The 86,651-nt window shown below is 55.1% G+C and carries 86 protein-coding genes; 58 read left to right on the top strand and 28 right to left on the bottom strand.

The annotated features are described in order from the left end of the window. Positions 1-158: 158 nt before the first annotated feature. Complete coding sequence (locus MJ257_RS08540; protein ID WP_240268854.1) at positions 159-485, top strand: hypothetical protein; 327 nt, start codon at positions 159-161, stop codon at positions 483-485. A 119-nt stretch (positions 486-604) separates the two neighbouring features. Beyond that, positions 605-1,108 carry a hypothetical protein gene (locus MJ257_RS08545; RefSeq protein ID WP_240268855.1) on the top strand — a complete coding sequence of 168 codons (504 nt, stop codon included), beginning with the start codon at positions 605-607 and terminating at the stop codon, positions 1,106-1,108. Between the two features lies 1 nt (position 1,109). Here MJ257_RS08545 and MJ257_RS08550 read toward each other — a convergent pair whose 3' ends face one another. Next, positions 1,110-2,540 carry a SpoVR family protein gene (locus MJ257_RS08550; RefSeq protein ID WP_240268923.1) on the bottom strand — a complete coding sequence of 477 codons (1,431 nt, stop codon included), beginning with the start codon at positions 2,538-2,540 and terminating at the stop codon, positions 1,110-1,112. An 8-nt stretch (positions 2,541-2,548) separates the two neighbouring features. Then, positions 2,549-3,718: a sporulation protein YhbH gene (gene yhbH / locus MJ257_RS08555; RefSeq protein ID WP_240268856.1), complete on the bottom strand. Its 1,170-nt coding sequence runs from the start codon at positions 3,716-3,718 to the stop codon at positions 2,549-2,551. Positions 3,719-3,904: 186 nt separating this feature from the next. On the opposite strand from yhbH, the gene MJ257_RS08560 reads away from it, so the two are divergent. The 8 genes from MJ257_RS08560 (at position 3,905) to narI (ending at position 12,674) form a co-directional block, all read left to right on the top strand. Beyond that, the gene (locus MJ257_RS08560; protein ID WP_240268857.1) at positions 3,905-4,924 is read left to right on the top strand and encodes a DUF7309 domain-containing protein; all 1,020 of its coding nucleotides are present in this window, start codon (positions 3,905-3,907) and stop codon (positions 4,922-4,924) included. 137 nt (positions 4,925-5,061) lie between these two features. Beyond that, complete coding sequence (locus MJ257_RS08565) at positions 5,062-5,541, top strand: hemerythrin domain-containing protein (RefSeq protein ID WP_240268858.1); 480 nt, start codon at positions 5,062-5,064, stop codon at positions 5,539-5,541. Then, positions 5,495-5,812, top strand: a complete 318-nt coding sequence (locus MJ257_RS08570) for a hypothetical protein (protein WP_240268859.1) — start codon at positions 5,495-5,497, stop codon at positions 5,810-5,812. The genes MJ257_RS08565 and MJ257_RS08570 overlap by 47 nt, the downstream gene beginning before the upstream one ends. 28 nt (positions 5,813-5,840) lie before the next feature. After that, positions 5,841-6,122 (top strand): hypothetical protein, encoded by a 282-nt coding sequence (locus MJ257_RS08575; protein ID WP_240268860.1) that lies wholly within the window; start codon positions 5,841-5,843, stop codon positions 6,120-6,122. Then, positions 6,123-9,806 carry a nitrate reductase subunit alpha gene (locus MJ257_RS08580; RefSeq protein WP_240268861.1) on the top strand — a complete coding sequence of 1,228 codons (3,684 nt, stop codon included), beginning with the start codon at positions 6,123-6,125 and terminating at the stop codon, positions 9,804-9,806. Then, positions 9,796-11,295, top strand: a complete 1,500-nt coding sequence (gene narH, locus MJ257_RS08585; protein ID WP_240268862.1) for a nitrate reductase subunit beta — start codon at positions 9,796-9,798, stop codon at positions 11,293-11,295. Before MJ257_RS08580 ends, narH begins: the two co-directional genes overlap by 11 nt. A 6-nt stretch (positions 11,296-11,301) precedes the next feature. Beyond that, positions 11,302-11,964, top strand: a complete 663-nt coding sequence (narJ, locus tag MJ257_RS08590; protein ID WP_240268863.1) for a nitrate reductase molybdenum cofactor assembly chaperone — start codon at positions 11,302-11,304, stop codon at positions 11,962-11,964. Between the two features lie 20 nt (positions 11,965-11,984). Continuing rightward, entirely contained in the window at positions 11,985-12,674 is a 690-nt protein-coding gene (gene narI / locus MJ257_RS08595) for a respiratory nitrate reductase subunit gamma (RefSeq protein WP_240268864.1), read from the top strand. Positions 12,675-12,755: 81 nt separating this feature from the next. Here the strand turns inward: narI and MJ257_RS08600 are convergent, their stop codons facing one another. The 3 genes from MJ257_RS08600 to MJ257_RS08610 form a co-directional block, all read right to left on the bottom strand. Continuing rightward, complete coding sequence (locus MJ257_RS08600; RefSeq protein WP_240268865.1) at positions 12,756-13,610, bottom strand: DegV family protein; 855 nt, start codon at positions 13,608-13,610, stop codon at positions 12,756-12,758. A 38-nt stretch (positions 13,611-13,648) separates the two neighbouring features. Further along, complete coding sequence (locus tag MJ257_RS08605) at positions 13,649-14,509, bottom strand: DegV family protein (RefSeq protein WP_240268866.1); 861 nt, start codon at positions 14,507-14,509, stop codon at positions 13,649-13,651. A 191-nt stretch (positions 14,510-14,700) separates the two neighbouring features. After that, positions 14,701-15,114, bottom strand: coding sequence for a hypothetical protein (locus MJ257_RS08610; RefSeq protein WP_240268867.1), 414 nt, complete (start codon positions 15,112-15,114; stop codon positions 14,701-14,703). 174 nt (positions 15,115-15,288) lie between these two features. Here MJ257_RS08610 and MJ257_RS08615 point away from each other — a divergent pair, with 174 nt between their 5' ends. Next, the gene (locus MJ257_RS08615) at positions 15,289-15,678 is read left to right on the top strand and encodes a DUF423 domain-containing protein (RefSeq protein ID WP_240268868.1); all 390 of its coding nucleotides are present in this window, start codon (positions 15,289-15,291) and stop codon (positions 15,676-15,678) included. Positions 15,679-15,766: 88 nt separating this feature from the next. On the opposite strand, the gene MJ257_RS08620 is transcribed toward MJ257_RS08615, so the two are convergent. Continuing rightward, positions 15,767-16,312, bottom strand: a complete 546-nt coding sequence (locus MJ257_RS08620; RefSeq protein WP_240268869.1) for a hypothetical protein — start codon at positions 16,310-16,312, stop codon at positions 15,767-15,769. A 261-nt stretch (positions 16,313-16,573) separates the two neighbouring features. Here MJ257_RS08620 and MJ257_RS08625 point away from each other — a divergent pair, with 261 nt between their 5' ends. From MJ257_RS08625 to sufB, 6 genes are all read left to right on the top strand, one after another. Beyond that, the gene (locus MJ257_RS08625) at positions 16,574-17,047 is read left to right on the top strand and encodes a Dps family protein (protein WP_240268870.1); all 474 of its coding nucleotides are present in this window, start codon (positions 16,574-16,576) and stop codon (positions 17,045-17,047) included. Positions 17,048-17,355: 308 nt separating this feature from the next. Continuing rightward, positions 17,356-18,138, top strand: a complete 783-nt coding sequence (gene sufC, locus MJ257_RS08630) for a Fe-S cluster assembly ATPase SufC (RefSeq protein ID WP_178024302.1) — start codon at positions 17,356-17,358, stop codon at positions 18,136-18,138. Positions 18,139-18,157: 19 nt separating this feature from the next. Next, on the top strand, positions 18,158-19,459 hold the full coding sequence (gene sufD, locus MJ257_RS08635; RefSeq protein WP_240268871.1) for a Fe-S cluster assembly protein SufD: 1,302 nt from the start codon (positions 18,158-18,160) through the stop codon (positions 19,457-19,459). Beyond that, a complete protein-coding gene (locus MJ257_RS08640; RefSeq protein ID WP_240268872.1) occupies positions 19,456-20,676 on the top strand; it encodes a cysteine desulfurase in 1,221 nt (406 codons plus the stop codon). The genes sufD and MJ257_RS08640 overlap by 4 nt, the downstream gene beginning before the upstream one ends. Beyond that, positions 20,676-21,098 carry a Fe-S cluster assembly sulfur transfer protein SufU gene (gene sufU, locus MJ257_RS08645; protein WP_240268924.1) on the top strand — a complete coding sequence of 141 codons (423 nt, stop codon included), beginning with the start codon at positions 20,676-20,678 and terminating at the stop codon, positions 21,096-21,098. The genes MJ257_RS08640 and sufU overlap by 1 nt, the downstream gene beginning before the upstream one ends. Before the next feature lie 22 nt (positions 21,099-21,120). Beyond that, the gene (gene sufB, locus MJ257_RS08650; RefSeq protein ID WP_240268873.1) at positions 21,121-22,518 is read left to right on the top strand and encodes a Fe-S cluster assembly protein SufB; all 1,398 of its coding nucleotides are present in this window, start codon (positions 21,121-21,123) and stop codon (positions 22,516-22,518) included. A 60-nt stretch (positions 22,519-22,578) separates the two neighbouring features. Here sufB and MJ257_RS08655 read toward each other — a convergent pair whose 3' ends face one another. The 3 genes from MJ257_RS08655 to MJ257_RS08665 form a co-directional block, all read right to left on the bottom strand. Further along, the gene (locus MJ257_RS08655; protein ID WP_240268874.1) at positions 22,579-22,917 is read right to left on the bottom strand and encodes a L,D-transpeptidase; all 339 of its coding nucleotides are present in this window, start codon (positions 22,915-22,917) and stop codon (positions 22,579-22,581) included. 153 nt (positions 22,918-23,070) lie between these two features. After that, positions 23,071-24,102 carry an HD-GYP domain-containing protein gene (locus tag MJ257_RS08660; protein ID WP_240268875.1) on the bottom strand — a complete coding sequence of 344 codons (1,032 nt, stop codon included), beginning with the start codon at positions 24,100-24,102 and terminating at the stop codon, positions 23,071-23,073. 81 nt (positions 24,103-24,183) lie between these two features. Next, positions 24,184-24,936, bottom strand: coding sequence for a molybdenum cofactor biosynthesis protein (locus tag MJ257_RS08665; protein ID WP_240268876.1), 753 nt, complete (start codon positions 24,934-24,936; stop codon positions 24,184-24,186). Positions 24,937-25,073: 137 nt separating this feature from the next. On the opposite strand from MJ257_RS08665, the gene MJ257_RS08670 reads away from it, so the two are divergent. The 5 genes from MJ257_RS08670 (at position 25,074) to MJ257_RS08690 (ending at position 31,094) form a co-directional block, all read left to right on the top strand. Beyond that, on the top strand, positions 25,074-26,507 hold the full coding sequence (locus tag MJ257_RS08670) for a bifunctional metallophosphatase/5'-nucleotidase (RefSeq protein ID WP_240268877.1): 1,434 nt from the start codon (positions 25,074-25,076) through the stop codon (positions 26,505-26,507). Positions 26,508-26,543: 36 nt separating this feature from the next. Next, positions 26,544-27,371 carry an undecaprenyl-diphosphate phosphatase gene (locus tag MJ257_RS08675; RefSeq protein ID WP_240268878.1) on the top strand — a complete coding sequence of 276 codons (828 nt, stop codon included), beginning with the start codon at positions 26,544-26,546 and terminating at the stop codon, positions 27,369-27,371. An 85-nt stretch (positions 27,372-27,456) separates the two neighbouring features. After that, entirely contained in the window at positions 27,457-28,557 is a 1,101-nt protein-coding gene (locus MJ257_RS08680) for an HD-GYP domain-containing protein (protein WP_240268879.1), read from the top strand. Further along, a complete protein-coding gene (yfkAB, locus tag MJ257_RS08685) occupies positions 28,557-29,696 on the top strand; it encodes a radical SAM/CxCxxxxC motif protein YfkAB (protein WP_240268880.1) in 1,140 nt (379 codons plus the stop codon). The genes MJ257_RS08680 and yfkAB overlap by 1 nt, the downstream gene beginning before the upstream one ends. 33 nt (positions 29,697-29,729) lie before the next feature. Further along, positions 29,730-31,094, top strand: a complete 1,365-nt coding sequence (locus tag MJ257_RS08690) for a hemolysin family protein (RefSeq protein ID WP_059046213.1) — start codon at positions 29,730-29,732, stop codon at positions 31,092-31,094. A gap of 242 nt (positions 31,095-31,336) precedes the next feature. Here the strand turns inward: MJ257_RS08690 and MJ257_RS08695 are convergent, their stop codons facing one another. Further along, entirely contained in the window at positions 31,337-31,777 is a 441-nt protein-coding gene (locus MJ257_RS08695; RefSeq protein ID WP_059046211.1) for a hypothetical protein, read from the bottom strand. Between the two features lie 31 nt (positions 31,778-31,808). Then, positions 31,809-32,741: a hypothetical protein gene (locus MJ257_RS08700; protein ID WP_059046210.1), complete on the bottom strand. Its 933-nt coding sequence runs from the start codon at positions 32,739-32,741 to the stop codon at positions 31,809-31,811. A 507-nt stretch (positions 32,742-33,248) separates the two neighbouring features. On the opposite strand from MJ257_RS08700, the gene MJ257_RS08705 reads away from it, so the two are divergent. From MJ257_RS08705 to MJ257_RS08730, 6 genes are all read left to right on the top strand, one after another. Then, positions 33,249-33,467 (top strand): spore coat associated protein CotJA, encoded by a 219-nt coding sequence (locus tag MJ257_RS08705; protein WP_059046208.1) that lies wholly within the window; start codon positions 33,249-33,251, stop codon positions 33,465-33,467. A gap of 4 nt (positions 33,468-33,471) precedes the next feature. Then, complete coding sequence (locus MJ257_RS08710) at positions 33,472-33,750, top strand: spore coat protein CotJB (RefSeq protein ID WP_059046206.1); 279 nt, start codon at positions 33,472-33,474, stop codon at positions 33,748-33,750. A gap of 51 nt (positions 33,751-33,801) precedes the next feature. Then, positions 33,802-34,371 carry a manganese catalase family protein gene (locus MJ257_RS08715; protein ID WP_059046205.1) on the top strand — a complete coding sequence of 190 codons (570 nt, stop codon included), beginning with the start codon at positions 33,802-33,804 and terminating at the stop codon, positions 34,369-34,371. Positions 34,372-34,412: 41 nt separating this feature from the next. Continuing rightward, positions 34,413-34,610, top strand: a complete 198-nt coding sequence (locus tag MJ257_RS08720; RefSeq protein WP_240268881.1) for a hypothetical protein — start codon at positions 34,413-34,415, stop codon at positions 34,608-34,610. A 130-nt stretch (positions 34,611-34,740) separates the two neighbouring features. After that, positions 34,741-35,826 carry an AI-2E family transporter gene (locus MJ257_RS08725; protein ID WP_240268925.1) on the top strand — a complete coding sequence of 362 codons (1,086 nt, stop codon included), beginning with the start codon at positions 34,741-34,743 and terminating at the stop codon, positions 35,824-35,826. Between the two features lie 69 nt (positions 35,827-35,895). After that, a complete protein-coding gene (locus tag MJ257_RS08730; RefSeq protein WP_240268882.1) occupies positions 35,896-36,444 on the top strand; it encodes a CueP family metal-binding protein in 549 nt (182 codons plus the stop codon). 85 nt (positions 36,445-36,529) lie between these two features. On the opposite strand, the gene MJ257_RS08735 is transcribed toward MJ257_RS08730, so the two are convergent. Continuing rightward, entirely contained in the window at positions 36,530-37,270 is a 741-nt protein-coding gene (locus MJ257_RS08735; protein ID WP_240268883.1) for a sulfite exporter TauE/SafE family protein, read from the bottom strand. A 26-nt stretch (positions 37,271-37,296) separates the two neighbouring features. Continuing rightward, complete coding sequence (locus MJ257_RS08740) at positions 37,297-38,772, bottom strand: carboxylesterase/lipase family protein (protein ID WP_240268926.1); 1,476 nt, start codon at positions 38,770-38,772, stop codon at positions 37,297-37,299. Between the two features lie 137 nt (positions 38,773-38,909). Between MJ257_RS08740 and MJ257_RS08745 the strand changes: the two genes are divergently transcribed. Next, entirely contained in the window at positions 38,910-39,797 is an 888-nt protein-coding gene (locus tag MJ257_RS08745) for a LysR family transcriptional regulator (RefSeq protein ID WP_240268927.1), read from the top strand. Between the two features lie 158 nt (positions 39,798-39,955). On the opposite strand, the gene hcp is transcribed toward MJ257_RS08745, so the two are convergent. Beyond that, a complete protein-coding gene (gene hcp / locus MJ257_RS08750; RefSeq protein WP_240268884.1) occupies positions 39,956-41,647 on the bottom strand; it encodes a hydroxylamine reductase in 1,692 nt (563 codons plus the stop codon). 233 nt (positions 41,648-41,880) lie between these two features. On the opposite strand from hcp, the gene MJ257_RS08755 reads away from it, so the two are divergent. From MJ257_RS08755 to MJ257_RS08805, 12 genes are all read left to right on the top strand, one after another. Then, complete coding sequence (locus tag MJ257_RS08755) at positions 41,881-42,135, top strand: hypothetical protein (protein ID WP_240268885.1); 255 nt, start codon at positions 41,881-41,883, stop codon at positions 42,133-42,135. 196 nt (positions 42,136-42,331) lie between these two features. Then, positions 42,332-43,414, top strand: a complete 1,083-nt coding sequence (locus MJ257_RS08760; RefSeq protein WP_240268886.1) for an FAD:protein FMN transferase — start codon at positions 42,332-42,334, stop codon at positions 43,412-43,414. Between the two features lie 72 nt (positions 43,415-43,486). Beyond that, entirely contained in the window at positions 43,487-44,035 is a 549-nt protein-coding gene (gene yfcE / locus MJ257_RS08765; RefSeq protein ID WP_240268887.1) for a phosphodiesterase, read from the top strand. Continuing rightward, on the top strand, positions 44,032-45,120 hold the full coding sequence (locus tag MJ257_RS08770; protein ID WP_240268888.1) for a GIY-YIG nuclease family protein: 1,089 nt from the start codon (positions 44,032-44,034) through the stop codon (positions 45,118-45,120). Before yfcE ends, MJ257_RS08770 begins: the two co-directional genes overlap by 4 nt. A gap of 99 nt (positions 45,121-45,219) precedes the next feature. Further along, positions 45,220-46,917: a cellulase family glycosylhydrolase gene (locus tag MJ257_RS08775; protein ID WP_240268889.1), complete on the top strand. Its 1,698-nt coding sequence runs from the start codon at positions 45,220-45,222 to the stop codon at positions 46,915-46,917. A 148-nt stretch (positions 46,918-47,065) separates the two neighbouring features. Next, positions 47,066-48,538: a spore germination protein gene (locus tag MJ257_RS08780; RefSeq protein ID WP_240268890.1), complete on the top strand. Its 1,473-nt coding sequence runs from the start codon at positions 47,066-47,068 to the stop codon at positions 48,536-48,538. Between the two features lie 6 nt (positions 48,539-48,544). Continuing rightward, entirely contained in the window at positions 48,545-49,711 is a 1,167-nt protein-coding gene (locus MJ257_RS08785) for a Ger(x)C family spore germination protein (protein WP_240268891.1), read from the top strand. Between the two features lie 14 nt (positions 49,712-49,725). Continuing rightward, on the top strand, positions 49,726-49,917 hold the full coding sequence (locus MJ257_RS08790) for a hypothetical protein (RefSeq protein ID WP_240268892.1): 192 nt from the start codon (positions 49,726-49,728) through the stop codon (positions 49,915-49,917). A gap of 19 nt (positions 49,918-49,936) precedes the next feature. Continuing rightward, positions 49,937-50,338 carry a GerAB/ArcD/ProY family transporter gene (locus MJ257_RS24795; RefSeq protein WP_270406154.1) on the top strand — a complete coding sequence of 134 codons (402 nt, stop codon included), beginning with the start codon at positions 49,937-49,939 and terminating at the stop codon, positions 50,336-50,338. Next, entirely contained in the window at positions 50,298-51,032 is a 735-nt protein-coding gene (locus tag MJ257_RS08795; RefSeq protein ID WP_308193174.1) for a GerAB/ArcD/ProY family transporter, read from the top strand. Before MJ257_RS24795 ends, MJ257_RS08795 begins: the two co-directional genes overlap by 41 nt. 73 nt (positions 51,033-51,105) lie before the next feature. After that, the gene (locus MJ257_RS08800; protein ID WP_240268893.1) at positions 51,106-51,801 is read left to right on the top strand and encodes an HAD family hydrolase; all 696 of its coding nucleotides are present in this window, start codon (positions 51,106-51,108) and stop codon (positions 51,799-51,801) included. 212 nt (positions 51,802-52,013) lie between these two features. Continuing rightward, a complete protein-coding gene (locus tag MJ257_RS08805; RefSeq protein WP_240268894.1) occupies positions 52,014-53,222 on the top strand; it encodes an MFS transporter in 1,209 nt (402 codons plus the stop codon). 41 nt (positions 53,223-53,263) lie between these two features. Here MJ257_RS08805 and MJ257_RS08810 read toward each other — a convergent pair whose 3' ends face one another. From MJ257_RS08810 to MJ257_RS08835, 6 genes are all read right to left on the bottom strand, one after another. Beyond that, entirely contained in the window at positions 53,264-54,373 is a 1,110-nt protein-coding gene (locus MJ257_RS08810) for a YheC/YheD family endospore coat-associated protein (protein WP_240268895.1), read from the bottom strand. Beyond that, positions 54,330-54,884, bottom strand: coding sequence for a GNAT family N-acetyltransferase (locus MJ257_RS08815; RefSeq protein WP_240268896.1), 555 nt, complete (start codon positions 54,882-54,884; stop codon positions 54,330-54,332). The genes MJ257_RS08810 and MJ257_RS08815 overlap by 44 nt, the downstream gene beginning before the upstream one ends. Before the next feature lie 404 nt (positions 54,885-55,288). Further along, positions 55,289-56,413 carry a YheC/YheD family endospore coat-associated protein gene (locus MJ257_RS08820; protein WP_240268897.1) on the bottom strand — a complete coding sequence of 375 codons (1,125 nt, stop codon included), beginning with the start codon at positions 56,411-56,413 and terminating at the stop codon, positions 55,289-55,291. After that, a complete protein-coding gene (locus tag MJ257_RS08825; RefSeq protein ID WP_240268898.1) occupies positions 56,410-57,786 on the bottom strand; it encodes a YheC/YheD family endospore coat-associated protein in 1,377 nt (458 codons plus the stop codon). The genes MJ257_RS08820 and MJ257_RS08825 overlap by 4 nt, the downstream gene beginning before the upstream one ends. Before the next feature lie 23 nt (positions 57,787-57,809). Continuing rightward, on the bottom strand, positions 57,810-58,922 hold the full coding sequence (locus MJ257_RS08830) for a YheC/YheD family endospore coat-associated protein (RefSeq protein ID WP_240268899.1): 1,113 nt from the start codon (positions 58,920-58,922) through the stop codon (positions 57,810-57,812). A gap of 41 nt (positions 58,923-58,963) precedes the next feature. Continuing rightward, positions 58,964-60,331 (bottom strand): YheC/YheD family endospore coat-associated protein, encoded by a 1,368-nt coding sequence (locus tag MJ257_RS08835; protein ID WP_240268900.1) that lies wholly within the window; start codon positions 60,329-60,331, stop codon positions 58,964-58,966. Positions 60,332-60,572: 241 nt separating this feature from the next. Here MJ257_RS08835 and MJ257_RS08840 point away from each other — a divergent pair, with 241 nt between their 5' ends. The 3 genes from MJ257_RS08840 to MJ257_RS08850 all read left to right on the top strand — a co-directional run bounded on the left by MJ257_RS08840 (position 60,573) and on the right by MJ257_RS08850 (position 62,776). After that, the gene (locus MJ257_RS08840) at positions 60,573-61,736 is read left to right on the top strand and encodes a DUF445 family protein (protein ID WP_240268901.1); all 1,164 of its coding nucleotides are present in this window, start codon (positions 60,573-60,575) and stop codon (positions 61,734-61,736) included. Positions 61,737-61,998: 262 nt separating this feature from the next. After that, positions 61,999-62,343, top strand: coding sequence for a YlbF/YmcA family competence regulator (locus MJ257_RS08845; RefSeq protein WP_240268902.1), 345 nt, complete (start codon positions 61,999-62,001; stop codon positions 62,341-62,343). A gap of 139 nt (positions 62,344-62,482) precedes the next feature. Further along, positions 62,483-62,776: a hypothetical protein gene (locus tag MJ257_RS08850; RefSeq protein ID WP_240268903.1), complete on the top strand. Its 294-nt coding sequence runs from the start codon at positions 62,483-62,485 to the stop codon at positions 62,774-62,776. Between the two features lie 113 nt (positions 62,777-62,889). Here the strand turns inward: MJ257_RS08850 and ilvB are convergent, their stop codons facing one another. Next, a complete protein-coding gene (gene ilvB / locus MJ257_RS08855; RefSeq protein WP_240268904.1) occupies positions 62,890-64,608 on the bottom strand; it encodes a biosynthetic-type acetolactate synthase large subunit in 1,719 nt (572 codons plus the stop codon). Between the two features lie 172 nt (positions 64,609-64,780). On the opposite strand from ilvB, the gene hemG reads away from it, so the two are divergent. Together hemG and MJ257_RS08865 are read left to right on the top strand one after the other, a co-directional pair. Beyond that, complete coding sequence (gene hemG / locus MJ257_RS08860) at positions 64,781-66,220, top strand: protoporphyrinogen oxidase (RefSeq protein ID WP_308193175.1); 1,440 nt, start codon at positions 64,781-64,783, stop codon at positions 66,218-66,220. Next, positions 66,211-67,317, top strand: a complete 1,107-nt coding sequence (locus MJ257_RS08865) for a TIGR04053 family radical SAM/SPASM domain-containing protein (RefSeq protein ID WP_240268906.1) — start codon at positions 66,211-66,213, stop codon at positions 67,315-67,317. Before hemG ends, MJ257_RS08865 begins: the two co-directional genes overlap by 10 nt. A gap of 73 nt (positions 67,318-67,390) precedes the next feature. Here the strand turns inward: MJ257_RS08865 and MJ257_RS08870 are convergent, their stop codons facing one another. From MJ257_RS08870 to MJ257_RS08880, 3 genes are read right to left on the bottom strand one after another with little or no spacing between them, the layout of a single operon-like run. After that, positions 67,391-67,627: a DUF2249 domain-containing protein gene (locus MJ257_RS08870; protein WP_240268907.1), complete on the bottom strand. Its 237-nt coding sequence runs from the start codon at positions 67,625-67,627 to the stop codon at positions 67,391-67,393. Then, positions 67,627-67,986, bottom strand: coding sequence for a hypothetical protein (locus MJ257_RS08875; RefSeq protein WP_238814841.1), 360 nt, complete (start codon positions 67,984-67,986; stop codon positions 67,627-67,629). Before MJ257_RS08875 ends, MJ257_RS08870 begins: the two co-directional genes overlap by 1 nt. 18 nt (positions 67,987-68,004) lie before the next feature. Then, positions 68,005-68,238: a DUF2249 domain-containing protein gene (locus MJ257_RS08880; protein WP_240268908.1), complete on the bottom strand. Its 234-nt coding sequence runs from the start codon at positions 68,236-68,238 to the stop codon at positions 68,005-68,007. Between the two features lie 232 nt (positions 68,239-68,470). Between MJ257_RS08880 and MJ257_RS08885 the strand changes: the two genes are divergently transcribed. Then, positions 68,471-69,199 carry a YwiC-like family protein gene (locus tag MJ257_RS08885; protein ID WP_240268909.1) on the top strand — a complete coding sequence of 243 codons (729 nt, stop codon included), beginning with the start codon at positions 68,471-68,473 and terminating at the stop codon, positions 69,197-69,199. Between the two features lie 52 nt (positions 69,200-69,251). After that, on the top strand, positions 69,252-70,586 hold the full coding sequence (locus MJ257_RS08890; protein ID WP_240268910.1) for a DRTGG domain-containing protein: 1,335 nt from the start codon (positions 69,252-69,254) through the stop codon (positions 70,584-70,586). Positions 70,587-70,658: 72 nt separating this feature from the next. Here the strand turns inward: MJ257_RS08890 and MJ257_RS08895 are convergent, their stop codons facing one another. The 3 genes from MJ257_RS08895 to MJ257_RS08905 all read right to left on the bottom strand — a co-directional run bounded on the left by MJ257_RS08895 (position 70,659) and on the right by MJ257_RS08905 (position 72,377). Then, positions 70,659-70,958: a YtpI family protein gene (locus MJ257_RS08895; protein WP_240268911.1), complete on the bottom strand. Its 300-nt coding sequence runs from the start codon at positions 70,956-70,958 to the stop codon at positions 70,659-70,661. A 592-nt stretch (positions 70,959-71,550) separates the two neighbouring features. Next, on the bottom strand, positions 71,551-72,051 hold the full coding sequence (locus MJ257_RS08900) for a sporulation membrane protein YtrI (RefSeq protein WP_240268912.1): 501 nt from the start codon (positions 72,049-72,051) through the stop codon (positions 71,551-71,553). Then, positions 72,048-72,377: a YtrH family sporulation protein gene (locus tag MJ257_RS08905; RefSeq protein ID WP_059046083.1), complete on the bottom strand. Its 330-nt coding sequence runs from the start codon at positions 72,375-72,377 to the stop codon at positions 72,048-72,050. The genes MJ257_RS08900 and MJ257_RS08905 overlap by 4 nt, the downstream gene beginning before the upstream one ends. A gap of 298 nt (positions 72,378-72,675) precedes the next feature. On the opposite strand from MJ257_RS08905, the gene MJ257_RS08910 reads away from it, so the two are divergent. From MJ257_RS08910 to MJ257_RS08945, 8 genes are all read left to right on the top strand, one after another. Beyond that, a complete protein-coding gene (locus MJ257_RS08910; protein ID WP_240268913.1) occupies positions 72,676-76,404 on the top strand; it encodes a DNA polymerase III subunit alpha in 3,729 nt (1,242 codons plus the stop codon). Positions 76,405-76,835: 431 nt separating this feature from the next. Further along, the gene (locus MJ257_RS08915; RefSeq protein ID WP_240268914.1) at positions 76,836-77,330 is read left to right on the top strand and encodes a phosphatidylglycerophosphatase A family protein; all 495 of its coding nucleotides are present in this window, start codon (positions 76,836-76,838) and stop codon (positions 77,328-77,330) included. Between the two features lie 200 nt (positions 77,331-77,530). After that, positions 77,531-77,719: a hypothetical protein gene (locus MJ257_RS08920; RefSeq protein WP_036624401.1), complete on the top strand. Its 189-nt coding sequence runs from the start codon at positions 77,531-77,533 to the stop codon at positions 77,717-77,719. A gap of 118 nt (positions 77,720-77,837) precedes the next feature. Then, complete coding sequence (gene accD, locus MJ257_RS08925) at positions 77,838-78,731, top strand: acetyl-CoA carboxylase, carboxyltransferase subunit beta (protein ID WP_240268915.1); 894 nt, start codon at positions 77,838-77,840, stop codon at positions 78,729-78,731. Then, on the top strand, positions 78,732-79,817 hold the full coding sequence (locus MJ257_RS08930) for an acetyl-CoA carboxylase carboxyltransferase subunit alpha (protein WP_240268916.1): 1,086 nt from the start codon (positions 78,732-78,734) through the stop codon (positions 79,815-79,817). It begins immediately after the preceding gene. 248 nt (positions 79,818-80,065) lie between these two features. Beyond that, a complete protein-coding gene (gene pyk, locus MJ257_RS08935; RefSeq protein ID WP_240268917.1) occupies positions 80,066-81,487 on the top strand; it encodes a pyruvate kinase in 1,422 nt (473 codons plus the stop codon). Positions 81,488-81,618: 131 nt separating this feature from the next. Then, positions 81,619-82,038: an acyl-CoA thioesterase gene (locus MJ257_RS08940; protein ID WP_240268918.1), complete on the top strand. Its 420-nt coding sequence runs from the start codon at positions 81,619-81,621 to the stop codon at positions 82,036-82,038. Between the two features lie 65 nt (positions 82,039-82,103). After that, a complete protein-coding gene (locus MJ257_RS08945) occupies positions 82,104-82,496 on the top strand; it encodes an FxsA family protein (protein WP_240268919.1) in 393 nt (130 codons plus the stop codon). 124 nt (positions 82,497-82,620) lie between these two features. On the opposite strand, the gene ytvI is transcribed toward MJ257_RS08945, so the two are convergent. Next, positions 82,621-83,739 (bottom strand): sporulation integral membrane protein YtvI, encoded by a 1,119-nt coding sequence (gene ytvI / locus MJ257_RS08950; protein ID WP_240268920.1) that lies wholly within the window; start codon positions 83,737-83,739, stop codon positions 82,621-82,623. A 352-nt stretch (positions 83,740-84,091) separates the two neighbouring features. On the opposite strand from ytvI, the gene citZ reads away from it, so the two are divergent. Together citZ and icd are read left to right on the top strand one after the other, a co-directional pair. Continuing rightward, a complete protein-coding gene (citZ, locus tag MJ257_RS08955; protein ID WP_240268921.1) occupies positions 84,092-85,204 on the top strand; it encodes a citrate synthase in 1,113 nt (370 codons plus the stop codon). Between the two features lie 86 nt (positions 85,205-85,290). Beyond that, positions 85,291-86,586, top strand: a complete 1,296-nt coding sequence (icd, locus tag MJ257_RS08960) for an NADP-dependent isocitrate dehydrogenase (protein WP_240268922.1) — start codon at positions 85,291-85,293, stop codon at positions 86,584-86,586. Positions 86,587-86,651: the final 65 nt, after the last annotated feature.

Raw genomic sequence — 86,651 nt, forward strand, 5'->3', positions numbered from 1 at the left:
TCCAAACGCAGAACTGACCCAATTAACAGCAGGTTTTGCAGTTGATTTTTCGCCATTTATAAGGCGGGGCCGAATTCCCTCTCTCCCCGCCTCACCGCCCCCTGGGTATTCGCATACGATAATTTGAACTTGAAAGAAACCTTGGAGGCGAAGAACGAATGAGTGTTCAACCATGGGGGCATCCTCAACAACGCATCGTTTATCAGGCGGACCCGCAATCCGCCCGGCATTTGCGCTCGATCCGCGACCGGGTGCAAGGCATCTGCCGGCAGCTTGTCAATCAGAGAGTCCGCATCGAAACGATGGACGGTCATGTGCATGTCGGCCGGATCGTCAGTTGCCAAGGCGGGATGTTGCAATTGGCCGTTCCGCGGTACGGGGGCCAGCGCGCCTTTGGAGCTCCCTTTTGGGGACCCAGCCCAAGCGACGAAATGATTTTGACGTTGGTGCTCTACGAGCTGCTGGTTATCGCCTTGCTGTCCTGACCGATTCCGCAGGAAGAACAAGAGCCGCCGAATCTATTGATCCGGGCGGCTCTTCTTTCGGACTGAAACATCCGTGGCAACGGCAACGTTAATATAAGAAACAAATGCGGGGGGATTTCATGGAAAAGAGCAACAAACTCATGTTAACCGTAGTTGCACTCGCGATTTTAGCGTGCGCCTTCTGGGCCGGTTATTCGATTGGCGTACGACAGAACGAGCCTGCGGATCCTTCCAATGTCCAACAAGCCATTCGTTCCGGATGGATCAAGGAGGGGGCACCTCCTCTGCCCGTCGTATCCGTGCAAGGAACCGCCATCGAGGTTGCCCGGGGCGGTTACTCCTGGTGCTCGCCAGTTCTTAGCAGCGAAGGCAGCTGCGTCAGCGTGGATGCCAGCATTCCTGAACTAAAGGCAACCGCGGTTCCCGCAGGCGCTCCAATCGATACCGAGGCTCCAGAGGGCATCAAGGAATTCACGCTAACGGGGACGGACCCGAAAGGCGGAGCCCTCAATGACCCTTATAAGGTTCCGCAAGAGACAGGAACCTACCTGTACCGCATCCATTGCGAATGGTTCCTTGATCAAGGCCAAAGCGATTTCTACTTCAGCCTGAAGGTGATCTAACTCAAATCATCTTCCGGATATGCTTCTGACCGTCGTAAGAGAACATGGCACGCTTCTCCTCCACCACCGTCTCCAGATGCACGGGGCGGCCCCACAGCTTGTAGACGTGGGGGAGCGTATGCTCCAGGTATTTCAGATCCAGTTCAATTCCCTCATACTGATGCTTCAGCAGCAATTCGCCGGAACGCAGGTAGTCGCCGTCCTGGACGACGATATACGGGGAACCGCCGTTCACGCGGGAGGCCACGAGTTGGTCGCGGATGTGCTCCCATGTTTTGTCGGTGATTTTCCATTCCGGTCCTTGTTTCTCGAAAATGTATAAGTCCAGATCACGGACGAGCTCTTTGGTCAGATAGCTGCGAAGGAACGAGATGTCGGAGTCGAGCTCGCGCACCTCGAAAATTTTCTCCCGGCCTTGCCCGGGCTCGCGGCCAAAGCGGCGGCGCTCCTCTTCGGTCGGGTGATCCCAGCGGCGCTCGATGTCCTCGAAGATCTTCAGCCCGAGGTAATACGGGTTCAGGCTTTGCCGCGACGGTTGGACGACCGAGGCGTTCAGCTTGGCGAATTCGACCGTTTCGTCGCTGGTGAGATCAAGCTCGCGGATGATGCGCTGATGCCAGTAGGAAGCCCATCCCTCGTTCATGATCTTCGTCTCCATTTGCGGCCAGAAATACAGCATTTCCTCGCGCAGCATGCTCATGATGTCGCGCTGCCAATCCTCCAGCGCTTCCGAATATTCCTGAATGAACCAGACGATATCCTTCTCCGGTTCGGGCGGAAATTGCACGGCGTTCTCTTTGGCTTCCGCCGCAGCGCGTCCTCCCGAAATCCCGTCCAGCGACCACAGGTCGTCGTAGGCTCCTTCCTTTGCTTGCCCATACCGTCCGTCCTTGGCCCGGCGCAGCTTCTCCTCCATTTGCCGGCGCTTGTCGTAGCGCATCGGCTTGATCAGCTGCGGGTCGACATGCTCCTGGATCGCGAGCACGGCATCGATGAAGCTTTCCACCGTTGCCGCGCCGTAAGCCAGTTCATACCGGCTGATCCGCTCGGCGGTGGCGGACATGCTCTCGACCATATCCCGATTGGTGGCGGAGAACCGCACGTTGTTTTTGAAGAAATCGCAGTGCGCCAGCACGTGAGCGACGATCAGCTTATTCTGAATCAGCGAATTGCCCTCCAGCAAAAAGGCGTAACAAGGGTTCGAGTTAATGACAAGCTCGTAGATTTTGCTGAGACCGAAATCGTATTGCATCTTCATCTTATTGAAGGTTTTCCCGAAGCTCCAGTGCGAGAAGCGGGTCGGCATGCCGTATGCGCCAAACGTATAGATGATATCGGCGGGGCAAATTTCATAGCGCATCGGATAATAGTCGAGCCCGAAGGAGTCGGCGATTTCCATGATTTCCGCGATGGCGTATTCGAGCTGTTCCATTTCGCTGCTCAACTTGCCGCACCCCCTTCGCGCTTGTGAAAAAACCGTCTTAACGCGTTGTAAACTTCGCCTTTTTCCTTAATGACGTAATACATGAATTTCTCCTGCTTGATCGTCCGGTAAGCGGACATCAAGGTGCTGCCGCGGTTGTACTGGTTGACCTCCCCGTACCCGAACAGGTTGCTGCGCTTCATCAGCTCCCCGATCAGCTTGACGCAGCGCTCGTTGTCGGAGGTCAGGTTATCGCCGTCGGAGAAGTGGAACGGATAGATATTGTAACCGGAGGGCGGGTAACGGGAGTCGATGATCTCCAGCGCTTTTTGATAAACCGAAGAGCAGATGGTGCCGCCGCTTTCCCCGCGGGTGAAAAATTCCTCCTCGCTGACCTCCTTCGCCTCGGTATGATGGGCCAGAAAGACGATCTCCACCTTTTCGTATTGTCGCCGCAAGAATCGCGTCATCCAGAAGAAGAAGCTGCGCGCGCAGTATTTCTCGAACGCGCCCATCGAACCCGACGTATCCATCATCGCCAGGATCACCGCGTTGGAGCGGGGAACCACGATCTCCTCCCACGTTTTGTACCGAAGATCATCCGGCGAAATGCCGTGGATGCCGGGAGTGCCGGCGGTTGCGTTACGGCGCAGGTTCTCCAGAATGGTCCGTTTCTTGTCGATGTTGGACATCAGGCCTTTTTTGCGGATATCGTTAAAACGAATCGATTCGGTTTCCATTTCTTCTTTGTCTTTCTCCTGGATGTAGGGCAGCTCCATTTCATCGAACAGCATATCCTCCAGCTCCTCGATGCTGACCTCGGCCTCTACGTAATCGTAGCCCGGCTGATCGCCGGCCTTGCCGCCTTTCCCGCCTTTTCCGCTTTCCTTGGGACTGTCCTGGCCCAGCACGTCGCCGACCTCGCTGCTTCCGTCACCTTGGCCGACATGCTTATGTTTCTGGTAGTTATGGATGAAGCGGTACTCTTCCAAATTGCGGAGGGGAACCTTAATGATCTGCTTGCCGTCCGACATAATGATATTTTCCTCGGTGACGAGGTCGGGCAGATTTTGCTTGATGACCTCCCGTACTTTCTCCTGGTGACGCTGTTGATCCTGGTATCCTTTCCGATGCAGCGACCAGTCCTCTTTGGAGACGACAAAGTTATATCGATCAGGCGTTGGCATAGATGAACACCTCCATATCGGGATTTCCCGGAACGCTATATTTGTGGATGTAAATAAAGTATATTCACGGAGAGGGGCGATATGTGAGGGAGCTTGCGCCGGTTTGGAAACAATAACGCTGGAAAAAGGCGGAGGTTCCCGTTAAGCTGAAGGAAGCGAGGTTGGTTTTACGAAGGAGGTACCGAGATGGAGCCGACGAACCAGGATTGGTTGGAATTATATGAAGCGGCGGGTGAATTTAAAAAGCTGAAGCCGTGGGAATGGCTTTCGAACGTACATTTGTTTGGCGTCCGGAGTTCCCGGGATCACCTCACCGGATACTGCTGCGTGATGGGAAGCGGCAAAGAGGTGTTTGGCCTAGCCGTCTATCTTGGGACGGAGGGGTTGCAGACGGTGCTGGACCTGTTGAACGGGGAATTCACGGGCGATCCGTTGTTCGCTCAGCACTGTTATATGTTGTCGTTCGGCAGCCGGGACGAGCTGTATCCGGAGGAATACGAACGCGTGAAAGAGCTTGACTTATCCCTGAACGGCAAGAACGCTTGGCCGTCCTTCCGCCTCTACGAGCCGGGATACGTGCCTTGGCCGTTGTCGGATCGGGAAGATGTTGCCTTCTTCACGGACATCATCAAACAAGCGATGGAGGTGAGCCGTTCCCACCGGCAGGATCCCGATGTTTTACTGGAAGGAAACGGGGAACGGTTTCTCGTACGGATTCCGGTGGCGGGAAAAGATGACGGCACGACCGAATGGATCAGCGAATGGCGGGAGCCGGATCCGGCGGATCGGCCGTTGGTGCCTTCCGGGCGGGCGGTCGTGGTGGATGAGCTGCGCATGGCCAAGGCCAGACGCGCGGTAAACGGCAATGCGGGCGTTTGGGAAGTAGACAGCTTTTTTATACCGATGCCCATTGAAGAAGAACGTCCCTTCTATCCGACGATGAACGTCATTGCGGATCAGGAGACGGGACAAGTGCTGCATTACGGGTTAACCAAACGGAACGAAGCGTCCGAGAACCTTGCCGAAGGCCTGCTGTCGCTGATCGAGACGCATCGGGTCATCCCGATACGCCTTGTGGTGCGTCATTCCTTGCTGTTGGACGAGTTAGCGCTGGTGATTGCGGGGTTTGGTTTAGTGGGACGTGTAGAGCCGCAACTGCCGGCGATTGAGGAGTTCCAACAATCGGTGGGGGGCACGCTATTATAACTAGATGAGGGCAGGACCATAGCCGGGAATTCCAGCGTAATGCTGGGGATCCCGGTCTTTTTTTGCCCCAATGGAGGAATAAATCGGCAAGGTGCAGCAAACCCTAGTAAAAATTAACCAAAAAAGGATGAGTGTGCATGAGATCGGGACCCTCCTTAAGAAACGTGGACAGCCATGCGTTAATTCACGAAGCGGTGCTGGAAGAAGCCAAGGAGCTGACGGAGCTGCTCGCGCACTGCCTGAGCCGGGGCGAACGGGAGAAGGCGCTGGAGATCGCCTGGATCGCCGTGGAGCACTGGGAATCTCGCACCTTGCAGCATGCGCAAAGCGAGGAAGAGGGGCTGTATGTCGAGGCCCTGGAACTCAAGCCGCAACTGAAAGACGTCATTATCGCCTTGACCCGGGACCATCAGTTGCTGCGGGAGCTGGTGGCGGAAATAAAGGATCGCTTGGAACGGGGCGAGGTCGATGAGGAAGTAGTCCATCGCCTTCGGGCGTTGATTCTGGTTGATCAGCTGCATAACCGTTTTGAAGAAGACATGGTGGAAAAAGAAATGGAGGCGGTACGTCATGACGCATCTTCCGGCCCCGAAATTGACGGATTTGCTGCCGGATAAGCCGCTGCGCGCGGCTGAACCGCGGCTTTACGCCCGGTTGACGGACGAGCTCGCCCGCTTGGGATTGCATCCTTATGACGTCAAGGCGGGCGCGCAGGTCCATGAACGCGGCGTTGCGGTACGCGTGCGCTACGGCGAGCGGTTTGAGCGGCTGGAAAGCCGCGTGATCCCTTGGGATTGGATCGAACGTGATGACGAACGGATCGGGGGGTTTCTGCGGGAAGCCGCCGAGAAGGCGAAGCAGGCGTTAATCGCCAAAATGACTTTTTGAACAACCTCAAAAAAGGAGTTGACGGAAGGTGGAAGCACGCGAGCTTGAGCTGTTCGCCAGGCAGGACCGGGAGGACCTGCTTGCGGTGCTGCAAATGCGTTTTGGAGAACCGGACGACGAGGTGAAGGCGAAGATCGCGTCGATGGGTCAGCTGGACGAGCTGCAACGCTTGATCCTGGCTGCCTGCAACGCTCCCGCTTGGAGCGTGTTCGCCGAGGAGCTGCGGGCCGGAGAGGGCGCGTTCAAGCTGACCGGTGAACGGTTTAACCCTCTTTCGCCGGCGGGATTTGACCAGAAGGGAGATTTTTAAGTGGGTGATAAGCAGAACAAGCTGTTCGAGTCGCTCAAATATTTGCGGCGCGGGGAACGCATCAATGACGGCTGGACCGAGGAAAGCCCCCGCGGCCGGGACTGGGAGAGCCTCTACCGGGGGCGTTGGCAGCACGACAAGGTCGTCCGATCCACGCATGGCGTGAACTGTACGGGCTCCTGCAGTTGGAACGTCTTCGTGAAGGACGGCATCATTACGTGGGAGACGCAGAAGACCGATTACCCGACGACGGGCGCGGACTTTCCGGAATACGAGCCGCGGGGCTGCCCGAGGGGGGCGAGCTTCTCCTGGTACACCTACAGCCCGCTGCGGGTGAAGTACCCGTATATCCGCGGGGATCTCTACGAGATGTGGCGCGAGGAGATGGCGGCGGTCAAGGATCCGGTTCTCGCCTGGCAGAACATCGTGGACGATCCGAAGAAACGCGCCCGCTACGTCAAAGCGCGGGGCAAAGGCGGTTTCGTCCGCGCCGACTGGGATGCAGCCTGCCAGATGATCGCGGCCGCAACGATCCATACGATCCGCCAATACGGACCCGACCGCGTCGTTGGCTTCAGCCCGATTCCGGCGATGTCGATGGTCAGCTATGCGGCGGGAACCCGATTCCTCTCGCTGATCGGCGGAACGATCCTCAGCTTCTATGACTGGTACGCCGACCTCCCGCCGGCTTCACCGCAGGTGTGGGGGGAGCAGACCGACGTCCCGGAGAGCGGGGATTGGTACAATACGAAGTATTTTATCATTTGGGGCACCAACATCCCGCAAACCCGCTCCCCTGACGCCCATTTCATGGTGGAAGCCCGCTATAACGGGACCAAGGTCGTCGGCGTAAGTCCGGATTATTCGGAATACGAGAAGTTTGCCGACATCTGGCTGCCGGCCCGGGTCGGCACGGATGCGGCGCTGGCCATGGCCATGACGCATGTCATCCTGAAGGAATTTTACGTTGATCAAGAAACCCCTTATTTCCGGGATTACGTGAAGAAGTTTACCGACCTCCCGTTCCTCGTCATGCTGAAGGAGGAGAACGGAAGCTTCCGCACGGACCGGTTTCTTCGTGCGGCCGATCTCGGCGACGAGCAGGAGCTGGCCGAATGGAAAACGGTGCTTTGGGACGCCGCCGCAGGAAAGCCCGAGGTGCCGAACGGCAGCCAAGGCTTCCGCTGGGACCAAGGCAGTCAGTGGAACCTGGATCTGGATAAGCCGGACGGCACGCGCATCGATCCGCAGCTGAGCTTTCTCGGGGGGGCCGACGAGGTGGCTCTGGTGGATTTTCCCTATTTCGCGGAACAAGAAGGCCAAACCGTCCAGCGCGGCGTGCCGGTCAAGCACCTGCAAACCCCGTCCGGCGAGACGCTGAAGGTAGCGACCGTATACGACCTGATGATGGCCCACGTCGGCGTGCCGCGCGGGCTGCCCGGCGACTATCCGGCCGATTACGACGAGATGAAGCCGTATACGCCGGCCTGGCAGGAGGCGATTACCGGGGTCAAGAAGGCGCATTGCATCCAGGTCGCCCGCGAGTTCGCCGACAATGCCGCCAAGACAGGCGGACGTTCGATGATCGCCATGGGCGGCGGGACCAACCACTGGTACCACAGCGACCAAATCTACCGCGCGATCCTGAACCTGGTGCTGTTAACCGGCTCTCAGGGCGTAAACGGCGGCGGCTGGGCGCATTACGTCGGCCAGGAGAAGGTACGCCCGCTGGAAGGCTGGCAGCAGATCGCCTTTGCCGGGGATTGGATCCGCCCGCCGCGTCTGCAGAACGGCACCTCGTATTTCTATTTCGCCACCGAACAGTTCCGGTACGAGGCTCCGTTAAACGAGGAGCAAGACACGCCTTGGGGCGGCCGTTACAGCAAACTGCATCCGGCCGATGTTAACGCGCTGGCGGCAAGGCTCGGTTGGCTGCCGTCGTTCCCGCAGTTCAGCCAAAACTCGCTGGACGTGGCGAAGGAGTTGCGCGGCAAAGGCCTGACGGACGACAAGGAGGCCGTTCAGGAGGTTGCGCGGATGGTCAAGGACGGCGAACTGGACTTCGCCATCGAGCATCCGAACGATCCGCGAAATTTCCCGCGCGTGTTCTTCAACTGGCGCTCCAATCTGCTTGGCGACAGCGGCAAAGGACATGAGTATTTCGCCAAGCATCTGATCGGCGCCGACAACCAGGTACTCACCGACCCGACCCAATCCTGGCGGCCGAAGGACGTGCATACCGACGATATGCCGCCGGAAGGCAAAACCGATCTGTTCGTCAGCATGGACTTCCGCATGACCAGTTCGGGATTGTTCTCGGACATCGTGCTGCCGGCCGCGACCTGGTATGAGAAGCACGATCTGAGCAGCACGGACATGCATCCGTTTATCCATCCGCTTAATCCGGCGATCTCTCCGCCTTGGCAGAGCAAAAGCGATTGGGATGCGTTCCGGGAAATCGCCAAGACGTTTTCGCAGCTGGCCGAGAAGCATCTCCCCGCATGCGAGGACGTGATGATGACGCCGCTTGGCCACGACAGTCCGGACGAGGTGGCCCAGGCGCACGGGAAAATCAAGGATTGGCGCAAAGGCGAGATTGAAGCCGTCCCCGGCAAAAGCATGCCGCATTTCCTGATCGTGAAGCGCGACTACCCGAACGTATACGGAAAGATGATCACGCTTGGGCCCAACATCGAAAAGGGGTATAGCTCCAAGGCGGTGAAAATCCCGGGCGAGCGGGTGTACAAGCAACTGAAAGAGCGGCTGGGCATCTCCAAACGGGAGGGCATCGGCAAAGGCCAGCCGGATTTGTACGAGGACCGCCAAGCGATTGAAGCGATCCTGCTGATGTCGGGGGCGACGAACGGGGAACGTGCGGTCGAAGGCTGGCACGACATGGAGAAGAAGACCGGAAAGCAGCTCGCGGACATCGCCAAACCACGCGAAGAGGAAGCCTTTACGTTGTTCGACATCACCGCCCAGCCGCGCCAGGCGATATCCGCGCCCGTCTGGAGCGGGCTGGAGAAGGACAATCGCCGGTATTCGCCGTTTACGCTGAATACCGAATACAACATTCCGTGGCGGACGTTGACCGGGCGGCAAAGCTTTTACCTCGACCATGAAATGATCCTGGATTTCGGGGAGGCTTTGCCGATCTATCTGCCGCCGCTGAAGCACGTCCCTTTCCTGAAGGGAGAACGGGAGGTGCCGAACAACGGGAAATCGCTGACGATCCGGTATTTGACCCCGCACCAGAAATGGGGCATCCATACGATGTTCACCGATACGAACCAGATGTCGACGTTGTTCCGCGGCTGGCAGGTCGTGTGGCTGAACGAGAAGGACGGGGCATCGATCGGCATTAAGGACAACGACTGGATCGAGGTATACAACCGCAACGGGGTCGTGGCAGCCCGGGCAGTGCTGACGTACCGGGTTCCCGAGGGAATCGCCTACATGTACCATGCCCAGGACCGCACGCTTGGCGTGCCCGGCACCTCGATCACCAAGCAGCGGGGCGGCACGCATAACAGCGTGACCCGCATTACGCTCAAGCCGACGCATATGATCGGCGGATACGCGCAGCTCAGCTACGGCTTCAATTATTACGGGCCGACGGGAAATCAACGGGATACGATGACGATCATCCGTCCGCTGAAGGAGGTAAATTGGCTTGAGGATTAAAACGCAGGTCGCGATGGTAATGAACCTCGACAAGTGCATCGGCTGCCATACCTGCTCGGTCACCTGCAAGAACACCTGGACCAACCGCCCCGGCACGGAGTATATGTGGTACAACAACGTGGAGACCCGGCCGGGACCGGGCTATCCGAAGGAGTGGGAGGACGCGCGCAAGTACAAGGGCGGCTGGGTGCTGCGCGGCGGCAAGCTGTCGCTGCGGGCCGGCGGGCCGATCGCCAAGCTGGCGAACATTTTCTACAACCCGGACATGGCCGATCTGGACAGCTTCTACGAGCCTTGGACGTACGATTACGACAGCCTGCTCCATAGCCCGAAGCGCAAGCATCTGCCGGTTGGTCGTCCGGTGTCGATGATTACGGGAGAGTACATGGACAAGCCGACCTGGGGCCCCAACTGGGACGATGATTTGGCCGGGGGCAGCGAAATCGTGCCGATGGACCCCAACGTCAAGAAGCTGCAGGAGCACATCGCCTTGGAATATGAGAAGACCTTCATGATGTACCTGCCGCGGATCTGCGAGCATTGTCTCAACCCTTCCTGCGTCGCCTCCTGCCCGTCCGGCGCTCTCTACAAGCGGGACGAGGACGGCATCGTGCTGGTCGACCAGGAAGCCTGCCGCGGCTGGCGTTTCTGCATGAACGGATGCCCTTACCACAAGGTGTATTACAACTGGAACACGCATAAGGCGGAGAAATGCAACTTCTGTTATCCGCGCACCGAGGCCGGTCTTTCGACGATTTGCTCCGAGACCTGCGTCGGGCGGATCCGTTACATCGGCGTCGTCATGTACGATGCGGACCGGGTCAAAGCGGCCGCGGCCGTGGAGGATCCGCAGGCACTGTATGAGGCGCAGCTGGGTGTGTTCCTTGATCCGAACGATCCCGAGGTCATTAAGGAAGCGAGAAGAACGGGGATCACGGATGCGTGGATCGATGCCGCCCAGCGGTCGCCGATTTACAAAATGGCGATGAAATGGAAGGTGGCGTTGCCCCTGCACCCCGAATACCGGACGCTGCCGATGGTTTGGTACGTGCCGCCGCTCAGCCCAATCATGAACCACCTTGAGGAAGACGAGCTGCAAACGGACATGTACATTCCCGCGGTGGACCAAATGCGGATTCCGATGGAGTATTTGGCTTCCCTGCTGACGGCGGGGGATACGAGGGTAGTCCGGAAAGTCCTGCTCAAAATGACGGCCATGCGCGTGATGATGCGCGACCGCGCCGTCGGCGGGCTGGACGGGTTGAGACGCAGCCGGCTGCTGGAAGAAGCAGGAACGACCGTGGAGGAAATCGAGGAGATGACGCGCCTGTTCGCCGTAGCCAAGCATAACGAACGGTTCGTCATTCCGACCGCGCGGCGGGAAATGATCGGGGAAGCCGGCCTGCATTATCGTCAAGGGGCCTGCAGTCTTGAGGGAATCACGCCGGAGTCAGGTTTTATGTCGCAGTATTTTGCCAAGGGGGATTAGATCGATATGGTGGAAGCCATGGAAGCGAAACGCATCGGTTTGGCCGTCGCCGCCCGGTTGCTCGGATACCCTGACGACAGTTATCCTGAAGTGCTTAAGGAGACGGTTGACGCGGTTTCGGATGTGGAGGACTGTGCGCTGAAGAACCGACTGGAAGCAGCGATTCGGCCGCTGGAGGCCCTCCCTCTCCGGGAGCTGCGGGAGCAGTACGTGTGGACCTTCGATTGGAAGGAGAAAACCGGGCTGTACTTGACCGCGCATGAACTGGGCGACAGCCGGGAACGCGGCGCCGCGCTGATCCTGCTGCAGCATATTATCGGCGATGCCGGATTTGCGGCGTCGGCCGGCGAACTGGCCGACTATATGCCGCTGCTGTACGAGCTGCTGGCCATTCGTCCGGACCATGTTCACGTCCGGGCGCTCGAGCTGCGGCTGGCCGTGGCGACGAAACGCGTGGCTGGACATCTGGCGGAGGACAGCCCTTACCGTGAACTGTTCGCCTACCTGATGGAGGACGTGTTCGGCGAGCCGTCGGAGGAGGACATCCGGCGGCTGGAAGCGAAGCGGGAGCAAGCCGACCTGGACGAGCTTCCCTATCCGATCCTTTACGGAATGGACGGGACCGCCCGCACGGGGACGGATCCGGCGCAGTTCAAAATGTGCAACTGAATGAATGGAGGAATACCGCAATGACCGGATTATTCTGGTGGGTCGTTTATCCCTACATCGCCTTGACGGTGCTGATTCTCGGTTTGCTGTACCGCTTTGCCTTCCGGCAGGCGAGCTGGGCGGCCCCTTCGACGGAAATTTTCGAGAAAAAATGGCTGCGGATCGGGTCGACGGTGTTTCATTACGGCATCGTTTTCGCTTTCATCGGCCATGTGATGGGCGTCCTGATCCCGCGAAGCGTCTATCACGCGATGGGCGTTCACGATGAAACGTATCATTTCTTCGCGATTGCCGGCGGCGGTCTGGCAGGGCTCATGGTGGTGCTGGGACTCGTCCTGCTGCTGATCCGCAAGTTCCTGAACCGGCGCGTTCGGGCCCATGCGGGGTTTGCCGATTACTTCGCCGTCATCCTGCTGCTGATCGTCGCCGCCAACGGGACGTACATGACGATCGTTTACAATACGACCGTGGTGGCTTATGAATACCGGACGACGATCGGTCCTTGGTTTCGCAGCCTGCTTGCGTTCCGGCCCGATTATCATCTGATGGATACGGTGCCGTTGTTGTTCCAGCTGCATGTGCTGACGGCTTTCCTGCTGTTCGCTTCAATCCCCTTTACGAAGCTGGTGCATATGTTTTCGCTGCCGGTGCGTTATCCGGCACGTGCCCCGCAGCAGTACCGTTCGCGGGTGAGCTACAAACGTAGATAAGGGAGCTGCCGTCTGCGGGCAGACGCAAATAAGGGAAGGCCGGGGTGCGAATCCCGGGCCTTCCCTTTTCTTCGAAGTGCGTTATGCGAGTTTCTTGGTGTACAGAATGCCGATCGTTTTGGCCCCGCAGTGGCTGGAAATGACGCAGCCGGCGTTGGACACCGCGACCAAACGGGCGTTGGTCTTGGACTCCAGCGCCTGCTTCAGCATCTTCGCGTCCTCGTCCGCCAAGGAATGCGTGACGAAGATGAGGTCGTTATCCATATCGGAAATCCGGCTCAGCGCGTTGTTCAGGAGCTGATCGAGCGCTTTTTCGCGGCTGCCGCGAATCTTGTAAGCCGGGGTCATTTTTCCGTCCTCCACTTTAATGACGGGGCGAATTCGGAGCAGGCTGCCGACGATGTTTTGCATGCCGGAGCAGCGGCCTCCCTTGTAGAGATAATCCAGCGAATCGATGACGAATTCGGTCTCGACCCGAGAACGAACGGCCGTCAGCAGGTCGACGATTTCCTCCATGCTCTTGCCTTCCGCAACGGCGCCGACGGCCTTCATCACCTGCAGACCGATGCCGGTCGACAGGTTCAGGGAATCAAACACCGTTACCATGCCCTCGGCAAATTCCTCTGCGGCAATCAATGCGTTCTGATAGGTCGAGGAAAGCTCCGAAGACAAACTGATGTAGAGGATCTTCCGGCCTTCCTGAATATGAGGCGCAAACGCCTGGATGAAATCGGCCGGCGAGGGCGCCGCCGTCTTGGGCAGCTTGCCCGTCTCGTCGACTTTCCGGTAGAGCTCGGGCACGGTTAAATCGACGCCATCCTTATAGGTCTGTTCCGAAAACGTGACGTACAGCGGCACGATGCCGAGATCGTACTGCGTGATCCATTCGGCGGGGAGATCGCAAGTGCTGTCCGCAAAAATTTTGATGGAACCCATATGAATCCTCCTAAAAGTTCATTGGTTATCTATGGGACTTATGAGACCGGTTGTTTTCTCGTATACATGATCGCGACCGTGTGCGGTCCGCAGTGGCTGGAGATCACGCAGCCGGCTTCCGCTATGGCGACTTCGCGCGCGCCGGTTTGCTCCCGCAGGATAGCGGCGAGCCGCAGCGCCTCTTCTTCCGCAAGCGTATGGGCTACTAAGATCAGATCCTGATCCATGTTATCCTTGTCGGCCAAGGCGTTGTCGAGCATTTGCTGCACGGCTTTCTCCTTGCGCCCTCGCACCTTGTAAGCTGGGATGATGTTCCCGTCCACGAGTTTCAGCACCGGCCGAATTTGCAGCAAGCTGCCGATGAAATTCTGCATGCCGGAGCAGCGTCCGCCTTTATGCAAATATTCCAGCGTATCGATGACGAATTGCGTCTCCACCTGGGGGCGCATGGCCGCAACTTGTCCGGCGATTTCCGCGGCCGCCAGTCCTTTCTCGGCGAGATGCACCGCTTTCATGACGAGCAATCCAATGCCGCTGCATAGGGTCAGGGAATCTACGACATGGACCCGGCCTTCGGGAAATTCCGCGGCAGCGATTTGTGCGTTCTGGTAGGTAGACGACAGCTTGGAGGACAAGCTGATATACACGATGTCCTGACCTTGTTCGAGATAAGGGCCAAAAGCATCCATAAAGTCCTTCGGGGACGGGGCCGTTGTCTTGGGCAGATTTCCCTCGGCCTCCACCCGGCGGTAGATATCGGGCGGGGTAATGTCGATGCCGTCCCGGAACGTTTCATCGCCGAATACGACGTAAAGCGGAACCAGGCCAATCTCATAACGTCCGATCCAGTCGGCTGGAAGATCCGAGGTACTATCCGCGAAAATTTTCACATTAGACATAAGCAGTCTCCTTGGTAAGTTGATACGATTTCATAGGCTGTAAAAAAAGCAACTTCTCATTATTTTATCAAAAACAATGAGACAAGGAAAAGCCCCAAGTCCGCGTCAACGAGACCCGCAGGGCTTGGGGTTTGATGCGGTTGCCCGCAGGGCCGCCGCCTGTTCGGCGAAAGAGTCCGCCGGCGCCGTTGCTACGTGGCGGCAAGGCTGCCCAAAACGAACAACATGACGAGCAGGAGCAGTGACAACGCCGAAAAAATCGTGCCCAAAATCGCAAACACTTTGCGTCGGTTTTTGACCGCCAGGCCGACGATGCCCAGAATCAGCGCGATCAGATCCAGCAAGCCGGATACGAGGAATAGCAAAATGCCGAGCAATGCCCCCGTTCGCTGCATCAGATCCTCGGCGATGACGTTCGCAGGCTGGTCCATGAGGTCCAGCACGGTGGACGTAATCAGCGTCAGCGAGGTGATATAGCCGATCACCGCAAGCAAGCTAAGCACGAACGAAGCGATGCCAGGTCCGGAGAATTTCTTCCGGGAAGCGGGCTCGAACGGCGCATGGTAAGGGGAAGCGGGTTCTTGTTCCGATTGGCGATAATCCATCCTAAAACTCCTTTTATACGGTAATGAAAACCTATTCAAGACCATCTTCAAATATCCTTCCGAAAATTGCAAGGATATTTTTGGATGGAATTGCGGTGGAATCGATCGAAGCCCTGCGGTATGATGAACGTGAGCCTATGGACAAGGAATTATCAGAGAGGGGCGAGATACGATATGCAGCGAAAATATGCGGGAATCGGGGCCGTTGTGATGCTTCTGGCCGTGGCGCTTGGCGCGTTCGGTGCTCATATCCTGAAGGAGCGGATCGGGGAATCGGCGATAGGGACCTTCGAGACCGGGGTCCACTATCAAATGATCCATGGCATCGCGATATTGCTGGCCGCGTTATTCGCCGGCAAATGGGGGGAATCCCGGCGCCTGTTGTGGAGCGGACGGTTGTTCCTGATCGGGGTAATTTTATTCTCGGGCAGCTTATACGGACTAGCCGGATTGGACTGGCGCTGGCTTGGCCCGGTGACGCCGCTCGGAGGCGTAGCTTTCCTGGGAGGGTGGCTGCTGCTCGCGCTGGAAGCCTGGAAAGGCGCTTCGAAAGCCGGGGCTTAATTGGATTAGAGGAGTCGAAAGGGCTGACGAATCCTGCAATGCAGGAAACGTCAGCCCTTTGTCATGATGCACTATTCGGCGGTTCCGTTTAAGTATCCAAAAAATCGATGACCTCGCTCAGTTTTAACGTGTATACCTGCTTCTCGTCGACGTGGTATACGTTCAGAGCGTAGGTTTCCGGAAGAAAGTTCAAAATCCGGCACGGGATGCTCGTCCGCTTGCCGTTTCGGTTCACGTACAACCGGACCAGCTTGTTCCCCGTGATGTAGCTTTGGATCCAGGCCTGGAACTCTTCGCTGGCCGCGATATCTTTGAAATTGCCCGAGGCAGCCGGTTCGCTTTTCTTCTTCTCGGCCGCAGCCGGCGGCTTTGGCGTTTCTTTGGCACTGTTCTTGGCCGTGACGGCTCTGGCTTTATCGATGCGGGACTGCTTGCGGGAAGCCAAGGTCGATTCAATGATCTGTCCCAATTCAATTCCGGAATTGATACGGAAATCTATGATATCAGGGCTGCCGTTCAGCAGCTTGAGCAGCGCTTGCAGTGCTAACGGGTTCGTCTTGCCCTTGATCAGAATTTCGACGTTGAACAAATAGCCTAATTCTTCCTCATGATGTTGACCAGTCTGATTGTCCATAATTCCCCCAACTATTCCGTGTTAAGCAGAGAAGGCGTATCCTTTTCTGTTCAAAATACCCAAATAATCATAGCACCACTGATAAAACAATCATAGTCCAAATTTAAGAAAAAAACACTGAGCATTGCTGGAAATCGAAAAAACGTTCCCGAATGAATGAAACGGCAGGGCGCAAGGCAATGGGTTCTCCCATCTTGTTTCACATCGCCCGGATTAGGGTAAGATATTGACAATCTAATTATATAGAAAGCAGGGATTAGGATGGCCAATTCGGAAGCTAAATCAGCAGGAAAAACGAAGAAATCGAACCTGGAGCAGCTGTTGAACGAACAGGTCGCCAACTTGAACGTGCTTTACGTGAAACTGCATAATTATCATTGGTATGTGAAAGGCAGCAATTTCTTCACTCTGCATATCAAGTTCGAGGAACTATATAATGAAGTTTCTGAACAAATGGATGCCATCGCCGAGCGGATGTTAACCTTGAAGTGGAATCCGGCCGCATCGTTAAAGGAGTACCTGGAGCTGGCCACTATTCAGGAAGCTGCCGGTAAGGAAGAGCCGCGGGCGATGGTGCAGCATGTCCTCGAAGATTTGGCGACCTTGACCGAGGCATACAACGAAGGAATTGCGTTAGCCGACAAGGCGGAAGATCCCGCCACGAGCGATCTGTTGACCGGTTATGTCGGAAGCCTGGAGAAAAAGATGTGGATGCTCCGGGCGTACTTGGATTGACCTTAGGAGCAAGATGGGAATATAAGCATGGCATACCAGAAGGGCTTGGCCGCAAGCAAGGGCCGGGTCCTTTTGCATTGGACGATAATGGAAATTCCGACTTGTCTGTGACAAACGGTATAGCACATCGGTTTATATCCGCTGGCATACGTTGCTTATGCCAAAAAAGTAGGTTAGAATGAAATGAGAATCAATGAGAATCACTTAGAATTATTCTAATGTGATAATTGCTATGATATAATGGCAAGAACAAGGGCGGCGTCCCTGAGCAAATAACGTTAATATTCGTGGATGGAAGGAGCAGTCACATGGCAACGCATTTTGTAGTTGAAGGACTGAAGGCGACAATCGAGGAGAAGGAGATCCTGAAAGGGATCAATCTTGAGATAAAAGGCGGGGAAATCCACGCCATCATGGGACCTAACGGAACCGGGAAAAGTACACTGGCTTCCGCGTTGATGGGCCATCCGAAGTATGAGGTGACGGACGGCAATGTCACGCTGAACGGCGAAGACGTGCTGGAAATGGCCGTTGACGAGCGCGCTCGGGCCGGTTTGTTCCTGGCTATGCAGTATCCCAGCGAAATCGCGGGCGTAACCAACTCGGACTTTTTGCGCAGCGCGATTAATGCCCGCCGCGGCGAAGGAAACGAAATCTCCCTGATCAAATTCATTCGCCAAATGGAAGAGCAAATGAAGGTGCTGGAGATGAATCCGGAGTTTGCGCATCGTTATTTGAACGAAGGCTTCTCCGGCGGGGAGAAGAAGCGGAACGAAATCCTGCAAATGCTGCTGCTGGATCCGAAAATCGTGATCCTGGACGAAATCGACTCCGGTCTCGATATCGACGCCTTGCGGATCGTGGCGAATGGCGTGAACTCCATGCGCAGCGAGGACCGCGGTTTCTTGATTATTACCCACTACCAACGCCTGTTGAACTATATCAAACCGGACTTCGTCCATGTCATGATGCAAGGCCGCATCGTAAAATCCGGCGGTCCTGAACTAGCCGAACGCCTGGAGGCCGAAGGTTACGATTGGGTCAAGGAAGAGCTGGGCATCGTGGACGAAACGGTTGGTCAAGAAGCCTAATCGGAAGGAGGAGTAGAGAATGACGACACAAACCGTACTTCCGGTAGAAGCGGAGCAACTGAAACAACTTTCCGCGAAGCGCGGCGAACCGGCCTGGCTGACGGACAGCCGGTCGAAGGCGCTGCAGCTGGCGGCGGAACTGGAACTGCCTAAATTGGAGAAGACGCGAATCGACCGCTGGGATTTGAGCAACTACGGAACGCTTGGCGAAACCCGCGGCGAGAATCCGCAGCAGCTTCCGGACAGCATTCAATCCCTGGTGGATTTGACGGAGCAGAGCAATCTGCTCGTTCAGCGTAATGCCGATACCGTATTCACCCGGCTGGCGCCGGAGCTGGCTAGCCAAGGGGTGATCTTCACCGATTTGGAAACCGCGGTGCGGGAGCATGGCGATCTCGTGAAGGCGCATCTGCACAGCGTCGTCAAGCCGGATGAAAACCGGTTGTCCGCCTTGCATGCGGCATTGTGGAACGGCGGGGTTTTCCTGTACGTTCCGAAGAACGTGGTGATCGATACGCCGCTGCAAAGCATCTTCCTCTTGGATGATGCGGGATCTGCGTTTGCTCCCCATGTATTGATCGTGGCGGATACAAACAGCCGGGTCACCTACGTGGATAACTATATTTCCGTGAACTTAAATGGAAATATTGTGCATAACGGTGCCGCTGAGGTGGTGGTTAAACCGGGCGCCAAGGTTCAATTCGCCACGGTTCACCATCTGGGCGAACAAGCGACGGACATGACGTACCGCCGCGCCGTGGTCGAAAACGACGGCAGCATCGAATGGATTATCGGAGAAATGAACGGCGGCGATTCGGCTAGCGAAACGTTGTCGATTTTGAAAGGGAACGGCTCGAGCTCCGATGCGAAGGTGATCGCCGTTGGTTCTGGCAAACAACGCTTGAACTATACGACGAAGGCCGTCCACTACGGCAAAAGCTCGGCGAGCCAAATGATCACCCGTGCGGTTATGCGGGAAGAGGCGACCGCGATCATCAACGGGATCACGAAAATCGAGAAAGGCGCCACGAAAGCGGACGGCCAGCAAACCGAGAAAGTGCTGATGCTGAGCCCGAAAGCCCGTGGTGACGCCAACCCGATTCTGTTGATCGACGAAGATGATGTCTCGGCAGGACACGCAGCTTCTGTAGGCCAAGTCAATCCGGAGCAAATCTACTATCTCATGTCCCGGGGGATTACCCGTGCCGATGCCGAACGTCTGGTCATCTATGGCTTCCTGGCTCCGGTCGTATCGGATATCCCGCTGGAGCCGCTGCAGAAGCAACTGCAGGGCCTGGTGGAAAGGAAGTTGGGACAATGAGCATCCATGCTGAAGAGCTCAAGAAACAATTCCCGATTTTGCAGCAGGAGGTGAACGGGCATCCGCTCGTTTACCTCGACAGCGCGGCTTCCTCGCAGAAGCCGGCCGTTGTCATTGAAGCGTTAAAGCATTATTACGAATGGGATAACGCCAATGTGCATCGCGGCGTGCACACGCTGGGCAGCCGGGCGACCGACGCTTACGAAGGCGCCCGCGAGAAGGTGGCTCGCTTCATCGGCGCGGCTCGCCGGGAAGAGATTATCTTTACCCGCGGCACGACGACGGCGTTGAATCTGGTCGCTTCCTCTTATGGGGCTGCCGCGATCGGGGAAGGCGACGAAATCGTCATTACTCCGATGGAGCACCACAGCAACCTGATTCCTTGGCAGCAGTTGGCCTTGAAGAAGAAGGCTGTATTGAAATACATTCCGCTTCAACCGGACGGCCATATCGATCTGGCGGATGCGGAGAAGACGATCACCGCCAAGACAAAGATTGTGGCGACGGCTTATGTCTCCAACGTCCTTGGCGTCGTGAACCCGATCAAGGAGCTTGCGGCCATCGCCCATCGTAACGGGGCCGTGATGGTCGTCGACGGTGCGCAAAGCACCCCGCACATGAAGATCGACGTACAGGAATTGGACGCGGATTTTTATGCTTTTTCCGGCCACAAGATGTGCGCGCCAACCGGAATTGGGGTGCTATATGGGAAGAAGCAATTGCTGGAATCCATGGAGCCGATCGAATATGGCGGGGAAATGATCGACGATGTCGGGCTGTATGAATCAAGCTGGAAAGAGCTTCCGTGGAAATTCGAAGGCGGAACGCCGATCATCGCTGGGGCGGTGGGACTGGCGGCGGCCATCGATTTCCTGGAGGGCATCGGGCTTGAGGAAATTCACCGCCATGAGGCCAAACTCGCCGCTTATGCGATAAACCGCCTGTCGGAAATTGAAGGACTGACTTTATACGGACCGCGTGAGCGCGAAGTGGGCCTGCTCACCTTCAACCTGCAGGACATTCATCCGCATGACGTTGCGACCGTGCTTGATGCTTCCGGCATCGCCATCCGGGCGGGCCATCACTGCTGTCAGCCGCTCATGCGCTGGCTTGAAGCGAGCGCAACGGCCAGAGCCAGCCTGTATTTGTACAATACGGAACAGGATATCGACCGACTGGCGGAAGCTTTAATCCAAACAAAGGAGTATTTTGGGTGATGCAACTGGACGATCTGTACCGCCGAGTCATAATGGATCATTATAAAAACCCGCGGAACCGCGGGAAGTTTGAGGAAGGCGCGCTGACGATCGATTTGAACAATCCGACCTGCGGCGACCGCATTTCCTTGCAGCTGATCGTGGAAGGAGACGTCGTCAAGGACGCCCGGTTTACCGGGGAAGGCTGTTCCATCAGCATGTCGTCGGCATCGATGATGACGGAAGCGGTCAAAGGCCGGACCTTCGATGAAGCGATGGACCTGGCCGGACGTTTTTCCCGGCTGATGATGGGGGAATCGGTGGATTTTGACGATTATGAAGATCTTGAGGCCTTATCCGGCGTTAATAAATTTCCTGCCCGCATCAAATGCGCAACGCTTGCTTGGAACGCGTTGAAAAAAGGAATCCAAGCGGATATCTAAACCCCTAAGGAGGTAACCGAACATGGCCAAAAAAGCACCGGAATTGGAAGAGTATAAATACGGCTTCCGGGATGAACACAAGGCGATCTTTCAATCGGGTAAAGGCTTGACCCGTGAAATCGTGACGGAGATCTCCCGCATCAAAGGCGAGCCGGAATGGATGCTTAATTTCCGCCTGAAATCGCTCGAGCAGTTCGAGAAAATGGCAATGCCGCGCTGGGGCGGCGACTTGAGCGAGCTTGATTTTAACGATATTCAATACTATGTGAGACCATCCGAGAAGCAAGGCAAGACGTGGGAAGAAGTCCCGGCGGAAATCAAAGAAACGTTTGATAAGCTGGGGATTCCAGAGGCGGAGCAGAAGTTCCTGGCCGGCGTCTCCGCGCAATACGAATCGGAGGTCGTATACCACAGCATTCAGAAGGACCTTGAAGACCAGGGCGTCATCTTCATGGATACGGATTCCGCTTTGCGTGAATATCCGGAATTGTTCAAGGAGTATTTCGGAACGGTCGTTCCTGCGGCGGACAACAAGTTCGCGGCTTTGAACAGCGCCGTATGGTCCGGGGGCAGCTTCATTTACGTGCCGAAAGGCGTGAAATGCGAGGTGCCGTTGCAGGCTTATTTCCGGATCAACTCGGAGAACATGGGCCAGTTCGAACGGACGCTGATCATCGCCGACGAGGGCAGCTTCGTGCACTACACGGAAGGCTGCACGGCGCCGATCTACAGCACGAACTCGCTGCATAGCGCGGTCGTGGAAATCATCGTGAAGAAGGACGCCCGCGTGCGTTACACGACGATCCAGAACTGGGCACCTAACATCTATAACCTGGTAACCAAACGTGCGGTAGCCGAGGAGAACGCGACGATGGAATGGGTCGACGGCAACATCGGCTCCAAGCTGACGATGAAATACCCGGCGGTGATCTTGAAAGGCCGCGGCGCGAAAGGCAGCGTGCTGTCCATCGCCGTTGCCGGCAAAGGCCAGCTTCAGGATGCCGGGGCGAAAATGATTCACCTGGCGCCGGATACGACGTCGACGATCGTGTCGAAGTCGATTTCCAAACATGGCGGCAAGGTCACGTACCGTGGTCTCGCATCCTTCGGCCGCCAGGCGGAAGGCGCGAAGTCGAACATCAAATGCGATACGCTGATTCTCGACAACGAGTCGACGTCGGATACGATCCCATACAATGAGATCATGAACGACAACATCACCTTGGAGCATGAGGCGACCGTATCGAAGGTGTCGGAGGAGCAGCTCTTCTATCTGATGAGCCGCGGCCTGACCGAAGAAGAAGCCACGCAAATGATCGTCATGGGCTTTATCGAGCCATTCACCAAAGAACTGCCGATGGAATACGCGGTGGAAATGAACCGGTTGATCAAGTTCGAGATGGAAGGCTCGATCGGGTAAGGACCGGGCCAAACGAAAGGAGAAGACCCTGGGGTCTTCTCCTTTTTTGGCGTTGGCGGCCTATTGCCTTATCGTCACGCTCGCCCCGATCGGTACGAGGCGGGCCAATTCAATGACGTCCGGGTTGTACATCCGGATGCAGCCGTGGGATACCTCTTTGCCGATGGAAGAGGGATCGTTGGTCCCATGGATCCCGTAATGGGGTTTGGATAGGCCCATCCAATAGGCCCCAAACGGTCCACCGGGGTTCGGGGCCTTGTTGACGATCGTATACGTTCCTTCGGGGGTTTGCGTGAGCATTTTGCCGATCCCCACCGGAAATCCGCGCACGACGATGTTGTCGTCCAGCAAGTACAGCATCCGGTCCGATAAATCTACGATGATGCGGTAGTTAGGCATAAGGTGCATCAGCCTCCGTCGTTTTTGTTAGTGTATGACGAATAGGCACGAGGGGGCTGGGCAAGAGTGGAGAGAGTCCGGTGAATCGCCGTCGCACATCAAAGGCAAAAAGAGAAACCCGAGTCTTTTCAGACCCGGGAATTGAATGATGTATTATAAATAAACCTCTTCGATCGATGTTTCGCGCTCCTTGGACAGGTCGACGAACCGGGAATCGGTTTTGACGAGCGGCCGAAAAAAGTCCGTTTGGTTGGTCATGACAATGGAACCTATCTCGCCGGAGTTCAGCATCACTTTCTTGCCGATGAAATTCGGAAGCAGGTGGCGGATCAGCGCTTGCGTGGGTTCCGGGCTCAGCTTGCCGAAGCTAAGGCTGTTGAGCTCGCGCAGCACCGACAATAACTCCTGCTTCGAGCGGTAGACGCGGTTGGAGGTCATCGCCGAGTACACGTCCGCAACGGCGGCGATTTTGGCGAACGGATGGATTTCCTTATCGCGCAAGCCATGCGGATAGCCGCTGCCGTCTTCCCTTTCGTGATGCTGCAGCGCGACCAATGCGGAAAGCTCGTCCCCGGTCGAATCTAGGATAATCTCATGGCCGTATTCGGTATGGCGCTTCACTTCCTCAAACTCCTCCGGCGTAAGTTTGCCGGGTTTGGTCAGGATGCTCTGCGGCACCTTGCTTTTGCCGATATCGATCAAATAGCCGGCCTTCCCTGCATGATAAGCCTCTTCTTTGGTATACCCCATCCAGGAAGCGATATAATAGCAGAGCATGCCGACTTGCATGGAATGATGATATGTATAGTTGTCATCATCGCCGATCATCAGCAGCAAGGAGACGACGTCCTTCTGGTTATCCAATTCCGAGATCATGGGCTCGAGGAGCTGATCTACTTTCGCCTCGTCGATGCGGCCGCTCGTTAGCGCTTCCAAAAAGAGCTCCTCAAATCCGTCTACGGCTTCGTTCATATAAGGCTTGGCCCGGTAAGCAGGATCTTTAGGGAATTCGGCTTCTAAGGTTTGCGGCTCGATATCCACGTAGTCGATGCCGTGTTGCATCAATTTGACAATGGCATCGCTGCTCAATTCGCAGCCCTTTTGCAAAACAAAGACGCCGAAATGATTAAATACGTCATGTTGGAGACGGTCGCCTGGACTGAGTTCCATAATATGTACTTTCAAGGACGATGACACCTCATAATCTTCCAATTTTCCTTAATCATATCAGGAAATAATTGGACTGACAATGAATTTTGTTCGGTGTCAATCACCCGAAAGAAGGTGTTCTCCCGGAACGCGGGGGTCCCAGGGCCCAAGCCCATGGCCCTTCCACTCGGAGCCGTCCTCCCAGATTTCCTTCTTCCAAATCGGCACGATTTGCTTCAGCCGCTCGATCGCGTAGCGGCTGGCCTCGTAACATCCGGCCCGGTGAGGTGCCGACACGGCGATGACCACGCTGATTTCGGCGATATCGACGTGGCCGATCCGGTGGCTGATGGCGCAGCGCGTACCCGGCCAGCGCTCGGCGATTTCGGTGCCGATTTGGCGAAGCTTGGCTAAGGCCATCGGCACGTAGGCTTCGTATTCAAGATGAACGGTCCTCTGGCCCTGCGTCCATTCCCGGGTCGTCCCGGTAAACGTTAATGCCGCTCCATGGTCGGGAGCGATCACCTTGGCCGTGATCTCCTCCACGGACAGAGGCTCTTCTGTGATGATGAACAGGTCATCGCCTTTGAACTCCGACTCGGGGCCGAAAGTCGGTTCCCCGCCGGAAACCGGCGGAATGAGCGCGACTTCGTCCTCCGGGGTGATCGGCGTATCGCCGGCGGCATACTCCTGATTCACGGCAACGAAAGAAGCGGCAAGCAAATTGGCTGCCGAAGGGTAGGCTTCCGCCAGCGCTTCCTTTAATGAAGCGGCGGTAAGAGGCCGTTCCGTATGCGAGTAGGCAAAGTTAAGGCTGGACGTACCGATCCGGTCCGCCAACCCGGCAAAAAGGGCGATTTGTATATTCATAGAAGTCTCCTCGGAATGGTTTGTAAGTAATATACATTATAACAAGACAACGATCAATTTTAAGGTATATAATACACATTGAACTCTAAAATTTAGAATAGGCCGAATAGATTGAGAGAGCAAGGGGGCAGTTCTTCATGCCGGAGACGAACCAGGAAACGTTAACGATCCTATACACCAACGATATCCACAGCCACTTCGAAACGATGGGGCGCATCGCGGCGATGATTCATGAATTGCGGGCCGAAGCGCCGGCTTCCACGCTCCTGCTCGACATCGGCGACCATATGGACCGGGCGGCGATCGAAACCGAAGGAACCTTGGGACAGGCGAATGTGGACGTACTTAACCTGACAGGGTACGATGCCGTAACGATCGGCAATAACGAAGGGCTGACCTTTACGCCGGAACTGCTGGGCCAGGCATACGCCGGGCTGCACTGTTCGGTCGTTTGCGGCAATATCGTGGAGGCGCGAACCGGACAACCGCCCGCCTGGATGCAGAGCCGGAAGATCGTGCACAAGGCTGGCCTCAAAATCGGGCTGGTGGCGGCGACGGCCGCATTTGCCGAGTTCTATGAGTTGCTTGGCCTGAAATCCTTAAACCCGCTGGACACGATTGCAAGGGATGTCGAAGAGCTGCGCCGCGAGGTTGATCTGGTCATCGTGATGTCCCATTTGGGCTTGCCGATGGATCGGCAGCTGGCCGAGACGGTACCGGGCATCGATTTGATTATCGGCGGCCATACGCATCATTTGCTGGAAGAGCCGCTGCGAATTGGACGAACGATGGTCACGGCGGCGGGGAAATTCGGCAACTACTTGGGAAAGGTCGTTATTCGTCGGGATTCCGTTAACGGACGGTTGATGATGGACGGAATTTGCCTTCCCGTCGTGGAGGGTCCCAAGCAGGAGCAGGTAGAGACGGCCATCGCTTTGCAGCGGGAAGCCGCAAGGCTCCGGCTGAACCGGACAGTCGCCGTAACGGATCGGGAGCTGCCGGTGTCGTATGAAGCCGAATCGCCTTTTGGCAATTTGTTAGCTCAAGCGGTTCGCCGGTACACCGGCAGCGAATTTTCCCTGGTCAACAGCGGTCAGCTGCTGTTGGGCCTGCCGGCCGGCGAAATCAGCGAGGGGATGCTGCATGAGCGCTGCCCTTCGCCGATCAATCCTTGCACGATGCAGGTGTCCGGCGGGGATATTTTAGCCAGCCTGGAGGAATCGCTGCTCGAAGAGAAGATGAGCAAATCCATTATGGGGTTCGGCTTTCGCGGGAAGGTGCTCGGCGGCATTTGCGTCGATGGTTTGGAGATCGAATACGATCCCGGCGCTCCTCCTTACGAACGCATCGTCCAAGCCAGCGTGGCAGGCGTGCCGCTGCGGGAAGACCAAACCTATCTCGTCGGCACGCTGGATATGTTCACGTTTGGCGTCGGTTACGAACGGTTGAAGCGGGGGACGGAGAAGCGATACATGCTGCCCGATTTTTTACGCGACCTGCTCCGCCTCGAACTGCAAACCGCCGGCGCGGTGGAAACCTGTTTTCAATCCCGGTGGAAAAAAGTAGAATAGCTATAGCGCAAAGTCATACTCGATCAGGAGGAACCAATGAGTCTTATTGTCTCGATTATTTTAGCCATTGTGGAAGGTTTGACGGAGTTTATTCCGGTCTCTTCGACGGGACACATGATATTGACGGCCAAGCTGATGGGATACGACGATCAGTCGCCGGAAATGAAAACCTTTGAAATCGTCATTCAACTCGGCGCGATCCTGGCCATGGCCTGGGTGTACCGGGAACGGATCTTGAATCTGCTCGGCTTGAGCAAAAAAGTGACGGTGGTCGACCGAAACGCTCCGAAAGGCCGGCTGAATTTGATTCATATTTTGCTCGGGATCGTCCCGGCGCTGGGCGTCGGGTTCTTCTTCCGCGATTTTATCAAAAGCCTGTTCAGCTCCCAGACGGTGTTGTGGGCGCTCGTGGTGGGCGGCATCTTCATGATCTTCGCCGAATGGTTTAACAAGAACAAAGCGACGATCACCGCTCCGGAAATGGACCAGCTTACCTATAAACAAGCTTTGCTGATCGGATTATACCAGTGTATCTCCGTGTTGTGGCCCGGGTTTTCCCGGTCCGGTTCGACGATCGCTGGGGGGATGCTCAGCGGCGCCAGCTATAAAGCGGCCGCCGATTTCTCGTTTCTGATCGCCATCCCGATCATGTGTGCGGTCTCGGGTTATGAAATGTTGGATTCCTACCGCTACTTGACGTCCGATACGATCGGGTATTTCCTTATTGGATTCGTGGTCGCTTTCGTGGTGGCTTATGTGGTCGTACTGGCGTTTTTGAAACTCATCCAAAAGGTGCAGCTGCGCCATTTTGCGTACTATCGATTTATTTTGGCTGCGTTGTTCTGGATCTTCATCATGCGTTGACCCGCTTCAATAGAAAGTGGTGTTCGGTATCGACCGCTGATTCCAGATACATATTGAAACCTTAACAGAGACGGAAGTGGAAGTCATGCGGTTAATCCCAGTCGCCTCGTTGCAGGCTGGAATGAAATTAGGGAAAAAGATTTATAATGAGGACGGGATCATTCTGTTGTCCGAAAATGCGGTGCTGTCCGATGCGATCATTCGCAGGCTGCAGTCCCACGGTCTGGACTTTGTCTACGTGGCCGATCCTCGGACGGACGATCTGGTGATTCCCGAAATGATAGAAGAGGAAACGCGGCGCCGCGCGCTCGGCGAAATCCGGACGAATTTCCGTAAATGGGCCGCGCCGAACGTGAAGAACGTATCTTATCCTTATTTGGGCAAAACGTTCTCCGGCTTGATCGAATCGATTCTGGACGATCTTAGCGCCCGCGACGATGCGATGATCATGATGATGAATATGAACAGCATGGATCATTATTTGTATCGTCATTCCCTGAACGTCTGCGTGTATACCTTGCTGCTCGGCCAGCTTCACGGGTATACGAAAGACGAATTGACCGTGCTGGGCCTGGGTGCCCTACTGCACGATATCGGCAAGACCAAGCTCCCCCTTGAGCTGCTGACCAAACCGTCGCGGCTGACGGACGAGGAGTTCGAAATGATCAAGCGGCATCCCGATTTCGGCTTTAAAATGCTGAAGGATGAACCGGGGATTCCGTTGTTATCGGCGCACTGCGCCTACCAACACCATGAGAAAATAGACGGCAGCGGGTACCCTCGCGGCATCCGCGGCAACGAAATCCATGAATACGCCCGCTGGATCGCCATTACGGACGCTTACGACGCCATGACGACGCACCGGTCGTACCGCAAAGCGATGTTGCCGCATCAAGCGCTGGAAGTGCTGTATACCGGCTGCGGGCATTGGTACGAGAAGCCGAAGCTGGAGCTGTTTCGCGACCGGGTCGCGATCTACCCGATCGGAATGACCGTTAGATTAAGCACGGGCGAAACCGGCGTGGTCTCGAGGATCCACGGCCATATGCCGCAGCGGCCGGTTGTTCGGGTCCTGACGGACCCGCGGGGAGAGGATATCCGATCGCCTTACGAAGTAGATTTGTCCATCCAGCTCTCCATCGTGATTGCGGAAGTGGACGGAATGGAAATGGTGGTAGGTGAATGATGGAAAAACAGACAAAAACGATGGATAGGAACGGAAGTCCGATCAGCCCAAGTTATGATCCGTGGGATCCGATTTTATCGCTTCGCGAGTACGGACGCCACGTATTGACCAGCGTTGAGCTAACGGTGACGAATCTGTGCAATATGCGGTGCGAGCATTGCGCGGTTGGCGACAGCCTCGTGTTGAAGGAACCTGAGCAGTTGCCGCTGCCGCTGATATTGGAGGCGCTTGATGACGTCGAGCACTTACAGACGATCAGCATCACTGGCGGCGAACCGACGTTCCGTCGCCAAACCGTGGAGGAGAAAATCATCCCGCTTTTGAAATATGCCAAGGCGCGGGGGATCCGCACGCAAATCAATTCCAATCTCACGCTGGACTACGAACGTTACGAGAAGCTGCTTCCCTATTTGGATGTCATGCATATCTCGTTCAACTATACGAGCGGGCGCGATTTCCATGAGATCGGATTTGCCCGCAGCGGGCATCCGGTCAAGCCGGAGGTCGCCTACAAAATGTACGATACGATGGTCGAGAATACGCGCAGGCTTAGCGAAGCGGGAATGTTCATCTCCGCCGAGTCGATGATTAATTACCGCACGCACCGGAAGCTTGCGGACATTCACCGGATGATCGTAGAGATGGGCTGCCAAAGGCATGAGGTCCATCCGATGTATGCGGCCGATTTTGCCGAAGGGTTGCCGGTGTTGGCGCTAAGCGATATGCGGGCGGCGATCCACTCGCTGCTGGACGCACGGGATCCGGCGGTTTGGATGCTGTTCGGAACGCTGCCGTTCTTCGCCTGCAACGGGAACGAGGAAGACTTGCAACTCCTGCGCCGCTTGCGGAGGGAGCCGAATGTGACGGTTCGCAACGACCCGGACGGACGCAATCGCGTCAATGTGAATATGTTCACCGGGGATGTATACGTAACGGATTTTGCCGCAATCCCGGCCTTCGGCAATGTGCGGGACGGCCGGTTGGACGATATTTTCGGCCGCTGGCTGACGGAGCATCCATTGAACCAGAAAGTCAATTGCCACTGCGACGCTGCCGGCTGCTGCGGCCCGAATCTGCTGGTCGCCGACATGTATTACCGAGATACGGATTTTAAAACGCGTAAAGCCGCTACTTTATAAAGGTAGAACTAATATAGGAAAGAGGCGTATTGCATGCCTGTGTCACCCGATGGTCATACCGAATTTGAAATAGGCAAGCTATTTTGGAATCTGCTGCTCGTCCTTATTCTCGTCTTTTTAAACGGGTTCTTCGTGGCTGCGGAGTTTTCGCTCGTCAAGGTACGTCAATCCCGGCTTACTCAACTGGCGCGGGAAGGCAACCGGCGGGCGAATTATGCGCTGAAGGTCAACAAGCGGCTGGACACCTACCTGTCGGCGACGCAACTGGGTATCACCCTTGCTTCGCTGGGACTCGGGTGGGTCGGGGAACCGGCGGTGTCTGAGCTGTTAATTGAACCGCTGATGCATAAAATCGGGGCTACGGATCCAACGCTGATCTCAACGATCTCGGTGGCGGTTGGCTTTGCGATCATTACCTTTTTACATATCGTGATGGGGGAGCTGGCTCCGAAATCACTGGCGATCCAAAAGTCGGAGGAAGCGTCCTTATGGCTGTCATGGCCGCTTTTGATGTTTTACCGGTTGTTCCTTCCGGTCATCTGGCTGTTGAATACGGCGGCGAACAGCGCGCTCCGGCTTATCGGCATCGAACCTGCGGGCGAAGGCGAGGCGGCGCATTCCGAAGAGGAGATCCGCATCCTGATGGATCAAAGCGCTAAAAGCGGCGTCATCGATAAGGACGAGATGAAGCTGGTAGACAATATTTTTGATTTCTCCGATATGCTGGCCCGGGAAGTGATGCTGCCGCGGACGGATATGGACTGTTTGTATACGAACCTGAGCTGGGAGGACAACATGAAGATCGTGGCGGGCACGAAGCACTCCCGTTACCCTGTCGCCGTCGAGGATAAGGATCAGATCATCGGGTTCGTTCATATTACCGATCTGCTGCTGCCCGATCCGGAGAAGCCGCTCCACCTGGAGGAATTGGTTCGACCGATCTTGAATGTGCCGGAGTCGATGGAAATCAGCCAGGTGCTTCGCTTGATGCAGAAGAAGCACTCCCAGGTAACGCTGGTCGTCGACGAATATGGCGGAACGGCGGGCCTTCTGACCGCCGAGGAGATTCTCGAAGAGATCGTCGGCGATCTGCATGACGAATTCGAGGACGAACGCTCGGACATCGAGAAGTTGTCGGATGACGTCTATTCGGTGGACGGCCGTTTGCTGATCGAAGAGGTGAACGACCTGGTCGGCAGCGAAATCGAAGACGAGGAAGTCGATTCGATCGGCGGCTGGTTGTTTAAGGAACTCGAAGGTACCCCGGCCAAAGGGAAAAGAAAGCAGGTCGACCGCTTCTTGTTCGAGGTTGAGGAAGCCAGCCGATTGCGCATCACGCGCGTGAAGGTCATCCGCCTCGTCGTCGAGGAGCCGGATGAGGAAATCGAAGAGGAATAAGGCGGACAAGCTCCGTCCGGTTACATAACGCCGCACCTCCTAGCTAAGGGGGTACGGCGTTATTTTTTAAGAAAGAGGCCGGTTCTTTGAGCCATCCTGAGGAACGTATGTGGGTTATTGGCCAGCATTATTCAGCTCTTATGAATCCAGTAGAATAAGGATGGTGAGTGATTATCGTATAGAAAATTGAATTAAGGGGTCCTTTAGGTCGTTGAAGTCGACATAAAGATAGCCCTAATGTATTACTTTAAAATAAATTCTTTTGAAGCCAACTGATTGTTGTCTATTTCAAAAATACATTTATATTTACCTGTGGACCAACCCGCAGAAGTTAATTGAACTACCTGCCCAGACATGCCCTTGGTAATGTGAACATGTTGTTCCATTACAGTATCCGATGTTGCAAGTTCCTTAACAAGGAGCCTTCCGTGATGGGTACCTTTGCTCATTTCTGGAAATTCAATGAGAATCTTTATTCCGTTTCGGTTAATGAATTCCGAACTACGATCAGTGAAAGTGAAAGTTTCATCATTAAGATTATAACCCATACTAATTACATAGTTATTAGATCCTCTGGTATTACTATTTAGATAGTCCATAATCTTACTGGTGCTAAAATAGAGAAAGATAACAATAGACAGTAAGACTATTCCAATAATAATGACCATCTTTCTATTCTTCATTTACCCGATTTGGCCCTCCAAGAAATTTATTTTACAGGTCATATTTATTAAGGCGTTCATCACCGCCTAAAAAAATAAAACTTGAGCAATTGTACCCCTTGTTCCGGTATCCGGTATAATATCCAGACGCCTTTTGTTTTTGATTACAATAAACATTGGCGGTGCTCGGACTCTCTACTGTATTCATACTCTCTTGTAAACAATATCTACCTTGGGCGTATGCCTGGAATAATAATGGGTTACTACTATACATAACTCCACCAGCAATTGCTAATGCACAATCAGAATTATTTGCAGGGAAGTTAGCTCCATTATCCCAATCTGATTTATTACAACTTACGTGTCCTTCATTAGTTAGTAACAACATCTTACCTTTACCTTCCCCTAAAATTGCTCCTACACCAATTCCATTCCATGAATCAGGATCTGAAAGAGGAGTAATTTCAGAAGAATTAGTTGCTGATGATTTGGAGAAATCAGGATCCATCTTACTTTCCGAACTGGCAACCAAATCACCAAAGTTAATTCTTGCATCTACTGGAATATGATTCAATCCATTATCAAGGATAACTTCTTGTTCATGAATTAAGTTGTTTACGCTGTAAACACTAATTTTATGGAGACCAGATGTCAATCCATCAAGGTAAAATTCCCCATTAGATAGATTTACATTACTACCATCAATCTGTAAAGTGGTTTCTGGAAGGCTAGTTATTATTTCTACCGTATTGTTGTTTATTTGAGCAATTGATGAGTTTATTGCTTCATTCAAATCAATTCCGATTTGGTCATACAACTTTTCAACAACTTCTGGTGTCCTATCAGCAAACTGTACTATCGTATTCAAATGCCCGTGAATACTACTAGTCGATTCCTCCAAACCGTCCGCATAAGCCGGAGAAGCAATAGTAAATAATAAAACTACAGCTGATGCAAACGTGAATAGACGAAAAGATTTTTTCATAGCTCATCATCTCCTAAGATAAGGTATTTGTTACAAATCCAATGATAATAAACTAAAAAAATAAAAAACATTACGAATTTCATATGATAATTATTTTATTTTGGGTATAATTATATTTTCCACTAATTAGTTAAATTGGTGTCATTGTACATATCATTTTCATTTGAGGAGTTTGGGAAAGAGTTTCAGATTAAAGGGCTGTATACTCTCTGGTCTTGACCATTGTCCCCCGTCTTAGGGCAGCCGATTGCGCATCACGTGCGTGAAGGTCATCCGCCTCGTCGTCGAGGAGCCGGATGAGGAAATCGAAGAGGAATAAGGCGGACAAGCTCCGTCCGGTTACATAACGCCGCACCTCCTAGCTAAGGGGGTACGGCGTTATTTTTTTGTGAAATTGCGGCTCCTCCGGTTCATTATTTGGGCGATTGTCATATGTTAGTGGTAGGATGCAGGGAAAATTTGGCGATTGCGCCTGCATGACCATGTTTAAAGAAGGAGGAAGTTTCTTTGAGCCATCCTCAGGAACGTGTGTGGACCCCTTTTATAGGCCCATTCGACCCATGTCCGCCGATCACGCACAAAACCTACAGCACCCCTCCGCAGCTGTTTATCCACTTTCAGCCCCCGAATTTGCCGCAGTTTAGCCCGATGGATGCCCTGAAACACGGCACATTATGGCCGGCGTTGTACAGTCCTTATGAATCCAAATGGGGAAAAGGACGGTGATCTCATGAATACGAATCCCAACAATCAACCGTTCGACCAGGAGTATTATGAAAAGCTTGAGAAGCTGCAGGCGCTGGACTTTGCGCTGGTGGAGCTGAATTTGTACCTCGACACGCACCCGGATGATCTGGCGGCGATTCAGCAGTTTAATCAGCTGACCCAGGAACGGACGCAGCATGCAAACCATTTTCAGCAGCTGTACGGCCCGCTGCAAAACTTCGGGCGAGCCTATTCGAAATTCCCTTGGGAATGGTCGAAAAGCCCTTGGCCTTGGCAGGTTTAGCAACCTGCCTTCAATCCGTGATGGGAAGCTAAAGGAGGTTAATCAGGCGATATGTGGGTGTATGAGAAAAAGCTGCAATACCCGGTTCGCGTCAGCAAATGTGATCCGCGGATGGCCAAACTGCTGATCGAGCAGTACGGCGGCGCGGACGGCGAGCTGGCGGCGGCGCTGCGTTATTTGAATCAGAGATATACGATCCCCGACAAGGTGATCGGGCTCCTGAACGACATTGGGACGGAGGAATTCGCCCATCTCGAAATGATTGCAACGATGGTCTACAAGCTCACCAAAGACGCGACGCCGGAGATGCTGAAGGCGGCCGGAATGGATCCTTATTACGTGAACCACGATAAGGCTCTCTTCTACGAGAACGCGGCAGGGGTGCCTTGGACGGCGACGTACATCCAGGCCAAAGGCGATCCGATCGCCGACCTGTACGAGGACATCGCGGCCGAGGAAAAAGCGCGGGCTACATACCAGTGGCTCATCGACATGACCGACGACGTCGATATCCAGGACAGCTTAAAGTTCCTGCGCGAGCGGGAGATCGTGCACAGCTTGCGGTTCCGCGAAGCGGTGGAGATCCTGAAAGAGGATCGGGAGCATAAAAAGTTCTTCTAATTCCTGTAATGAACTTATTCTATCGTTGAAGGTGATAGGTTATGGCCAAAAATAAACGTGGAAAATCGATCTGGAACCTGCCTTCGCGCGGCCGCGGGACATGTCCGGTGTGCGGGAGCACGCGAATCAAGCTGCTGTATACCAAAAACACGAGCACGGGACAACAGCTTAAAGTCTGCAAGAAATGCTCGAATGCCTCGCAGGTTAGAATCGATGCGGCGGGTCAGCAGGTAATTTAAAGAACCATTAAGTACAAATAGGAGCGAAACGGCTACATGCGGTTTGCTCCTATTTTATTTTTGGGCCGAAAACCAATAATATATAAAGAGATCATATTGATTCCCACGAATTTTATAAAGTTAGGTGCTGATGAGAATGAATTTGTTGGAAAGGTGGACCCGCGGAGCAAAATTCGTTTTGATTCTGCTGGCCATCGTTTATGTGTTTTCCCTGGTGAGGCCTTTCTTCCTCCCCATGCAGGCCGTGATCGGAGCCATTCTGATTCCGATATTGCTGGCCGGCTTTTTTTACTATTTGCTTCGCCCCGTCGTCCAGTACATGGAACAGCATAAGATCAAGCGATCTTTTGCGATCCTCATCCTTTATGTCGTCATGGCGATTTTGGCTCTTGGATTTATTGCCGGGGTATGGCCGCTATTGCAAACTCAATTGATCAATCTTGTGCAAAACATTCCCCAGTTCGTAAATCTGCTGGATGCGCAACTGAAGGAATGGGGTGAAACTCCTTTCCTCTCGTCGATTATTCCATCCGATTCCGGGTTAGCCACGAATTTCTCGGAATATTTAAGCAAAGGGATCGCTTTCTTGACGAATTACCTTAGCGGCTTCGTCTCTTTCCTGTCCCAATTTGCGATCGTGCTGTTTACGTTCCCGATTTTGCTCTACTACATGCTGAAGGAAGGCCACCGCTTCAAACGTAGCCTGGTTAAGCTCTCTCCCATCCGCTACCGGAAGGAAGTGTTTCGTGCTGCCAGAGACATGGACAAAGCGCTAAACGATTATATCATCGGCCGAGTGATCGTGAACGCAGCGCTGGGCGTGCTGATGTTCATCGGCTTCTTGATCGTCGGGCTGCCGTATGCGTTGTTGTTGACGACGATTGCGGTCATTCTGAATTTCATTCCCTTGTTCGGAGCGATCATTTCCGCTATCCCGATTGTCATTATTGGCCTCATTGAGTCTCCGTCCACCGGCATCTGGGCGTTGGTCATTATTTTGGTGGCGCAGCAGATACAAGATAACGTCATCTCTCCCTACGTGTTTGGGAAAAAGCTGGACATTCATCCGGTCACGACGATTCTGCTTGTGTTGGGAAGCGGCAATTGGTTCGGCATCATCGGCATGCTGGTCGTCATCCCGGTCTACATGCTGATCAAAATCGCCTGGAAACGGCTATATAAGCTGTTCTTCAGATCCCAATGGGAAACGTTATGAGCATTTGTGCTATAATCGGGATGTTCGATAGAATCGAAGAAACCAAGCATATATGAAAGGGTGCCGGGCATGAAACGGAATACCATCTTGGCGGCGGCCGGGGTCATTGCGGTTGCGGCTTTGGGAAGCTATTTTCTCATCACGGGACAAGCCGATAAGCAAACGGAATCGAACGCGCTAGATACTCAGAGCATCAAACAGCTGGTCCAGGACTACAGCGTTGGCAAATTAAGCGCCAAGTCCGCCTCGATTACGTCAAGTCAACTGATCGTGGACGGGGATACGGCCGACTCGAAGACGTATGATCTGCCGAAAGACGAATTTTTCGTTTCGATCGCGCCTTACGTGAACGAGACGCATCCTTGCGAAATCCACAGCTTGACGGGATGCCGCGGCGAAATGACGCAGCAGGAGTTCCAAGTGAACGTCACCGATGCGGAAGGAAATACCGTTTTGGACCAAAAAATGACGTCCCAGGCCAACGGATTTATCGACTTGTGGCTGCCGCGCGATCAAACCTACCGTGTTCAGATTAGTCATGACGGGAAAACGGCCGAGTCGGAAATCTCCACGTTCGATGGCGATCAAACATGCATTACGACGCTACAGCTTAGCTAGCGTAAACAATCCCAAAAACGACGGACCCTCCTAGGAGGGTCCGTTTTTTTGCATGGGGCTAATTCGAAGTGTTTGGGATCGGCTTCTACAACAGAAGGATCGCGCCGCCGAGCATAGGGGTGAGCACCATGCAGGTTTTCAGCCAGACCACAGGCACGCGCTTCGTGAACTTGGCGCCGACATAAGCGCCGGACATCGTACCGATCACGACGGCGACGAGCAAATGGACATCGAGGTACCCGATGGTGAAGTAACCGGCCCCTCCGGCTAGGGCAATCGGCATGATCACCAGCATGGTGGTGCCGGCGGCATACCGCATCGACATTCCCAGGAGCAGCATGAGCCCCAGTTGGATAAAAGGGGTCGACCCGATGCCGAACAATCCCGAGAGGGAGCCGGTAATGAAGCCGATGAGCGGCGCAAGCAACCAGAAACGCCGGCCTTTGACCGTAGCGGGCGCCATGTTGCCAGGCGTCCCTGGGCGACGGGAAACGTAACCCATTCGAAACCACAAGGCCAATCCGGAAGCGAACAGCATGCCGGAGGTCAAATACCCCAGCCGATCCCCGGGGATCAGCGATGACCAGCCCGAGCTGATCCATGCCCCTGCCGCACCGGTCAAGCCGACGACCACCCCGGCCCGCAACTCCGCATTTCCTTCCCGGTAATGACTGATGGAACCGGAGAAGGACGAGAAGAACATGGCCGCCAGCGCGGTACCTAACGCCGTATGAATCGGGTAACCGAAAACGACGGTCAGAATCGAGATGATAAACCCTGATCCGCCCGCCCCAACGAAGCCGAGGAGAAAGCCAAGCGCCAACATGACCAGGGCAACTTCAAGGAGCGGGATCAATCCATCCTCCAAACCTGGTGGGGAACGTGGAGCCCGGCCGGGGACGGCAAGTCCTTGCGCACGGAGCTTGCTAGGTCCAGCACCATGGTGGCGTGATCTTCCCCGTAAACAGGCCAAGCCGGCAAAGAATCGGTGTTGGGGTCTCCGCTGCGGATAAATGCGCTCCATGCCGCCCTCATCCCGCGCGCAAGCCCGTTCATCTCATCCTTCACGGCATAAGGGTCTTCGGAAGTCGGCGTGAGGAAGGAGTCGGGATCTGCGGCAAATGCCGCTTGGATCAAGCTGCCTTCATACCCATGGATGGCGCCAAGTCTGCCGCCGCACCGAAGCCGATACATCCAAACCGGTGCACCGCATAAGGTCACGGCATCCGCAAACTGCATCGCCCCGATCCCATACAAGTGCTCCGTTAAGGTTCGGGTCCAAGCAACTTCAGAGGACATCGATTTGCTGTAGTGCTGATAGGCGTTCCACACGGCATTGGCATTCCTCCCAAAGAATCCCTCAAGCACCCCTATGTGCGGGGACTTCAGCAGCGGATCATTCTGAATAAAAATCGCCGCTTCATCTTCGTTCGATCCAATCAGCAGCGGCGGCAGCCCTTGATCTTGCTTGAGGCTTGCCAGCGGATCCAGAGGGATGACAAGGCCATCCGCCACAGGACCAAACATGTGCAGATTGTGCGAGGTATCGAAGCCTACTGCCGATTGGGCTTCAATCAGCATCTCTGCGGGAAGCTCGAGCAATCGGTACGAGTTCGCCGGCGACAGCCCTAGCTTCTCAAGCAACCTCCGACCGGTCACGTCCGCGGTCAGTTGATCCCGAATTGCTTGCGTTGCTCCGCTCTGCGCAATCGCACGGTGAAACAGGCCACGTGCCTTCGGCATGACATAAAGAGACGCCACGCATTTGGCTCCTGCCGAATTTCCAATGACGGTGACGCGTGAGGGGTCGCCGCCGAAGGCTGCGATATTGTGCTGAACCCACTGTAAAGCAGCTATAATATCGAGCATTCCATTGTTGCCCGACGTCGCGTATTCTTCACCTAACAGTTCCCCCAAATACAAGAAACCTAACGCGCCCAGCCGATAGTTGATCGAAACATAAACGATGCCTTCTTCCGATGCGAAGCTAAGACCATCGCATTCCGCCCCGCTTCCCGCTACGAATCCGCCGCCATGGATATATACCATGACTGGCTTAAGCCCCTCGCTCCTGTCTTCCGGTGTCCATACGTTCAGATACAGGCAATCCTCGGACTGCGCCAGTTCCGATAGGATGCCCTCTTGTGCCGGATTCTGAAGTGCGATGGCACCGAACCGATCGCACCGTCTTACGCCTGGCCATGGAAGCGGAGGAGCCGGCGGTCTGAATCTTCGCAGGCCCCCCGCTCCTGAGGCGTAGGGAATTCCTCGAAATACGTAGGCCCCCTCCATTTTCAAGCCCTCGACTTTGCCCGACAACGTCTGCACAATCAAGATGATCGTCTCCTGTCCTTTCAATGTTGTGACTATTATAGCTTGCTTGATTTCATGAACCATAATATATATTTGAATATATATATCATAACTTATAGGTTATGAAGGTAGGAGGCGATATCGGAGTGGAGATGTTGCAGTTGAAATACTTTCAGACGGTTGCTCGCATGGAGCATATGACGAAAGCAGCGCACGTCTTGCATATTTCGCAACCGGCACTTAGCAAGATGATCGCGGCGCTGGAAGCCGAGCTAGGGACCGAACTGTTTCAGCGGGAGCGCAAGACGATTCGCCTGAACGAGCACGGCAGGATATTTCTTCAGCATGTGAATCTCGCACTGCAAGCGCTCGAGGATGGAAAGCAGCAACTTCGGGATGCCAACGGATTCGCTTCTTCCGTCGTTACACTCGATGTTCGGGTGTCCTCGCACTTGCTTCCAGGCCTATTGGCTGATTTTCGCACGGAATGGCCGAACGCTCAATTCAACTTACTGCAGCATGTCTCCCCGATGGACGATAGGACGAACTATGATCTATGCCTCTCCGACGGAGCCGAGCCGCCTCCTGGAGCGATGACAGTCTCCTTGCTTGAGGAGGATATCCTTGTTTCCGTTCCGGCCGACCATCCTCTCGCACACCGGGAACAGGTCAGCTTGAGAGCGCTTCGGGAGGAAGACTTTATCATGCTGCCAACCGGCAAGTCGTTGCGCGAGACGACGGATGCCTTCTGCCGGCTGGCCGGGTTTACTCCCCGGATTCGGTTTGAGAGCGACGATCCGGCCACCGTACGGGGATTAATTCGTGCGGGCCAGGGCGTTGCATTCCTGCCCGCCGTAACTTGGGGCGGCTCAACCGGAACGGGCGTCAGGCTGCTGAGACTCGAAGAAAGCTGGTGCAAGCGCTCGATTTCTTTGTCCTGGCCGAAGGATAGGTACATGAAGCAAATTTCGGAACAGTTCCGTGACTTTACGATCCATTACTTCGCCAAGTTGGCCGAATCGGAGATAAATTACGAGTGAGGGATGGAGGAACTGACGGACGGCCGCAAAAATTGTTCGCTGCGAACGAAGCGGGGGCGGGAAAGGAATACATCCGGTCGCATCTTAGGGAGAAGCAAGAAAGAACCTTCTATTCCATCAGGAACAGAAGGTTCTTACATTTATATCAAGCGCAACGCCTAGGCCCCGAGAAACAGGGTCATATCTTCCTCCACGTTCGTGATGCCCCCGATGCCGAAATTGTCGATCAGAACCTGGGCAACATGGGGCGACAGGAAGGCTGGCAAGGTAGGGCCGAGATGAATGTTCTTGACGCCGAGATACAGCAAGGCCAGCAGAACGATGACGGCCTTTTGCTCATACCAGGCGATATTGTACGAAATCGGTAACTCGTTAATATCCTCAAGACCCAACAGTTCCTTTAACTTGAGCGCAATGACGGCCAGCGAATAGGAATCGTTGCATTGACCCGCATCCAGGACGCGTGGAATGCCGCCGATGTCGCCGAGGTCCAGCTTGTTATATTTGTATTTGGCGCAGCCGGCGGTCAAGATCACGGTATCGTGGGGTAATTCCATGGCAAACGACGTGTAGTAGTCACGCGATTTCATTCGCCCGTCGCAACCGGCCATCACGAAAAACCGCTTAATCGCCCCGGTCTCCACGGCCTGGACGATCTGATCGGCCAGAGTGGTGACAGTATGATGGGCAAAACCGCCTACGATCTGCCCGCTCTCGAGCTCCGTCGGCGATGGGCAGCTTTGGGCGTGCGCGATGAGTTCCGAGAAGTCCTTGGGTTGACCGTTTATACCGTCCGGAATATGCCGCACCCCGGGATAGCCGGTATTTCCCGTCGTATAGATTCGATCCTTATAACTTGCCGTTGGCGGAACGATACAGTTGGTCGTCATCAGAATCGGGCCGTTGAAGGAGGCGAATTCCTTCGTTTGTTGCCACCAGGCGTTGCCGTAATTGCCAACGAAGTGGCTGTATTTCTTGAAGGCCGGATAGTAATGGGCCGGAAGCATCTCGCTGTGGGTATATACGTCCACGCCGGTTCCTTCGGTCTGAACCAGCAGCTCTTCCAGGTCTTTCAAATCGTGACCGCTGATTAAAATGCCGGGGCGATTCCGTACGCCGATATTGACCTGGGTTACCTCCGGATGGCCGTAGGTGCTGGTGTTAGCCTGATCCAATAAGGACATGGCCTCCACGCCATACTTGCCTGCCTCTAGAATCAAGGCGACGAGGTCGTCTGCGGTCAAGGCATCATCGAGAGTGGCGGCCAGCGCCCGGCGTAAAAAATGATCAATATCCGCCTGAACATAGTCTAACTGGTAAGCATGGTAAGTATAAGCCGCCATCCCCTTGAGCCCATAGGTCAACAGCTCGCGCAAGGAGCGAATGTCTTCGTTTGCGGTGGAGAGGACGCCCACCTGCTTCGCTTTATCCGCGAACTGGATTTCCTCATCCGCATCCCAGCGCGCGGCATCGGGCAGGGCCGCCGTCGACTTGCTTGGATGCCTCTCGTTCCAGCAGCTTCGCACGGCATCGCGCAAAGCAAGAGCTGCGCGAATTTGGCTGACGAAGAAGTCGCGATCAAAATTGGCATTCGTAATCGTCGCAAACAAGGCGTTCATCGTAAAAACGGATAGCTGCCGATCGATGGGTTCCGGCAGACCGCTCTCCAGCGCAAGGAATGCCGCGCCTTTGAGTACATAGATGAGCAAATCCTGCAGATTGGCTACCTCCTCAGACTTTCCGCAAACGCCTGCGATCGTGCAGCCCGTTCCACCGGCCGCCTCTTGGCATTGGTAACAGAACATAGACGGCTCTTGACGCATTTCGGTCGTGGCATGACTTGGGTTCATGGAGAAACCTCCTTGGAATAGGGATAGTAAGGGAGATGCGAGTATGTGTATAATTTCACAATTCGGAATTTGAGAGCGCTGCACCTCCGATTCTGCCAGAAGCATATCGCCGGATCGTTTACGGCTGAGTGATCGGGATCACAATTATTTCCACAAAATAGAAAACATACCACAAAATCTCGCAATCTAGAGAAAAGTTGATATAATACAGTTAATGATACCGGAGGTGGAATATGGAAACCTTTAAGAAGATAATGAAACCCGTGCTTTGGGGCCTTTTGACCATGGCCATCCTAGGAATGGTTATCGGCTTTGCCACCGATCATTTTACGTTTGCCTACCGAATTATGCTGGTTTTGACCTTGGTTCTGATAGGATGTGGAAGTTATTATTATATGAAGAATCTAGAACGCCAGTATTTAGATGAGAATCGGAGATATAACCGTCAATACGACTACATCTCTCGGGATGATGACTTTCTCAGGTAATAGGTTGCGGATGATCCTCGGTCCCGAGGTCGATGCTTGGAAGCGGGATAAATCTCGCTTCTTTTTCGTTTGCGCACGCTTTGCATCGAACCTCTAACCCTACGAGTGATGTACTTACTGGACTAATCGGTTGCGGAAATTATACAATACGATATGTTAACCACTAGATGCGTGGAATTTCAAATGAGGTGAAACGATGCAACGAACACAGAAATGGCGCAAACGGGCCGTAATCATAGGCTTGACGGCAATGATGACGGCAATCCTGTCCGGCTGCGGAGGGAATGCAGGGAATAATGAGAATCCGGCGGCTGCGGAGCCAGCCGCAAAACAATATTATATTTTTGATACGGTGGTTAACATCAAATTGTACGATGACCCCAAAGCCGAGGAGCATCTGAACCATATCGACAACATGCTGAAAACCTTGGATGAAGAGCTTAGCCGTACGTTGGAGACGAGCCAACTCTACAAAGTGAATCAAGAAGCCGGTAAACAGGCGGTTGAAGTTTCGGAGGATACGATGAAGGTGCTGGAACGTTCGCTTGACTACGCCGAAGAAACGGACGGGCTGTTCGATCCAACCGTCGGCGGGCTGGTCGATCTATGGGATATCGGACATGAGGGGGCCCATGTTCCAGCGCCGGAGGATTTGCAGCGGGAGCTGAACCTGGTTGGCTATAAGGATGTCGTAGTGGACGATGCCAAGCGCACCGTCTTTCTGAAACGGCCGGGGATGGTGCTGGATCTGGGCGGCATCGGCAAGGGTTACGCGGCGGACGAGGTTGCTGCCTATTTACGGGCGGAAGGCGTCAAGAGCGCGCTGGTTGACCTTGGCGGCAGCAGCATTATCGTCATCGGGAACAAACCTAACGGCGACAGCTGGAACGTCGGCCTCCAGGATCCCGATAGCTCGCGGGGCACGACGATGGGGACGATTCGATTAAGCGACCAGGTGATTGATACCTCCGGAATCTATGAACGTTACTTCATCGAGGATGGCGTGATGTATCACCACATCCTTGATCCGAGAACCGGCGTGCCGTCGCAAAACAATCTGAAGAGCGTCACGATCCTGGCGGACAACGCAACGGACGCTGACGCGCTGTCGACGTTCGTTTATGTGATGGGCCTTACAGAAGGGTTGAAGTACATCGAGGATTTGAACGATGGGACGGAAGGAATGTTCATCACGAAGGACAATAAGATTTACGTCACGTCGGGACTCAAGGATACGTTTAAGGTGACGGACGAGCAGTACACGCTGGTCGAAGAATAGCAGGCAAGGGACGTTCAAGCGATTGAGCGTCTTTCTTTATCCTAAAACGATTTGATAAAGGAGTTGGTCTCTATGAAACTGATGTTGATTTCGGATATCCACGGGTCAAGCGCTTGGCTGGACCGGGCGATGGCCAAAGCTGCAGAAGAGCAACCCGATCAGATGATCATGCTGGGGGATTTCTTGTACCACGGCCCAAGGAATCCTCTGCCTGACGGATATGATCCGAAACGGGTAGCGGCAACGCTCAACGGGCATAAGCAGCGCATCATCGCCGTTCGCGGGAACTGCGATGCCGAAGTGGATCAAATGCTGCTCGAATTTCCGATGATGGCGGATTACGCCATGCTCTACTTCGAAGGACGCCGGATCTACGTCACGCATGGACACGGATACAGCATCGAGCAGCTTCCGCCGCTGGCGCCCGGCGACGTGTTTATCCAGGGACATACGCATGTGCCTGTAGCCGACCGCAAGGGCGGCATCTATGTGCTGAACCCGGGATCCATCGCGTTACCGAAAGAGGATTACCCGAATTCCTATGGCGTGTTGGAGGCGGGGGCGTTTATCGTTAAGGATTTTGCCGGAGAAACCGTGAAACGGATCGAGTTTACTCCATGACTAACGAACGGATCGAACATCAGCTGCGGCTCCTCCCCGCTTCGCCGGGGGTTTATTTGATGAAGGACGCGGCCGGAGGCATTATTTACGTCGGCAAGTCCAAAAACCTGCAGCAAAGGGTTCGCTCCTATTTTCATGCTTCCCGTAACCGCTCCAAGAAAGTTGAAAGACTTGCGCATAACGTCAAGGACTTGGAGATCCGCCTGACGGATACCGAATTCGAAGCACTGATGCTGGAGTGCCGACTGATACGCGAACTGAACCCGATGTATAACAAAAAAATGAAAAGCCCGCACGGTTATGCGTATATCGCGATCCGGGATAACGAAGGGATTTGGGACTTGGAAGTCGTGGATAACCCTGAGGCCCCGGGGATCCGACAAGTTTACGGACCCTATACGGCGAGCCGGCATACCGTGGAGGATGCGGTCCGAAGCATTCGCGAAGTTTTGCGTATCGCCTGCAATCGTAACCGTTCTGCTTTTACCGGCGTCCCTTGCTTGAACCATTCGCTGGGGTTATGTCTCGGTGCATGCTTGGGCGGGGATGCGGTCCAAAGCAACAATCAAGTCCTGGCGCGATTCGACGCGCTTCTTGACGGTCGGGATCCCGGCCTTAGGGAAGAGCTGGAGCTGCGGATGCGGGAGGCTTCCGGGCAATATGACTTCGAAGCCGCGGCCAAGCTTAGGGATGCCTTGAACGCGATCGATTTGTTTGCCAAGCAGGAGGAGATCGCCGGGTTCGCCGAGCAGAACCGGAACGTCATAGTGTTGGAACGTTTGGGCGAACGGGAGGCCAAGTTCTTTTTGCTGCGGCGGAATCGGATTCTGTATAGCCGGAAAGTGGACCTCTCGGAAAGCGCAAATGCAACCCTGTTCATGGAAATGATCGGGGAGGCGTTGAACTCCTTTGATATGGCGGGGCTTCCTTTAGCCGGCAAGCCCTCCCGTGACGAAATCGATGAAGCCCGGATCATCTACCGTTATTTGCAAAGCAGTGACTGCCGCCATGTGTCGATTCCGCAAGCGTGGATTAAGTCCGCAGACGTCGCACGTATCGCTCGGGCTCTGGAAGAGATGATTTGAAGAATCTATGAAACTATCTTATTATTGACAGCGCTTACATAAATCGTTTATGTTTGAGGTGGAAATATAAACCAATATTGGCACAGAGGAGGATTTGTGATGGTAAGGAAAAGCTCCAACACCGTCAACGACATCATGAGAATGCTCCGTACGTTGCTATTTTGTGTTGTTCTTTCTGCTTCGACATTAAGCGGTTCGATGTTTGCGCCGTCAGCCAAGGCGGCGGAGGGGGAAGCCGGAGTATCGGGAATCGAGCCTAGCGGGTTTCTCAAGGCGAATGGTACCGTACTTCGGGATAATTACGGAACTGGCAATATCGTCACTCTGCGGGGGACCAATCTCGGCGGCTGGCTGCTGCAGGAGGGCTGGATGTCGCCGCTCGGCGTAAAGGACGAATGGACGCTGCGCGAAACGTTGACAAGCCTGCATGGGGCAGAGACCGCGGAAAGCCTGATCAAAACGTATCAGGACGCCTGGTTGACGACGCGGGATCTGGACAATGTCCAAAACATGGGGATGAACATGGTCCGCGTCCCAATCCTGTACCTTGAGCTGATGGACAAGTACGGCAACTGGAAGCAGGATCCGTGGAGCAAGCTGGATTGGCTCGTCCGCGAGGCGGGGAATCGAGGCATTTACGTCTTGCTGGATTTGCACGGCACGTTTGGCGCCCAGAATACGTTCGATAACTCCGGCGAGGCCAACTCGGACCCGCAGCTATGGAAGAACAAAGAATATCAGGATCGCACCGTCCGGTTGTGGGAAGGGATTGCGGACCACTATAAAGGGAATCCGACCGTGGCCGGTTACGATCTGTTAAACGAACCCGACCGGGTTAGCAAGGAGCAGTTGAACGCTTATTACGATCGGCTGTACAAAGCGATCCGCGCGATCGACCCCGATCATGCGATCTTTATTGAAGCGGCGTGGAGCTGGGGTCAGCTCTATGACCCGGACACGTTCGGATGGACGAACGTCGTGTACGAAATGCATTATTACGCGATGGCCGGGAGCGAGGCTTCCGACTGGAATGCGCAGAACAATCTGGTGAACGGCGCCTTGCAGGGGCTTCGAGATCATCAAGCCCAGTGGAATGTTCCGGTGTACGTCGGGGAGTTCTGCCTGTTCGATTTCACCGATCTATGGGAGAAGTTCTTGGCCGGAATGAACGCCTCCAACATCTCCTGGACGAACTGGACGTACAAGGTCAGCTCGAACTACGGGAACTGGGGATATTTCAACAATAACCCGAATCCGGTACCGAACATCACGGGCGACAGCCCCGCGACGATCGCCGCCAAATGGAGCAAGTTTAATACGGAGAATTTCAAGCCAAATCCCACACTGCAAAATTTGGTGAAGAAATATACGACCGGATCAACGCCTCCCCCGGCACCTACCGGGTTGGTTTACTTGATCTCTGAAGCCAATAAGAAAATCGTCAGCGCGGAGAACGCCGGCAGCGATCCGCTGGTGGCGAATCGCGAAACGGCCCAAGATTGGGAATTGTTCGAGGTCGTCAACAACAGCGATCAGACGATTTCGCTGAAGTCGAAAATCAATGGGAAGTACGTCACCGCGGACGTGAACATCGGCGGCAAGCTGGTTGCCCGCGGCGAGAGCATTCAACTCTGGGAGAAGTTCAGGAAGGAACAGCTGGTCGACGGGACGATCGCATTGTTCGCGCTGGCCAACAACAAGTACGTTACGGTGGATTTAGACAACGGAGCGGGACTGGTGGCGAACCGCGACAAGGTTGGGGGCGCCTGGGAGGCCTTTTGGCTGATCACCCAGTGATCATCGTCCGAAGATCAAACAAAGGCAGTGGGGAAGGATGTGGCTCCCCGCTGTTTTTTTTTCTCAAATTCAGGCCTGGATCCGTTAATAAAATTTACCCATTTTGGAAATAACATATCCGCATGCTTTAGACCGAGGAGGGAATGTATTGCTCATCCAGGAAAGCCTGTATCCTTCGATCAATGAAAATATCGCGTTGATCCAACGAATATTTCCCGGGGATTCCACCATCAAGTTCCGCAAATTCCAGCATCCCTCAGTGAAGTCCTTTTCGGGCTGTCTGATTCACATTGAAGGCATGGTTAGCACCGAGACGTTAAGCAATTACATTCTCAGACCCATTTTAAGGTTCCAGATAACCGAGGAAACCCACGAAATTCCTTATATGCAGCTGTTGATGGAGGGAATCATCGAGGTCAGCGAACTTCGTTTACTGGACGATTTGGATGGAATCTTGAACGAGCTCTTGTACGGGAACACGGTTTTGCTGCTTGAGGGGGATGCACAGGCCCTGATCGTTGGGACACAAGGGTGGCAAAGCCGGTCCGTGTCGGAACCGGGAACGGAAAAGTCTGTGCTTGGTCCGAGGGAAGGTTTCACCGAATCGCTGATCATCAATTTGTCGCTCATCCGGCGAAGGGTGAAGAGCCCGGATTTAAAATTCGAATTCCTGGATATCGGGAAAACGACGAACACGACGGTTTGCCTTTGTTATGTGGAAGGTGCCGTCTCCCGCAAGATCTTGCAGGACCTCACCCAACGTTTGGAACGTTTGGAGATTGATGCCTTGTTAGATTCCGGGCAGCTGCAGGAAATGATTCGCGATCATACCTTGACGCCGTTCGAAACGGTGGGCAATACGGAACGTCCCGACGCCCTGGCCGGCAAAATTTTGGAGGGACGCATTGCGTTGTTGGTGGACGGAAGCCCGTTTGTGCTGACGGTTCCTTTTTTATTCGTGGAATATTTTCAGGTGAGCGAGGACTATTACAGCAATTACCTTTTTGGTTCGTTCAACCGGATCATGCGATTTCTCGGCGAATATTTGGCCGTTCCGGCGATCTACGTCTCTTTGGTCACCTACAACCAGGAAATGATGCCTACCCCGCTGTTGCTGAGCATATCCGCGGCAAGGCAATCCGTGCCTTTGCCAACGGTGGCGGAATGTTTTGTCATGTTAATCGTCTTTGAGATTCTGCGGGAGGCGGGAACCCGAATTCCCAATTCGATCGGCCAGGCGGTAAGCATTGTGGGCGCATTGGTATTGGGTCAAGCCGCGGTCGATGCGAGGGTCGTGAGCGCTCCCATGGTCATCGTCGTTGGGATTACCGGTATTACGACGCTGCTTAACGTCAAGATGAAGGCAGCCTCGATCACCACCCGGTTCATTCTGCTGGTGTTGTCCTCGTTTATGGGCCTTTACGGCTATATGTTCGGAATGATCGGATTGGTCATTCATTTGATGAGCCTGCGAAGCTTCGGGGTGCCTTACATGCTTACGGTAGGTTCTTTCAAGGAGTCCGACATCAGGGATACGGTGATCCGGCTTCCTTGGTGGGGCGTAAAGGTCGGAGCTCCCCTGGCGCAGGCCAAACGGCGGATCCGGAAAGTCAGGAGGTAACGCCAGATGACGAAGAGAGCACGCGTAAAACGGTTGGCCGCTATGCTGTGCAGCCTCACGGTCTTCACGTTATCCGGTTGCTGGAATTATCGGGAAGTCGATAAAATGACGACCGTCGCCGGGATTGCCATCGATAAAGGCGAAGACGGCCAAATCAAGCTGACCGTCGAGATGGTCGACGGCTCAGGGGGGCAGGACGCAATGAGCGTCGGTTCGAGCCGGATCAGTTTATCCGGAAAGACGATGTTCGACATTGTACGTAGAATGATTACGGAGTCCGGCAACCGATTATATTGGGCCCATGCCAAGTCGATCATTTTAAGCGAGGAGATCGCAAGGGATGGAGCAGCGAAAATTATCGACTGGTACGTTAGGGATTCGGAGACGCGGGCGGATATCCATATTCTGGTGTCCGGAGAGGAAACGGCTGAGGAGGTGCTTTCTAGCGATGGTAATTCGGGCGAACCGCTTTCCTACAAGATCGACGATATCTTGAAAAATGAAAATAGCGTATCTAACTCCCCCGTGATCGAGATCTTTGATTTCGCCGATACGATCAATACCCCCGGCATCAGCAGCTTATTGCCGATGGTTTACTCTTCGGAAAATAAGGAGGCCAAGACGGCTTCGATCCGCGGATCGGCCGTTTTCGATATCGACAGGATGTTGGGAAGGATAGATGCCCCAAAAACCAAGTTCGTATTGTTTTTACGGGACGAAATCAAAGGGGGAATCCTGACCCTGGGCGGGTATAACCAGCCGCCGGGGATTTCTTTGGAGATTTTTAAGAACAAAACCAAAGTGGAACCGGTGCTAGTGGACGGTCAGGTCGAAATCCGGGTGAAGACACATACGGTTACGGCGGTTGACGAAGTGCAAGAAAATGTCGACTACTATACGGCTAAGGGACGAGCGGAAATCGAGAGGATGGCAGAAGACATGTTGGTTAAAGGAATGGAAAACGCGATCGAAATTGCACAAAAGCGGTATAAACAGGATATCTTCGGCTTCGGCGACCGGATTCATAAAAAGATGCCGAAGGCATGGAAGTCGCTTGAACCGGATTGGGACGAGGAATTTTCCAGGTTAAAGGTATCGGTGCAAGCCAAGGTTGAAATCAAGAGAACGGCGTCGACCAAAAAGCCGATCAAGACGGAGGAAGAGGAGTCGTGATCCTGCTTACGATCATGGCATATGCACTCATCGTGTTGCTGGATCAAGTCCAAACGTACAAAAACGGATATAAAAAGGACTTTGCGATCAGCAGCGCAATGGGACTGCTGTCTTTCGCGGCGGCTCTGGCGCTGGCCGGAGGCGCTACGCTGCCGAGTCCGACGCAGGGGATCGAACAACTGGTGGGGATGTTATTCAGTCCATAACCCGGGAGGTGAATTCGCAATGAACAAGGAAATGGTTACCGGCGGCGAAGCCAGAACGATCTTGATCCTGTTCATCATGGGCAGTACGATGATCCTGGGGGCGGCAGGGCAGGCCCAAAACGACTCCTGGATCGCCATCCTGATCGACATTTTCCTGGCTATTCCGGTCGCTTTGATTTCCGCCAGACTGTTAACGCTTTATCCTGGGCAAAACTTGTTCGACATTTGCCAGAACGTGTTCGGCAAAGCTTTGGGGAAAGTGTTCGTCCTGCTGTATGTTTGGTATGCCGTTCATTTGGCTGCCCTAGTGCTTAGAAATTATGGGGAGTTCATGACTTCCGAAGCGATGCCGGAAACGCCGATGCTCGTGCCGATGCTTCGTGGCCTTGCTCAGCGTAATCGCTGTGCTGAACGGCATTGAAACGTTGGGGCGGAGCGTGCGGCTGCTTTTTAACCTTTGCATGGTGACGATTTTGATCGTGTTGTTCCTCACCATCGGAAGGATGGAGTTCGATAATATCCTTCCGATATTGGATCGCGGCTGGCGTCCGGTTTGGGAAGGGGCCTTCTCCGCCTTTTCGTTTCCGTTTGCCGAATCCTTTTTGTTAACCGCCATTTTGGGCGGCGTGAGGGATAGCAAATCGTTCGTTCGTATTTTCCTATTCGGGTTATTGATCGGCGGAGGTTTGATTCTGTTCATTTCGTTCCGCAACATCTTCGTCTTGGGGACGTATACGATGAGCAACGTGTATTTCCCCTCCTATGCGGCCGTGGGCCGGATTAATGTCGGGGATTTTATACAGCGCATCGAAGGTACGGTAGCCATCGTCTTCGTGATTTGCGTGTTCGTGAAGTTCAGCGTATGCTTGTTGGCTGCAAGCCAAGGCATCGCGAAGTTGTTTCGTCTGAACAGTTATCGCAGCGTGGTCCTTCAAACGGGTCTTCTGACCACGTATTTGGCCTACTCGCTGTTCGACAATATTATGGACATGGAGTTTTTCGCTATAGAAATATACCATTTCTACGCGTTTCCATTCCAGGTCGTGTTCCCCGTGCTTTTGCTGCTGGTTGCCGAAATCAAGGTGCGCTTGGCCCGCCGGGCGAGGTCCGGATAATGGCTTCGGTTTACAAGGGATACCGAATTGACATATCATGAGGCTATATCATACATACGGAAGGAATGTGGAGATGGAGAGAAAGACAGTCGATCTTCCTAGGCCGGAAGCGATGATTTTTGACATGGACGGGACGTTGTTCAAAACGGAAACCTTGCTGGTTCCGGTGTTTCATAAAGTATTTGACCGGCTGCGGGAAGAGGGGCTTTATTCCGGGGAGACGCCGCCGGAAGAGTTGATCTTAAGCTGCTTGGGGATGCTGCTGCCGGAAATTTGGCGCCGAGTTATTCCGAACCATGGCGAGACCGTGCATCGCCGGGCCGACGAACTGCTGCTGGAATTCGAGCTGGAAGGGCTGCGGCGGCTGGCTACCGAGCTCTATCCGCAGGTGCCGGAAACACTGCAGGAGCTAACCCAACGGGGCGTGCGGCTGTTCGTCGCCAGCAACGGGCTGGAGCATTACGTCAAAGGCGTCGCCGAAGCGCACCGTATTTTCCCGCTGTTCGAAGGCATCTTTAGCGCCGGGGAGCATCAGACAGCGAGCAAGGTCGATTTGGTCAAGCTGCTCTTGGATCGGCATGGCGTGTCCCGCGCCTGGATGGTCGGCGACCGTTCCTCGGACGTCGAAGCCGGCAAGCGGAACGGGCTGACGGTGATCGGCTGCGCTTATGCCGGATTCGGCGATGGCGGCGAGCTGGCCGGATCCGACGTGCTGATTGGCTCTTTTGACGAGCTATTGCCGCTTTACGATCAATCGGAGGAAGCATAACCCGCAACGATGAGCATAATCGTTTTCTACTAATTACGGAGGTGTTCAATATGCAAAACATCCAACTTCAATCCATTCGGTCATACGGAATCAATCATCGGTATGCGGCCGTTTGTTGCGGAATGGAACGGTAATTCTGAATTGACGCGCCGCCTGCCCGAAAGGCGGTAAATGTATTGTTTAATGAACAAGCTGCAAAAATATTTTATTTAATGAACTTTATTACTTCATTAGCCGGAAGCACCATATTTACGACATACAGCATTTATTATGTTACCCAGCTCGGCTTAAGTCCGCTTGAGCTTGTCTTGGTCGGCACGGTGTTGGAACTGACCGTGTTGCTCTTTGAAGGGATAACCGGCGTGATCGCTGATACTTATAGCCGGAAGCTCTCCGTCGTTATCGGCATGTTCGTCATGGGGGCAGGATTCATTTTTGAAGGAAGCATCATTTGGCTGCAAGGTTTTGGCTTGATGGTTCCGGTCGTGCTTTGGGTCATGTTCGCTCAAGTATTGTTTGGCGTAGGCCATACGTTCGTCAGCGGCGCGGACAGCGCTTGGATGGTTGATGAGGTGGGGGAGTCGGCTGCCGGGACTGTGTTTTTGCGTGCCAAACGAGTGGCGCTAACGGCGTCCTTGCTGGGGATCGGCATTAGCGTTGCTCTTTCCTTAGTATCCCCAAATCTTCCTTACTTGGCTGGAGGATTCATGTATGTTGTGCTCGGATTACTCCTGATTCGCGGGATGAAGGAGTCGCGTTTTGTAAGGGCGCAAAGCCCGGATCGAACCTCTCATTTCCAAGAAATGGGGCGGACATGGAAAAGTGGGGCAAGGGTGATCGTCCGCAGTCCGCTCTTGATGGTCATCGTATTTGTCACGCTGTTTAGCGGAGCAGCTTCGGAAGGGTATGACCGTCTCTGGGAAATTCACTTGATCCAAGAGATCGGTTTTCCGAACGGGATGTTTACCATGGCCGTGTGGTTTGGCCTGATCAGCGCGTCTTCGGTCGTATTGGGCATGCTGGCGGTAGGATTTACGGAGAAAAAACTGGACATGAGCCGTGATCGAGCCGTTTCCGCCGCCATGTTCGTGTTGACTTCCATTCGGATCGTTGGCATCCTTTCGCTTGCCTTGGCTACGGACTTCGTATGGGCGCTCGCGTCTGTACTTGCCGTAAGCGTGGTCGTTACCGTGAGCGAGCCCATCTATGCGACATGGTTAAATATGCATCTTCGCAGCGAGAACCGCGCCACAGTGCTGTCAATGGTCAGCCAGTCGGATGCACTTGGCCAGACGGCGGGGGGGCCGGCCGTAGGCTGGATTGGAAGCCGCTTCCGAGTCAGGGCTTCCCTGCTTGCTGCAACGGTTCTGCTGGTGCCGATTTTAGGCGTGTTCGGACGGATGCTGCGCAAGCGGCAATAACGCTTCGGATGGACTGCATACAATGAAAAGCCGCTTCCCTCCTAATTAGAGGGGGAAGCGGCTTTATGCTTATACAGCCAAAGCGCGTACTCCAGCGGTTTGACGATCGCTGCGCGATACGCTTGCGAATCGCCCGATTGATTGAACACCTCGCGGGCGGGCTTGGGATTCACCTCAAGCAAGTAAACCTGGCCGTGGCGGTTGATCGCCAGATCCAACGCCAGTTCGCATAGGGCCCCGAAGGTCTCCTCCAGGTAGGTCGCGACCTCCAGGCTGAGCTTCTCTGCCGTCCGGCGCACCTCCTGGCGCCGCTCCTCGTCCGGGATCCACTGCTTCAGCAACGTATTCATCGCCACCGCATGACCGCCTCCGTGAAGGTTGGAAGTGACGCTGCGGGGAGGACCGACGCGTCCGGTGCAGCCGGTCATCTCCCATTTGCCTTGGCCGTTCTTCTGCACAAGCATCCGGTAGTCGTGAACGCGGCCGTTCGGCAGTTTGATCTGGATGCCTTGCTGGGCGATGAAGCGGCCGCTCCCCTTCCAGCCCAGCAGGAAGGGCCCCAGCCGGGATTTGTGAATCTTCTGGGGAGTAATGATGCTCCGGTTCTGCCGTCTCCCCTGGATTAGGAACAGGTCGCCGTTCAGGCGTTCCACCCGTAGGATGCCTCGGCCGCCCGTGCCGTTAATCGGCTTGACGTACACGGCGGAATGCTTTTTAAGCAGGCTCATCACGTCGCTGCTGCTATGAAATAACACGGTCTCCGGAAGGTTGGAACGGAATCGCCCTCTGCGGGACAATGTCTCGTATATCGTCCACTTATTGCGCAACGGGCGGTTGAGAAAGGTCAGATGACTGTAACGCGCACGGAACCGCAGCAGCTGTTCGAACCGCTTGCTGCGCTGAATCCGGCAGCGGTCGAAGATCAAGTCCGGAAAGCTGCGCCATTTGCGGAACCATTTCTTCCCTTTCGGGTCATACTCGAGCGCAAAAATCTTCTTTTTCTGGTCGAAAACGTCCATCGGGGTGAACACGAAAATGTCCAGACCGATTTTTTGTCCCTCGGTGATCATGCGCTGGTAGATATGCCGTTCCTCCAGCTGCTTCTTGTCATTGAGGTACAAGGTCAGGATGCCCAGGACGGGTTGAGACAACCATATCACCTTCTTTGTTGTTATAGGCGGCCGATTCGGCATGCTCCGGGGAGACTGGCCGTGTCTCCAACAGGAGCAGCGTTTGTCCGTTCGGGCCCCGGGTCAGGCCCGAGGCGTACAACCCCGCGCGAAAGCACAGGCGCAGGCTCTGGACATGACTGAGCGCAACCCGGCAGCTTAGCTGCTTTAGCCGGGTCAGCTGGGCTTGGAGCAGCTTCGCCCCGATCCCGCGGCCGCGGTACAGCGGATGCACGACGACCACGCAAAGGGTGCGGCCGTAATCCGCGGCGCAAGAAACGCCGGCCAACCGTTCCCCGTCCTCCGCCCGAATTCGGGCGACGAGCAGGGAGCAGCCAGGGCGGTCAAGATCGCTTGGCGTCAACCGGAGCAGGGCACGGAGGACGGCGGGCGAGACGCGGCCGGCCCCGTATTTTCGCACGAAAGCCAGGATTTCGCTGTGCTGCAGCTCCCAAGGGACTCCGGTTTCCTGGGTTACCGCTCTAATCTCCATCACTACCGCCCTCCTCTATAGGTAGTTCAAAAAGTCATCTTTGGATCACGAAGCAGTTCAGTGAGGCTGATTCGGCGTCGAATCTTGAATTCAGTCGGGTCTTCCGTTGCTCACGTACCCAAAACGTACGCTGCGCTACTCAGACCCTAACTTCATCCAACCTTCTCGGTGCGCCCAACCTAACTTTTTGAACCTTGATTGTAACGGTGGTTCAAAAAGTCATCTTTGGATCACGAAGCAGTTCAGTGAGGCTGATTCGGCGTCGAATCTTGAATTCAGCCGGGCCTTCCGTTGCTCACGTACCCAAAACGTACGCTGCGCTACTCAGACCCTAGCTTCATCCAACCTTCTCGGTGCGCATTAATCCGACATTAACCCGACATTTTGAACTTTCGTTTCAACGTTCATGCTTTGAATTTCGGCTGACGGGACAAATACTGGCTGTATTGAAAAATCCGCTCCAACGATTTCTTGCGGATATGCGGTTCGTCGAATTTCATGGGCTTGGCGTTCGCTTCAAAAAACCACAACCGACCGTCGGTGTCCACCCCCAGATCCATGGACATTTCCCCGAGCAGGAAGCCGGATTCCTTCTCGATCTGCTTGGCGATCAGGAGCGCGCTCGATTTGATCCGGCTTAGGAGGAGCGCCGTCATGTCAGGACCGAACGCCGGAAGAAGCATCTTCTCCGGATCCTCGATGCTGCCGCCTTGGGGGACATGGGTCGTGATCCGTTTCGGCCCGGCCAGGCGGGCACCGACCCCGGTCACCATCCAGATGCCTTTGCCGTTTTTTTGCACGAGCACGCGCATATCGAAGTGGCGGCCCCGAAAGGGCGTCAGTTCGATGCTCTCCTGCATGATGTACGGCGTGTCGCCCGCCTCTTTCTTGATTCTTTTCCATAATAAAGGCAGTTTGGCGGTCTTATAAACGACGTTTCGGCGCCGCTTTCCTTGGATCGTCAGGCGGTACGGCTTGATATCGTTCGCGTCCAGCCGCAGCAGCATGATCCCCTTGCCGGCTTTGCCGCTTTCCGGTTTGAGGTACAGGCTGCCGAACTTCTCCAGCATCGCGGCCAGCGTTTTCGGCCCCAGCATTTTTTTCGTGTCCGGCACGAGCGTTTTGGTTGCCCGGCTTTTCTTCAGCCATTCGAACAAGCGCCGTTTGTTGAAGAAAAACGGATTAAAGAGATGAATCGACTCGTGCTCGATCACCTCGTCGATTTTACGGCGCACTTCCGGTTTCTTCTCATCCTCCCGCTGCGGAATGCGGTTGTACACGACGTCGGGCAAGGGGAACCAATGCTTCTTCCACGTTTTATCCTCCGGATGGAACAGGTATCCCTGAATGCGTTTGGCGCTGAGTTTCAAATCCTTGGCGGTCACGACATACACCGGATAATCCAACTCCTGTCCGGTTTTGACGAGATCCCTGAAGTTGTTGCGGTTTCCGCGGAACAGCCGGTCGTTGTCATCCACCGTCAGCACGGCGACGACCGGCTTCTTCTCGCTCAAGAGCGGATTGCTCATGAGCCATCCCTCCTCCGGAATTTGCTCAAGTAAAGGCAATGATCCAAGATGTGGTCCACCGATGCCTTCCCTTCCGCCCGGAGCGACGGGTGCTTAAAGATCGAACGGCCCGGTTTGGCGTTGGCTTCGAACATCCAGATCCTCTCTTCCCGGTCGATCCCGATATCAAACCCGATCTCGCCGATCAGATGCTGCTGATGGGATTCGATCGCTTCGGCCAGCGTGATCGCGACGGTCTTGGCGTTCCGCAACACCTCGTCGGCACGCGCGCCAAACGCGCGGCTGAGCGCCTGCTCCGGCGTGAGCAGGGAGCCGCCGTTTTTCAAGTGGGTCGTGACGCTGCCTTTGCCGGCTTTTTTGGCTCCGATGCCGACGACGACCCATTGGTTTTTCCCGTTCTTATGCATATGGAAGCGAAAATCGATCGGGCAGCTGTCGATTTCGATTAAACGGATTCCCTGTTGGGCAACGTACCCGCGGAGCGACCGGCCGTGTCTGGCCTGCAGCGTGCGCATCAGGCTGGCGAAGGATGAGAAGCGCAGCAGGGCATTGCGTCCGTTCTTCCGATATCTGGCGTAGTAGCCGCTTCGCGGGATATAGGACAGGCGGTAAATCCCGTTGCCCAGGCTCCCGCTGTTTGGCTTGTAATAGACCAGGGAATGCCTCTCTAACATCTCCTTGATTTGTTCAGGCGCAGGGCTCATGATCGATTCTGGGACGTAGCGGCCGACGGTAGCGTCTTTCTCCAGCAAGCGGTAGATGTCGGATTTATTGAAGAAGCTCCAGTTGAAAAAAGGGATTCTCCGGCGGACGAACCGTTCCCGAAGCTGATTGATCGAACTTGTGGTTTCGGCACGGCGGCTGGGTAGGCGGTTGTAAACGACGTCCGGCAGCGGCACCCGTTTTCGCACGAACCGGCCCGCCTCGGTAAGAAAGTAGCCGTTGACCGTATCGTCCTCCCAATGGATATCCCGCGGAGTGAACGCGAAAATATAAGAGATCTTGCTCCCCTGCCGGAGCAGCTGCTTGATGAAACCGGTTCGTGATCCGAACGGATTCGCCTGCGAGGTCATGGGGCCGTCGGACAGCACGCCGATGAGCGGGCCGATCTGCACTTCTCCTTCCTGCAGGCTGCGGAGATAGACGCCGCCGGGCTTGGGGATCTTGATGCCCCTGCGAACGCCGCTGGCAAGGTACAGGTGTTTTCCCGCTTTATTAATTCGTTTGATGGTGGCGGGAACCCGTTCCCCGCCGAGTCTCAGATGAACCGACTTTTTTCCGGACAGCTTCAGATTCTTCATTAGAGCCCCTGACACGTAAACCACCCGCTCGGGGGCTTGCGTGAAATGGACGTTGCAAAAAGTCAAACTCATGGATTTTATCCTCCTAAAAGTGATCAGGGTTTGCTCAGCAGTAAATAGCGGGCATAGCCAATCGGATTTTCCAGCGACCTTCTGGCGGTTTCCGCATCGCCGATCCGAAAGAACGAAGAGCGTCCCGGTTTGGAGTTGACCTCCAGTACCCACACGCGGCCTTGGCGGTCTACGCCGAAATCAAGGCCCAGTTCCGCCAGCCTGCCGAAACGGGTCTCCAGATAGGCCGGAATCAAGAGTGACAGTTTGCGGATCGCGGCTTCGGCGGCTTTACCTGCAGCCCCCCCGAGTTCACGAATGAGAAAAGGCAAGGCCCGATGGGCGGTGCCGCCCCCGTGCAGATTGGAGGTAAGCGAATCTTTGCGTCCGACGCGAACCGCCATCCCCGTCAAACACCATTCGCCTTTGGCGTTTTTCTGCATCAGGACGCGGACGTCAAACGGCTCGCCGCCGGAGCTGTTCAACTGCAGATACGGCTGAATCAGGAAGGGCCGTCTTCCGGTAAACCGGTCGACCCAATCGAACCCTGCTTGCTTGGTGGGAAAACGGCGCCGGAAAATCGTGTTCTGTCCGCTCCGGCCCATCACCCTGATTTCATCGCGGGGCAGGTGCCATTTGACATGCAGTGTCCGTTTTCCATGCGTACCATTGCGCGGTTTCAAGAACGCTTCACCGTCATGGACCTGGAGCCATTTCTCCAGTTGGGCCGGACCTTGATAAAGCGACGTCTCCGGCAAATGTCCGGCGACCTCCGGGCATTCGAGCAGGGCTTGGTAAACCACCCATTTGCCCGCGAGACCCCGGGCCAGGTAAACGAAAGGATGCTCGGCGGCCAACCGTTCGAGCAACCGGTGCTTGCGCAGCTGCTGTTTGCGGTCATGGGTCAGGCAGCGGTCGTAAATGATGTCCGGCCGGGGCAACCATTTGCGGATCCAGGTCCCGTGTTCAAAAGCGTAGGCCGGAATGCCGGCAGCATTCCCCAATGCGATCCAACCGAGGCAGAAGACATACACAGAGAGGCCCTGTCTTTCGCCGATGCGGCATAACCTGCGGCAGAACGCGGCTTCCGCGAAGGGAAGCGGCCCGTTGCTTTCGGCGACCAGGATGCCAACGGTCCCTTGAGGTGTTTTGTTCATGGCGGATCTCTCCCTTCCAAGAGGCCCTAGACGTGCTGCCTCTAAAAGCCGGACAAATAACGGGTATATTCGATCACTTGCTTGACCGACGGACGGATTTTGCCTTCGCCCATCGGGGTATTATCATTTTTGGACGGCTTGGAGTTGACCTCCAGCAGCCATACCCGGCCGCTCGTTTCCACAGCCAGATCGATGCCGAATTCCCCGAAGTGGGCCGGAATTTGCGCATCGACGCTTTGAGCGATATCCAGGGCCGCTTTCTTCAGCCTTGAGGCGACTTTGCCCTTCACCCCTTGCGGCAGCGAACTGCGTGCGATCGCGTCCTTCACAGTGCTGAGGGTGCCGCCTCGGGCCAGATTGGAGACGAAATGCTGACTGCCCGCGATCCGAGCCACAATGGAGGTCGTGTTCCATTTGCCGGAGAGGTTCTTCTGAACCAGCGCGCGAAAATCAACCGGCCGGTGTTCCACCTCGATCAAATGAAGCCCCTGCTGGATCTGATAATGGGTGGCCTTCATTTTGCCGGATAGCGTCGTGAACAGCTTGGCGAGGTTCGGATACACTTGACGCCGGGTGCCGCCGACCTGGGCGGTCAGCGTCTGGAAAGCTCCGCCCTCGAGCCGCGAAATGCGGATAATGCCTTTGCCCAGGCTTCCTTTGATCGGTTTCAGGAAGACGACCGGATATTTGGCGCACATCGCTTTCAGCATGGCGTAATTCCGAAACAGATGCGATTCCGGCAGGTAACGCTGTACGGAGGCATCTCGGCCAAGTGCGTCGAATACTTCGGTTTTGTCGAGATACTTTTCGTTGAAAAAATGGCTCCCGTAGCGGGATTTTACTTCTTTCATAAAATGCTGTACGCTAGGTTTGTTCTCCAATTTCCGCGAATTCAGCCGGTTATAGAAGACGTCTGCGGCAGGCAGCTGGGTTTGCTTCCACCCGTTCCCATAGACCCAGCCCGAGACCTGGCCTGCGCTTGTGCCGATATGTTTGGGCGTGAAGAAGTAGACGAAAACCCCTTGGCGCGAGCAGGCGTTCACGAGCTCCTTGCAGAACAAGGTCATTTGGCCAAACGGCCTTTCCGGATTGCCGGGAAAATCCTGGCTGAGCAGAATGCCTAACAGCGGACCCAATTGAAGGGTCGAGGAATGCGGCCGGTAGATGAGTCGCAGCGGCGACCGCGGTTGAATTCCCATTTTCCTAGCAAGGCCGGAACTCATGCGAACTCCGTCGGATCTGGATAAAGGAATGACTTTGACGCGGTGCCGGAATGATCCGAAGGCGAGCAGAAGCGGAAGATGCGTCGGGATTTTCCATTGTTTGATCAGCATGTCTCCGAGCACGAGAATGTCGTCTTCAAGAATGCCCGGACTCATGATTTGTACCGTAATTTTTTTGGAGGGCATGAATGCGGATCTCCTTCCAAGCTAAGCTAGAGTCTTGGATGCAAGTAAAGATCATCTGCGTAAAATGCATGTAATGCATCATATGAGGACATAGAATCCTTGGTGATTAACCTATGCCCGTTTTCGGCGGTCCCCGGGCGAAGGGATGAAGCGTTCAATTCCTTGCCGGGCGCGGCCCGAAGGCGGATTTTGCGGGAGATAGTTAGGGCGGCAGCCTAAGAGAAAGAAGGAGGAAGAGAGGGTGCCCGATTGGCTTTACGTGTTGGTAAGCGTCGCGGTGGCCGCGTTTGTCGGCGGTGTCACCAACCATTTTGCGATTAAAATGCTGTTTCATCCGCGCAACCCCGTACATATCGGCAAGTTCCACGTTCCCTTTACGCCGGGACTGATCCCGAAACGCCGGGATGATATCGCCGAGTCGTTGGGACAGGTGGTGGCGGAGTATCTCGTGACGGCCGAGGGATTGCAGGAAACCGTGCAGCGTCCGGCATTCCGGAACAAAGCGGAGGACGCCATGCGCGGGTTCGTGGAGCGCCTAGGCTCCAGCGAGACGACGCTGCGTCAGGCAGCGCTCCGGGTGTGGAGCGAGGCGGAGTTCGAAGCGCTGAAGACCCGGCTGGCGGCTGGGGTTAGGGAAACGGCCATGCGGGGGGTCGCGCGGCTCTGGGAGCATACGGACCTTAGCAGCCTGCCGCTGAAGCGGCTAGTCCCCGGCTGGTCCGAGGAGAACCGCAAAGCTTGGAGCGCCGCACTGGCCGGGGCGCTGCTGGGCGTCGTCGAGGAAGAGCTGCTGTCGGCCAGCGGTCAGCGCATGCTGTCGAGAATGGCCGCGGGAATGATGGATAAGGCGGGCGGATTCCTCGGTACGATGGCGGCCATTTTTATGGACGAAGACAAATTGGTGCAAAAAATGACTCCGGCGCTCGTCCAGGCGCTGCGGGGCGAGGAAGCCGCGAGCAAAACGGCCCGGGCGATCGAAACGCGGTTGGAGCTGTACGGCGAGAAGCCGGTCGCGGAGCTGCTGGCGCTCTTAACCGGCGAGGAGGCGCTGGACTGGCTGGGCGGCAAGCTGGAGCAGCTGCCGCTGGAGCGGTGGCTGGAGCAAGCGGAAAGCGTGCCGCTCCGCTCGTTGATCGAGCCTTGGAAGACGCAGGCCATCGCCTTTATCCCGGTTCTGACCGAGCATCTGCTGGGCCTTGTCGCCAAGGGGATCCCGACGGCGATGCAGGCGGTCGATCTGCCCGGCCTGGTCGAAGAACAGGTGCAGAAGTTTCCGGTGGAACGCCTGGAGGAGGTTATCCTCAGCGTCTCGGGCAAAGAATTTCGCGCCATTACCTGGCTCGGCGTGCTGCTCGGCGGGATCATCGGCTTATTCCAGTCGTTGCTGATGCTGTGGATGGGGTAGTAGAGGCGGCGACGGCGATGGTTATTACGGAAGGGTAACTACGAAACTTTTGTCTAACGCTTACGGTAGAGCTTATTTCCTGATTTTTGCATTAAACTGCGTTCGTTCCATAGCAATAAGGTGTCTGATCAGCGTTAAATTAGTAACTCCTTGTTTTTTGGGCAAATAAGCTTCATGATCCGCGTTACACAAGGCATAAAACGGTACGGGACTGGCCCGCCTATACCTTCTTGTTACATAAATACTAATTGGAGGTTTACAAATGAATATTTACGACAAAGCGCATGAACTGGCGGCAGCCTTGAAGGACAGCCCGGAGGTGTCCGAAATTACGGCAGCGATGAAGCTGGTGGATGCCGATCCCGAGAGCAAACGGATGTTGGACGAATTCCGGGTCCGCCAGAACGAAGTGCAGCAGCGGATGATGAGCGGCGAGATGCCGTCGCCGGATGAAATGGAACGGATGGAGAAGCAGTTCGAGGTGCTGAGCCTGAACTTGAATATCCGCCGTCTGTTTGATGCCGAACGCCGGCTAAGCGTGATCATTCAGGACGTCAACAAGATCATTACGGACAGCCTGGCCCACCTGTACGGCGCGGGGATCTAAGTCTCCGTTTCCGCCCGTATCTTTCATCAACAAGTTTCTATCATATTCCTGCAGCTCCATTCATAGAGATAGAAGAGACAAGGGTTAACGAACCTCATCCCATATCTCGTAATCTATGAAAATAAAGGAGTTGCGGAAGATGAAAACCGTAAAAAAACCGAGCAAATGGAAGCATGTCGTTTATCTGATTCTGGCATTGGCGATGCTCGTATATGCACTGCCGATGATTTCCTTTGAGCCTGGAGCCGGCTGGGTATCCTTGTTCGGCGCGGTGTGGGCGGGTTTTGCTTTCCTCGTCATCGGGGCACACTTGCATTTTCTCCTGGGCGTAGGCGAGGAGAAGCAGCGGGAGCTGGACAAAATCCGGCGGGCGAAATACCGCGAATGGGAGCTCCAATGGCAGGAGGACGGCAAACGCGGCGAAAATGCATAAGCTTCAGCCGGGGCGAAAATCGCTCGGCATGAACATGGACAGGGACTGTCCGGGAAGAAGTGAAGTTCTTCCCGAGACAGTCCCTTTTTCGTCCGTGCTCGTTCTGTTAGGCGTTACTTCTCGCCCTCGCCGGTCAGCATTTGATCGTTGCTTGCTCCGGGAGGAACCATCGGGTAGACGTTTTGCTCCTCGCGCACGTTAAATTCCATCAGAACGGGGCCGGGGAGGGTCAGCGCCTGCTGGATCACCGCATCGGCTTCTTCCGGCGTCCGCGCCCGGAGCCCGGGCACTCCATACGCCCCGGCAAAAGCGACGAAATCGGGAGAACTGATATGCACGGAGGAGTACCGCCGTTCATAAAACAGCTGCTGCCATTGCCGGACCATCCCCAGATAACCGTTGTTCAGGATGGCGATTTTGACCGGAAGCCCATAATCGACGGCGGTCATCATCTCCTGCAGATTCATTTGGAAGCTGCCGTCTCCGGTAATGCAGACGACCGGCGGGGCTGCGGAACCTCCCAAAGCGACGGCTGCGCCGATCGCAGCCGGGAAGCCGAAGCCCATCGTGCCTAGTCCTCCCGAGGTCAGGAGGGAGCGGGGGCGGGAGAAACGGTAGTGATGGGCGGTCCAGATTTGGTGCTGCCCGACATCGGTGGCTACCACCGCGCTTCCTTGGGTATGCTTGTCGATCAGCCGAATGACCTCCTGCGGATTCAGCGTTCCGCCAACCGCTTCGTTATAATGCGGCACCTTTCTCTGCCATCCGGCCGTTTCCGCTGGCCAGTCCGTCGTTTTGGGCGCGATGACGCGAGAATTGAGCCTGTGCAGCAAATCTCCGATATCCCCGCAGAGCTTAAGCTCTACGGGAATATTTTTGTCCAGCTCGGCATCATCGATGTCCACATGGATCTTCCAGGCGTTAGGGGCGAACGATTTCGCCTTGCCGGATAACCGGTCGTTTAACCGCGTGCCGAGGCAGATCAGCAAATCCGCGTGATGGACCGCCCGGTTGGCCGCATAGGTGCCGTGCATCCCCAGCATCCCGAGATATAGCGGGTGGCGGGAGGGGAAGGCGCCGATGCCCATCAGCGTTGTCGCGACCGGAATTTGCGCGGTTTCCGCAAGCTGGCGCAACTGCTCGGTCGCGCCGGATGCCGCCGCTCCGCCGCCGACCACGAGGACCGGACGGCGGGAGGACTCGATCTTCCCGGCAATGAGACGTACAGCCTCTTCGTCGATCTCGGATTTCGGTTCGTATCCGCGGATATGGACATCGACGGCCGGCCTTAGGTCGGTACGGGCGGCCATGATGTTCTTGGGCAGGTCGATCAGGACCGGCCCCGGCCTTCCCGTGACTGCCAGGTGAAAAGCTTCTTTGACGATTCTAGGCAGTTCGCGGATGTCCATCACGGAGTAATTATGTTTGGTCACGTCCATCGTCATTCCGTAAATATTGACCTCCTGGAAGCTATCCCGTCCGATCAGGTCGGTAGAAACCTGCCCCGTCAGCACGACCATCGGGACCGAGTCCATGTAGGCGTTGGCGATGCCCGTGACCGCATTCGTCCCCCCCGGACCGGAGGTGACAAGGGCAACCCCGGTGCGGCCTGTGACCCGGGCATAACCGTCCGCGGCGTGCACGGCGGCTTGCTCGTGCCGGGTTAAGACATGCCGGATCTCCCGGCAATCGTACAGCGCATCGTAAATTGGAATGACCGCGCCGCCGGGGTAACCGAAGATCGTATCGACCCGTTCCGCGCGCAGGCACTCAATCAGCAGCTCCGCGCCGGTTTTTGGGTATGACGACGTATGCTCGTTGGTGATTCTCATCAAAACGACCTCCCGGTGGAATTTTGACCATTTTATCGCGAGATGTCCCCATCCGGAGTGACTCCAGTCATAAAACGCCCCGAACCCCGGGGGTACGATGGTTAGGAAACCAGTGAAGGGTTGTCCTGGTTTGCAGGTCGAAATCATGCAACCTGAAGGAGGTCCACTTAGAGTGAGCAAAACCATCGCGGTGATCGGCGGAGGGATATCCGGGTTAAGCGCGGCTTATTACGCACGGAAATGGCTTCGCGAACGGCGGATCGATGCCGAAATTACGATCATAGAGCAAGCGGACCGGTTAGGCGGTAAAATCCGCACCTTACGCCGGGACGGTTTTACGATAGAGCAAGGCCCCGATTCTTTCATCGCGCGAAAAGCGGCCGTGCTGGAGCTGACGAAGGAGTTGGGTTTGGAGCATTTATTGGTCGGAACGAATCCGTTGGCCAAAAAGAACTACATTCTGCATCGCGGCCGGTTTCATCCGATGCCGCCGGGGCTGATGCTTGGCATTCCGACGCAAATGTGGCCGATGGTCAAAACGGGCCTGCTGTCGCCGGCAGGCAAGTTGCGCGCGGCCTTGGATCTGTTGCTGCCGGCCAAACGAGGTAGCGAGGACGAAGCGCTGGGCGGGTTTATCCGCCGCCGGCTGGGCCGCGAGGTGCTGGAAAACATGACGGAGCCGCTGCTTGCCGGCATTTATGCCGGAGATACGGCAGAACTCAGCTTAAAGGCGACGTTCCCCCAATTTATGGAGATGGAGCAACGGCATCGCAGCTTGATCCTCGGCCTTCTGGCGAGCAAAAAACAACCGCCGCCCAAACCGCTGGCCGGGCTGCCGAAAGCGGCGTCAAGCAGCATGTTCCTGACGCTGCAAGGCGGATTAACCGTGCTGACGGACGCCTTAGCCGATGCGCTTCAAGGCGAACGCGTGATCACGGGCCAAGCGGTGACCGGGCTGAACAAGCGAGCCGATCGCTACGAATTGGAGTTAAGCGGAGGCGAACGCCTGGAGGCGGACGGCGTCATCGTGGCGACGCCGGCTTTTGCTGCGGCAAGCCTGCTCCATGAGCAGCTTCCTGCATCGGCCAGCCTGGAGCAAATCCGCTACGTTTCGGTCGCGAATCTGGCGTTCGCTTACCGGCGGGAAGAGGTTGCGCACGATTTGAACGGCTCTGGGGTGCTGATCCCGCGCGGCGAAGGGCGAATGATTACGGCCATCACGTGGACTTCGTCCAAATGGCTGCACGCGGCACCGGAAGGCCGCGTGCTCCTGCGCACGTACATCGGACGCCTCGGGGACCAGGCCTGGACGGGGCTGCAGGAACCGGAAGTCCGCCGCCGCGTGGCCGCGGAATTGGAGGATTTGATGGGAATTCAGGCTGAACCGCTATTTTGCGAAATGTCCGCTTTGCCCGAGTCGATGCCGCAATATCCGGTCGGTCACATGGAGCGCCTGCAGGCGCTGCGCGGCGAGTTGGAGCGGACGATGCCCGGCGTCCTGTTATGCGGAGCGGGATACGGCGGAGTCGGCATTCCCGATTGCATTCGCCAAGGCAAGGAAGCGGCGGAGGCCATGTTAACCTGGTTAGGAGATGAACCGATATGCAAATGATTCAGCATAAAGATTACAACGTGAATCCCTTTATCGTGATTTGGGAGGTGACGAGAGCTTGCGCACTGAAATGCTTGCACTGCCGGGCGGAAGCCCAATATCGCTCTGACCCCAGGCAACTGACCTTCGAGGAGGGCAAGAAGCTGATCGACGGGATCGCGGAAATGGACGATCCGCTTTTCGTATTTACCGGCGGCGATCCGCTCATGCGTCCGGATTTGTTTGACCTGGCACGGTATGCGATCCATGAGAAAGGCCTGCCTGTGTCCATGACCCCGAGTGCCACGCCGAGGGTCACCTTTTCCGCCGTAAGTAAAGCGAAGGAGGTTGGTCTATCCCGATGGGCATTCAGCCTCGATGGCTCCTCCGCGGAGATTCATGATCATTTTCGCGGCACGCCGGGTTCTTTTGAGATGACAATGAAAGGAATCGGGTATTTGCAGCAACTGGAGGTCCCGATTCAGATCAATACGACGGTGTCTCGCTATAACCTGGACGATCTGCCGCGGATCGCGGAAACGGTCAAGGGAATGGGCGCCGTGCTTTGGAGCGTGTTTTTCCTCGTACCGACGGGGCGGGGGATGGTGAAAGACATGATTTCTCCGGAAGAGCACGAGCAGGTGATGATATGGCTGGCCCGCTTGCAGCGGGAGATGCCTTACGGGATCAAAGCGACGGAAGCGCCCCATTACCGCCGCGTGTTTATGCAGCAGCAGAAGCTGAACATGGATGCCGGAGCGGTAATCGCGGCGTCGCCAAAACGCAAGGACGTGCTTGGCCGTTCCCCCAAAGGCGTAAATGACGGAGACGGCTTCGTGTTCATCAGCCACATTGGCGAGGTGTATCCAAGCGGCTTCCTGCCGGTCAACTGTGGAAACGTCCGGGAAGCTTCACTGGTGGAAATTTACCGCAATTCACCAATCCTTCAGGAGCTGAGAGACAAATCCTTGCTCAAGGGCAAATGCGGCGTTTGCGAATTCAAGGAGCTGTGCGGCGGTTCCAGGGCAAGGGCTTATGCGGTCACGGGCGACTATTTGGAAAGCGACCCGTATTGCTCCTACATTCCACGGGGCTACCGAAGCGAGGAGCCGCAGTGAACGCATTCGAGCAATGCAAAAAGGAGGCCGGGCGGCCTCCTTTTTATTTTTTTAGAGAGAAGCGGGTTAGTGATCAGGATGGAATCGGTTCAAACGTCACTTTCCAATGATCCTCTGCCAATTGTTCGCTAACATGGCTGTAGCCCTTTCTTTCCAGCACCTTCAGAAGCGGGACGGGATTCATGGTGGCATGCAACACGAAGATGTCGCCTTCTTCCAGCTTGCCGACGCTGTCCATGATCACGCTGAACGGCTCCTCGCCTCGGCGAAGAATCGGACGCACGTCGAGTTCTACCGTGCGGTTATGCATTACGCCGTCACCTCCATATCGGTTCGTTCGGTTGCGAACGCTTGGCATAGACGTGCCGCGCTGCTAAGTCCCTTCATGCCGCCGTACAGCGTATAGAAGAACGAGTCCGGCGCATCCAGCGAGAAGGATAAGTATTGCTTCGGATCGATCCCAAGCATGTGTTCGAACAAGGCGGCGGTATCATATGCGTAGAAACAGAAATACGTGTATTGAAATTCCGGCATTTTTTCGGCGATCGCGAGGACTTCGCCGGCGTATCGTTCAAGGTTGCTCTCCGCTTCTTCGATCATGCGCAAAGCGTCCTCCAGCTCGACGGCGATTCGGATCGTCTTGTCGTCGATAACCGTAATCGTGGCCATAGGGCATTCCCCCCTGCTTTAATTTTTGCCGATCTTCACCTGGAACATCTCCGGCCCTTGCTCAATGTACTCCCAAGTAAAACCGCCGGGATGCATCGCTTCGAACTGAAAACGAAGAGGCACCGGGTCGTGGTCGTTGATCAGCAGCATCGCTTCTCCGGGCTCCAAGGAATTAAAAGCGGCAAAAATCGTCTTATGCTTGAGCTGCGGCGGATATTCGGTGGCGTTGACGGTAGCTTTAAATTGACTCATGAGAAGTCCTCCCAAAATTTAAAATTTGATGATTCGACCTCATTATATCAACGGGATGGGGAGGGATTGTGATATCAGTCACAAGGTGCGCGGCGGCGAAAATTTCCCCGCAAATTTGTCCGGAAGCCGCCATGGTTCCAGTGACTCCTGTCACTGGGACGCCTGAACCGGGTGATTATAATGTCCGTAAATTTAGACTTGAGGGTTGATGTTAAAGGAGGAACCGATTACGTTGCGTATTCGAGATTATATTCCAAATCAACACGGAGCCTGGGCCATGCTGATCGTCCCGTTTCTGTTCGGCATGCTTGCCTCTGCCCCCGGAGCGATCCACGGATTGCTGTTTGTTTGCTGGCTGCTGGTTTATTTGTTTATGTTCCCCTTGCTGCAGTGGATTCGGATGGGAAAAGCCAAAGCCGCCCGCTACCGCAAGCCGCTGCTTTTCTATGGGGCTCTGTTGGTCCCTGCGGCGCTCATTCTGGTCCTGCTCCGTCCCGCCGTTCTGACGATGGCGCTCCTTTTTGTTCCCTTGTTCGCGGTGAATGCCCTCTATGCCAAGCGTAAACGCGAACGTGCCTTGCTGAACGACATTGCGGCGATCGTGCAGTTCAGCCTCATGGTGTTTATCTCCTATCAGCTTGGCGGGGGGACCGATTTTCGGCTGGCGATGGAATTATTCTTGATTAGTATCGGGTATTTCATCGGTACGGCTTTTTACGTCAAAACGATCATCCGTGAGCGCAACAACAAGCGGTTTTATTTCTACTCCGTGGCTTACCATCTGATGTTGGCGATCTTGGCCCTATGGCTGCTCTCCCCTGCGCCGTGGATTGCCGCCATCCTTCTGCTTGCCAGGGCTGTCTGGTTTCCGCGTACGGGAATCACGGCCAAGCAGTCTGGCATGCTGGAAATTGTCTATTCTGTTATCGTCCTTGCCGCCGTCTGGATGACCTACGCCTGAAGGTGTATAATGGATACAGAATAGTACAGATTCGGGCAGGGGGGTATAACAGTTGGAGGGACCGGAAGAAAGCGTCACAAAACACGAACAGCTGCTCCAGCATATCGAAGGACTGAAAATCGGGACGAAAATATCCGTACGCAAGCTGGCCAAAGCGCTGGGGGTTAGCGAAGGCACCGCCTACCGCGCGGTGAAGGAAGCGGAGAATCTCGGCATCGTCATTACGAAGGAACGGATCGGCACGGTTCGCGTGGAGAAGAAGCCGAGAAACATCTCCGACCAGTTAACCTTTGGCGACGTGGTCGACATCGTCGAGGGCCATGTGCTCGGCGGCGGCGAAGGATTGGACAAAACGCTGAACAAGTACGTGATCGGCGCGATGAAAATCGACGCCATGGCGAGATATATCGACGCCGGCAGCCTGTTGATCATCGGGAACCGCGATAATGCCCATTCGCTGGCCCTGGAGCAAGGCGCCGGCGTGCTGATCACCGGGGGCTTCGGGACGAGCCGGGAAGTCAAGTCGTTGGCGGACAAGCTGTCATTGCCGATCATCTCTTCGCGCCATGATACGTTTACCGTCGCTTCGATGATTAACCGTGCGTTGTTCGACCGTTTGATCAAGAAGAAGATCATGCTGGTGGAAGACATCGTCAGCCGCAAGCCGCGGGTGAATATGCTGAAGGCGACTAGCAACATTTCCGATTTTGATCAGCTGTCCTTGGAGACGGGGCATCAGCATTTTCCGGTCGTAGACGAGTGGAACCGGGTCATCGGCATCGTCAGCCGCAAAAATGTCGAGGAGCTCAGCGGCGACCAGGCGATTGAGAAATGCATGACCCGCCATCCGATTACCGTCGGCCTGCAGACGTCGCTCGCTTCCGCGGCGCAAATCATGGTATGGGAAGGGATCGATTTCTTGCCGGTCGTGGACCGCAACCGGAAGCTGGTCTCGTCGGTGACGCGCCGCGAGGTGCTGCAGGCGATGCGGGACGTACGCAATCAGCCGCAGTTGGGCGAAACGTTCGAGCATTTGATGTGGAACGGGTTCGCCGAGGAGCGGGACGAAGCGGGGAAATTATTTTTTCGCGGGATGATCACGCCGCAGATGTCGACGGACCTGGGGACGATCTCGCACGGAGTCCTGACCTCGCTGATGACCCAAGCCGGGCTTCGCGCGGCCAAGGACACCAGCGGCGGCGACTTTGTCGTCGACAACATCACCACTTATTTCGTGCGTCCGGTGCAAATCGAAAACCCGGTCGTCATCACCCCCGTGTTGCTGGAGATGAGCCGCCGGGCTTGCAAGCTGGAAATCATGTTAACCTATCAGGAATCTCTCATCTCCAAAGCGGTCATGACGCTGCAGTCGATCGACCACGCGTGAGCCGGCCGTATTTGAAACGGCCTGCAGATGAGGCGGCGGGATAACCTGACAGCCGGGAGGCCGGCGGGCGGGTTATCCCTGTTTTTGCCTTGCATACAAACCGTGGTTGCGGAGGCCGGCAAAAATATTGAACGCCCCCAGCACCATAAACACGGCACCGATGACAACCCGAAGCGTCGAGCCGCTGAACAGGAACATCTGGATGAGGGCCAGGATGATCAGCATCACGCCCATGCTGATGTTCATCTTGGCGGCAGCCATCCCCCGCGTCTGCGGATCAAGCGAACGCCGCGACTTAAAGCTGAAGAAAACCGAGCCCACGCAGCTGATGATCAAGATGGCGTAAAGGACGTATTGAATGGTTTGGATCATTGGGGTGCATAGCTCCTTTTATCGTATAGTAGAACCGCGCTTTAGCAGCAACGCCGAATTCCTGCAAAAATACAGTTTTTTTCGTTAATCAGGGCGTATTCCCGTGAATTCCTGCAAAAATACAGTTATTTTATTCGAAAAACACTTTTTTCGCCCATTTGATAATAAATTCCTGCATTTTTGCAGTTATTTAGCCAAGATCTCTTAAAATGGATAAAATTCCTGCACTTTTGCAGTTTTTTTGCTGTCGGAGTAGATTTTATATCCGGTTCATTCCAAGTTAAGGTAAGCCCACGTGAGCAGCGGAAAGCCCAGGTGAATCCAAGATTCGATGCCGAATTCACTTCTTTCGAATCCGCTTCGTGATCAAAATCCTTTTTTTAAACTACCAGTTCGATCAAAGTTAAAAAAACGGATTTTCAGCACCGAGAAGGTTGGATGAAGCTAGGGATTGAGCAGCGGAGCGTAGGTAAGCCTACGTGAGCAGCGGAAAGCCCGGGTGAATCCAAGATTCGATGCCGAATTCACTTCTTTCGAATCCGCTTCGTGATCAAAATCCTTTTTTTAATATCCTTTATTTTAGCATGATTTGCTAGAGACGAATATAGGGCCGCATATCCACCCAAACCTGCAACACCCCATCGCTGACCAGCATCGTCTTGATCTGGATCGAATATTCCTTGTCGCGGACGACGTAGATTTTACGGTTTAGCAGCGTCCGGGCCATTTTGGCATCGGAGTCGATATCGAAAATATTCCGGCCCCGCAGCACCTCCAATTCGTTGTGAAGCTGCTCGGCGACTTCTTTGACCGCCAGCGAATCGAGCGGAGGATCGCGTTCCTCCACGCGGACCTTGATTTCTTTGATGACGGTCGAGCGGTTGTTGTATTTTTTCAGCGTTCGGATATCCTCTTCGGCCTGATGCAGCTGAATCGTAAGATCCTTGTTCTGGATCCAAAGCAAGTTGTAGCTTGTCTGATAAATGACGTTGTATACGATACTGCCGATGACCATCCCGAAGATAAACACGGCAGTAAACTGCATGAACCTGCGAAAGCCCGTAAGCTTCGGCCGTTTCGCTTCCTCGGTCATCCCCGGCCTCCCCCGCACATCCAGCGCACCAGCTCCGAACCCATATGGGCCCCGAGAAAGGCGAACAGCAGGTACAAGATCTGCTTGATGGCCGGTGACAGGTTCCCGTCAAAAAAATTGCTCTCGATGACCCGCATCGGGTCGATCGTGCCGCCTACGGCAGCGGCCAGCGCCCATATCTTAATGCGGTCGGCGATGTCCAGCATCGTATGCGTCGGCGGCTGCAGCGAAACGACGGCTCCGATGCCGCCGACCATGGCGCCCCCTACCACGATGCCGAAGGCGATGAAGAAATCCATGACCGCTTTGGTTAAAAACGTACTCATGCGCGTTTGCCCCTTTCCGAGGTTTGTCCGGTCTTTCTACCATTCTATGGGCGGGGCATCGCCATGTATGATAAAATATTCAATAAAGGTAGTTCAAAAGTCGACTTTTGATCGCGAAGTAATTCAGGGAGCGAATACGACATCGAATCTTGAATTCAACCGGTCGCTCTGTTGCTCACGTAGGTTTTTCCTACGCTCCGCTACTCACTCCCTAGTTTCATCCAACCTTATCGGCGCTGAAAAGTCGACGGTTAAACCTGATTTAGATTTGTGAATTTAATCGAAAGGAAGGGATCGCATGGACAGCTTTGTTCATTTGCACGTACATAGCGAATACAGCTTGCTGGATGGAGCAGCCCGGCTCGAGGACCTCGTCGCCAAGGCCGCCGCCTCCGGCATGAAGGCGCTGGCGCTGACGGATCACGGGGTCATGTACGGCGCGGTTCCTTTTTATAAATTGTGTCAAAAGCACGGCATCAAGCCGATTATCGGCTGCGAAGCGTATTTTACGGCGGGCTCGCGCAAGGAACGGGGGAGCCGTCAGGACCAGCCGATCCATCACTTGATTTTGCTGGCCAAGAACGAAACGGGATACCGCAATCTGATGAAGTTATGCTCCATCGGCCATCTGGAGGGCTTTCACTACAAGCCGCGCATTGACTGGGACGTGCTGGAGCGGCATCGCGAAGGCCTGGTCTGCCTCAGCGCCTGTCTGGGCGGGGAAGTACCGTTCCATCTGCTTCGCGGCCATTACGAGGAAGCGAAAAAAGCCGCGTTGCGCTATCAGGCGGCATTTGGCGAAGATTTTTACCTGGAGCTTCAAGACCATGGCATCCCTGAGCAAAAGAAAGTGAATCCGCTGCTCGTCCAGCTGGCCCGGGAAATCGGGGCTCAGCTGGTGGTCACCAATGACGCGCATTACCTGAGCAAGGAAGACGCCGAGGTCCAGGACGTGCTGATTTGCGTGGGTACGGGGAAAACGGTGGACGACGAAGACCGGCTCAAAATGCATACCAACCAACTCTATCTGAAAACCGCCGAGGAAATGGCCGAGTTGTTCCCCCATCTGCCGGAGGCGTATGCCAATACGGCGAAAATTGCCGATTCCTGCGAGTTGGAGCTGGAGTTTGACCGGCATATTTTGCCGGCTTACCGTCCGATTCCGGAAGGGCAAACCGCGGGAAGCTACCTTGCGGAGCTGTGTCAACAAGGCTTGGCGGACCGCTATGGCGAACTGGAGGTCTGGCGCGACCCGGCGGAGCGAGAGAAGCTGGAGCAACGGCTGCGGTACGAACTGGAGATCATCGCCAGCATGGGGTTCTCCGATTATTTCTTAATCGTGTGGGATTTTATCGCATTTGCCCACCGGAACGGGATCGCGACGGGACCGGGGCGGGGTTCCTCGGCGGGCAGCTTGGTCGCTTACGTGCTGCGGATTACCGACGTCGATCCGATCAAATATAATCTGTTGTTTGAACGGTTTTTGAACCCGGAGCGGGTGACGATGCCGGATATCGACATCGATTTCAGCGACGAGCGGCGGGATGAAGTGATCGCTTACGTGGTCGACAAATACGGGGCGGAGCATGTGGCCCAAATCATCACGTTCGGTACGATGGCGGCGCGCGCGGCCGTTCGCGACGTAGGACGGGCGCTGAATGTGCCGTTTGGCGAAGTAGACAAAGTGGCGAAGCTGATCCCCGGACACCTTCCGATCGAACGCGCCTTGAAGGAAACCCCGGACCTGAAGGCGATGTATGACGGATCCGAGCGGGTGAAGGGGCTGCTGGACATGGCGATGAAGGTGGAGGGCATGCCGCGTCATGCCTCAACCCATGCCGCCGGCGTCGTTATTTCGCGCGATCCTCTGACCGACGCGGTCCCGCTGCAAGCGGGCAGCGAGCATACCGCGCTAACGCAATATTCCATGGAGAACCTGGAAGCGATCGGGTTGTTAAAAATGGACTTCTTGGGATTGCGCACCTTGTCCATCATCGAGCGCTGCATGAATTGGATCCGGGAGCAAACCGGGAGCGCTCCCGATTTTCGGCTAGTTCCGGACGATGATCCGGCGACGTACGACATGCTGGGCCGCGGCGAAACGACCGGCGTATTCCAGCTCGAGTCCACGGGCATGCGGCGGGTGCTAAAGGAACTGAAGCCGTCCGTGTTCGAGGACATCATTTCCGTCAATGCGCTGTACCGTCCGGGTCCGATGGAGTTCATCCCCAAATTCATCGCCAGCAAACATGGGCAGATCGGCGTGGAATATCCGCACCGGGATCTCGAGCCGATCCTGAAGGATACGTACGGCATCATCGTGTATCAGGAGCAAATCATGCAGATCGCTTCCAAAATGGCCGGATTTTCGCTGGGCGAAGCCGATTTGCTGCGTCGGGCGGTGTCCAAGAAAAAACGCGAGGTGCTTGACGAGCAGCGAAGCCATTTCGTCGGCGGCAGCGTGGCGCAAGGCTATAGCGAAGCCGAGGCGAACGCGGTATACGACATGATCGTCCGCTTTGCCGACTACGGCTTTCCCCGCGCCCATGCGGCCGCTTACGGCGTGCTGGCATTCCAGACGGCGTATCTAAAAGCGCATTACCCGGTGCAATTCATGGCGTCAATGCTGACCGCCGTCACCGGCAGCCACCGCAAGGTGGCGGAATACATCGTGGAATGCCGCCGGATGGGCATCACCGTGCTGCCGCCGGACGTGAACGAGAGCAGCGTGTTGTTTACGCCGCAGGCGGGTGCGGGCAACGGTACTGCGGAGGCGGGGGCCGAAGACGATTCCGTCGAACCTGGCCGGGAGTCGTCAAGTCTCGGCGTGATCCGCTTCGGCCTGGCCGCGATCAAAAATGTCGGGACGCAGGCGATCGACAGCATTCTGCGCGAGCGGAAAGAGCGTCCGTTCGACAGCTTGCTCGATTTTTGCCGACGGGTGGATCTACGTACCTGCAACAAGCGGGTCATTGAGTCGCTGATTCAGGGCGGGGCGTTTGATTCCTTGCCGGGTCACCGCGCTCAGCTGCTGGCGATGCTGGACGAAACGGTCGAAGCGGCGCTGAAATGGCGCAAGGAGCGGGATGATTTACAGATCCAGCTGTTCGATTTCGTGGAGTCGCCGAATTGGGACATCGAATACCCGGACGTGCCGAAGTTTACGGCCGGACAGCAGTTGGATCTGGAGCGGGAGCTGTTGGGCTTGTACTTGTCCGGCCATCCGCTGGACGATTTCGACGCGCTGCTGGAGGGGGACGGCGTCGAGCGGCTGATGGATTTGGCCGAGGCGCCTGACGAGACCCGCACGGTTGTCGCGGGGATGGTCGTGTCGGTGAAGACGATCACGACCAAGCAGGGCAAAGCGATGGCGTTCATGGAGCTGGAGGATCAGATCGAACGCTGCGAGGTCGTGTTGTTCCCCGAAGTGTGGCGGCGCTCGGCCGCCCACGTCGAGAAGGGGGCTTTGCTCGCGCTGCGCGGCGTCGTCCAGCAGCAGGACGAAGGCTTCAAGCTGCTGGCCGACGAAGTGGCCCCGCTGAGCGAGCAAAGCCTGGCCCAGCTGCGCCGCGGCCTTGCACGCGGGCGCGGGGCTGGCGCCGCCGGTGCCCGAGGCGGCGCAAGCGGTGCGGCCGCGGGGCCCCGCGCGGCCGCGGGAGCGCCTGCGGGCGCTGCGGGCGGGCAACGCCCCGCCAGCGCCGCAGGCCCGGGCGCCGCTGCCCGGCCGGCTGCCCCGGCCGCGGCGGCGCCGGGGGCCGCGCCTGCGCCGGGCGCGCGGCGCGGGCAGGAGAAGACGCCGGCGCAGCGCGTCTTCATCAAGATCACGGCCGCGGCGGAGAACGCGCGCCTGCTCGAGCGGCTCAAGCTGCTGCTGGAGCAGCATCCCGGCCCGGTCGCCACGGTGCTGTTCTACGAAAGCACGGGCAAGCTCCTGGCCTTGACGGAGCGCTACAGCATCAAGCCTTCGCCCGCCTTGATCCGTGAAATGGAGCAGATGCTCGGCTCCGACACGGTCAAGATTAGATGATTTGCGCCTTGCCTAACCGGTCCTGCACTTGTTGCAGGACCGGTTTTTTGGCGCGCGCAGAGGTAACGGACTCCAGGGACGTTATTTCCGCGTATAAGGAGGACGAAGGGATTTAACGGACCTGAGAGACGTTATTCCCCCCCAATCGGCCTGTTCCTCTCCGAATCGTGCCCAATAAGGTCCGAGGAGTCCGTTACATCGGGAAATGGCCGGGAAATAGCCAAATAACGTCGCTACGGTCCGTTAGAATTGAATGAACTGCAGCCTCCGCCTACGTTCGGGACAAGTTTTAACGAACATTTTCCGAAGGTCGTGCATACACTTAGGAACACGAAAAACCAAGAACCGGGCTGAACGCCCGGAAGTGGATTCCGGCCGCGCGGTAAATATCGGCAGCGGGGGGGTTCCGGAATCAAAGGAGGAAGATGCGTATGTCATACGAACTGGCGGAAGCGCAGTTGCTGCGCCGTGGCGTCAAGCTGGAGGAAATCGCTCAAATCGTTCATTCGCTGCAAACGGCGTATCATGATGATCTAACCCTGGATCAATGCCTGGAGAGCGTCAAAGCCGTCCTGCAAAAAAGAGAGGTCCAATATACCCTGTTCACCGGGATCGCCCTCGACGAGCTGGCCGAGCAGAAGCAGCTTCCGGAACCCTTGCAGGCGATCATGGAGGCCGACGAGCCACTCTATGGGGTGGATGAGACAATGGCGCTGGGCATTACGAGCGTGTTCGGGATGATCGGCCTGACGAGCTTCGGTTATTTGGACAAGGTCAAACCGGAAATCATCGGCAAGCTGAACAATCGCGGCGACCGCATTCACGTCTTTCTCGACGATCTGGTCGCGGGCCTCGCGGCGGCGGCTTCCGCACGGATTGCCCACAAGCACGAGCAGGCTGCGACTTACCCTTCTAGTTCTTCTTAACGAAACACCGATATCGGCGTCCTGCCCCTCCCCCATTCGCCTATTCCGCCCGCTGATCGCAGCGCCGGGCCTCGCGGCAATTCCTTGCTTCGGGCCGCTTACGGCGCGGTTTTCCTTTTGTTGCGGGAAATTTGAAAATTATGTTATCATTACTCTATTATACGGGCTCAAAGATTAGGTTAGGGGGCTTTGAAAAGGGCATGTGGACTGTTATGTATATCGCGCCTACCGCAAAAGTTGCGGATATGATCAAGACGAAACTCACCGAAGAAGGCTTTCTTGTCCAAACACGTCCTGTTAATTTATCCAAACAGCAGTTTGAAATTCTGGTTCCTTCCGGGGAATTGGAAGAAGTGCAAGAAGTGTTGAATTCGATTTTGCATCCTTAACAGGGATTCAAGATTCCTAGTTGCAGACGAGGCCTGGAAGTGCGGGTTCATAAGGGTCGGCTGGGCTTTAAGACTTTTGGAACTGCCACGATAAATAAACGGCTGAAGAGGTGTAGTTGTGTTCAAAGATTTGTTTCAGAAGAAGAGGAAGTACGCGACCATTCCCTCAGGACGAACCGGTAGCGAAGAGGGCTCGCCGCAGGCGGATCGCCCCAAACGCGAAATTCCGGAAGGTCTGATGAATAAATGCGGCCGCTGCGGCGCGATTCAATACAGTAAAGAGCTGGAGAAGAATCTGATGGTGTGCCCCTCCTGCGGGCACCATATGCGCTTGAACGCCATGGAGCGGATTCGCTATACGTTGGATGAAGGCAGCTTTAAGGAGTACGATGCGGACCTCGTTTCCGTCGACCCGCTGGAATTCCCGGGATACGCCAGCAAGCTGGAGCAGCAAACTTTGAAATCGGGACTGCGCGAAGCGGTCGTCACGGGCGAGGGGACCATCCAAGGCTTTCCTGTCGTGGCGGCCGTGATGAGCTTTGATTTTTTCTCCGGGAGCATGGGTTCGGTTGTCGGGGAAAAAATCACGCGAGCCATTGAAGCCGCTACCGAAAAACGCCTGCCGATGATCATCTTCTCGACGTCGGGCGGCGCGCGGATGCAAGAGAGCATTCTCAGTTTGATGCAGATGGCCAAGACGAGCGCCGCACTGGCCCGGCTCAGCGAACATGGCGGGCTTTTTATATCGGTCATTACGGATCCGACGACGGGCGGCGTATCGGCCAGTTTTGCCATGCTTGGCGACATCATTGTGGCCGAGCCCGGCGCCGTCTTCGGTTTTGCGGGGAGAATCGTGATCGAGCAGACGATCCGTCAGAAGCTTCCGGACGATTTCCAGACGGCGGAGTTCAACCTGCAGCACGGCCAGATCGATCTTGTCGTCCACCGGAAGGACATGAAGTCGACGCTGGCGAAATTGCTAGATTTGCACGGCGTGAAGGGGGGAGCATAAATGGCAGGCGAATTGCCTTTTGAGACGCCTCTCGTGAAGCTGCGCGAGAAGATTCAGGAACTGGAGCAGTTTGGCAGCGAGAAGGGCATCGATTTTACGGATGAGATCGCGCGTTTGGAAGAGCGTTACCGTCAGCTGGAGGAGGAGATCTACAGCAGCATTTCTCCCTCGCAAAAAATGCATCTAGCCCGTCATCACCAGCGTCCGACGTCACTGGATATGATCGGCCTGATCTTTGAGGATTTCATCGAGCTCCACGGAGATCGGGTGTTTGGCGACGACCTGGCCGTTGTTGGCGGACTTGCCAAGCTTGGCGGCGTACCGGTGACGGTCATCGGACAGCAGCGAGGGAAGGATACGAAGGACAACATCGCTCGCTTCTTCGGCAGCGCGCATCCGGAAGGATTCCGCAAAGCGCTGCGGCTCATGCAGCAAGCGGACAAGTTCCGCCGTCCGATCGTTACGTTCATCGACACGAAGGGGGCTTACCCGGGAATTACGGCGGAGGAGCGCGGGCAATCGGAAGCGATCGCCCGGAATCTGCGCGATATGTCGATGCTTCGGGTGCCCGTTATTTGCGTCGTCCTTGGAGAGGGCGGAAGCGGCGGCGCGCTTGCGCTTGGCGTTGGGAACCGCGTATTGATGCTGGAAAACGCCATCTATTCCGTCATTTCACCGAACGGAGCGGCCTCCATCCTCTGGAAGGACGCCTCGAAAGCCGATCAAGCGGCGGAAGCGATGAAGATCACCGCACAGGATCTATTGGAGATGGGCGTGATCGAAGAGATCGTTCCCGAGCCGCGCGGCGGCGCGCACCGGGATTACGATTCGACCGCGGAAGCCATCAAAGCGGCGCTGCACCGCCATCTGGAGGAGCTGTCCAACCTGCATCCCGATGAGCTGGTGGAGGACCGCTACCGGAAATTCCGCAAAATCGGCGAGTTTCAGGTGGCCGGCAAGTCGGCCGCACCGGTTGCGCCGGAAAGCGTAGTCGAAGTGGCCGGCATGATCGAGGACAAGGCACCTTCGGACGCGTCGGGCGAATCGGCGGCAGCCTCGGAGGTCCAAGCCGCCGAACAAAGTTAAAGATCCAAAGCGATAACCTTACGGGTGGCCCCGACTTGGGACCTGCGGCAAGGTTATTTTCGCTGTCTCGGGGAATACTGGAATTTTAGCGCCAAGACGAAGTGTGCCGGCCCGAGCCGCAAGGCATGCTTTGAAGGAATATTCGTTACAATATGATAAACTTCCTATACAAATCGACAAAACTGTAGTAAATTTAGTTGTTGGAAAAGATTATATAGAGAGAACTATTTTAAACGGAGGAAACCCAAATGCGCAAAACAAAAATCGTATGTACTATCGGTCCTTCTAGTGAATCGTTAGAAAACATCAAGAAGCTGATGATGGCCGGAATGAACGTCGCTCGCCTGAACTTCTCCCACGGGGATTTCGAGGAGCATGGCAACCGGATCAAAACGATCCGTCAAGCGAGCGCGGAGCTGGGGAAATCAATCGCCATACTGTTGGACACCAAAGGTCCTGAAATCCGTACCGGTAAGTTGAAAGAAGAGCCGATCGAGCTGGTACAGGACGAGTTCCTTACCTTGACGACCGAAGAAATCCTCGGCGACAAGGAACGGATCTCCATTACTTACAAAGAGCTTCCTGGAGACGTGGAAGTCGGTTCGACGATTCTGATTGACGACGGTTTGATTGGTTTGACGGTCGTTGAGATTCAAGGTACGGAAATCAAATGCCGCATCGTCAATGGCGGTACCATTAAGAGCAAAAAAGGCGTTAACGTACCCGGCGTAAACATTTCCTTGCCAGGCATCACCGAGAAAGACGCTAACGACATCAAGTTCGGGATCGAGCAAGGCATCGATTTTATTGCGGCTTCCTTCGTTCGTAAAGCAAGCGACGTGCTTGAAATTCGTCAATTGCTGGAGAAAAACAACGCGACTCATATCCAAATCATTTCTAAAATCGAAAACCAACAAGGCGTTGACAACCTCGATGAAATCCTGGAAGTATCCGACGGCCTGATGGTTGCCCGCGGCGACCTTGGCGTGGAAATCCCAGCGGAAGACGTGCCGCTCGTGCAAAAACGCATGATCGAGAAATGTAACCGCGTCGGTAAACCGGTCATCACCGCGACGCAAATGCTCGACTCCATGCAACGCAACCCTAGACCTACCCGCGCGGAAGCGAGTGACGTGGCGAACGCGATCTTCGACGGTACGGACGCGATCATGCTCTCCGGCGAAACGGCTGCCGGGAAATATCCGGTAGAATCGGTATTGACGATGTCCCGCATCGCTGAGAAAGCGGAGTCCGCTTTGGAATACCGCGAAATTTTCATCAAGCAAAGCAACGCACAACAAACGACCGTAACCGAAGCGATCAGCCAAGCGGTAGCCAACTCGGCGCTGGAGCTGAACGCCAAAGCGATCATTACTTCGACGGAAACCGGTTATACGGCACGGATGGTCTCCAAATACCGTCCGAAAGCGCCGATCATCGCAGTGACGACCGAAGATCAAACCCTTCGCCGCCTGGCCCTGAACTGGGGCGTAACGCCGGTGAAAGGCGATACGGCCAGCACGACGGACGAAATGTTCGACAAAGCGATGAAGGGCGGCCTGGATTCCGGACTGGTGAAAGAAGGCGACCTCGTCGTGATTACCGCCGGGGTACCGCTCGGACGTTCCGGTTCGACGAACCTGGTGAAGATCGGACAAATCCGCAAGTAGTCGTTAGGTTAAAATAAATTGACGAATCGTCACAATAAAAAGGCAATGGGGCCCGCTCGGGACCATTGCTTTTTTTGCCGCTACACTGGAGTGCGGTAGGATGACTTGAATACTGGAAAGGAGCGGAGCGCGTGTACGTATGCGAAGTGTCCATTGAGCCGAAATATTCGGAGTTCGATATGATGGGGATTATCTACCATGCCCATTACTTGGAATGGTTTGAGCTGGGGAGGCTGCAGTTGAGCCGGAATCTCGGCTTTGATTATTTCGAGATGGAGCAGGCGGGATATATCTCGCCCGTCCACGAAATGAAGGTGGAATACAAGCGCGGAATCCGTTATGGCGAAACCGTGTTGCTGAAGACGCGGGTCATCGAGAACAGCGGCGTCAAAACCGCTTATGGCTATGAGGTATACAACGGGGAAGGCACGCTTTGCGTAGAGGGCTCCTCTTCCCATTATGTCGTTCGCCGCGAGGACTTCAAACCGGTTCAATTCAAGAAGGTATTTCCGGAATGGTATGCGGCGCTGGACGAAGCCCGAAAACCGTAAATTTTGATTATCCGGCGCGGAGGCGGTAAAATACAAGTACAGGAATGTGATAAAGGAGTCCTGATATGCGTAAATGGATAGCCGCTCTCATCGTGTTGATTCCGATCGTAGAATTTTGGGGGTATATGTATGTCGGCGAGAGGTTGGGTATCGGCAAAACGATCTTTCTGACGCTGGCGACCTCCGTGATCGGCGGGTTGATGATGCAATTTGAAGGGCGTAAAGTGCTGGCGGATGCCAAAGCCCAAATGAGCGGCGGACAGATTCCGGGACGTATGGTCCTGGATGGATTATGCGTGTTTGCCGGCGGGATCCTGCTGCTGATCCCCGGCTTCATTACCGATATCATCGGATTTACGATGGTGTTCCCGCTGACGCGCGTGTTGTACCGGATCCCGCTCATGAAATGGGTCAGCAAAAAGATGAAGGACGGAACGATCACCTATTTCCGCCGTTAAGCGCAGCCCGTCTTCCGGCTTCATCCAGCGATTTGGCCGCTTGGACGGAAGCATCGCCCGAATCCATAAGAAAGGCATCTCGTCACGAGAGACGGGATGCCTTTTTTTTAATTGAAGCTGCTTGTTATCTCAATCGTCCGTGGACGATATAGTTCCGCAAATCGCGGACGACGCCGGCCCGGACGGCGGCACCGAGGATGACCAGCGTGACCGGACCGATGATCAGTCCCAATACGCCAAACATCTTGAGGCCGACGAACATGGCGATCAGCGTGGGCAAGGGATCCAGTCCGACGCTGCTGGCCAGCACCTTTGGTTCAATCAACTGACGGGCCAGCAGGATGACCCCGTATAACACGGCCAGTCCGATCCCCAACGTGACGTCGCCGGTGGCGAAGGCATAGATGAGCCAAGGAATCATCACCGTGCCGACGCCCAGATAAGGCAGTAAATCGACGAGTCCAATCAACAGGGCATAGGTAAAGGCGGAATCGACGCCCAGGATTAACAGGCCTAAAAGCACGATAAACGCGGTGATGGAAATCATGATGAATTGGGCGCGGAGATAACCCGATAGCGCCCGCTGCAGGTCGCGCCAAATCGCGCCTGCGGTTTTGCGGAACGGCGCGGGGATCGAGGCGGCCAAAAACCGCATATCGCGCTCCCAGTGGCTGCTGATAAAAAAAGTAGCCAGCAAAATCACGCCGAGAATGACCCCTAAGTTCGGGAGGGAGGAGAGCAGGGTAACGATCGTTTCCAGCACGTTATTCACGAGGTGCGAAACATAGGATCCGACCCTTTCGGCGGTATTGTCGATATTTTTATGAATCGTATTCTCGTAGCCGGGGTTATCGGCGATAAAACGGTTGATCTCGGTAATGATCGACTGAATGCCTTCGCTTTGCGTCCATGAGACAAACAGATTTCTCCACTCGGCGATGCGCAGATCAAAGGATTCGGCCAAATGGATCAGTTCTTTGACTAGACGCGTTAACGCCGCGGATACGATGATTCCCGCGCTTCCGAAATAAATGAGCAGCGAGAGCGTCACGGCCAGCCATTTCGGCACCCTCAAGCTTTTTTGGAGCCACAAGACGAACGGATTCATCGCGTAGGAGATCAGCCAGGCGATCAAAAACGGGTAAACCAGCGGGATCAGCCAGTAGACCGCCAAGATGGAGCCGACCAGGACGACGCATATCCAGCTGCCGCGCAGCACGCGCTTGATGATCACGTGATCCATGTGGCATTTCCCCTTTTTAGAAGTAACATGTCCTAGTTCTACTCTATTATTTGTCCGCCTCGAGTATTCCGCCCCGAACATTTTTCGAAGAATGTGATATAATTCATTGCACAACTGCAATCGTTTACAAAATTTCTTTATAGTTGTGATAAAATCATTTAATGTACCCGGTAGTGCTGAAGCGGTTCCCATGTTTTCGGAAATCCAGTATGATGAAGAAGTAAGCAGAGGAGCTATATTTCTGTGATGATAGGCTCGTTATTGCATAACTTCAAAAATTTAAAACTTTCAATTTGAAAATGTTTTCAGGGGCTTGTTTGCTCACAAAATGTTAACAAAGGAGAGATGGTTCATGACAGCTACGAAAGGCCTGGAAGGCATTGTTGCGGCAACCTCTTCGATCAGCTCCATTCATGATGGCGTACTCGCCTATCGTGGAATTAATATCGACGATTTGGCGGAACGTGCGAGTTTTGAAGAAACGGCTTATTTGTTATGGTACGGCAAATTGCCCACTCAAGCCGAGCTGGAACGCCTGCAGCGGCAATTGAGCGACTTCGCCGCGGTTCCTGATGCGGTGCTTGAACAGATGAAGCTGTATCCGCAGTCTGCTAACACGATGGCAGTGCTTCGTACTGCCGTATCGGCTCTTGCTTTGTATGATGAGAACGCCAACGACAACTCCCGCGAAAGCAACCAATTGAAGGCGATTAAACTCCAAACCCAAATTCCGACCCTGATCGCTGCATTTGCCCGTATCCGGGAAGGCAAGGAACCGGTCGCTCCGCTCAAGGACGTATCGATCGCGCATAACTTCCTGTATATGCTGACCGGTGAGGAGCCGGATCCGATCGCGATCCGTGCCTTGGACCAAGCGTTGGTGCTGCACGCCGACCACGAGTTGAACGCGTCGACGTTCTCCGCCCGCGTGACGATCGCGACTTTGTCCGACATCTATTCCGGAGTCACCTCGGCCATCGGCACCCTCAAGGGACCGTTGCACGGCGGGGCCAACGAAGCGGTCATGAATATGCTGGCCGAGATCGGGACGTTGGAACAAGCGGAGCCGTATATCCAGAAGAAGCTGGCGAACAAGGAGAAAATCATGGGCTTCGGCCACCGCGTCTACAAGAACGGCGATCCGCGCGCGAAGCACTTGCAGAATATGTCGCGGCAGCTGAGCATCTTGAAGGGCGATTCCACGTTGTACGATATTTCCGTCAAAGTGGAGCAGCTCGTCACCGGTCAAAAAGGGCTCAAGCCGAACGTCGACTTTTATTCCGCTTCCGTTTACACGATGCTGGGCATTCCGCGCGATCTGTTTACGCCGATTTTTGCCATTAGCCGGTTGTCCGGTTGGACGGCGCATATTTTGGAGCAGTTGGAAGATAACCGCCTGATCCGTCCGCGCGCGGAATATACGGGCGTCACCAATCAGAAGTACGTTCCTATTGAATTAAGATAAGCAGCCATACGGGAGCTCCAAGGAACATTGTGGTAAAATGGAGACCGTGAGATGCAGCAAACAGACTGAAGGAGGAAACCGTTAACATGTTGAAACTGGAAAAGTTCGATCTTCCTACTGAAGGCGAGAAAATTACGATTCAGGACGGGAAGCTTCAGGTGCCTAACCACCCCGTGATTCCTTTTATCGAGGGCGACGGTACCGGCCGTGATATTTGGAAAGCTTCGAAGCGCGTATTGGACGCCGCCGTGGAGAAAGCCTACGGCGGCGAGAAGAGAATCGCCTGGTATGAAGTATTCGCCGGCGAGAAGGCCTTCAATACATACGGGGAATGGCTGCCAGCGGACACGCTGACGGCGATCCGCGAATATATTGTGGCCATCAAGGGACCGTTGACCACGCCGATCGGCGGCGGCATCCGTTCCCTGAACGTGGCACTTCGCCAGGAGCTGGACCTGTACGTCTGCCTTCGTCCAGTCCGTTATTTCCAAGGCGTGCCTTCTCCCGTTAAACGTCCGGAGCTCGTAGATATGGTGATTTTCCGTGAGAACACCGAGGACATCTATGCGGGCATCGAGTATAAAGAAGGATCCGAAGAAGTTAAGAAAGTGCTGGCCTTCCTGCAAAACGAAATGGGCGTGAAGAAAATCCGCTTCCCGGAAACGTCCGGCATCGGCATCAAGCCGGTTTCGGAAGAGGGATCGAAGCGCCTCGTCCGCGCGGCGGTCGAATATGCGATCAAGCATGGCCGCAAGAGCGTTACGCTGGTGCATAAAGGCAATATCATGAAGTTTACCGAAGGCGCGTTTAAGAACTGGGGTTACGAGGTTGCGGAAGCGGAATTCGGCGATAAGGTGTTCACTTGGGCCGAATACGACCGGATCAAAGAAGAATCCGGCGCTGACGCAGCGAACCAAGCGCAAAAAGCGGCGGAAGCCGAAGGCAAAATCATCATTAAGGATGCGATTGCCGATATCGCGCTGCAGCAAGTGTTGACGCGGCCGACGGATTTCGACGTCATCGCAACGTTGAACCTGAACGGCGACTACTTGTCCGACGCGTTGGCAGCTCAGGTTGGCGGGATCGGCATTGCGCCGGGGGCCAACATCAACTACGTGACCGGTCATGCCATTTTCGAAGCAACGCACGGGACGGCGCCGAAGTACGCTGACCTCGACGTGGTGAATCCGGGTTCCGTGATCTTGTCCGGCGTCATGATGCTGGAGCATCTGGGCTGGCAAGAAGCGGCGGACCTGATCTATAAAGGTTTGGAGTCCTCGATCAACAACAAAACGGTCACTTACGACTTCGCCCGTTTGATGGACGGGGCAACGGAAGTGAAGTGCTCCGAGTTCGCTGACCATGTCATCCAAAACATGTAATCGCTAATTCTGACCTTTAGCATAGCAACCTCCGTTTCTGTACCCCCTCCCTAGCGTTTCGTTAG

It is taken from the genome of Paenibacillus timonensis, from assembly GCF_022427145.1.
Classification (GTDB): Bacteria; Bacillota; Bacilli; order Paenibacillales; family Paenibacillaceae; genus Fontibacillus; species Fontibacillus timonensis.

Bases quoted from the DNA above. Each gene is read 5' to 3' on its own strand.
- MJ257_RS08540 (WP_240268854.1), top strand. From the start codon at position 159: ATGAGTGTTCAACCATGGGGGCATCCTCAACAACGCATCGTTTATCAG.
- MJ257_RS08545 (WP_240268855.1), top strand. From the start codon at position 605: ATGGAAAAGAGCAACAAACTCATGTTAACCGTAGTTGCACTCGCGATT.
- MJ257_RS08550 (WP_240268923.1), bottom strand. From the start codon at position 2,540: ATGGAACAGCTCGAATACGCCATCGCGGAAATCATGGAAATCGCCGAC.
- yhbH (WP_240268856.1), bottom strand. From the start codon at position 3,718: ATGCCAACGCCTGATCGATATAACTTTGTCGTCTCCAAAGAGGACTGG.
- MJ257_RS08560 (WP_240268857.1), top strand. From the start codon at position 3,905: ATGGAGCCGACGAACCAGGATTGGTTGGAATTATATGAAGCGGCGGGT.
- MJ257_RS08565 (WP_240268858.1), top strand. From the start codon at position 5,062: ATGAGATCGGGACCCTCCTTAAGAAACGTGGACAGCCATGCGTTAATT.
- MJ257_RS08570 (WP_240268859.1), top strand. From the start codon at position 5,495: ATGACGCATCTTCCGGCCCCGAAATTGACGGATTTGCTGCCGGATAAG.
- narJ (WP_240268863.1), top strand. From the start codon at position 11,302: ATGGTGGAAGCCATGGAAGCGAAACGCATCGGTTTGGCCGTCGCCGCC.
- narI (WP_240268864.1), top strand. From the start codon at position 11,985: ATGACCGGATTATTCTGGTGGGTCGTTTATCCCTACATCGCCTTGACG.
- MJ257_RS08600 (WP_240268865.1), bottom strand. From the start codon at position 13,610: ATGGGTTCCATCAAAATTTTTGCGGACAGCACTTGCGATCTCCCCGCC.
- MJ257_RS08605 (WP_240268866.1), bottom strand. From the start codon at position 14,509: ATGTCTAATGTGAAAATTTTCGCGGATAGTACCTCGGATCTTCCAGCC.
- MJ257_RS08610 (WP_240268867.1), bottom strand. From the start codon at position 15,114: ATGGATTATCGCCAATCGGAACAAGAACCCGCTTCCCCTTACCATGCG.
- MJ257_RS08615 (WP_240268868.1), top strand. From the start codon at position 15,289: ATGCAGCGAAAATATGCGGGAATCGGGGCCGTTGTGATGCTTCTGGCC.
- MJ257_RS08620 (WP_240268869.1), bottom strand. From the start codon at position 16,312: ATGGACAATCAGACTGGTCAACATCATGAGGAAGAATTAGGCTATTTG.
- MJ257_RS08625 (WP_240268870.1), top strand. From the start codon at position 16,574: ATGGCCAATTCGGAAGCTAAATCAGCAGGAAAAACGAAGAAATCGAAC.
- sufC (WP_178024302.1), top strand. From the start codon at position 17,356: ATGGCAACGCATTTTGTAGTTGAAGGACTGAAGGCGACAATCGAGGAG.
- sufD (WP_240268871.1), top strand. From the start codon at position 18,158: ATGACGACACAAACCGTACTTCCGGTAGAAGCGGAGCAACTGAAACAA.
- MJ257_RS08640 (WP_240268872.1), top strand. From the start codon at position 19,456: ATGAGCATCCATGCTGAAGAGCTCAAGAAACAATTCCCGATTTTGCAG.
- sufU (WP_240268924.1), top strand. From the start codon at position 20,676: ATGCAACTGGACGATCTGTACCGCCGAGTCATAATGGATCATTATAAA.
- sufB (WP_240268873.1), top strand. From the start codon at position 21,121: ATGGCCAAAAAAGCACCGGAATTGGAAGAGTATAAATACGGCTTCCGG.
- MJ257_RS08655 (WP_240268874.1), bottom strand. From the start codon at position 22,917: ATGCCTAACTACCGCATCATCGTAGATTTATCGGACCGGATGCTGTAC.
- MJ257_RS08665 (WP_240268876.1), bottom strand. From the start codon at position 24,936: ATGAATATACAAATCGCCCTTTTTGCCGGGTTGGCGGACCGGATCGGT.
- MJ257_RS08670 (WP_240268877.1), top strand. From the start codon at position 25,074: ATGCCGGAGACGAACCAGGAAACGTTAACGATCCTATACACCAACGAT.
- MJ257_RS08675 (WP_240268878.1), top strand. From the start codon at position 26,544: ATGAGTCTTATTGTCTCGATTATTTTAGCCATTGTGGAAGGTTTGACG.
- MJ257_RS08680 (WP_240268879.1), top strand. From the start codon at position 27,457: ATGCGGTTAATCCCAGTCGCCTCGTTGCAGGCTGGAATGAAATTAGGG.
- yfkAB (WP_240268880.1), top strand. From the start codon at position 28,557: ATGGAAAAACAGACAAAAACGATGGATAGGAACGGAAGTCCGATCAGC.
- MJ257_RS08690 (WP_059046213.1), top strand. From the start codon at position 29,730: ATGCCTGTGTCACCCGATGGTCATACCGAATTTGAAATAGGCAAGCTA.
- MJ257_RS08695 (WP_059046211.1), bottom strand. From the start codon at position 31,777: ATGAAGAATAGAAAGATGGTCATTATTATTGGAATAGTCTTACTGTCT.
- MJ257_RS08700 (WP_059046210.1), bottom strand. From the start codon at position 32,741: ATGAAAAAATCTTTTCGTCTATTCACGTTTGCATCAGCTGTAGTTTTA.
- MJ257_RS08710 (WP_059046206.1), top strand. From the start codon at position 33,472: ATGAATACGAATCCCAACAATCAACCGTTCGACCAGGAGTATTATGAA.
- MJ257_RS08715 (WP_059046205.1), top strand. From the start codon at position 33,802: ATGTGGGTGTATGAGAAAAAGCTGCAATACCCGGTTCGCGTCAGCAAA.
- MJ257_RS08720 (WP_240268881.1), top strand. From the start codon at position 34,413: ATGGCCAAAAATAAACGTGGAAAATCGATCTGGAACCTGCCTTCGCGC.
- MJ257_RS08725 (WP_240268925.1), top strand. From the start codon at position 34,741: ATGAGAATGAATTTGTTGGAAAGGTGGACCCGCGGAGCAAAATTCGTT.
- MJ257_RS08730 (WP_240268882.1), top strand. From the start codon at position 35,896: ATGAAACGGAATACCATCTTGGCGGCGGCCGGGGTCATTGCGGTTGCG.
- MJ257_RS08735 (WP_240268883.1), bottom strand. From the start codon at position 37,270: ATGTTGGCGCTTGGCTTTCTCCTCGGCTTCGTTGGGGCGGGCGGATCA.
- MJ257_RS08745 (WP_240268927.1), top strand. From the start codon at position 38,910: ATGTTGCAGTTGAAATACTTTCAGACGGTTGCTCGCATGGAGCATATG.
- hcp (WP_240268884.1), bottom strand. From the start codon at position 41,647: ATGAACCCAAGTCATGCCACGACCGAAATGCGTCAAGAGCCGTCTATG.
- MJ257_RS08755 (WP_240268885.1), top strand. From the start codon at position 41,881: ATGGAAACCTTTAAGAAGATAATGAAACCCGTGCTTTGGGGCCTTTTG.
- MJ257_RS08760 (WP_240268886.1), top strand. From the start codon at position 42,332: ATGCAACGAACACAGAAATGGCGCAAACGGGCCGTAATCATAGGCTTG.
- yfcE (WP_240268887.1), top strand. From the start codon at position 43,487: ATGAAACTGATGTTGATTTCGGATATCCACGGGTCAAGCGCTTGGCTG.
- MJ257_RS08770 (WP_240268888.1), top strand. From the start codon at position 44,032: ATGACTAACGAACGGATCGAACATCAGCTGCGGCTCCTCCCCGCTTCG.
- MJ257_RS08775 (WP_240268889.1), top strand. From the start codon at position 45,220: ATGGTAAGGAAAAGCTCCAACACCGTCAACGACATCATGAGAATGCTC.
- MJ257_RS08785 (WP_240268891.1), top strand. From the start codon at position 48,545: ATGACGAAGAGAGCACGCGTAAAACGGTTGGCCGCTATGCTGTGCAGC.
- MJ257_RS08790 (WP_240268892.1), top strand. From the start codon at position 49,726: ATGGCATATGCACTCATCGTGTTGCTGGATCAAGTCCAAACGTACAAA.
- MJ257_RS24795 (WP_270406154.1), top strand. From the start codon at position 49,937: ATGAACAAGGAAATGGTTACCGGCGGCGAAGCCAGAACGATCTTGATC.
- MJ257_RS08800 (WP_240268893.1), top strand. From the start codon at position 51,106: ATGGAGAGAAAGACAGTCGATCTTCCTAGGCCGGAAGCGATGATTTTT.
- MJ257_RS08805 (WP_240268894.1), top strand. From the start codon at position 52,014: ATGAACTTTATTACTTCATTAGCCGGAAGCACCATATTTACGACATAC.
- MJ257_RS08815 (WP_240268896.1), bottom strand. From the start codon at position 54,884: ATGGAGATTAGAGCGGTAACCCAGGAAACCGGAGTCCCTTGGGAGCTG.
- MJ257_RS08820 (WP_240268897.1), bottom strand. From the start codon at position 56,413: ATGAGCAATCCGCTCTTGAGCGAGAAGAAGCCGGTCGTCGCCGTGCTG.
- MJ257_RS08825 (WP_240268898.1), bottom strand. From the start codon at position 57,786: ATGAGTTTGACTTTTTGCAACGTCCATTTCACGCAAGCCCCCGAGCGG.
- MJ257_RS08830 (WP_240268899.1), bottom strand. From the start codon at position 58,922: ATGAACAAAACACCTCAAGGGACCGTTGGCATCCTGGTCGCCGAAAGC.
- MJ257_RS08835 (WP_240268900.1), bottom strand. From the start codon at position 60,331: ATGCCCTCCAAAAAAATTACGGTACAAATCATGAGTCCGGGCATTCTT.
- MJ257_RS08845 (WP_240268902.1), top strand. From the start codon at position 61,999: ATGAATATTTACGACAAAGCGCATGAACTGGCGGCAGCCTTGAAGGAC.
- MJ257_RS08850 (WP_240268903.1), top strand. From the start codon at position 62,483: ATGAAAACCGTAAAAAAACCGAGCAAATGGAAGCATGTCGTTTATCTG.
- ilvB (WP_240268904.1), bottom strand. From the start codon at position 64,608: ATGAGAATCACCAACGAGCATACGTCGTCATACCCAAAAACCGGCGCG.
- MJ257_RS08865 (WP_240268906.1), top strand. From the start codon at position 66,211: ATGCAAATGATTCAGCATAAAGATTACAACGTGAATCCCTTTATCGTG.
- MJ257_RS08870 (WP_240268907.1), bottom strand. From the start codon at position 67,627: ATGCATAACCGCACGGTAGAACTCGACGTGCGTCCGATTCTTCGCCGA.
- MJ257_RS08875 (WP_238814841.1), bottom strand. From the start codon at position 67,986: ATGGCCACGATTACGGTTATCGACGACAAGACGATCCGAATCGCCGTC.
- MJ257_RS08880 (WP_240268908.1), bottom strand. From the start codon at position 68,238: ATGAGTCAATTTAAAGCTACCGTCAACGCCACCGAATATCCGCCGCAG.
- MJ257_RS08895 (WP_240268911.1), bottom strand. From the start codon at position 70,958: ATGATCCAAACCATTCAATACGTCCTTTACGCCATCTTGATCATCAGC.
- MJ257_RS08900 (WP_240268912.1), bottom strand. From the start codon at position 72,051: ATGACCGAGGAAGCGAAACGGCCGAAGCTTACGGGCTTTCGCAGGTTC.
- MJ257_RS08905 (WP_059046083.1), bottom strand. From the start codon at position 72,377: ATGAGTACGTTTTTAACCAAAGCGGTCATGGATTTCTTCATCGCCTTC.
- MJ257_RS08910 (WP_240268913.1), top strand. From the start codon at position 72,676: ATGGACAGCTTTGTTCATTTGCACGTACATAGCGAATACAGCTTGCTG.
- MJ257_RS08915 (WP_240268914.1), top strand. From the start codon at position 76,836: ATGTCATACGAACTGGCGGAAGCGCAGTTGCTGCGCCGTGGCGTCAAG.
- MJ257_RS08920 (WP_036624401.1), top strand. From the start codon at position 77,531: ATGTGGACTGTTATGTATATCGCGCCTACCGCAAAAGTTGCGGATATG.
- MJ257_RS08930 (WP_240268916.1), top strand. From the start codon at position 78,732: ATGGCAGGCGAATTGCCTTTTGAGACGCCTCTCGTGAAGCTGCGCGAG.
- pyk (WP_240268917.1), top strand. From the start codon at position 80,066: ATGCGCAAAACAAAAATCGTATGTACTATCGGTCCTTCTAGTGAATCG.
- MJ257_RS08945 (WP_240268919.1), top strand. From the start codon at position 82,104: ATGCGTAAATGGATAGCCGCTCTCATCGTGTTGATTCCGATCGTAGAA.
- ytvI (WP_240268920.1), bottom strand. From the start codon at position 83,739: ATGGATCACGTGATCATCAAGCGCGTGCTGCGCGGCAGCTGGATATGC.
- citZ (WP_240268921.1), top strand. From the start codon at position 84,092: ATGACAGCTACGAAAGGCCTGGAAGGCATTGTTGCGGCAACCTCTTCG.
- icd (WP_240268922.1), top strand. From the start codon at position 85,291: ATGTTGAAACTGGAAAAGTTCGATCTTCCTACTGAAGGCGAGAAAATT.